General features: G+C 71.6%; 69 protein-coding genes, 1 other RNA gene and 2 pseudogenes (1 of these 72 only partly in view). 26 read left to right on the forward strand and 46 right to left on the reverse strand.

The window, feature by feature from the left end; translation table 11 throughout:
• The 4 genes from ABZ622_RS18030 to ABZ622_RS18045 all read right to left on the reverse strand — a co-directional run.
• Positions 1 to 800: the 5' portion of a sugar ABC transporter permease gene (locus ABZ622_RS18030; RefSeq protein WP_360544158.1), read on the reverse strand. Its footprint begins 175 nt before the window's first position; 800 of the gene's 975 nt are visible here — the first part of the coding sequence; the start codon lies at positions 798 to 800; its stop codon lies beyond the left edge, outside the window.
• 2 nt (positions 801 to 802) lie between these two features.
• Positions 803 to 2,107, reverse strand: coding sequence for an extracellular solute-binding protein (locus tag ABZ622_RS18035; RefSeq protein WP_360544160.1), 1,305 nt, complete (start codon positions 2,105 to 2,107; stop codon positions 803 to 805).
• A gap of 223 nt (positions 2,108 to 2,330) precedes the next feature.
• Complete coding sequence (locus ABZ622_RS18040) at positions 2,331 to 2,624, reverse strand: DUF3039 domain-containing protein (protein WP_072484142.1); 294 nt, start codon at positions 2,622 to 2,624, stop codon at positions 2,331 to 2,333.
• A 30-nt stretch (positions 2,625 to 2,654) separates the two neighbouring features.
• Entirely contained in the window at positions 2,655 to 3,215 is a 561-nt protein-coding gene (locus ABZ622_RS18045) for a YqgE/AlgH family protein (RefSeq protein ID WP_266915542.1), read from the reverse strand.
• A gap of 276 nt (positions 3,216 to 3,491) precedes the next feature.
• On the opposite strand from ABZ622_RS18045, the gene murA reads away from it, so the two are divergent.
• Positions 3,492 to 4,832: a UDP-N-acetylglucosamine 1-carboxyvinyltransferase gene (murA, locus tag ABZ622_RS18050; protein WP_124723249.1), complete on the forward strand. Its 1,341-nt coding sequence runs from the start codon at positions 3,492 to 3,494 to the stop codon at positions 4,830 to 4,832.
• A gap of 205 nt (positions 4,833 to 5,037) precedes the next feature.
• Here the strand turns inward: murA and ABZ622_RS18055 are convergent, their stop codons facing one another.
• From ABZ622_RS18055 to ABZ622_RS18080, 6 genes are all read right to left on the reverse strand, one after another.
• Positions 5,038 to 5,319 (reverse strand): HU family DNA-binding protein, encoded by a 282-nt coding sequence (locus ABZ622_RS18055; RefSeq protein WP_003968811.1) that lies wholly within the window; start codon positions 5,317 to 5,319, stop codon positions 5,038 to 5,040.
• 475 nt (positions 5,320 to 5,794) lie between these two features.
• On the reverse strand, positions 5,795 to 7,231 hold the full coding sequence (locus tag ABZ622_RS18060; protein ID WP_360544163.1) for an NAD-dependent malic enzyme: 1,437 nt from the start codon (positions 7,229 to 7,231) through the stop codon (positions 5,795 to 5,797).
• A gap of 456 nt (positions 7,232 to 7,687) precedes the next feature.
• Positions 7,688 to 10,078, reverse strand: coding sequence for a UvrD-helicase domain-containing protein (locus ABZ622_RS18065; RefSeq protein ID WP_360544165.1), 2,391 nt, complete (start codon positions 10,076 to 10,078; stop codon positions 7,688 to 7,690).
• 104 nt (positions 10,079 to 10,182) lie between these two features.
• Positions 10,183 to 11,091 carry a zf-HC2 domain-containing protein gene (locus tag ABZ622_RS18070; protein ID WP_360544167.1) on the reverse strand — a complete coding sequence of 303 codons (909 nt, stop codon included), beginning with the start codon at positions 11,089 to 11,091 and terminating at the stop codon, positions 10,183 to 10,185.
• Positions 11,088 to 11,735, reverse strand: coding sequence for a sigma-70 family RNA polymerase sigma factor (locus ABZ622_RS18075; protein WP_360544169.1), 648 nt, complete (start codon positions 11,733 to 11,735; stop codon positions 11,088 to 11,090). The genes ABZ622_RS18070 and ABZ622_RS18075 overlap by 4 nt, the downstream gene beginning before the upstream one ends.
• Positions 11,736 to 11,840: 105 nt before the next feature.
• The gene (locus ABZ622_RS18080) at positions 11,841 to 12,452 is read right to left on the reverse strand and encodes a CGNR zinc finger domain-containing protein (protein WP_360544283.1); all 612 of its coding nucleotides are present in this window, start codon (positions 12,450 to 12,452) and stop codon (positions 11,841 to 11,843) included.
• Positions 12,453 to 12,679: 227 nt separating this feature from the next.
• On the opposite strand from ABZ622_RS18080, the gene ABZ622_RS18085 reads away from it, so the two are divergent.
• Complete coding sequence (locus tag ABZ622_RS18085; RefSeq protein WP_360544171.1) at positions 12,680 to 13,237, forward strand: GNAT family N-acetyltransferase; 558 nt, start codon at positions 12,680 to 12,682, stop codon at positions 13,235 to 13,237.
• Positions 13,238 to 13,266: 29 nt separating this feature from the next.
• Here ABZ622_RS18085 and ABZ622_RS18090 read toward each other — a convergent pair whose 3' ends face one another.
• Positions 13,267 to 13,830 carry a GNAT family protein gene (locus tag ABZ622_RS18090; RefSeq protein ID WP_360544173.1) on the reverse strand — a complete coding sequence of 188 codons (564 nt, stop codon included), beginning with the start codon at positions 13,828 to 13,830 and terminating at the stop codon, positions 13,267 to 13,269.
• Between the two features lie 152 nt (positions 13,831 to 13,982).
• Here ABZ622_RS18090 and ABZ622_RS18095 point away from each other — a divergent pair, with 152 nt between their 5' ends.
• The 3 genes from ABZ622_RS18095 to ABZ622_RS18105 are packed head-to-tail and all read left to right on the forward strand — an operon-like array spanning position 13,983 to position 15,790.
• A complete protein-coding gene (locus ABZ622_RS18095) occupies positions 13,983 to 14,354 on the forward strand; it encodes a hypothetical protein (RefSeq protein WP_360544175.1) in 372 nt (123 codons plus the stop codon).
• Between the two features lie 45 nt (positions 14,355 to 14,399).
• Entirely contained in the window at positions 14,400 to 15,026 is a 627-nt protein-coding gene (locus ABZ622_RS18100; RefSeq protein ID WP_360544177.1) for a hypothetical protein, read from the forward strand.
• A gap of 5 nt (positions 15,027 to 15,031) precedes the next feature.
• Entirely contained in the window at positions 15,032 to 15,790 is a 759-nt protein-coding gene (locus tag ABZ622_RS18105) for an isocitrate lyase/phosphoenolpyruvate mutase family protein (protein WP_360544285.1), read from the forward strand.
• 297 nt (positions 15,791 to 16,087) lie between these two features.
• On the opposite strand, the gene ABZ622_RS18110 is transcribed toward ABZ622_RS18105, so the two are convergent.
• The 3 genes from ABZ622_RS18110 to ABZ622_RS18120 all read right to left on the reverse strand — a co-directional run bounded on the left by ABZ622_RS18110 (position 16,088) and on the right by ABZ622_RS18120 (position 18,988).
• Complete coding sequence (locus ABZ622_RS18110) at positions 16,088 to 16,468, reverse strand: DUF4259 domain-containing protein (RefSeq protein WP_360544179.1); 381 nt, start codon at positions 16,466 to 16,468, stop codon at positions 16,088 to 16,090.
• Positions 16,469 to 16,605: 137 nt separating this feature from the next.
• Positions 16,606 to 17,802: a uroporphyrinogen-III synthase gene (locus tag ABZ622_RS18115; protein WP_360544181.1), complete on the reverse strand. Its 1,197-nt coding sequence runs from the start codon at positions 17,800 to 17,802 to the stop codon at positions 16,606 to 16,608.
• Between the two features lie 175 nt (positions 17,803 to 17,977).
• Positions 17,978 to 18,988, reverse strand: a complete 1,011-nt coding sequence (locus tag ABZ622_RS18120; RefSeq protein ID WP_360544183.1) for a LysR family transcriptional regulator — start codon at positions 18,986 to 18,988, stop codon at positions 17,978 to 17,980.
• Positions 18,989 to 19,070: 82 nt separating this feature from the next.
• On the opposite strand from ABZ622_RS18120, the gene ABZ622_RS18125 reads away from it, so the two are divergent.
• The gene (locus ABZ622_RS18125) at positions 19,071 to 20,345 is read left to right on the forward strand and encodes an MFS transporter (RefSeq protein ID WP_360544185.1); all 1,275 of its coding nucleotides are present in this window, start codon (positions 19,071 to 19,073) and stop codon (positions 20,343 to 20,345) included.
• A 195-nt stretch (positions 20,346 to 20,540) separates the two neighbouring features.
• Here ABZ622_RS18125 and ABZ622_RS18130 read toward each other — a convergent pair.
• Positions 20,541 to 20,876 (reverse strand): annotated as a pseudogene (locus ABZ622_RS18130) (TrmO family methyltransferase); the annotation flags it as partial.
• On the opposite strand from ABZ622_RS18130, the gene ABZ622_RS18135 reads away from it, so the two are divergent.
• Positions 20,866 to 21,195 (forward strand): lasso peptide biosynthesis B2 protein, encoded by a 330-nt coding sequence (locus tag ABZ622_RS18135; protein WP_360544187.1) that lies wholly within the window; start codon positions 20,866 to 20,868, stop codon positions 21,193 to 21,195. The pseudogene ABZ622_RS18130 and the gene ABZ622_RS18135 sit on opposite strands and share 11 nt — an antisense overlap.
• 97 nt (positions 21,196 to 21,292) lie before the next feature.
• Positions 21,293 to 21,574, forward strand: a pseudogene (locus ABZ622_RS18140) (GNAT family N-acetyltransferase); the annotation flags it as partial.
• A gap of 290 nt (positions 21,575 to 21,864) precedes the next feature.
• Here ABZ622_RS18140 and ssrA read toward each other — a convergent pair.
• The 5 genes from ssrA to ftsE all read right to left on the reverse strand — a co-directional run bounded on the left by ssrA (position 21,865) and on the right by ftsE (position 25,753).
• Positions 21,865 to 22,234, reverse strand: a transfer-messenger RNA (tmRNA) gene (gene ssrA, locus ABZ622_RS18145).
• A 108-nt stretch (positions 22,235 to 22,342) separates the two neighbouring features.
• On the reverse strand, positions 22,343 to 22,831 hold the full coding sequence (smpB, locus tag ABZ622_RS18150) for an SsrA-binding protein SmpB (protein ID WP_360544189.1): 489 nt from the start codon (positions 22,829 to 22,831) through the stop codon (positions 22,343 to 22,345).
• Positions 22,832 to 22,849: 18 nt separating this feature from the next.
• The gene (locus tag ABZ622_RS18155) at positions 22,850 to 24,055 is read right to left on the reverse strand and encodes a S41 family peptidase (RefSeq protein ID WP_360544191.1); all 1,206 of its coding nucleotides are present in this window, start codon (positions 24,053 to 24,055) and stop codon (positions 22,850 to 22,852) included.
• A gap of 67 nt (positions 24,056 to 24,122) precedes the next feature.
• The gene (ftsX, locus tag ABZ622_RS18160) at positions 24,123 to 25,040 is read right to left on the reverse strand and encodes a permease-like cell division protein FtsX (RefSeq protein WP_360544193.1); all 918 of its coding nucleotides are present in this window, start codon (positions 25,038 to 25,040) and stop codon (positions 24,123 to 24,125) included.
• Positions 25,041 to 25,063: 23 nt separating this feature from the next.
• The gene (ftsE, locus tag ABZ622_RS18165) at positions 25,064 to 25,753 is read right to left on the reverse strand and encodes a cell division ATP-binding protein FtsE (protein ID WP_266746501.1); all 690 of its coding nucleotides are present in this window, start codon (positions 25,751 to 25,753) and stop codon (positions 25,064 to 25,066) included.
• 272 nt (positions 25,754 to 26,025) lie between these two features.
• Here ftsE and ABZ622_RS18170 point away from each other — a divergent pair, with 272 nt between their 5' ends.
• Positions 26,026 to 26,226: a hypothetical protein gene (locus ABZ622_RS18170; protein ID WP_124723232.1), complete on the forward strand. Its 201-nt coding sequence runs from the start codon at positions 26,026 to 26,028 to the stop codon at positions 26,224 to 26,226.
• A 142-nt stretch (positions 26,227 to 26,368) separates the two neighbouring features.
• On the opposite strand, the gene ABZ622_RS18175 is transcribed toward ABZ622_RS18170, so the two are convergent.
• The 4 genes from ABZ622_RS18175 to ABZ622_RS18190 form a co-directional block, all read right to left on the reverse strand.
• A complete protein-coding gene (locus ABZ622_RS18175) occupies positions 26,369 to 27,298 on the reverse strand; it encodes a hypothetical protein (protein WP_360544196.1) in 930 nt (309 codons plus the stop codon).
• Positions 27,299 to 27,677: 379 nt separating this feature from the next.
• Complete coding sequence (gene prfB / locus ABZ622_RS18180; RefSeq protein WP_360544198.1) at positions 27,678 to 28,784, reverse strand: peptide chain release factor 2; 1,107 nt, start codon at positions 28,782 to 28,784, stop codon at positions 27,678 to 27,680.
• A 128-nt stretch (positions 28,785 to 28,912) separates the two neighbouring features.
• The gene (locus tag ABZ622_RS18185; protein ID WP_360544200.1) at positions 28,913 to 30,151 is read right to left on the reverse strand and encodes a serine/threonine-protein kinase; all 1,239 of its coding nucleotides are present in this window, start codon (positions 30,149 to 30,151) and stop codon (positions 28,913 to 28,915) included.
• Positions 30,152 to 30,332: 181 nt separating this feature from the next.
• Positions 30,333 to 32,006, reverse strand: coding sequence for a serine/threonine-protein kinase (locus tag ABZ622_RS18190; protein WP_360544202.1), 1,674 nt, complete (start codon positions 32,004 to 32,006; stop codon positions 30,333 to 30,335).
• 533 nt (positions 32,007 to 32,539) lie between these two features.
• Here ABZ622_RS18190 and ABZ622_RS18195 point away from each other — a divergent pair.
• From ABZ622_RS18195 to ABZ622_RS18210, 4 genes are all read left to right on the forward strand, one after another.
• On the forward strand, positions 32,540 to 36,175 hold the full coding sequence (locus tag ABZ622_RS18195) for an FHA domain-containing protein (protein ID WP_360544204.1): 3,636 nt from the start codon (positions 32,540 to 32,542) through the stop codon (positions 36,173 to 36,175).
• Between the two features lie 141 nt (positions 36,176 to 36,316).
• Positions 36,317 to 37,678 carry an ABC transporter substrate-binding protein gene (locus tag ABZ622_RS18200; protein ID WP_360544206.1) on the forward strand — a complete coding sequence of 454 codons (1,362 nt, stop codon included), beginning with the start codon at positions 36,317 to 36,319 and terminating at the stop codon, positions 37,676 to 37,678.
• 4 nt (positions 37,679 to 37,682) lie between these two features.
• The gene (locus ABZ622_RS18205; protein ID WP_360544208.1) at positions 37,683 to 39,101 is read left to right on the forward strand and encodes a sugar ABC transporter permease; all 1,419 of its coding nucleotides are present in this window, start codon (positions 37,683 to 37,685) and stop codon (positions 39,099 to 39,101) included.
• The gene (locus tag ABZ622_RS18210; protein WP_360544210.1) at positions 39,098 to 40,009 is read left to right on the forward strand and encodes a carbohydrate ABC transporter permease; all 912 of its coding nucleotides are present in this window, start codon (positions 39,098 to 39,100) and stop codon (positions 40,007 to 40,009) included. Before ABZ622_RS18205 ends, ABZ622_RS18210 begins: the two co-directional genes overlap by 4 nt.
• Before the next feature lie 63 nt (positions 40,010 to 40,072).
• Here the strand turns inward: ABZ622_RS18210 and ABZ622_RS18215 are convergent, their stop codons facing one another.
• The 4 genes from ABZ622_RS18215 to ABZ622_RS18230 all read right to left on the reverse strand — a co-directional run bounded on the left by ABZ622_RS18215 (position 40,073) and on the right by ABZ622_RS18230 (position 47,106).
• Positions 40,073 to 40,447 carry a hypothetical protein gene (locus ABZ622_RS18215; protein ID WP_360544212.1) on the reverse strand — a complete coding sequence of 125 codons (375 nt, stop codon included), beginning with the start codon at positions 40,445 to 40,447 and terminating at the stop codon, positions 40,073 to 40,075.
• Between the two features lie 70 nt (positions 40,448 to 40,517).
• Entirely contained in the window at positions 40,518 to 42,032 is a 1,515-nt protein-coding gene (locus ABZ622_RS18220; RefSeq protein ID WP_360544214.1) for a bifunctional glycosyltransferase/class I SAM-dependent methyltransferase, read from the reverse strand.
• An 85-nt stretch (positions 42,033 to 42,117) separates the two neighbouring features.
• Positions 42,118 to 43,128 (reverse strand): hypothetical protein, encoded by a 1,011-nt coding sequence (locus ABZ622_RS18225; protein ID WP_360544216.1) that lies wholly within the window; start codon positions 43,126 to 43,128, stop codon positions 42,118 to 42,120.
• 429 nt (positions 43,129 to 43,557) lie between these two features.
• A complete protein-coding gene (locus ABZ622_RS18230; protein WP_360544287.1) occupies positions 43,558 to 47,106 on the reverse strand; it encodes a CDP-glycerol glycerophosphotransferase family protein in 3,549 nt (1,182 codons plus the stop codon).
• Between the two features lie 510 nt (positions 47,107 to 47,616).
• On the opposite strand from ABZ622_RS18230, the gene ABZ622_RS18235 reads away from it, so the two are divergent.
• The gene (locus ABZ622_RS18235) at positions 47,617 to 51,156 is read left to right on the forward strand and encodes a CDP-glycerol glycerophosphotransferase family protein (RefSeq protein ID WP_360544218.1); all 3,540 of its coding nucleotides are present in this window, start codon (positions 47,617 to 47,619) and stop codon (positions 51,154 to 51,156) included.
• Positions 51,157 to 51,168: 12 nt separating this feature from the next.
• Here ABZ622_RS18235 and ABZ622_RS18240 read toward each other — a convergent pair whose 3' ends face one another.
• Entirely contained in the window at positions 51,169 to 51,774 is a 606-nt protein-coding gene (locus ABZ622_RS18240; RefSeq protein WP_360544220.1) for a TetR/AcrR family transcriptional regulator, read from the reverse strand.
• A 128-nt stretch (positions 51,775 to 51,902) separates the two neighbouring features.
• On the opposite strand from ABZ622_RS18240, the gene ABZ622_RS18245 reads away from it, so the two are divergent.
• Together ABZ622_RS18245 and ABZ622_RS18250 are read left to right on the forward strand one after the other, a co-directional pair.
• The gene (locus ABZ622_RS18245; protein ID WP_360544222.1) at positions 51,903 to 52,844 is read left to right on the forward strand and encodes an ABC transporter permease; all 942 of its coding nucleotides are present in this window, start codon (positions 51,903 to 51,905) and stop codon (positions 52,842 to 52,844) included.
• 4 nt (positions 52,845 to 52,848) lie between these two features.
• A complete protein-coding gene (locus ABZ622_RS18250) occupies positions 52,849 to 53,628 on the forward strand; it encodes an ABC transporter ATP-binding protein (RefSeq protein WP_360544289.1) in 780 nt (259 codons plus the stop codon).
• 115 nt (positions 53,629 to 53,743) lie between these two features.
• Here ABZ622_RS18250 and ABZ622_RS18255 read toward each other — a convergent pair whose 3' ends face one another.
• The 6 genes from ABZ622_RS18255 to ABZ622_RS18280 form a co-directional block, all read right to left on the reverse strand.
• Positions 53,744 to 57,394, reverse strand: a complete 3,651-nt coding sequence (locus ABZ622_RS18255) for a hypothetical protein (RefSeq protein ID WP_360544224.1) — start codon at positions 57,392 to 57,394, stop codon at positions 53,744 to 53,746.
• Positions 57,391 to 58,473, reverse strand: a complete 1,083-nt coding sequence (locus tag ABZ622_RS18260) for a hypothetical protein (RefSeq protein ID WP_360544226.1) — start codon at positions 58,471 to 58,473, stop codon at positions 57,391 to 57,393. Before ABZ622_RS18260 ends, ABZ622_RS18255 begins: the two co-directional genes overlap by 4 nt.
• On the reverse strand, positions 58,470 to 59,492 hold the full coding sequence (locus ABZ622_RS18265; protein WP_360544228.1) for a hypothetical protein: 1,023 nt from the start codon (positions 59,490 to 59,492) through the stop codon (positions 58,470 to 58,472). The genes ABZ622_RS18260 and ABZ622_RS18265 overlap by 4 nt, the downstream gene beginning before the upstream one ends.
• Positions 59,489 to 61,132, reverse strand: a complete 1,644-nt coding sequence (locus ABZ622_RS18270) for a vWA domain-containing protein (protein WP_360544230.1) — start codon at positions 61,130 to 61,132, stop codon at positions 59,489 to 59,491. The genes ABZ622_RS18265 and ABZ622_RS18270 overlap by 4 nt, the downstream gene beginning before the upstream one ends.
• On the reverse strand, positions 61,132 to 62,679 hold the full coding sequence (locus tag ABZ622_RS18275) for a hypothetical protein (protein WP_360544232.1): 1,548 nt from the start codon (positions 62,677 to 62,679) through the stop codon (positions 61,132 to 61,134). Before ABZ622_RS18275 ends, ABZ622_RS18270 begins: the two co-directional genes overlap by 1 nt.
• Positions 62,680 to 62,831: 152 nt before the next feature.
• Complete coding sequence (locus ABZ622_RS18280) at positions 62,832 to 63,782, reverse strand: hypothetical protein (protein ID WP_360544234.1); 951 nt, start codon at positions 63,780 to 63,782, stop codon at positions 62,832 to 62,834.
• Positions 63,783 to 64,031: 249 nt separating this feature from the next.
• Between ABZ622_RS18280 and ABZ622_RS18285 the strand changes: the two genes are divergently transcribed.
• Complete coding sequence (locus tag ABZ622_RS18285; RefSeq protein ID WP_360544236.1) at positions 64,032 to 65,030, forward strand: FHA domain-containing protein; 999 nt, start codon at positions 64,032 to 64,034, stop codon at positions 65,028 to 65,030.
• A gap of 81 nt (positions 65,031 to 65,111) precedes the next feature.
• Here ABZ622_RS18285 and ABZ622_RS18290 read toward each other — a convergent pair whose 3' ends face one another.
• Positions 65,112 to 70,109: an NAD-glutamate dehydrogenase gene (locus tag ABZ622_RS18290; protein ID WP_360544238.1), complete on the reverse strand. Its 4,998-nt coding sequence runs from the start codon at positions 70,107 to 70,109 to the stop codon at positions 65,112 to 65,114.
• Positions 70,110 to 70,498: 389 nt separating this feature from the next.
• Between ABZ622_RS18290 and ABZ622_RS18295 the strand changes: the two genes are divergently transcribed.
• Positions 70,499 to 71,068: a DJ-1/PfpI family protein gene (locus ABZ622_RS18295; RefSeq protein ID WP_360544240.1), complete on the forward strand. Its 570-nt coding sequence runs from the start codon at positions 70,499 to 70,501 to the stop codon at positions 71,066 to 71,068.
• A gap of 172 nt (positions 71,069 to 71,240) precedes the next feature.
• On the opposite strand, the gene ABZ622_RS18300 is transcribed toward ABZ622_RS18295, so the two are convergent.
• Together ABZ622_RS18300 and ABZ622_RS18305 are read right to left on the reverse strand one after the other, a co-directional pair.
• Positions 71,241 to 71,912, reverse strand: coding sequence for an HAD hydrolase-like protein (locus ABZ622_RS18300; protein ID WP_360544242.1), 672 nt, complete (start codon positions 71,910 to 71,912; stop codon positions 71,241 to 71,243).
• Positions 71,913 to 71,978: 66 nt separating this feature from the next.
• Positions 71,979 to 72,485, reverse strand: a complete 507-nt coding sequence (locus ABZ622_RS18305; RefSeq protein ID WP_266690568.1) for a hypothetical protein — start codon at positions 72,483 to 72,485, stop codon at positions 71,979 to 71,981.
• 292 nt (positions 72,486 to 72,777) lie between these two features.
• Here ABZ622_RS18305 and ABZ622_RS18310 point away from each other — a divergent pair, with 292 nt between their 5' ends.
• A complete protein-coding gene (locus ABZ622_RS18310; RefSeq protein WP_360544244.1) occupies positions 72,778 to 73,206 on the forward strand; it encodes an Rv3235 family protein in 429 nt (142 codons plus the stop codon).
• Positions 73,207 to 74,847: 1,641 nt separating this feature from the next.
• Here the strand turns inward: ABZ622_RS18310 and secA are convergent.
• Positions 74,848 to 77,673 carry a preprotein translocase subunit SecA gene (gene secA, locus ABZ622_RS18315; RefSeq protein WP_360544246.1) on the reverse strand — a complete coding sequence of 942 codons (2,826 nt, stop codon included), beginning with the start codon at positions 77,671 to 77,673 and terminating at the stop codon, positions 74,848 to 74,850.
• Between the two features lie 239 nt (positions 77,674 to 77,912).
• Between secA and ABZ622_RS18320 the strand changes: the two genes are divergently transcribed.
• Together ABZ622_RS18320 and ABZ622_RS18325 are read left to right on the forward strand one after the other, a co-directional pair.
• On the forward strand, positions 77,913 to 78,485 hold the full coding sequence (locus tag ABZ622_RS18320) for a GNAT family N-acetyltransferase (protein ID WP_360544248.1): 573 nt from the start codon (positions 77,913 to 77,915) through the stop codon (positions 78,483 to 78,485).
• Between the two features lie 64 nt (positions 78,486 to 78,549).
• Positions 78,550 to 79,725: a crosslink repair DNA glycosylase YcaQ family protein gene (locus ABZ622_RS18325; protein WP_360544250.1), complete on the forward strand. Its 1,176-nt coding sequence runs from the start codon at positions 78,550 to 78,552 to the stop codon at positions 79,723 to 79,725.
• A 74-nt stretch (positions 79,726 to 79,799) separates the two neighbouring features.
• Here ABZ622_RS18325 and ABZ622_RS18330 read toward each other — a convergent pair whose 3' ends face one another.
• The 7 genes from ABZ622_RS18330 to mtnA all read right to left on the reverse strand — a co-directional run bounded on the left by ABZ622_RS18330 (position 79,800) and on the right by mtnA (position 88,286).
• Positions 79,800 to 80,549 (reverse strand): response regulator transcription factor, encoded by a 750-nt coding sequence (locus ABZ622_RS18330; protein WP_266915503.1) that lies wholly within the window; start codon positions 80,547 to 80,549, stop codon positions 79,800 to 79,802.
• Between the two features lie 183 nt (positions 80,550 to 80,732).
• Positions 80,733 to 81,422, reverse strand: coding sequence for a ribosome-associated translation inhibitor RaiA (gene raiA / locus ABZ622_RS18335; RefSeq protein ID WP_093540636.1), 690 nt, complete (start codon positions 81,420 to 81,422; stop codon positions 80,733 to 80,735).
• 338 nt (positions 81,423 to 81,760) lie between these two features.
• Complete coding sequence (locus ABZ622_RS18340) at positions 81,761 to 82,471, reverse strand: ComF family protein (RefSeq protein WP_360544253.1); 711 nt, start codon at positions 82,469 to 82,471, stop codon at positions 81,761 to 81,763.
• Positions 82,472 to 82,562: 91 nt separating this feature from the next.
• Entirely contained in the window at positions 82,563 to 84,428 is a 1,866-nt protein-coding gene (locus ABZ622_RS18345) for an LpqB family beta-propeller domain-containing protein (protein ID WP_360544255.1), read from the reverse strand.
• Positions 84,418 to 86,442 (reverse strand): MtrAB system histidine kinase MtrB, encoded by a 2,025-nt coding sequence (mtrB, locus tag ABZ622_RS18350; protein ID WP_360544257.1) that lies wholly within the window; start codon positions 86,440 to 86,442, stop codon positions 84,418 to 84,420. The genes ABZ622_RS18345 and mtrB overlap by 11 nt, the downstream gene beginning before the upstream one ends.
• 1 nt (position 86,443) lies before the next feature.
• A complete protein-coding gene (mtrA, locus tag ABZ622_RS18355) occupies positions 86,444 to 87,133 on the reverse strand; it encodes a two-component system response regulator MtrA (RefSeq protein ID WP_187438793.1) in 690 nt (229 codons plus the stop codon).
• Between the two features lie 4 nt (positions 87,134 to 87,137).
• Entirely contained in the window at positions 87,138 to 88,286 is a 1,149-nt protein-coding gene (gene mtnA / locus ABZ622_RS18360) for an S-methyl-5-thioribose-1-phosphate isomerase (protein WP_360544260.1), read from the reverse strand.
• Positions 88,287 to 88,426: 140 nt separating this feature from the next.
• On the opposite strand from mtnA, the gene ABZ622_RS18365 reads away from it, so the two are divergent.
• From ABZ622_RS18365 to ABZ622_RS18385, 5 genes are read left to right on the forward strand one after another with little or no spacing between them, the layout of a single operon-like run.
• On the forward strand, positions 88,427 to 89,626 hold the full coding sequence (locus ABZ622_RS18365; protein ID WP_360544262.1) for a glycerophosphoryl diester phosphodiesterase membrane domain-containing protein: 1,200 nt from the start codon (positions 88,427 to 88,429) through the stop codon (positions 89,624 to 89,626).
• 4 nt (positions 89,627 to 89,630) lie between these two features.
• Positions 89,631 to 90,320 carry a DUF4129 domain-containing protein gene (locus tag ABZ622_RS18370; RefSeq protein ID WP_360544264.1) on the forward strand — a complete coding sequence of 230 codons (690 nt, stop codon included), beginning with the start codon at positions 89,631 to 89,633 and terminating at the stop codon, positions 90,318 to 90,320.
• Positions 90,317 to 91,528 carry a DUF4350 domain-containing protein gene (locus ABZ622_RS18375; protein ID WP_360544266.1) on the forward strand — a complete coding sequence of 404 codons (1,212 nt, stop codon included), beginning with the start codon at positions 90,317 to 90,319 and terminating at the stop codon, positions 91,526 to 91,528. The genes ABZ622_RS18370 and ABZ622_RS18375 overlap by 4 nt, the downstream gene beginning before the upstream one ends.
• The gene (locus tag ABZ622_RS18380) at positions 91,525 to 92,526 is read left to right on the forward strand and encodes a MoxR family ATPase (protein WP_360544268.1); all 1,002 of its coding nucleotides are present in this window, start codon (positions 91,525 to 91,527) and stop codon (positions 92,524 to 92,526) included. The genes ABZ622_RS18375 and ABZ622_RS18380 overlap by 4 nt, the downstream gene beginning before the upstream one ends.
• A gap of 10 nt (positions 92,527 to 92,536) precedes the next feature.
• On the forward strand, positions 92,537 to 93,847 hold the full coding sequence (locus ABZ622_RS18385) for a DUF58 domain-containing protein (RefSeq protein ID WP_360544291.1): 1,311 nt from the start codon (positions 92,537 to 92,539) through the stop codon (positions 93,845 to 93,847).
• Positions 93,848 to 94,006: the final 159 nt, after the last annotated feature.

A 94,006-nucleotide genomic window follows, 5' to 3' on the forward strand; every position in this document is an offset into this window, starting at 1 on the left:
TTGGTCATGACGTAGATCTGGGTGAAGACCTTGAAGTCCCAGATGATCGACTGGATGGTGACGACGACGAGGATCGGCCGCAGCATCGGCGCCATGACGGACCGCCAGATCCGCCACTGCGAGGCGCCGTCCAGCGCGGCCGCCTCCAGCACCTCGGCGGGGATCGCCCGGATGCCCGCGTACACGGTCACCATCACGAACGGGAACGAGCACCACAGGACTTCCAGCAGCACCAGGGCGAAGGCGCTGTAGCGCCCGTACGTCCAGGAGAAGTCGCCGAGTCCCAGCACCCGGTTGACCGGGCCGAAGTCCGGGTCGAAGAGGAACACCCAGACGGTGGACCCGGTGATCGCCGGGGTCGCCCAGGCGCCGAGCGCGGCCATCATCAGGGCGAGCCGCGGCAGGGCGCGGATCCGGGTCAGCAGGACGGCGAGCGCGCAGCCGACGAGCAGGGTGGCCAGTACGCAGGCGGCGGCGAAGACCACGGTCGCCAGCAGCACCTGCCAGAACTGGCCGTCGCCGAAGAGGGCCGCGTAGTTCCCGAACCCCTGGAAGGTGGTCGGTTCACCGCCGCTGACCTGGGCCTGGGTGTACTCCAGGAAGGAGATCAGGCCGAGTTGGTAGATCGGGTAGACGAGCAGTCCGCCGAGCAGGACGAGTGCGGGCAGGAGGTAGAGCCAGGGGGTCCAGCCGGGGCGGCGCGCGGACGGGGCCGGGCGGCGGCGCCGGAGCGGACGCGGGGCGGCGCCGCCTGCTCCGGGCGCGCCGGGCGCTTTGTACGCCGTACTGTTCGCGGTCATGGTCAGCCCGCGTCGGCGAACGCGGCGTCCATCTTCTTCGCCGCGTCGTCCGCGGCCCCGGCCACCTCCTTACGGCCGCTGACGATCTCCTGGAACATCGTCGGCAGGATCAGCGAGGAGTCGATCTGGCCCCAGCCCGGCGAGGCCGGGACGAACTTGGCGCCCGCGCCGAGGGTCTTGACGAACGGCTCGACGAACGGTTCCTTCTTCGCGGCCGCGTCCCGTACGTCGGTGTAGGTCGGCAGGAAGCCCATCGCGTCGAACATCCTGGCCTGGGTCTGCTTGCCGGTCAGGGACTTCATCAGGTCGACGGCGAGGGTGCGGTGCGGGCTGCTCTTCAGTACGCCGATGTTGTTCCCGCCCGCGAACGCGGGGGCGACGGAGCCCTCGGCGATGCCGGGCAGCGGCACGACCGCGTACTTGCCCTTCACCGATCCGGCCTCGACGGCCGTGTGGCTGAAGTCGCCGCCGATCGCCATGGCGGCCTTGCCGGAGGCGAAGGCGGTGACGGTCGCGTTGCCGCCCATGGCCGCGCACTTGGCGGCCGGGCAGTTGTCGTCGCCGAAGAGCGAGGTGTAGGCCTCGATGCCCTTGCGGGCCTTGTCGCTGTTGATGGCCGCCTTGTACGTACCGCCGTTCTCGTCGGCGAGTTCGCCGCCGGCCGCCCAGATGAACGGCATCGCACCGTAGGTGTACGCGCCGCCGACCGCGAGCCCGTACAGATCCGGCTTCTTCTTGTGGATCTTCTTGGCGGTGGAGATCAGTTCGGCCTGGGTCTTGGGGGCCTGGATCCCCAGCTCCTCGAAGACGTCCGTGCGGTAGTACAGCGCCCGCACTCCGACGAAGAGCGGCGCTCCGTAGACCTTGCCGCCGACCGTCACGGACTGCTTGGCGGTCGGGTCGGTGTCCTTGGCCTCGTCCCAGGCGGCGAACTCGGCGCTCACGTCGGCGAGTCCGCCGTCCTTGACGTATCCGGCGGTGTCGGTGTTGCCGTACTCGATGAGGTCCGGGGCGCTCTTGGGGTCGTTGAACGCGGCCTTGATGCGCTGGGCGCGGGTGTCGACCGGTATGTACTCGACCTCGGCCTTCGCGTCCTTGTGGGCCTTCTCGAAGTCGGCGACCGCCGCGTCGACGACCTGTTCCTTGGGCTTGTTGCCGACCTCCTGGAAGAGCCAGACGCGCAGCGTGCCGGTCTTCTCGTCCCCCTTGGCTCCGGTGTCGGAGGTCTGCGGCGCACAGGCGGTGGCGGTGAGACCCGCCAGCACAAGCGCCGCGGCCGGGGCGGCAATTCGGGCAGACAGTTTCATCCGGGAACCCCTACCGATTGGCGTTGCAACATACGCAACGGGCGTTTCGTTCTGCACAACTGGCAGGAGAGTAGGTGCGCACGCAGACGCCGACAAGTGGTCTCTACCACTCTGTGACCCGGCGAAGCAGCCCGTACAACGCGAAGGGCCCCCGGGGCGCGTGTCGAACACGCGCCCCGGGGGCCCTCGCAATGGTCGCCGGACGGCTCCGGCCCGCTTCTCGCTACTTCTTGTCCTTGCCGCCCTTGCCCTTGTCCTTGTCGCCACCGGCGCCCATGGACTCGTAGATCTCCTTGCACATGGGACAGACCGGGTACTTCTTGGGGTCGCGCCCCGGCACCCAGACCTTCCCGCACAGCGCGACCACGGGGGTGCCCTCCAGGGCACTCGCCATGATCTTGTCCTTCTGGACGTAATGGGCGTAGCGCTCGTGGTCGCCGTCGCCGTTCGACACCTGCGGGGTCGGCTCTACGAGGGTGCCCGTACCTGCCCCGCGCTCGGGCTCAAGAGTGCTCATAACCGCCAAGGGTACCGACCGCCCGGAGCTTCAGTTCAGCGAAGGGTCGTCCGGATACGTGGCGATCATCGCCAGTTCGCTGCGCTGACGGCGCAGGACCGCGCGCCAGAGGTGCTCCGGGCGCGGGGAGGAGACGTCCCCGGGTTCGGACTCCACGACGTACCAGGCACCCTCGGTCAGTTCGGTCTCCAGCTGCCCGGGGCCCCAGCCCGCGTACCCGGCGAAGATCCGCAACGAGCCGAGCGCCGCGGCCAGCAGCTCCGGCGGCGCCTCCAGGTCCACCAGGCCGATCGCCCCGTACACCCGGCGCCAGCCGAGCGGACCCTCGTCGCCGGGGATCACGGCCACGCCGAGCGCCGAGTCGAGCGAGACCGGGCCGCCCTGGAACACGACGTCCGGCTCACCGGTCAGGCCGGCCCAGGGCGTGAGGATGTCACGGACACCGACCGGGGTCGGGCGGTTCAGGACCACGCCGAGTGAGCCCTCCTCGTCGTGGTCGAGAAGGAGCACCACCGCGCGGTCGAAATTCGGGTCCGCGAGCGCGGGTGTGGCCACGAGCAGTCGCCCTGTGAGCGAGGACACCTCGGTCATGGCAGAAATGATCCCGCATCTTCACCCGCCGCGGGGACCAAGTGGGCCGCCCGGTCACCGGCCGGGCCGGAGCGCAGCTCAGGGCGCACGGATGCACAGGGAGCGCGCGATCCGGAGGGCCTTGCGGACGGTAACCCTCCGCAAGACCCGGGGAGCAGAGCGTGTTGTGGCGGATTCATGACGTTCGTACACCCCCGGTTCTCTTACGGAATGGGGGTGGTCGGCCATTACTCTTTCGTTTGGCCCCCTGCCCGACCACTCCGGAACGCGAGATTCATGACCGGCACAGACGATGTCCTGCTTGTCCACGGCGGAACCCCGCTGGAGGGCGAGATCCGCGTCAGAGGCGCCAAGAACCTGGTGCCGAAGGCGATGGTCGCCGCGCTGCTCGGCAGCGGGCCCAGCCGGCTGCGCAACGTGCCCGACATCCGCGACGTGCGGGTGGTCCGGGGGCTGCTCCAGCTGCACGGCGTGACGGTCCGGCCCGGTGACGAACCGGGTGAGCTGATCCTGGACCCGACCCATGTGGAGAGCGCCAACGTCGCCGACATCGACGCCCACGCGGGCTCCTCGCGCATCCCGATCCTGTTCTGCGGCCCGCTGCTGCACCGGCTCGGCCACGCGTTCATCCCGGGGCTCGGCGGCTGCGACATCGGCGGCCGGCCGATCGACTTCCACTTCGACGTGCTGCGGCAGTTCGGCGCGACCATCGAGAAGCGGGCGGACGGGCAGTACCTGGAGGCCCCGCAGCGGCTGCGCGGCACGAAGATCCGGCTGCCGTACCCGTCGGTGGGCTCCACCGAGCAGGTACTGCTGACGGCCGTGCTGGCCGAGGGCGTCACCGAGCTGTCCAACGCGGCCGTGGAGCCGGAGATCGAGGACCTCATCTGCGTACTGCAGAAGATGGGCGCGATCATCTCGATGGACACCGACCGGACGATCCGGATCACCGGTGTCGACCGGCTGGACGGTTACACCCACCGGGCCATCCCGGACCGCCTGGAGGCGGCCTCCTGGGCGTCCGCGGCGCTGGCCACCGAGGGCAACATCTACGTACGGGGCGCACAGCAGCGCTCGATGATGACGTTCCTCAACACGTTCCGCCGGGTCGGCGGCGCCTTCGAGATCGACGACGAGGGCATCCGCTTCTGGCACCCGGGCGGCGCGCTGAACGCCATCGCCCTGGAGACGGACGTGCACCCCGGCTTCCAGACCGACTGGCAGCAGCCGCTGGTGGTGGCCCTGACGCAGGCCACGGGCCTGTCCATCGTCCACGAGACGGTGTACGAGTCCCGGCTCGGCTTCACCTCCGCGCTCAACCAGATGGGCGCGCACATCCAGCTCTACCGCGAGTGCCTGGGCGGCTCCGACTGCCGCTTCGGCCAGCGCAACTTCCTGCACTCGGCGGTCGTGTCCGGGCCGACCCGGCTGCAGGGCGCGGACCTGGTCATCCCGGACCTGCGCGGCGGGTTCTCGTACCTGATCGCCGCACTGGCGGCGCAGGGCACCTCGCGGGTGCACGGCATCGACCTGATCAACCGCGGCTACGAGAACTTCATGGACAAGCTGGAGAAGCTGGGCGCGAAGGTCGAGCTGCCGGGCGGGGCGCTGGTCTGAGACCGCGCGCCGGACGGCTGCTGACGGGGGTTCGGGGCGCTGCCCCGGGCCCCCGTTCCTCGTTTCCGGCCCCCCTGTTCCTCGCCGGCCGGGGCCCGGGGGCTCGATACCGGGCCACAGAGGCCCAGAACGGGGCCTCTCGGGCCGGTACACCGAAGGGCGGTCACCCTGGTGGGGTGACCGCCCTTCGTCGTGCCTGTGGGGCTTACTTGCCCTTGGCGGCTTCCTTGAGCTTGGAGCCCGCGGAGACCTTCACGCTGTAGCCGGCCGGGATGTTGATCGGGTCGCCGGTCTGCGGGTTACGAGCGGTGCGAGCGGCACGGTGGGTGCGCTCGAAGGTCAGGAAGCCGGGGATGGTGACCTTCTCGTCGCCCTTGGCGACGATCTCACCGACGGTCTCGGCGAGGGCGGCCAGAACGGCGTCGGCGTCCTTGCGAGTCACCTCGGCGCGGTCGGCCAGGGCGGCCACCAGCTCACTGCGGTTCATGTTGTTACTCCCGTGTTCTTCTTGCCTGTGAGGCGTGAGATCGAAGCCGATGCTGCCAGGGCCCTCGGACAGTCCCCGGACCCGGGTCTGTCTTCAGACCCTCGCGCCCGATTACGCATCCTGCCCCCACCTGCGGCGGTAACGCCAATCCGGCACCCTCCGGAGTCACCACGAAAAGCGCCACGGCCTCTTCGTGGTGACGTTCCGTCGACTCCCCGAAAGCGTTCCGCAGCGAATGCGGGGCTCGGCGGGACGCGCCGCCCGCCCACCCTAAAGGGGCGTTTGGGGCGTCGCGACCCGCGACGCGCCGTAGGCCGGGCCGACGTGAGCCGGACCGGCGTGGGGCACCGCGGGCGCGGCCGGCATCGGCGGGGGTCGTGCCGGGTCGTGCCGGGTCGTGCCGGGTCGTGCCGGGTCGTGCCGGGTCGTGCCGGGTCGTGCCGGGTCGTGCCGGGTCGTGCCGGAGGATACGGGGTCAGCCGAGGTCGCCCGCGGCCGGGCCGGTGCCGGCGGCCGCCTTCGCGGCGTCCCGGACGGCTCCGGCGACCGCGCCCGCGACCCGGTCGTTGAAGACCGACGGGATGATGTAGTTCGCGTTCAGCTCGTCCTCGGCGACCACGTCGGCGAGGGCGCCCGCCGCGGCGAGCATCATCTCCGTGTTGACGGTGCGGGACTGGGCGTCCAGCAGACCGCGGAAGACACCCGGGAAGACCAGCACGTTGTTGATCTGGTTCGGGAAGTCGGAGCGCCCGGTGGCGACAACTGCCGCCGTCTGGCGAGCGATTGCCGGGTCGACCTCGGGGTCCGGGTTCGCGAGCGCGAACACGATCGCACCCTCGGCCATGGCCGCGACGTCGTCGCCGTCCAGCACGTTCGGGGCGGAGACGCCGATGAAGACGTCGGCGCCCACGACCGCCTGCTTGAGGGTGCCGGTGACGGACTCCGGGTTGGTGTTGTCGGCGATCCAGCGCAGCGGCGAGTCGGCCTCGGCGGAGACGAGGTCCTCGCGGCCGGCGTGCACCACGCCGTGGATGTCGGCGACGACGGCGTGCTTGACGCCCGCGGCGATGAGGAGCTTCAGGATGGCCGTACCGGCCGCTCCGGCGCCGGACATGACGACGCGTACGTCCCCGATCCCCTTGCCCACCACGCGGAGCGCGTTGGTCAGCGCGGCCAGCACGACGATCGCGGTGCCGTGCTGGTCGTCGTGGAAGACCGGGATGTCCAGGGCCTCGCGCAGCCGCGCCTCGATCTCGAAGCAGCGGGGTGCGGAGATGTCCTCCAGGTTGATGCCCGCGAAGCCGGGGGCGATCGCACGGACGATGGCGACGATCTCGTCGGTGTTCTGGGTGTCCAGGCAGATCGGCCAGGCATCGATGTCGGCGAACCGCTTGAAGAGGGCCGCCTTGCCCTCCATGACCGGCATGGCGGCCATCGGGCCGATGTTGCCGAGGCCGAGCACGGCGGAGCCGTCGGTCACGACCGCAACGGTGTTGCGCTTGATGGTGAGGCGGCGGGCGTCCTCGGGGTTCTCGGCGATCGCCATGCAGACCCGGGCCACGCCCGGGGTGTAGATCATCGAGAGGTCGTCACGGTTGCGGATGGGGTGCTTGGACGCCATCTCGATCTTGCCGCCGAGGTGCATCAGGAACGTACGGTCGGAGACCTTGCCGAGGACGACGCCCTCGATGCCGCGCAGGCCCTCGACGATCTCGTCGGCGTGCGAGGTGGAGGTGGCCGCGATGGTGACGTCGATCCGGAGCTTCTCGTGACCGGAGGCGGTCACGTCGAGGCCGGTGACCGAACCGCCGGAGGACTCCACGGCCGTGGTGAGCTGGGAGACCGCTGTGCCGCTCGCGGGCACCTCCAGCCTGACCGTCATCGAGTACGAGACGCTGGGCGCCGTTGCCATGGCCGAGTCCTTCGCTTTCCTTAGCTTCTTTGCCGCGCGACCGGGGCGCTCGCCTCGGACACGCTTCCCGATCGTCGCACCTACTAGCCGGTAGCCGGTAATGACTGCCACTCTTCGGAAAGTAGTTTCCACCATACGAGATATGAGGGCTTCAGCGGAAGCCCCGAGCCGGCTCCGGCCGGATCCGCTGCGATCCGGCCGACTCCGCTGCGATCCGGCAGGCTCCGTGAAGCCGGCTCCGTAAACAAGAACAGACCCGCGCCACCTGGAGGTGACGCGGGTCTGTCTTCTGGGTCAAGCGGCACCGACCCGCCATGCTCGCCTCGCGGCAAGTGGTCGCTCGTAGCGACGAAGGTTGGGCCCGGGGGCTTGGATCGAGCCGGTGCCGACACCAGGCTAACAAAGACCCCGAAGAAGTGATTCCCCACAGCACAGGTTGACCCGAAAAACAGTCGATCAGTCCCTCAGCAGGTCCGGAACACCGTCCTCGTCCGGCAGGTCCCGCTCCCCCGACACCACCGTGAGCTGCTGCGTCGCACGCGTCAACGCCACGTACAGCACCCGCAGGCCCGCCGGGGACTCGTCCGCGATCTCCGCGGGCGAGACGACCACCGTGGCGTCGTACTCCAGGCCCTTCGCCTCCAGGCTGCCCAGCGCCACCACCCGCTCGCCCAGCTCGGCGAGCCAGGCGCGGGCCTGTGCCCGGCGGTTCATCGCGACGACCACGCCCACCGTGCCGTCGACCTCGCCGAGCAGCCGCCGCGCCTCCTCACGCACCGAGGCGGCCAGATCGCCGTCCCGCACGGTCTCGAAGCGCGGCTTCACCCCGGTGGAGCGGACTGCGGCCGGTGACTCCATTCCGGGCATCGCCAGCGCCAGGATCTTGGAGGCCAGCTCGGCGATCTCCGCCGGGTTGCGGTAGTTGACCGTGAGGGTGAAGCGGCGGCGCGGCCGGTTGCCCAGCGCCTCGTCGCGCGCGCGGGCGGCCTCGTCCGGATCGGACCAGGAGGACTGCGCCGGGTCGCCGACGATCGTCCAGGTGGCGTGCCTGCCGCGGCGGCCGACCATCCGCCACTGCATGGGCGTCAGGTCCTGCGCCTCGTCGACGATGACGTGCGCGTACTCCGTACGCTCCGCCGCCAGCCGCTCGGCCCGCTCGCGCTGGGTCTCCTCGCGCTGCGGCATCAGTTCCTCCAGCCCGGAGAGCTGGTCCAGCGGGTCGAGCTCGCGCTTCTTCTTCGGCCGGTGCGGTGTGCCCAGCAGCGTGTGGAGCTCGTCGAGGATGGCCACGTCGTGCACGGACAGCGGCCCGTTCCCCGCGCTGTCGAGCCGCTTCAGGGAGCGGGCGAAACGGCGCACCTCGCCCTGGTTGAGGACCCGGCGGGCCCAGCGGCCGAGCCGCTTCTCGTCGGCCATCGTGGCGAGCACCCCGCGCGGGGTCAGCTCGGGCCACCAGGCGTTCAGGAAGTCGAGGAAGTCCGTCTCGGTGGAGACGTCCTCGTCGAAGGAGGAGCGCAGTTCCGCGGCGAGTTCGGAGTCGGTGTAGCGGCCCCGGCCCGAGGACTTGTTCCACAGGGCGTCCAGCAGCAGTCTGCGGGCGCGCGGGCGCAGCAGGTTGACCGGTGCGGTGCCGCCGAGGACGGACTGCCGGATGCGGTGGAGCTCGTCGGCGTTCAGCTCGACGCGGGCGCCGAACGCGACGACCCGCAGCCGGGTGGGGGTGGCCGGGGCGGTGTCGGACTCCGCGTCCCCGTCGCCGAAGGACAGCTGGCCGTCCCGGTCCGCCGCGGCCCTGCGGGAGGTGCCGGGCTGTTCCAGTGCGCCCCGGGATGCCCTGCGCAGCACCTGGAGCATCCGCGAAGAGCCCTTGATCCGGGCGACGGCGGGGTCGTCGTAGGTGGTGGCGCCCTCGACGCCGGCCGCCTCGTCGGAGAGCGAGCCGACGGCACGGATCGCGACCTGCCCCTCCTCGCCCAGCGACGGCAGCACGCCTTCGGTGTACGCGACCAGGAGCGGGGTCGGCGATACGACGAGGATGCCGCCCGCGTAACGCCGCCGGTCCTGGTAGAGGAGGTACGCGGCACGGTGCAGGGCGACGGCCGTCTTGCCGGTGCCGGGACCGCCGGAGACCTCGGTGACCGAAGCGGCGGGAGCCCGGATCACCAGGTCCTGTTCGGCCTGGATGGAGGAGACGATGTCCCGCATGGTGTGGCTGCGGGCCTGGCCGAGCGCCGCCATCAGGGCGCCGTCGCCGATCACCGGCAGCCCGGCGCCGTCCAGGTACGCGGTCAGCTCGGGGCGCATCAGGTCGTCCTCGACCCCGAGGACCTTGCGGCCCTTGGAGCGGATGACTCGGCGGCGTACGACCCTGCCGGGCTCCTTCGGCGTCGACCGGTAGAACGGTGCGGCGGCCGGCGCGCGCCAGTCGATGACCAGCGGCGCGTAGTCGGAGTCGAGGACCCCGATCCGGCCGATGTGCAGCGTCTCCGCGATCTCGGCCGAACTGTCCTCGCGTACCGCGTCCTCCGCCGGTTCGACGGAGGTGTACGCGCCGTCCGGGCCGCGTACGCCGTCCTTGCCGAGCAGCAGGTCGATCCTCCCGAAGAGGAAGTCCTCGAACTCGCTGTTCAGCCGGTTGAGGTGGATTCCGGCCCGGAACACCTGGGCGTCGCGCTCGGCGAGCGCCCCCGGGGTACCCACCTGGCCGCGCTTGACGGCGTCATTCATGAGAAATTCCGCCTCGTGGATCTTCTCCTCAAGGCGGTGATAAACACGGTCGAGATGTTCCTGCTCGACACCGATTTCCCGGTCCCGCAACGAATCGACAGCGGCATCCTGCGCGGCCACCGAGGCCCCCTTCTGACGTGCATTGGGCAGCCGTCAACCTTATGCGAAGGGTGACCCGCCGCGCACCTGCCACGCGTCTCGAAATGGTCTGCCGGGGGTCTCGGTCAGGCATCGACCTCGACCAGCCGCCTGCCGTCGAACGTACGCACCTCGAAATGGTCGATGTCGCCCCGTCCCATGGCCGCGCCGCCGGAGACATAGAGCGGGTATTCCGCGCCCGGGTACGGGGAGTCCTCGATGCCGTATCCCCACTCCGGTACGGACCAGGAGGTGACGACCTCCTCCTCGCCGGTCCTCGACACCGCGACCAGGCGGCATTTCTGCGGACCCGTCACGTTTCTGAGCTCCAGCACGGTGCTGGTGCCCCAGGGCCTCTCCGCCATGCCGACGGTGGCGGAGACCCGGGTGCGGGGGTCGGTGGCCCGTACCTTCTCGGGCATGCGGCGGAAGGCGACGCCCTCGGCGGGGCCGGTGGAGCCGGTGGAGCCGGTGGGGGCCACGGGGTCGGTGGGGTACGGTTCGGCCGCCCGCGTCGTCGGGCCGTCGTCGCCGCCCGCCAGGACCGCGACCACCGGGCCGCCGATGATCAGCGCCACCGCTGCCGCCACCAGGAACACGGCGCGGCGCCTGCGCCGGGCCCGCCCGGCCGTCACCTCGTCGACCAGCCGCTCCAGCACGTGGGGGCGGGGCTGCCCCGGTACGTACCGGACGGCGGGCGCACCGGGGGACTCGGAGACCCGCGCGAGCACGGGTTCCAGGCCGGCGAGCTCGTCGAGCCGGGCGGCGCACAGGTCGCAGCCGGCCAGGTGCGCCTCGAAGGCGGACGCCTCGGTGTCGTCGAGAACACCGAGGAGGTACGCGCCGGCGGCGTCGTGCCCGGCCGGGTCGACGGGGGTGCGGGGGCCGGAGGGGCTGGAGGGGGCGAAGGGACTACGGGGGCTGGAGGGGGTAGAGGGACTACGGGGGCCGGTCGGCCTGAGTCCGAAGGGCTCCCACTCGTGGTCGTCGTTCATGCCGTGATCCCCCTCTCCTCCAGTGCGAGCTTCATGGAGCGCAGTGCGTAGAAGACCCGCGACCGTACCGTCCCGCTCGGAATGCCCAGTACCTCGGCCGCCTCGCTGACCGTGCGGCCCTTGAAGTAGGTCTCGACCAGGGCCTCCCGGTGCGCGGTGGTCAGATCGTCGAGCGCCTCGGACAGCGTCATCAGCCACAGCGCCTTCTCCATCTCGTCCTCCGCGGGCACTGCCTCCAGCGGCGACGGATCGACCTCGGGCGGCCGGGCCTGTCTGCTGCGGTGACCGTCGATGACGATGCGCCGGGCGACCGTCACCAGCCAGGGCCGGACCGATCCGGTCGCGCCGCCCAGCCGCCCGGCGTTCTTCCAGGCCCGGATGAGCGTCTCCTGCACCACGTCCTCGGCGCGCTGCCGGTCACCGGCGACCAGGCGGAGCACGTACGCGAACAAGGGCCCGGCATGCTCGCGGTAGAGCGCCCGCATCAGCTCCTCGTCCGGGACGGCGGAAGGCGACGAGGAGGGGGGCGAGGACGTGGCGGAGGACGCGGAGGCGTGTGGGGGCGGGGCGGGTGGCGGTGGCTGCTCGCCGCGATGCCAGGCCCCGTGCGGACGATCACCGGCCACGGCCGCATCCTTGCGCACCCGAACCCTCCCGGTCGAGACCCTGTGGAGCTCCTAGGTCATCGAATACGGGGCCGGGCCGCGATCCGTTCAAACCGGCCGAGGATTCTTTTCGGACCGGTCTCGCTACGGAACAACCGAGTCCGGCACCGCCGAGGCCGCCACCCGACGCCGGTGCCGGGCCACCCGCTCACGGTTCCCGCAGATCTCGCCGGAGCACCAGCGGCGGCGCCGGCCGCGCGAGGTGTCCAGGTAGAGACGGCGGCAGTTGTCGGCCTCGCAGCGGCGCAGTCCGGCCCGCGCCACGGGGTCGGTGAGGAGTTCCACGGCGTCGCGGGCGACGGCGGCCAGCAGCGCACCGCACTCGGGATCGGCGCTCAGTGCCCGTACCAGCTTGCCGCCGCTGCCGCGCACGGCCCGCAGGCCCGGCGGCGCCACGGCGGCGAGCGCGTTGACCCGTTCCAGGGCGCTCCCGGCGCCACGGCCGCCGAGCTCGGCGGTCAGCAGCCGTTCGACGCCGGTCCGCAACTGCCGGAAGCGCACCACCCAGCTCTCGTCCACGGCGTCGAGGTGGGTGCCGTTCGGTACGAGTCCGGCGGCGAGCAGCCAGTCGGCGAGCCGCTCGGCGCAGTCGAGCAGTTCACACGCGCCGGTGGTTCCGACCCCGGTCGCCACCAGGTCCAGGCAGGGCCGACCTGAGTCGAACCGCCAGTCGCACGAGCTCTTGCCGGCCGCCATGCGCATGTCACCGCCTCGGGGTCACCGGTGGGGTCTCCCCCAGGGTGCCCCTCACGGCGTCCGCCCGGAACCCCTGCCGCCCCTCGGGTCGATCGCACGCGGGGCCGCGGTGGTGTGTGTGGGCGTCCGGGGCCGCGACGGTGTGCCCGGGGGTAGGGGCCGCAGCGGAGTGTCCGGGGGTACGGGCCGCAGCGGAGTCCGGGTGCGCGCGGCCGTACGGTGTCCGGATGAACGACGATCCCGACGGTCCCGTCACCACCCTCCCGGCAGGCCCGTTCCTCCTCCGGCCCTGGCTGGCCGGGGACATCCCGGCGCTGATCGAGGCGTACCGCGATCCCGCGATGCGCACCATGCTGCGGTCCCAGGTCACGGACGAGGCGACGGCGGAGCGGTGGCTGCGGGTGCGGCAGGAGGGGTGGGAGTCCGGCAGTTACTTCAGCTTCGCGGTGGTGGACCGCGATCGCGGGAGCGAACCGGTCGGCAATGTGGCGCTCAAGCACCCCGCACCGGGCTCCGACAACGCGGAGATCGGCTACTGGACCGCTGCCCCCGCCCGCGGCCGCGGGATCGCGCCCCTGGCGCTCGGGGCCCTCGGTGACTGGGCGTTCGACACGTTCGCAGCGGACGTGCTGATGCGGCTGGACCTGGTGCACCAGGTGAGCAACGAGGCGTCCTGCCGGGTCGCGGAGAAGAGCGGGTACGCCTTCGCGGAGGTGATTCCGGCGCGGACGCCGTGGCCGTCGGACGGGCACCGGCACTCGCGGCTGCGCACCGGGACCCTCTGACGACCGACCGACCGCCCCCGGCCGGTCGCTCAGCCCGTGGGCGGACCGTCGTGCAGGATCCGCTGGAACAGGCAGTGGTCGCGCCACTCGCCGTTGATGTGGAGGTAGCGCGGGGCCGTCCCGAACTGCTCGAAGCCGCACTTCGCGAGCACCCGCTGCGAGGCGAAGTTGTCCACCACCGTCCCCGCCTCCACCCGGTGCAGGTGCAGCTCGTCCCTGGCCAGCTCGCAGATCCGCGCCACGGCGGCCGTGGCCAGACCGCGGCCCGCGTGCTCGACATCGACCCAGTAACCGAGCGTCCCGCTGCGGAACGGCCCGAGCACGATGCCGTTCAGGTTGAACGCGCCGATCGCGCGGTCCTCCTCGTCGGCGAGCACCCAGGACATCGCCCGTCCCGCCTCGCGGTCGGTGAGCAGCGCGGCCAGCCGCTCCCGCTGCCCCTGCTCGGTGTAGAAGGAGTCGGGCCGCACGGGCTCCCAGGGCTGCATGTACGCGCGGCTGCGGGTCAGTGCGACGGCGAGGGAGGCGGCGTCGTCCGGGATGACAGGGCGGAGTCGTACCTCCGCGTCGAGCCGGTGGATGTCAAGGTTCATCCCCGCACGCTATCCCGGCAGGATTCCGGCACGACGCCCGGCCGGGTGACCCGGTCGGGGTGCCTCTGCGGGGGCAAGGCTCCTGGTCACGACGCTGGAGCCTGCCGGAGAACCCGGTCGAGTATGCCGGGCCGGCCCGGCATACTCGCCGGATGACCAACCCCGGAGCCGAAACCGCCGAGCAGGGCTGGGACGGTCCCTGGTACCGCGTTCGCACAGACCGTTTCGTGGCCTCGTTCCTGCCCGGTGCGGGCGAGGATCCGGGCACCGTCTGCAACGTCGATGTCGAGGTGCGGCTCACCGCGGACAACTCACGCTGGAGCGCGACCGTGTTCACCCTTGCGGAGGTCCAGCGCCTGATGGAGCGGTGGTCCCGAACAGGCGAGGAGCTAGGCGGGCGCTACTTCTGGTGCTCCGACGGCCTGATCGTCCGGGACGCCGGCATCGGCAACATGACCCAGGTGCTCGTCGGCCTGCTCGATTCCGGTGACCTCACGCAGATCCTCCAGCGACTCGACGAGTAGTGAGCGCCCGGCCGCGATGTCGGATGTGCCCGCTAGCCTGACGCCATGCCCTCGACGAGCCACGCCATACTGACCGACCCGGAGTTCCTTGTCCCGCCGGTCCCCGACCACGACGGCTCGTCACCGGACGGCGTCGCCTGGCTGAGGTCGTGCGTCGCACGCTTCAGCAGCGGCGCGGATCACCGGCGAAGGCGCGCGCTGGCGGTCGCCGAACTGGCGCCCATCGCCCCGGAAAGTCTTCGGTTGCGGGCAGCCGAGCGGGGGGACGGACCGGTCGAGGTACTCACCGAAGCACTCGGACTGTCCGCGGATGTCGCTGACGACGTCGCTGTGGTGGCGAAGTCCTACCAACCGCACACCGCGATCACCGAGGAGGCGGATCGGGCAGTCGCCCGGCTGGTCGAGGCATGCGGCGGCGTCGCCGACGAAGCCACGGCCAACCGGATCGGACTGCTCGTTCAGGCCTGCGACGCGACCAAGGCCCTGGTGGCGAACACGGTCGCCGGTCGAACCGGTCCGCCGGTGCCCCTGACCCGTCGCGTGGCGCCGGACGGCACGCTCGTGGAGGTCAGTCTCACGCAAGTGCCTTTCGGGATCGGCCCCCATGCATGTCCCGGCCGTGCGCACGCGCTCGCCCTCGCGGCCGGCCTGGTGGATGCGAGGACCCGTTGAGCACCGTGTTCCACGCGTTGCATCACGCGGACCGGCCGTTGCTGCTGCCCAATGCCTGGGACTTCGCGTCCGCCGCGGCGCTGGCGGCTGCCGGGTTCGCCGCCATCGGAACGACCAGCCTCGGTGTGGCCGCGGCCAACGGCCTGCCCGACGCCGCGGGACTGGCCCGCGACGAGACCGTCGCGCTGGCCGGGAAGCTGGTCCGGCTGGCATGTCCGGTCACGGTCGACATCGAGGCGGGCTTCAGCGCCGATCCGGGTGAAGTGGGCGACCTGGTGGCCGAGTTGGCCGGACTCGGAGTCGCCGGGATCAATCTGGAGGACGGACGCGGCGACCGCCTGGCCGACCCCGCGACGCAGTTGGCACTGATCCGCTCGGTGAAGCGCCGCGCGCCCGAGGTCTTCCTCAACGCCCGCACGGACACCTACTGGCTGGGGGTCGATGCTTCGGTGCCGGCAACGCTGGACCGCGTGCGGCGGTACGTGGACGCGGGCGCCGATGGGATCTTCGTGCCGGGCCTGGCCAGGGAGGAGGACATCGCCGCCGTGACTGCGGCCGTGCCTCTGCCGGTCAATGTGCTGCACTCGCCCGGCCTGGGCCTCGACCGGTTGGCGGAGTTGGGCGTACGGCGGGTCAGCACGGGCTCCCTGCTGTTCCGTGCGGCCCTGAACGCCACAGTCACCACAGCGGTCGCGGTCCGGGAGGGCGGGCCGCTGCCCGCCGGCATCCCCGGCTATGCGGAGGTCGACGCACTCAGCCACTGACGCGATCGCTGAACCGCTTGGACATCGGAGTCGATCACCAGGCACTTTCAGGCCGGGCAGGCCGGGCAGGCCGGGCAGAGCGAGCAGGCCGAACGGGCCCGAAAGGTCTCGGCTCGCCGTGAGGCCGCGCGTGGCGTCGAACCACTCGTTCCGCCCGACGAGGACGGGCTGAATCAGCAGCCAGGACTCGCGGTGGCCGTCGCTCGGGAACTGCTCCAGAGCCACCGCCACCGCCGGATGCGTCAAGGCCGCCCTCGTCCCTCACCGTGCCTCAGCCCGAGGTCGGAAAACGCTCGGTCACTCCCCGGCGTGCTCCCGGTCCGCCAATGCCGCCAGCCGGTCGAAGGTACGGATCAGCTCCGCGCGTCTGTCCTCCTTGTACCCCGGCCCGGGCTCCAGGCCGTCGATGGTCCGCTCCCACACGTCCATGAACGTCTTCTTCCACTTCTCGACCACCGCAGACTCCGGCACGCACGCGCCGACGTACCCCTGCTCCGCCATCAGGCACAGCAGCTCGACGTTGCACGGCACGGCGACGCCGTCGTAATCGTCGGGCTCCAGGCCGACCGGGTCGCCGGCCATCGCCTCCTCGATCTCCGCGACGAGCCGTCCGGTAATGCCGGACAGATGATCCGCGGCCGTGTCACTGTCGAAATTCCCGCTGCCCCAGGTACCCACAGAGCCCCCTCCCATTGGCCTTTCCTGCCTGCCTCCGTTGTAACAAACGGCACTGACAGCGGCACAGGCAGCGGCACGGGGAGCGGCACGGGCAACGCCGCTGACAACGAACCCCGCCGAAGGGACCGTCAACCCGGTCATGACCGCTCCGGACCACCGTCCACCCCGTCGTCCGCCCCGGCACCCACCCCGTCACCCGCCCCATCGTCCGCCGCCGCCACCGGGTCCAGCGCCAGCCGGTATCCGCGCTTGACGACCGTCTGGATCAGACGGGGCGCGCCCAGCGCCGTACGCAGCCGCGCCATGGCCGTCTCCACCGCGTGCTCGTCCGTGCCACCACCGGGCAGCGCCCGCAGCAGATCGGCGCGGGACACCACCCAGCCCGGCCGACGGGCCAGGACGTGCAGCAGCGCCATCCCGGCGGGTGGCACCGGGCGCGGCTCGCCGTCGACGATCACGGCCTGGCCCCGGATCCCGACCCGGTGCCCGGCGACCGGCAACGCCGGGGCCCTGGCCGGGAGTTCCTGGCAGATCAGCTGGACGAGCGGGGCGATCCGGAAGCGTTCCGGCTGAACGGTGCCGATGCCCCGGGCCTGCAACGGCAGGGCGGTGACCGGTCCGACGCAGGCCACGAGGACGTCGTCGCGCAGCGCGCTCAGGAGTTCCGGGAGCAGCCCGCGTTTCTCGGCCCGGCCGAGCAGTGAGGCGGCCGCCGGGGCGCTGGTGAAGGTGAGGGCGTCCAGGCCGCGGGCGAGGGTGGTGTCGAGCAGCCGGTCGAGCGGGGCGATGTCCTCGGGGTCCGTCCAGCGGTAGACGGGTACGGCGAGGACCTCGGCGCCCGCGGCGCGCAGCGACTCGACGAAGCCGGGGAGGGGTTCGCCGTGCAGCTGGAGGGCGATGCGGCGGCCCGCCACGCCCTCGTCCAGGAGCCGTTCCAGGACCTCGGCCATGGACTCGGAGGCGGGTGACCACGTCTCGGTCAGCCCGGCGGCGCGGACGGCGCCCTTGACCTTGGGGCCGCGGGCCAGCAGCTCGGCGCCGCCCAGGGCCGCCTGCAGCCGCTCGCCCAGCCCCCATTCCCCGGCGGCCTCGATCCAGCCGCGGAAACCGACCGCGGTGGTGGCGACGACCACATCGGGGGCGGACTCGACGATGTCGCGGGTGGCGGCGAGGAGTTCGCCGTCGTCGGCGAGCGGCACGATCCGCAGGGCGGGTGCGTGCAGGACCGTGGCGCCGCGTCGTTCCAGCAGCGCGCCGAACTCCTCCGCGCGCCGTGCGGCGGTGACCCCGACGGTGAAGCCCGTGAGGGGCCCGTGCTGTTCGTCCTGGTGCATGTGGTCTTCCCGGCTCTCGTCCCGCGGCTGCCCGATGACGCCGAGGGGCGAGCCTGCCAATGATGCGTGACAGGGCTGGTTCACCCGTATTTCCCGCCCGTTACGTCACCCGGCACCGGGTGGTCGTACCGGTGCCCGGCCCGGCGAAGGTATACCTCGGGCACACCGCGCCCGCTCAGCCGGACTCCAGCATCAGGGCCGCGTCGGCCCCGGGGAGCCAGCTGCCGCCCGGCCGCACCATCCAGCCCTCCTCGGCGCCCAGCCGGGCCGCCGCCTCGCGCAGGGCGTCCAGGCCGGGGTGGCGCAGCCCCTTGCGCCAGACCAGCAGGAGCGGCGAGAGCGGCACCGGCCGGACCAGCGGACGCACCACGGTTCCCGGCATCGGAGGGAAGTCGACGACCGCGAGCACCGGGTGCCGGGACTTGGCCATGACCCGCTGGAATTCGGCCACTCCTATGGCGAGCGGGGCGGGCGGCGCCAGTTCGATGCCCCACTCGGCGAAGAGCAGCCGGGCGAAGTCCGTCCACTCCGTCGTGCGGGTGTTCCCGGCGCCCGCGTAGACGGTCTCACCGGCCAGTTCATCGAGCGCGACGGTCTCGCGCGCGGCGAGCGGGTGGTCGTCGGGGAGCAGCACGGCCATCGGTTCGTACCGCACCGGCTGTATGCCCAGCCGGGCCCGTACCCCGGGGTCGAGTCCGGCGGCGCGGCCGAAGGAGACATCGAGCCGCCCGGCGAGGATCTCGTCCGCGGCCCAGGCCAGACCGCTCTCGAACCGGGCCATCAGCTCGCACGCCGGGGCGAGTTCGCGGGCGCGGGCGAGTATCCGGGAGGCCGCCATGCCGTCGGTGTTGAGGTCGACGAAGAGCGGCCGGGCCACCGGGTCGGCGAAGGCGGCGGCGAGATCGGCGTGCGCGTCCAGTACCCGCCGCGCGTACGGCAACAGCCGCTCGCCGTCCGCGGTGAGTGCGACCTGCCGGGTGGTCCGTACGAACAGCTCCGCGCCCAGCTCGCGCTCCAGCCGGCGGATGTCGCGGCTCAGCGCCTGCTGGGCGACGTAGAGCCGGGCGGCGGCACGGGTGAAGTGCAGCTCCTCGGCCACCGCGACGAAGGCACGGAGCAGCCGGGGGTCGGTATGGGCGTCGGCGGTACGCGTCCGGGTACCCGGATCGTCATCGGAGAAGGCCACACCAGAATTTACAACGCAGATGCGTCAATCGCCACGGAGAAGGTGTTGGACCCCGGGGACCACGCGCCCCGAGGCTTGCCCCATGCCGTACGAGAGAACCCCCGCCACCGCCGAGAGCGCCCCCGCCCCCATGCTCGCCGTCTCCGGTGACCTGCTGGTCATCGCCCCGCGCACCGCCCCCGCCCGGCGGGCGTCCGCCAACCCGTACCGCAGGCTGCTCGCCACCCCGGGCGCCCGCGCCTTCACCGTGGGCAATCTCATCGCCCGGCTGCCCATGGGGATGTTCAGCGTCAGCGCGGTCATCATGATCGCCGGGTCGCGCGGCTCGTACGCCCTGGCCGGGGCCGTCACCGCGACCGGCCTCGCGGCCACGGCGGTGGTCGCCCCCTGGACGGCCCGGCTGGTCGACCGGTACGGACAGGCCAGGGTCGCGGTGCCCGCCACCGCGATCGCCGCGTTCGGCTCGCTCGCCCTGCTGCTCTGCGTGCACTACGACGCCCCGGCCTGGACCCTCTTCGCCTCCTACGCGGCGACCGCCACCACCCCCAACACGGGCGGGATGTCCCGGGCCCGCTGGGCCCATCTGCACCGGGGCGACCCGGCCGCCCTGCACACGGCGAACTCCTTCGAACAGGCCGCCGACGAACTCTGCTTCATGCTCGGCCCGGCGCTTGCCGCGCTGCTCTGCGCGGCGCTCTTCCCGGAGGCCGGAACACTCGTCGGGGCGGTCCTGCTGATGACCGGCGTCCTGATCTTCGCCGCCCAGCGCGCCACCGAACCCCCCGTGGCACCCCGCACCCACGCGGGCTCCCCGCTCCGCACCCGGGGCATGCCGGCGCTGCTCGCAGCCTTCCTCGCCACCGGCGCGGTCTTCGGCTCGATGGAGGTCGTCACGATCGCCCACGCCGGAGGCGCGATCCTGGCACTCCAGGCCGCCGGATCCTGCGTGGCGGGCCTGCTCTACGGATCACTGCGCCCCGCTACGGACATCCGGCGCCGCCTGCTGCTCTGCCTGGCCGGAATGACGGCCCTGATGTCGCTCCCGCTCCTCGCCGCCGCCTCGACCGATTCCCTGCCCGCCCTCGCCGGCGCACTCCTGCTGGCCGGCGCGGCGACGGCGCCGACCATGGTGACCGGGATGACCCTGGTGCAACGCCTCACCCCGGAGAGCCAGTTGAACGAGGGCATGACGCTCGCCGTGACCGCACTGCTCGGCGGCATCGCGGCGGGTTCGGCGACCGGCGGCTGGATGGTCGAGCACACGGGACAGGCGACGGGCTACGTCGTACCGGTCTGCGCGGCGGGCCTGGCACTGGCCGTCGCGGCGGCCGGGGTCCGGGTTCCCCGGGGGCGGTGACCTGCGTCGGCCGCCGGACGCACGCAGGGGCGCCCGAGACCGGTGTGCACGGGATTCAGTCCCTGGTGGGGGCGTAGTAGTCGCCGAGCATGTCGGCGACCCACCGGGGCTGGCGGACCTCGCCCCGGGGGCCATCTCCTGGAACCAGGGCTTCACTTCGATGACCGGGGTGCCGTCCACGGCATCGAGATCCTCGACATGGAGATCCAGGCCGTCCACCCCGACCAGACGGCAGCGGGAGACGCCGAGCCAGTTGAGGCGGCGCATGTTGCGGTGGCCGACGAAGCCGACTTCGGGCCAGTCGGGGTTGTCCCGGGGACGGCGGGCGCCGAGGGGGAGATCGGCGGGGTCGGTCAGATGAAAGCGAAAGACCACGTCGAGGTGGGAGAACTCTTCCAGTCCCTTCGTAACCTCCACGGGAAAGCGGCTGTCCAGACGGATGATTGCGCGGGTGCCGCCCCAGTAGTCGTCGGTCGGCTCGGTGCGGCCTCCGACGACGCGCCCCAAAGCCTCGACCACCATGCAACGCATCACCACTGCCGTGCGGTTCGCCGCTTCAACTTGTCTCCGCCCCGCAACCGCGCCGCAGGCCGTCCGAGCCGTCGAGGCCGTCCGCCGAGCCGGATGGCGCTTTCCGGGGCGTACGGCCTGTCTGGAGGAATCCGCCGCCACCGTCCTCCTCCTCGCTGCCCGACGGCTCGCCGTCACTTGGTGTCACGGTGTCGCCGCCGACCCGGTGCGTCTGCACGCCTGGGTACAGACTTGGGACGGGACCACAGTCGCGGAACCCGACTCGACGCGGTCGTACACACCCGTCATCACGATCGGAGACCCTCATCACCAGCTCTGACCCGATCCTCTGGCTCAGCACCGACACCTGCGCCCTCGGCCCCTACCGACCTGACCTCGTCGAGACGTACTGGCGGTGGGAGCAGGACCCCTCGCTTCTGGTCGGCTACGGGCGACAGGGACCGGAATCACTGGAGGCGCGGACCGAGGGCATGGCCCACCAGTTGCGCGGCGAGAACATCCGGTTCACGGTGTACGGCCTGGCGGGCGGCAGTCCGGTGCCGGCCGGGGTGAGCACGCTGCTCCCGGACCACGGCGTACGGACGGCCGAGTTCGTGATCATGCTCGCCTCCGAGGCGCGTGGGCGCGGACTGGGGAGCGAGGCCACCCGGCTCACGCTCGACTACGCCTTCCACGTGACGAATCTGCGCATGGTGTGGCTCAAGGTCCTCGCCCCCAACGTCGCGGGAGTCAACGCCTACGGAAGGGCGGGGTTCCGGGAGGCTGGGACGTTGCGCCAGTCCGGGTACTCGGGCAGGTCTGCGACGAGATCATCATGGACGCGGTCGCCTCGGAGTTCAGCGGTCCGTCCGCCGTACGGAAGCTGTTCGCGCCGTAGCGGGGCCCTGTCCGTATACAGCCGACGGGGAGGCCGTGTGCCGAGCCCGCCCGGGCACGAAAAAACCTCTGCCCCGCGAATGACTTCGCAGGGCAGAGGCTCACATGGGAATTGTGGAGATGGCGGGAATCGAACCCGCGTCCAACGGTGCAGAATCAGGGCTTCTCCGTGTGCAGTTCGCTGCGCTTTTCTCAGCCCCGGAGATCACGCGAACAAGTCTCCGACGGGCTCAGCCACTGTTTGATTTCCTTCTAGGCCCCGTGACCGGGTCTAGAAGTTTAGATCCCTAGATGATGCCAGGATCCGGGTCGGGATCACCCCCGGGCTGACACTTCGCAAGTCGCTACTTAGGCAGCGAGGGCGAAGGAATCGCGCTTGGTGTTGGCGATTATTGGTTGCGACATATGGTTTACGAGATCATTGCCGCTTCCTCGACACGCTTCCCCTGCTTCGACATCCGCTGTCGAAACCGATCATCCCCATGTTTTGTTTTCAATGCGTGCACCTGCTGTGAGGTGCAGTGCCATCGTACGTGACCAACGCGGGACGATGCCAGCCTATTCCTGCCGACGCCCGGCGGAGCCGGGTGCTACGCGCTCCGCTGGCGCCTGCGCGCCGCGGAGATCGCGCGGTTGGTCTCCCTCGTGTCCTGCTTCTCGCGGAGGGTCTGGCGCTTGTCGTACTCCTTCTTGCCCTTGGCGAGCGCGATCTCGACCTTGACCCGGCCGCCCTTGAAGTACAGCGCGAGGGGCACGATCGTGTGGCCGGTCTCGCCCGACTTCGACTCCAGCTTGTCGATCTCGGCGCGGTGCATCAGCAGCTTGCGCTTCCGCTTCGCCGAGTGGTTGGTCCAGGTCCCCTGCACGTACTCGGGGACGTGGATGTTGTGCAGCCATGCCTCGCCGCGGTCGATCTGGACGAAGCCGTCCACCAAGGAGGCCCGGCCCAGCCGCAGCGACTTGACCTCGGTGCCCATGAGTACGAGGCCGCACTCGTAGGTGTCGAGGATGTGGTAGTCGTGGCGCGCCTTCTTGTTCTGCGCGATGAGCTTGCGCCCCGTGTCCTTTTCCTTAGCCATAGTGCGGCCATTTTCGCACTACGACCCACCCCCGAGGCCACTCAATACTGTCTCGGCCCGCTGCTCGGCCCCGGAGCCGACCGCGAGGTCCGGGGTGATGCCGCGTTCGTCGACGCTGCGCCCCGCCGGGGTGCGGTAGTGGCCGACGGTCAGCTCGGCCACCGAGCCGCCCGGGAGCTTGCTCGGCATCTGGACGGAGCCCTTGCCGAAGGTCCGTGAACCGACGGTGACGGCGCGGCCCCGGTCCTGGAGTGCGCCGGTGAGGAGCTCGGCGGCGCTCATGGTGCCGCCGTCGACCAGGACGACGAGGGGGCGGTCCGTGTCGCCGCCCGGCTCGGCGTACAGGGCGCGCTGCTCGCCGTGCACGTCGTACGTGGCGACCAGGCCGCCGTCCAGGAAGGCGGAGGCTGCGGTGACGGCCTCGGTGACCAGTCCGCCGGAGTTGCCACGGAGGTCGAGCAGCACTCCGGCGTCCGACGGGGCGCCCCGGACCGCGTCCCGGACCTTGGCGCCGGAGCCCCTGGTGAACGAGTCGACCTCGATCATGACGGCCGGGGAGGAGGAAGAGGGAGAGGAGGAGGCGGAGCCGGGCGGTCCCAGCCGTCGCACGGTCACGGCCTCGGTGGTGAGTCTGGCCCGGTGCAGCGTCTCGGTCCGCCGGCGGTCGCCGCGCTCGGTGCCCAGGACGACGGTGGAGCCCTCGGCGGCCTCCGTACGGTCTCCGCGCAGCAGGGCGACGACCTCGGCGACGGGGCGCTTGTCGACCCGGTGGCCGTCGATCGTACGGAGCAGGTCGCCGGGCTCGATGCCGGCCCGGTCCGCGGGGCTGCCGGGCTGCACCCGGGCCACCTCGACCTGCCCGTCGGCGGAGCGCGTCGCGGAGATCCCGACGCCGGTGTACGAGCCGTCCAGGGCCTGCTCGAACTCCTCGTACTGCCGCTCGTCGTACACCGCGCCCCAGCGGTCGCCGCTGCGGCTGACGACCGCCTCGGCCGCCTCCTTGCCGGACTTGCCGTCGGCCACGGCCCGGGCGGCGGCGTCGGCCACCTCGTCGCGGTCGACGGTGGAGGCCACGGAACGGCTCGCGAAGGACTCGGACTTCGCGCTGCCGCGCGGCAGCGAGCCGGTGACCGCCCCGGTGGCCAGCACACCGGCGAAAACCAATGTCAGAGCCGCCCCGCGGCGCACGCCGCGGGGCCCGAAACACTGCGTGGGGCCCGACATGGCGCCGAGTCTAGGACAACGCCCCCTGGGCGCACGGCCGGTTGGCCGCGCGCCCAGGGGGCGCTTGTCACACCTTGAGGTACTTGCGGAGCGCGAAGAGCGCGGCAACGGCGGGCATCAGCAGGCCGATCGCCAGGACCAGGGGCAGCTTGGTGAAGACCGCGTCCCAGCCGATGAAGTCGATCAGATTCAGCTTGCTCTGGAGCGCCAGGCCGCCGTCGATCAGGAAGTACCGGCCCGCCAGCAGCATCACGCAGGCCAGGACACCACCGATGAGCCCGGCGAACGCGGCCTCCATGATGAACGGCATCTGGATGTAGAAGCCGGAGGCCCCGACCAGCCGCATGATGCCGGTCTCCCGCCGTCGGCTGAACGCGGACACCCGGACGGTGTTCACGATCAGCATCAGCGCGATCACCAGCATCAGCGCCATCACGAAGAGGGCGGCCACATTCATGCCGTTCATCAGCTGGAAGAGGTTGTCCAGGATGCTTCTCTGGTCCTGGACGGACTGCACCCCGTCACGGCCGGCGAAGGCCGTGGCGACGACCTTGTACTTCGTCGGGTCGTGGAGCTTGACCCGGAACGACTCCTGCATCTGGTCCGGCGTGATGTTGCTCGCCATGGGCGAATCGCCGAACTGGTCCTGGTAGTGCTCGAACGCCTCGTCGGCCGTCTCGTGCGTGACCGTGTCGACGACGTCCAGATTGTTGAGGTCGCGCTCGATCTGCTCCCGCTGCTCCTTGGTGACAGCACCCTTGGCGCACTTGGGCGTCGAGGTCACATCACTCTTGCTGCACAGGAAGATCGAGACGTTGACCTTGTCGTACCAGTAGTCCTTCATCGTGCTGACCTGCTCGCGCATGAGCAGCGCGCCGCCGAACAGGGCGAGCGAGAGGGCGACGGAGACGACGACGGCGAAGGTCATCGTGAGGTTGCGACGGAGGCCGACGCCGATCTCCGACAGGACGAACTGGGCGCGCATGGCGTCCTTTCAGTGCTCGATGCTCAGTGCTGGTAGCCGTAGACGCCGCGGGCCTGGTCGCGTACGAGACGGCCCTGCTCCAGCTCGATCACGCGCTTGCGCATCTGGTCGACGATGTTCTGGTCGTGGGTCGCCATGATCACGGTGGTGCCGGTCCGGTTGATCCGGTCCAGCAGCTTCATGATGCCGACGGAGGTCTGCGGGTCGAGGTTGCCGGTCGGCTCGTCCGCGATCAGCAGCATGGGGCGGTTCACGAACGCCCGCGCGATCGCCACGCGCTGCTGCTCACCACCGGAGAGCTCACCGGGCCTCCGGTCCTCCTTGCCGCCGAGGCCGACCAGGTCGAGAACCTGGGGCACCGCCTTGCGGATCTCACCGCGCGGCTTTCCGATGACCTCCTGGGCGAACGCCACGTTCTCCGCAACGGTCTTGTTGGGCAGGAGCCTGAAGTCCTGGAACACGGTGCCCAGCTGGCGGCGCATGTGCGGCACCTTCCAGTTGGACAGGCGCGCGAGGTCCTTGCCCAGGACGTGGACCATGCCCTGGCTGGCGCGCTCCTCACGGAGGATGAGTCGCATGAAGGTGGACTTGCCGGAGCCGGATGAGCCCACCAGGAAGACGAACTCGCCCTTCTCGATATCGAGAGACACATCCCGTAGAGCGGGACGGCTCTGCTTCGGGTAGGTCTTGGAGACGTTGTCGAATCGGATCACGGATGCACCACGGTCGGCCGGGAGTAGGTGTGCGTGACCATACGCGACCCGGGCTGAGGCGTGCAGGCGCGCGTCCGGGGATGGGCGTTTTATGGCGGAACGGTACCGACCGTGAGCGGGTCGGAAGCACGACGGATCGGGCGATGTCCGGCGGGCCGCGCCGAAATCCGCGCGAGCTGGCACAGTGGTAGGGGGAACGGTTGCGTTTCCGTGAGCGTTGTGCGGAGAGAAGGCGTCGTATGCGGCTCCGCCGCGCGGGAGGAGGAAAGCGCATGACCTATGACCGACTGGTGTGCGCGAACTGCGCGGCGCCCGTCAACGAGGGCCGCTGCCCCGTGTGCCGGGCGAGCCGTGCGCGGCTGCAGCAGGAACAGGAGCAGGGAATGTTCGCCGGGCTGAACCCGGTGATGCTGGTGGCCCTGCTGGTGGTGCTGCTGGGCGCGCTGGCGCTGCTGGCGCACCAGAGCGTGTAGCCGCGCTCCACCCGGTCGCCCACAGGCGTCGGGACGTGTACGTGGAGGGGCCCGGGATGCCGATCGGCGTCCCGGGCCCCTCTGTGTCTCTCTGTTACCGCAGGTGACCCTCAGGCGACCGTACGGCTACCGCAGGTGACCCTCAGGCGACCGTACGGCCGTTCATCAGGCGCGGCATGACCCGGAAGCCGATGCCTCCGGCGATCATCGTCGCGGCGCCGACCAGCAGGAACGTGGTCTCGGCGGCACCGGTCTCGGCGAGCTCGTCCTTGCCCTTGCCCTGCTCGACCGGCTGGTTGCCGGCGGAGTCGGGAGTGGTGTTGTCCGCGCAGTTCGCGCCGTCGAGGTCTACGGTGCAGGCGTCGTCGCCGCCGGTGGCGGAGCCGGTGGTGCCGCCGTTACCGGTGGTGCCGCCGTTGTCCGTGCCGCCGTTGCCGGAGGTGCCGGAGGAACCGTTGCCCCCGTTGCCGTTGCCACCGTTGTTGCCGTTGCCGCCGGACTGGTGGCCACCGTTGCCGTTGCCGCCGGCCTGGTTGCCACCGTTGCCGTTGCCACCGTTGCCGTTGCCGCCGTTGTTGCCGTTGCCGCCGTTGTCGCTGCCGGCGTCCGTGCCCGCGTCGGTCCCGGCGTCCGTACCCGCATCGGTACCGGCGTCCGTACCCGCATCGGTACCGGCGTCCGTACCCGCGTCCGTACCGGCGTCGGTCCCGGCGTCCGTACCCGCATCGGTACCGGCGTCGGTCCCGGCGTCCGTGCCCGCGTCGGTCCCGGCGTCTGTACCGGCGTCCGTACCCGCATCGGTACCGGCATCCGTGCCCGCGTCCGTACCGGCGTCCGTGCCCGCGTCGACACCGCCGCCCACGTCACCGCCGCCGGACTCGCCCGCAGGAGAGTTGATGTCGGCGTCGATGCCCAGGCCGCCCTCGTCGGCCTCCGCCTTCGCGGAGATACCACCGAGGTCGACACCGATGCCGACGGCCGAAGCCGCACCGGCGGCAGTGAGCGAGGCGCCCGCGGCGATGACCGCACCCGCGGCGATCCGCGCGACGCGCAGTCGCGTCTTCTTCGTCATGTGCTGCTACCCCCAGTAGCTGTTCTCGTCAGTGGAGCAGCCATATGCGGGCCCCGGCTCTGCGGGGTTCGCTCCGAACAGCGCCACATGGAGCCGTGGTCATGCCGCCCGCCCCCGTTCACACCCGTCCCAGACATACGCATGCTGCCCTAGCACCCTGTCCACAGTTAAGGACTACGTCAAGGCCGTTCCGTGCAATATGCACTGGTTTGCTCCCAGTTGGCCTTCATTCGGAGTCACGACTGTGACGCACTCACCACGGCACCCACGCAACGCGGAACCCCGAATCCCCTTCGGGAACGGCCGCGTTCGGCCGACGAAAACGGCGGTGCCGGAAACCCCGTAAGGCTTCCGACACCGCCGTGAACGCTTGATGCCCCTACTTCTCCCGCTGCTTGCGCCAGCGGATGCCCGCCTCCAGGAAGCCGTCGATCTCGCCGTTGAAGACCGCTTCCGGGTTACCCATCTCGAACTCCGTACGCAGGTCCTTGACCATCTGGTACGGGTGCAGGACGTACGACCGCATCTGGTTGCCCCAGGAGTTGCCGCCGTCGCCCTTGAGGGCGTCCATCTTGGCCTGCTCCTCCTGGCGTCGGCGTTCGAGGAGCTTCGCCTGGAGGACGTTCATCGCGGATGCCTTGTTCTGGATCTGCGAGCGCTCGTTCTGGCAGGAGACGACGATGCCGGTCGGGAGGTGGGTCAGGCGGACCGCGGAGTCCGTGGTGTTGACGCCCTGGCCGCCGGGGCCCGACGAGCGGTACACGTCCACGCGCAGCTCGGACTCGTCGATCTCGATGTGGTCGGTCTGCTCGACCACCGGCAGCACCTCGACGCCCGCGAAGGACGTCTGGCGGCGGCCCTGGTTGTCGAAGGGCGAGATCCGGACGAGCCGGTGGGTGCCCTGCTCGACGGAGAGCGTGCCGTAGGCGTACGGCACCTGCACGGCGAAGGTGGTCGACTTGATGCCGGCCTCCTCCGCGTACGACGTCTCGTAGACCTCGGTCTTGTAGCCGTGCCGCTCGGCCCAGCGGATGTACATGCGCTGGAGCTTCTCGGCGAAGTCGGCCGCGTCCACGCCACCGGCCTCGGCGCGGATGTTGACCAGGGCCTCGCGGGAGTCGTACTCGCCGGAGAGGAGCGTACGGACCTCCATCTCCTCAAGCGCCTTGCGGACCGAATCCAGCTCGGACTCGGCCTCGGCCAGGGCATCGGCGTCGCCCTCGTCCTGGGCGAGCTCGAAGAGGACTTCGAGATCGTCGATCCGGCCGCGGAGGGCCTCGGTCTTGCGGACCTCGGCCTGGAGGTGCGAAAGCTTGCTGGTGATCTTCTGCGCCGCCTCGGGGTCGTCCCAGAGGGAAGGCGCGGCCGCCTGCTCCTCGAGCGCGGCGATGTCCGCCCTCAGCGCATCCAGGTCCAGGACGGCCTCGATCGACCCCATGGTCGAGGAGAGGGACTTCAGCTCTTCGGAAATATCGACGACTGCCACGGGTCCAGCGTAACGGCTGTCGGCACGGACGTTCCTCGGACCGCGTGATCAGGACCTCGCGGCCGGGTTCCGGGCGCCCTCGCGGGCCGCTCCGGGGCCGCCGGGAACGGCCCCGCGAAGCCCCCGGGTCAGGGCGTGCCCGGTGTCGAGGTCCCCGTCTCCTGCGCGGGTGCTCCCGCGTCGTCGTCGCTCAGCACCAGCCAGCCGCCCACGCCCAGCGCGGCGAGCAGCACCAGGGCCGCGGCGCCCAGGGTGAGGCGGCGCTTGCGGACGGCGGCGGACTTGTTGCGGGCGGAGCCGGGGCGGGGCGTGCCCGGGGAGCGGGGGGCCCTGGCGGTGCCGCGGGGGCCGCCGGAGAGTTCGTCGGGGGCCGGGACGCGCATGCTCGTGTGGGTGTCGCGGTTGGCGTCGGCGGACGAGCCGGGAACCAGCGGGACCGCGCCCCGGCGGCGGGGTTCCTCGGGGGCGGGGGCGTACTGCTGCTCGTCGTACGCCGGGGGTTCCGGCTCGGTGTCCGGTTCGTCCACGTCGAGCGGCGGGATGCCGGTCAGGTGCGGGAGCTGTTCGCGCAGCCGGGCCGCGAGCTCGGAGGCGCGCAGCCGGGAGGCGGGGGCCTTGGCCAGGCACTGGACCAGGAGCTGCCAGAGTTCGTCGGGGATGCCGGGGAGCGGTACGACTGTCTCCGTGACGTGCCGGCGCAGTACGGCGCCGGGGTGTCCGCCGCCGAAGGGCGTGAAGCCGGCGAGCAGTTCGTACAGCACCGTCGCGAGGGCGTAGATGTCGACGGCGGCGCGTGGCGGCAGCCCCTCGACTATCTCGGGTGCCAGGTAGTCCGGCGTGCCGATGATCTTGGTGGCCTTGGTGCGGCGGGGGGTGTCGATCAGCTTGGCCACGCCGAAGTCGGTGAGCAGCGCCGGGTGCGAGTTGCCGGGGCCGAGCGGGCCCTCCATGTCGAGCAGGATGTTCTCCGGCTTGACGTCGCGGTGGACCACACCGGCGGCGTGCGCGGCGGCCAGGCCGTCGGCGACGTCCGCGATGATCGCCACGGCGGCCTCGGGCGCGAGGCGGCGTTCGCGGTCCAGGCGGGTGCGCAGGTCGGTGCCGCGTACCAGGTCCATGACCAGCGCCAGGTCGTTGCCGTCCACCACGAGGTCGCGGACGGCGACGACGTGCGGATGATCGAGTCCGAGCAGGGCGGTGCGCTCCTGGACGAAGCGGCCCACGAGTTCCTGGTCGGACGCTAGGTCCTCGCGGAGCAGTTTGATGGCCACCGGGCCCTCTGGCCCCTCGCCGAGCCAGACCGTGCCGGCGCTGCCGCGCCCCAGGATCTGGTGTGCGGTGTACCGGCTGCCGATATTCCGTGCCAAGACTGCTCCCTCAGCGGCTGGCGATGGACCGTCGCTCATGACCCCCGGTCGACAAAGTTACGCGTCGGCCGGGGGGTTGAGTGCCCGGGATGGTGCCAACCTTCACTTCCGCGGGCGATATGCGGTGGAAACTGGCCCGCGGAAGTCGATATAGCTACAGAATTGATGGTGTTGCGGCCACTCAGGGGCCGGTGTTGCCGCTGCTGCTGTCGCTGCCGCCGCCCAGTTCCGAGATCCAGTCCGTGACGGTGGAGACGGTGTCGCTGATGGCCTGCCAGTAGCTCTTGCCCTGGCCGATCCAGTCCTGCAGCGGGGTCAGTTCCCAGATCAGCCAGCCCGCGACGAACAGCAGCACCAGGGTGAACAGGCAGCCCTTGAGGCAGCCGAGGCCGGGGATCCTCATCGGGTTGGCGCTGCGCTGCCTCGGCTCGCGGGGCTGACGCGGGGCCGGCGGCTGGGGCGCCGGCTGCTGCGGGGGCGCGTACTGCTGCCGCTGGGGCTGCTGTTGGGGCTGAGGCTGCGGCTGGTACTGCTGCTGCCGGTGCTGGGGGTACTGCTGCTGCGGCGGCTGCTGGTATTGCTGATGCTGCGGGGGCTGCTGATGCTGCTGCCTGCGCTGAGGCTGCTGTTGCTGGGGCTGCGGGCGCTGGGGGCGGCGGCGCAGCGGGTCCTGGCCCGGGTCGAGGTACTGGACCTGGGTCTGCTCGTTGCGGTCGCGGGCCGCCTGGAGCTGGGACTGCCAGGGGTGTGGACCGTCGGGCTCCGGAGGGCCGTCCGGGCGCGGCGGCACGGGCGGCATGACCGAGGTCGGGTCGGCGTGGCCACCCGGGCCGGGGGCGTGCTGCATGACGCTGGTGGCGGCGTTCGGGTCGTACGAGCCGGCGTTGCTCGGCAGCACCTGCGTCGGGTCCGCCGCGCCGGGGGTCTCCGGAACGGCGGCGGGCGCCGGGTCGGGGGCGAGCAGGGCGCCCACGCCGTCGGCCGCGGCGATCTGGGCGGAACTGGCGTGCACGCCGATGCCGGCCGCGACGGTACGCAGGCCGCGGGCCAGGTTCTCGGCGCTGGGCCGCCGGTCGGGGTCCTTGCTCAGGCAGCGCTCTATCACCGTCCACAGCGGGGCCGGGACGGTGGAGGGGCGGCGGGGCTCCTCGCTGAGGTGGCGGTGCAGCACTTCGAGGGCGGTGCCGCCGGCGAACGGCGGACGGCCGGTGACCAGCTCGTAGAGCAGGATGCCCGCGCCGTAGATGTCGACGGCGGAGGTCTGCGGGCGGCCCTCGGCGGACTCGGGCGCCACATAGGCGGGGGTGCCGACGAACTCATGGGTGCGGGTGAGCCCCGGGGAGTCGGCCAGGCGGGCGATGCCGAAGTCGGTGAGCATCGGGTGCATCTGGCCGTCGCGCTCGTCGAGCAGGACGTTGGCCGGCTTCAGGTCGCGGTGCACGACGCCGTCGGCGTGGCTGGCGGCGAGCGCGTCCGCGATCTGCGCGGTGAGCAGCGCGGCGGCCACCGGGGTGAGCGGGCCGTTCTCACGGAGGTAGCGGTGCAGGTCGGGGCCGTCGATCAGGTCCATGACGAGGGCGAGGAGGTCGCCCTCGACGACCAGGTCACGGGTGCGCACGATGTTCTCGTGGGTGAGCCGCAGCAGCACGGAGCGCTCGCGCAGGAACCGCATCACGACGTCCGCGTCGTTGGCGAGCTCCTCCTTCAGGACCTTGATCGCCACGGTCTCGCCGGGCTCGCCGGCGACGGCCGCCTCGGCGCCCGCGGTCTCCCGCTGTCGGGCACGCCAGACGGTGCCCGTGGCGCCGCGTCCGAGCGGCTCCTCCAGGAGGTACTTGCTGCCTACCGGCCGCACGTCATGCGCTCCCTGCAGATCGTGGTGCTTACGGGGTTCCCGGATCCGCCGGGAGTTCCGGCCCAACTCTAGGGCCTGTCGTCAAACTGCCGTGGTCGTCCGGAAGACCGCCGTTGCCGCCCGGAAGACCGCCGGGTGCCGTCCGGCGGCGCGCTCCCGCCCACCGCGGTCGGTACCGCCCCGAGGCGGTACCGGTCGGTTGTGGAACAAGACGCTCACATCGGGCGGATGGTTGCCGCACCTGTGTACGACCGTCCGTCCCGGACGGCTCTTCCGGAGCGGTTCCGTCACCGCGGACAGTGTTCCAAGCAGGCACTTATGGGCGCACAGCCGACGTTTCATGATCACTTAGCGGTGACCGCCGGGCGTGTTGTCAGTGGCAGGTGCGAGGATGCCTCCAGCACGGACTGTGGGGTCGGGAGCCCTGCGAGCCGTGACGAACCTGTACCGGACGACGCGTCCGTGTCGGGTGGGGGGAATCACAGGGCGTTTCCCCTGCCCGGCGCCCCGCGCAGAAGGGACCGCTGACGGCGATGCAGATCCGGCTGACCGTCCTCGCGCCGCGCAGCGGCCAGACCCCGGCGCGCGCGTGCGACGTGCTGGTCACCGCCCCGTCGGGGACGGCGCTCGCCACCGTGGCGTCCAACCTGGCCGCTGCGGTCCTGGGGCCCGACGGCTCGCTCGGCAGCGGCGCGGTGGTGCTGTTCGCCGGGCGCGAGCGGCTCGACGCGCAGCGGTGCGCCCTGGGTGAGCCACCGCTGGTGGACGGGGCGGTGCTCTCGCTCCAGGTCCCGGGCGAGGACGAGGCGGTGGACGACGCCGTTCCGGCGCGGCTGCACGTGGTCGCGGGGCCGGACGCGGGCGGGGTCCATCTGCTGCACGGCGGCAGGATCCGGATCGGCCGCTCCGCCGACGCGGACGTGCCGCTCGACGACCCCGATGTGTCCCGGCTGCACTGCGCGGTGACGGTCTCCGCCGACGGCCTGGTCTCGGTGGCGGACCTCGGCTCCACCAACGGCACCCTGCTGGACGGCGCGGAGGTCCGCGACCGCCCGGTCCGGCTGAAGCCCGGTGCGCTGCTGCGGCTCGGCGAGTCCACGCTCCGGCTGACCCCGGGCGCCCCCGAGCCCGCGCTGGCCACGGCGCCGGACGGCGAGGGCCATCTGCGGGTGTCCGGCACGACGGCCGCGGCCGGTGCCGACGGGCGCGCCCCCGAGGAGCACGGCTCCGGCCACGGGTACGCCCCGCCGCCCTCCCCCGGCCCCGGTCACGCGTACGGCGACGGGGACGGTGACGACGGGCGCCCCGGCGCGGCGCGGCCCGCACCGGGCGACGAGCCGCCCCGGCGGGGCGGGATAGGCGCCTGGGCCCGCCGGCTCGCGGGCAACAAGGGCGAGCCCGTCCACGAGGCGACACCCGACGGGGCGGGCACGGCCGAGCCGGTGTTCCCGGCCGGCCGGGCGGCGTCCCCGGGGCCCGCCGCGCAGAGCGTCTGGCCCGACCCGGCGGCCGTGCTGCTGACCGCGCTCGGCCCCGGCCCCCGGCTGTGGGAGCGCGGCGCCACCCACCCCGAGGCGCTCGTGGTGCGGCTGGGGACGACCGACCGGGCAGAGCTGCCCGCCGTGCCGGTCACGGTGGGGCTGCGGGAGGCCGGTTCGCTCGGGCTCGCCGGGCCGCGGACCAGGCTGGCCGGGCTCGCCCGTTCGACGGTGGCCCAGCTCGCCGCGCTGCACTCCCCCGCCGATCTGGAGATCGTGCTGATCAGCACGGACCGCGCCCGGAGCACGGAGGAGCGCCGCCGCGAGTGGGCCTGGCTCGGCTGGCTGCCCCATCTGCGGCCGATGCACGGTCAGGAGTGCCGGCTGCTCCTGGCGTACGACCGCGAGCAGGCCACCGCCCGTACGACGGAGCTGGTGCGCCGGCTGGACGACGGGCTGCTCGGGCCCGGCTGGGCGAGCCAGGACCGCGCCACGATCGCCGAGGCCGCGCAGCGGTACACCGGGCCGTACACCGTGGTGATCGTCGACGGCGACCCCGGCTCGGCGGCGCTGCGCGAGAACACCGCCCGGCTTGCCGCCGCTGGTGGAGCGGCGGGCGTCCATCTGATCTGTCTGGCCGAGACACCGGCCGCCACCCCCACCTCGCCGGTCGCGGCGACGTACGAGGCCGCCTGCCACGCCTCGATCGCGTTCCGCGAGTGCGGGGCGGTGGCGATGCTGAGCGGCGATGTGGCGACCGCCCTGCGGCTGCTGCGGACGGCGGACGGCCGGGCCGCGGGCCGGGGCACGGTAGCCGCGGTGGACGCGGTGTCGGCGCACTGGGCCGAGCGGTTCGGCCGGGCGCTGGCCCCGTTGCGTACGGAGGGCGCCGCCACCGCCCACGGCCGGCCGACGGCGGTGGCGGTGCCCTCCACCGCCCGGCTGCTGGACGAGCTGGGCCTGGCCCGTGCCACCCCGGCCTCCCTGATGGCCCGCTGGGCCTCCACGGCGGACGACCAGCCCGGTGCCACGGTGCGCGGTTCGGGCCGCTGGACGGGCGGACCGGCGGGCGGCGGCACGGACGGCGGCGGCGATACGGACAGCCCCGGCTCGGGCCGTACGGAGTATCCGCGCGGCGCGGGCCCCCGGGTCGCCGCCCAGCGGCCGGGCGGCGGGCCCGGCCCCGACGGCACGGGCGGATACGCCCCGGGCTCGGGCCGCACCCCGTACCCCGGCAGTGAGAACGCCACACACATCGGCACCCCGGCCCGCCCCTTCGCCCCCGACGACGCCCACGGTTCCGGCCGCACCCCGTATCCGGACTCCGGCCGCACCCCGTATCCCGGCGGCTCCGCGCCCCGGGTCGGCGGGCAGCGTTACGGCGGCGCGCCCGGGGACACCCCGAGCTCGCGGACCGTTCCCGGGACCGGGACCGGCTCCTGGGGCGGTGACGTCCAGGGGACCGGCGGTCTGCGTTCCGCCGGATCCGGGCGCGGCTCGAACCGGGTCAGCGGGCCGCGCGGCAGCGACACCCCCCGGATCGCCGCGCGAGGCGCCGAGAGCACCGCCACCGCCGGGCGCCCCGCCGCGGAGGCCACCGCGGGCGCCGAGCCGGACACCGGCACACCCGCCACCGCCACCGCCGAAGGCACCGCCCCGGTCGGGCGGCCCGTGGTGGTGCTCGGGGCCGGGCCCCGGGGCGCGGTCAGCGTGGATCTGGCGGAGGAGGGCCCGCACCTCCTCATCGAGGGACCGGCCGGCAGCGGGCGCACGGAGTTGCTGCGGGCCGTCGCCGCCTCGCTCGCCGCGGCCGCCCGGCCCGACCTGCTGGGCATCCTGCTGGTCGACGGCGCGGGCGGCGACCGCGGCGAGGGCCTCGGCCCCTGTACCGAACTCCCGCACGCGTTCATGCACCTGGTGGCCTCCGATCCGGTCCGGATGCGGGAGTTCGCGCAGGCGCTGGGCGGTGAGCTGAAGCGTCGCGCCGAGCTGCTCGGCGCGTACGACTTCGCCGAATGGCATCACCGGCACGAGGTGGCCCGGCGGATGGTCGGCCAGCGCCCGCCGGCCGGCGCGGAACAGCGCGGTGATGTGGACGCCCCGATGAGCGGGACGCTCCGGCTGCGCCCCGCCGCGCCGTCCTCGGCCCCCGGGCCCTCCCCACTGCCCCGGCTCGTCGTCCTGGTCGACGACTTCGACGCGCTGGTCGCCCCGGCGCTCGGCAGCCCCGGCCGCCCCGCCGCCGGTTCGGTGGTGCGGGCCCTGGAGACCGTGGCGCGGGAGGGCGGCCGACTCGGCGTCCACCTGGTCGCGGCGTCGGCCCGCCCGGAGCGCACGGAGGACACCGACCTGGCCCACGGGGCCCGGCTGCGGATCGTGCTGGACGCGCCGGTGGTCCAGCCGTCGCCGGAGGACCCGGCGCCCGGACGGGGCAGGCTCGGGCATCCGGACGGGCGGGTGACGCCGTTCCAGGGCGGCCGGGTGACCGGGCGCATCCCGCGTACCGCCACGCTGCGGCCCACCGTCGTGCCGCTGGAGTGGGAGCGGATGGGCGATCCGCCGACCCGCCGCCCGGTCCGCGAGCTGGGCAACGGACCGACGGACCTGGCGCTGCTGGCCAGTGCTCTGGAGTGGGCGGCGCGTTCGGTGAACGCCGAGCCGATAGCCCCGCTCGGTCCCGTCCGCAGCTGACCGGGACCGGGTCCGGACATCCACTGACATCACGTCACGAGCCCATCACGATCAAGGAGTTGACACGCGAAGCGGTATTGCGGCGCCCGATGGCCGGGCGTAGGACTGTGCGCACACAACGATGTGAGAGACGGGGAAGCAATGCGCACAACCCTTCGGATCAGCAGGGCCGCCGCGGTGTTCACCGCTGTCGGCGCACTGGCCCTCACCGGATGCAGCGACGACGGCGGCGGGAAGGACAAGTCGGACAAGGGCTCGGGGAGCAACAAACAGAGCTCGTCGGTCGACCTGCCCAAGCTGGACGGCGAGAAGCTGTCGGTCGCGGCCGTCTGGACCGGTGCCGAACAGGCCAACTTCGTCAAGGTCCTCAAGGAGTTCGAGAACCGCACGGGCGCGAAGGTCACCTTCGTCCCGGCACAGGACCCGATCGTCAACTTCCTCGGTACGAAGATCGCGGGAGGTCAGCCGCCGGACGTCGCGATGATCCCGCAGGTCGGCGCGATCCAGCAGGCCGCGCAGAAGAAGTGGGCGAAGCCGGTCGGCCCGGAGGCCAAGGCCCAGCTGGCGAAGAACTACTCGAAGGTCTGGCAGGACCTGGGCGCGGTGGACGGCACCCAGTATGGCGTGTACTTCAAGGCCGCCAACAAGTCCCTGATCTGGTACAACGCCAAGGCGTTCGAGAACGCGGGCGCGGCCGAGCCGAAGACCTGGAAGGACTTCCTGAAGACCGCCGAGACGGTCTCCGCCTCGGGTGTCACCCCGGTCTCGGTCGGTGGCGCGGACGGCTGGACCCTCACCGACTGGTTCGAGAACATCTACCTCTCCCAGGCCGGTCCGGAGAAGTACGACCAGCTGGCCCAGCACAAGATCAAGTGGACGGACCCGTCCGTCAAGGCGGCGCTGACCACGCTCGCCGAGCTGTTCGGCAAGCCGTCGCTGATCGCGGGCGGCGCCGACGGCGCGCTGCAGACGGAGTTCCCGGCCTCGGTCACCCAGACCTTCACCGGCGGTGACCAGCCCAAGGCCGCGATGGTCTTCGAGGGTGACTTCGTGGGCGTCAACATCGCGCAGACGAAGGCGAAGATCGGGACCGACGCCAAGGTGTTCCCGTTCCCGGCGGTCGGCGCCGAGTCCCCCGTCGTGACCGGTGGCGACGCCGCGGTGGCGCTGAAGGACGGCAAGGGCGCCCAGGCGCTGCTGACCTGGCTGGCCTCGACCGATGCCGCGCAGATCATGGCCGAGCAGGGCGGGTTCATCTCGCCGAACAAGGGCCTGGACGCCGCCTCGTACCCCAACGAGGTGCAGCGCACGATGGCGAAGGCGCTGGTCGCGGCCGGTGACTCCGTCCGGTTCGACATGTCCGACCAGGCGCCGCAGTCGTTCGGCGGGACGCCCGGCAAGGGCGAGTGGAAGACCCTCCAGGACTTCCTGAAGAACCCGAAGGACATCGCGGGGACTCAAGCGAAGCTCGAGTCCGACGCGGCCAAGGCGTACAAGAGCTGACGGGATGACGACAGCCGCAGCGGGGGGCGCCGACGCGGTGCCCCCCGCCGACAAGCAATCGTCCCCGGAGCCGTCGGTGCCCGCGCCCAGGAAGCCGTCCGGTCCGCCGGCCGGTGGACCGGGGCGCAGCCACAGGAGTGTGACCGGCACCCGCCGGTTCTTCGCGGCGCTCTTCCTGGCACCCGCGCTGGTGCTGCTGGGCGCACTCGTGGTCTATCCGATCATGTACTCCGTCTACCGGTCGTTCTTCGACCAGGCGGGTACGGGCTTCGCCGGACTCGACAACTACAAGGCGCTGTTCACGGACGACACCATCCGTACGGCGGTCAAGAACAACGCGATCTGGGTGGTGCTCGCGCCCACGGTCGCCACGGCCCTCGGGCTGATCTTCGCGGTGCTGACCGAGCGGATCCGCTGGGGCACGGCGTTCAAGCTGGTGGTCTTCATGCCGATGGCGATCTCCATGCTCGCAGCCGGCATCATCTTCCGGCTGGTGTACGACGCGGCCCCGGAGCGCGGGGTCGCCAACGCCGTATGGGTGGGTGTGCACGACACGTTCAACGAGTCGGCGGGCTACCCGAAGGCGCACCCGCTGCCCGTCCACCCGCTCAAGGCGGGCCCCGGCGGCTCGTTCGTCACCAAGGCGCCGGTACGGGCCGGGCAGCCGGTGCAGCTGCCGCTGGTCGGTGTGATCCCGGCGAACATGCCGAAGGACGCGAAGCCAGCGAAGGCCGCCCCGGCCGGGGACGGGAAGATCTCCGGCACCGCGTGGCTGGACTTCACCAAGGGCGGTGGCGGCCGGCCCAACGTCATCGACGCCAAGGAACTGGGGCTCAAGGGCCTTGAGGTCGAGGCGGTCAAGGACGGCAAGGTCGTCGCGTCGGCGACGGCGGCGGCGGACGGTACGTTCACGCTGCCCGCGTCTGCGGACGGTGCCGGGCTCCGGCTCCCCGCCTCGAACTTCAAGGAGCCGTACAACGGGGTCGAGTGGCTCGGCCCGACGCTCGTCACCCCCGGGATCATCGGTTCCTACGTCTGGATGTGGGCCGGGTTCGCGATGGTGCTGATCGCGGCGGGGCTCGCGGGGCTGCCCCGCGAACTCCTCGAAGCGGCCCGGGTGGACGGCGCGAACGAGTGGCAGGTGTTCCGCCGGATCACGGTGCCGATGCTCGCGCCCGTGCTCGTGGTGGTGCTGGTCACGCTGATGATCAACGTGCTGAAGGTCTTCGACCTGGTCTTCATCATCGCGCCGGGTTCCTCGCAGGACGACGCGAACGTGCTGGCGCTCCAGCTCTACCGGTCCTCGTTCGGCACGGACGCGGACCTCGGGATCGGCAGCGCCATCGCCGTACTCCTGTTGCTGCTGGTACTCCCGGTGATGTACGTCAACATCCGCCGGATCCGGAAGGAGGGGCGCCGATGACGACAGCGTCGACCACGGCCACCAGTACACCGGCCGACAGTGCTCCGGTGAAGTCCGAGCGGTCCCTCGGCGCACGGCTCGCCGCCCGCGCCGGCGGCGGTGCGATGCGGATCTTCCTTGTCCTGGTGGCCCTGTTCTGGCTGATGCCGACGATCGGTCTGCTGCTGTCCTCGCTGCGCGGCGCGGACGACATCGCGGCGACCGGCTGGTGGAAGGTGTTCACGGCCCCGTCCGAGCTCACCTTCGACAACTACTCCCGGCTGCTCGACAATCCGACGATCACCCACTCCCTCCTCAGCACGGTCATGATCACCGTTCCGGCGACCCTGCTGGTCGTCGTGATCGGCTCACTGGCCGGATACGCCTTCGCCTGGATGGAGTTCCCCGGCCGCGACTGGTGGTTCCTGGTGGTCGTGGGGCTGTTGGTGGTCCCGGTGCAGGTCGCCCTGGTCCCGGTCTCCAAGCTGTTCGGTGCGGTCGGGATCTTCGAGACGACCTTCGGCGTGATCATCTTCCACACGGCCTTCGGTCTGCCCTTCGCGATCTTCCTGCTGCGGAACTTCTTCGCGGAGATCCCGAGGGAGCTGCTGGAGGCGGCCCGGCTCGACGGGGCGGGCGAGATCCGTCTCTTCACGCGGGTCGTGATGCCGCTGGGAGGTCCGGCGATCGCCTCGCTCGGCATCTTCCAGTTCCTCTGGGTGTGGAACGACATGCTGGTGGCGCTGATCTTCGCCGACTCGGACTCGCCGCCGATCACGGTGGCCCTCCAGCAGCAGGTCAGGCAGTTCGGCAACAACATCGACGTGCTGGCGCCCGGCGCCTTCGTGTCGATGGTGATTCCGCTGGCGGTCTTCTTCGCCTTCCAGCGCCAGTTCGTCTCCGGCGTGATGGCGGGCGCGGTGAAGTAGGCGAGCGCGGCGAGGCGGTGCCGCCGTCGGACGGGCCCGAGGGCCGGTCCGACGGCGGCGCCGTCAGCGTTGCTGGCCCGCCATCACCGTGACGAGGCCGATGACCACGAGCAGCGAGCCGCCCCAGGTCCACATCGAGGTCCGTTCGTGCAGCACGGTCGCCCCGGCCAGCACGATCAGCAGATATCCGAGCGCGTTGAACGGATAGGCGATGGACAGCGGCACCTTGGCCAGGGTCGCCATCCAGGCCAGGGCCGACACCGCGAAGACCACCAGGCCCAGGACGACCCAGGGACTGGTCGCGGCGCGGATCGCGACGGATCCGCCGCCCTGCCCCGCGGCGGCGGCCGCGCCCTTCATCCCGTGCTTGAGCATGATCTGGCCGCCCGCCGAGGAGAACACGGCGAACAGCAGCAGCATCAGACTGGGGAGGGTCAAGACCTTGCTCCTGACTGCGGCGCCCGCGGATTCCGGCTCCGGGGCGGGGGTGGGACGGGGTACGGCGGCCTCAGACCCCGACCCGGTCGGCATGGACGTACTGTCGGTTGAGGATGTCCTGTACATCGACGTGCTCTCCAGCGATGATCGTCTCGGCCGCATGCGGGGTGAGCAGTGCGACGTGCTGATAGCCGAACAGCGTCGGCCGGATCCGGGTGAGCAGCTTCGACACTCCGCCCAGGACCGCGGGGAGCGGTCCGCCGCCGAGCAGCGCCCAGAACGGGGCCCCGGTCGACGCGATGTCCAGGACGTCGTAGCCCGCCTCCCGGACGGTGCGGCGCAGACTGGCCCGGGTGAAGAAGCGCAGATGCGTTTCGTCGAGGATGCCGCGCCGGTCGTAGCCGAAGACTCCGAGCGCGACCCGCAGCCGTGAGTACCAGTGGCTGAAGTTCGGTACGGAGAGCAGCACATGACCGCCCGGCCGCAGCACTTCGGCGGCCTCGGCGAGCACTCGTTCGGGCCGGGAGAGGTGCTCGATGACGTCGCCGGCGACCACGTAGTCGTAGTCGACGCCGATCTCGACGGGCAGCCCCTCCTCCAGGTTGGCGAGGTGGAAGCGGGTGCACTTCTCGCGGACGCCGGGGACCTCGACGTAGTCCACGCCGGTGACCTCGTGGCCGAGGGCTTCGAGGCGCTGGGCGAACAGTCCGCCGGAACAGCCGAGGTCGAGGACCCGGCCGGGCGGGAGGCTGCGCATCTTCTCCAGGATGACGGAGTGCGAGGAGCCGTCGCCCTCCTTGAACGCGTACTCGACGGGCTTGGGGATCCAGCCGCAGGTGCCGAATCCCTTGACGGCGAGCCGGTATTCGAGGACGTCCTTGACGACGTCCTTCGCGTACTTCATGCCGTTGACGTAGCAGATCTCGTCGCCGTAGTAGGTGGGGACGGGGATCTCCTTGATCCGCATCCCCTCGTTGAGCAGCTGGACGATGATCTGGGTGTCGAAGTCGAACGCGTCGGTGTTCCGGTGGATCGGCAGCTTCTTGAGCGCCGCGACGCTGTAGGCGCGGTATCCGGAGTGGAATTCGGTGAGCTGCGAGCCGAGGAGGGTGTTCTCCACACGGGTGAGAATGCGGTTGCCGAGCCATTTGTACATCGGCATGCCACCCTTGAGCGCGGATCCGGATTTCATCATCCGTGACCCGAAGACGGCCTCGCATTCGCCGCGTTCGATCGGTGCGACCATGTCGGGCAGGAATTCCGGGGCGTACTGTCCGTCGCCGTGCAGCAGGACGACGATGTCGAGTCCGTGTTCGGCGGCCAGCGCGTATCCGGCCTTCTGGTTCCCGCCGTATCCGAGGTTCTTGGTGTGCCGCATCACCACGGTCCGCGGCATTCCCTCCGTCTGCGACCAGCGGCAGCCCGCGGTGAAGGTCGCGTCATGGCTCGCGTCGTCGAGAATGAGAATTTCGGCGACCTTGGACCGGAAGTCCTCCGGAATGCGATCGAGGGTCCTCTCCAGCGTCGTCTCGGCGTTGTACGCGACCACCAGGATGCCGATCCTGGGGCTCGGGCTTTCCTTCACGGGGCGTTCTCCAGTTGCGCTCGGTACTCGGTGCTTGGTGTCTGGCGCTTGGCGTCTGGCGCTTGCGGGGAGGGTCGGAGGAGGGTCAGTTGACGGCGCAGTCGGTGCGCCGCTCGGCGCAGGACGCCTCGCCCGGCCGCCCCCCCGCCCGGGCGGCGGGCGGCCGGGCGGGGGGCTCCGGCCGGGCGGCGAGGATCTTGCGGACTCCGCCGACCACGCCCGCGGCGAGGACCACCCAGCCCAGCTCGGCGAGCAGCAGCACCGTTTCGCTCCAGTGCACGGCGGAGCGCCCCTGGTAGCCGAGGACCGCCGTCAGGCCGAGCAGGCAGCTGTACGCGGCGCCCTCCCAGAAGCCGACGACGAACAGTCCGGCGGCGGCCCAGGTGAGGTACTGGAGCGCGGAGGCGGTGGAGAGCAGCAGCAGCAGGCTCATCGTGACGGCGACGACGGCCGGCAGCTGCGCGGGCCGCAGCCGGGCGAGCCAGACCCCGGCCGCCACACAGGCCAGCACGAAGAGGAAGTGGCCGTCGCCCTCGATATAGGTGATGAAGGACTCGGGCAGGCCGAACAGGTCGGCGAACCGGACGAGCCCCCAGAGGCGGTAGCCGCCGCCCGCGTACTCCAGGACGTTCTCCTTGAGGTTCTGCGGAACGGTCAGCAGGACCGGCCCCCAGACGAGGGCGATCAGGGCCGCGAACCCGGCCGTGAAGCGGACGAACGCCGGCCGGCCCGCGCGCAGCGCGACCAGGAACAGCGCCGGGATCACCACCACGGGGATGAACTTGACGCTGATCGACAGCGCGGCGGCCACCCCGGCGGCCAGCGGCGCCTTGCGGTCCACGAGGAAATGGGCGGCGGCCAGGGCGAACGTGATCGCGACCGCGTCGGTGTTGCCGTGATATCCGGAGGTGGCGATCAGTACGGGGCTGGCGGCCACGCCCACGCCGCAGGCGACGGCGGCGCCGAGCGAACCGCGGCGGCGCGCGATCTCGAAGACGACGATCGCGCAGAAGAAGTCGGCGATCGAGGCGGGCGATCTGATCAACGCACCGAAGGGGATGCCGAGTTCGGAGAGTTCATTCAGTCCGAGAAGCATCCAGCCGGCCAATGGCGGATGGTTGTAGACGGGCAGTCCCGGCAGCGGCTGTTCGTAAATCCGAATGGGCCCGTAACGCACGATCGCCTTTGCGAAACCGTGAAAGATTCGCACATCGGCCGGGCCCGGCGCATTCGCCGCGATCAGCATTCGGGTGATAAGACCCGCGGCGGCGGCGACGATCACCACCGCCCTTGCGCGTGACACGTTCCAGGTTTCGCATCGCATTCGGATACCCATGAAAACAGAACGTAGCAACCCGAGGACGCTGAGCAACGCACCGATGGCCACACTTAGATGGTCCATTACTCGAATATGTCGCGCAGCCGCGCAAACATTCGTAACCCCGAATCACTCGGACGGTTCAGGGAGTACGCGGCGGCGGAAGGGAATTGCCCGGCCGGAAGCGGCACGGCCGGGCGGTGCGGATTACAGCATTCGGTCGACCACGCCGGCCGCCGCGTGCCCGTCGTCCAGGTCGCAGAAGTCCCGGCGGAACGCCTCGTACGCCTGCGCGTGTCCTGCGGTGGCCCGCTCCGGATCGCGCAGCGCCTCCACTAGGGCGGCGGAACCGGGGATCAGCGGGCCGGGGGCGCGGGCCTCGAAGTCGAAGCAGAAGCCGCGCAGGGTGTCGCGGTAGTGCGCGAGGTCGTAGGTGTGGAAGAGCATCGGCCGGCCGGTCCGGGCGAAGTCGAACATCAGCGAGGAGTAGTCGGTGACCAGGGCGTCGCTGATCAGCATCAGCTCGCCGACGTCGCCGTAGCGCGAGACGTCCCGGACGAAGCCGCTGCCGCTGTCCGGGAGGCGGTCGGTCACCAGGTGGTGGCGGCGCACCAGCAGCACGGTGTCGTCGCCGAGTTCACGTTCGGCGGCGGCCAGGTCGAGCCGGAGGCCGAGGGCGTACCGGCCGCCGCCGCGTGGCTGGTTCTCCCGCAGGGTCGGCGCGTACAGCACGACCCGCTTGCCCTCGGGGAGGGCGAGCCGTTCGCGTACCGCGGCGGCGACCTTGGTCCGGTCCGGGGCGTGGAACAGGTCGTTGCGGGGGTAGCCGCACTCCAGGATCTCGCCCGGGTAGCCGAAGGAGCGCCTCAGGACGGGGGTGGAGAAGCTGTTCGGCGAGACCAGGAAGCTCCACTGGCGGGCGCGCTGCTCGATGGTGGCGAGGCAGGCGGCGTCGGCGTGGGCGGTGCCCGCCAGGTCGAGGCCGATGCGCTTGAGGGGGGTGCCGTGCCAGGTCTGGACGACGCACTGGCCCTCGCGCCGCTCGAACCACTGGGGCAGCTGGGTGTTGGTGACGACGTACCGGCTGCGGGCCAGCGCCTCGTGCCAGGCGGCGGAGCCGTGCTCGACGGCCGTGGCGCCGGCCGGGATGCGGGCCTGCTGGTCGCTCACCACCCACAGGTGCTCCAGCTCGGCGCCGCGCCGGGCGATCTCCTCGTGGACGGCGCGCGGCGAGTCGGAGTACTGCCGGCCGTCGAAGCTGCTGTACAGCACGGTGTCGCGCAGTGGTGCGGTGCGCCGGGCCCGGTAGCCCTCGCGCAGCAGCCGCCTGCCGCGCGGGCCGCGTTCCGCCGCGGGGAGCACCGGGGCGCTGTTGATCAGCAACTGGTCGTGGAAGCGCCGTTCGACGGTGTACGTCCGGCCGCCGAGGGTGCGGGCGGCGGGCAGGGTGCGGTGGGCGGCGGCCGGAATGCGCAGCGCGGCGTCGTCCGCCTCGTCCCGGGCCCCCCGCTCGCGGAGGGAGAGGTACCAGTCCCCCTGGCCCAGCGGCAGTTTCCCGCCGGGGCCCTCGACGGCGTCCGGCCGGAGCGCGGCCCGGAACCGCCGGGCGCCCGCCGCCCCGGAGAGGACGAGCGGCAGGACCACCTCCTCGCCGTGCCCGCGGTGTCCGGCGACCAGGTCGACGGGCCGTTCCGGGGGGCCGGGGAAGGTGCCCTCCAGGAGGAGCTGTCCGTCCTCGGTCCAGGTCGCCAGGTCGACGGCGGGCTGCACGGCGCGGTCGCTGATCAGCAGATCGCCGCGGGAGCCGGTGGTGATTCCGAGTTCGCGCCGCTCCTCGCCGCTCCCGGCCAGCGGGTAGCGGCCGGGCAGTACCGGCCCCGGCACGTCGACCGGTGTGCGGCGGCCGTCCGGTCCGACGAGGTGCAGGCTGTACGGGACCTGGGCGCGCCCCGCTCCCTCGGCGGCGCCCGGCCGGGCGTCGGTGAAGGCGCCGAGCGGGACGTCCGCGGTGAACCGCCGCCAGCCCGCCGCCGAGGGCACGGCCCCCTCGTGCACCGTCACCGGGCGGTCGAAGGTGGTGCCGGAGGGGCGGTGGGTGAGCGTGAGGCGCAGCGGCCCGTTGCCGAGCCGGTCGCGGATCATCCCGTCGATGACCACGGTGGCGGTTCCGTCGCCCGTGTCGCCCGCGCGGTGCGTCTCGAAGCGGGCGTCGATCCGTTCGGCGTGCAGCACCAGCCGGCCGCCCTCGAAGGCGGGCACGATCCGGTGGTCGCCGTCGGGGCGGTGCACGGGAGGCGGGGCACCCGCCTCGTCGGTGGAGAGTCCGGAGCGGCGCAGCGTGCCGTGTCCGGCGATGCCGATCTCCAGCCGCCAGCTGAGGCGTTCGGGGCCGTCGGCCGGGTCGATGCGGAGCCTGGCCGGGTCGACGACGGTCTCGAAGCCGGATCTGTCGTAGTCGTGCAGGCTCTGCCGGGACCGGGCGGTGGCCTCGGGTTCGTCGGTGGTGCGCAGCCGCAGCGGCACCACGTGCCGGCGTCCGGCCCGCAGCCAGCCGGCCCGGAACTCGGCGGCGCGCGATCCGGCGGGCAGATTGCGGATGTACGCGTACCCCTTGAGGTGCAGTCTGCCGTCCTGCCAGTGGGCGTCCCGCAGCCGGGCGGTGAGCGGCAGGTCCCGCTCGCCCACGCGCAGCACCGAGCGTGGCACCGGCCGGGTGAGGGCCGGGTAGGAGGCGCTGCGGCGGCGCACCCCCCGTACCGTGAAGGCGCCCGGCTCGTCCTTGTCGAGGGCGAGCAGGTCCAGCAGTTCACCGGTCCGGCGTTCGCGCACGAGGTGCCACATCAGCCGCAGCCGCAGCGGCAGCGCGTCGAGCACGGCCGGATCGACCTGGTCGGTGAACTCGTTGGCGTACGTGACGAAGGCGCGCCGGTACTCCTCGTCGCCGTCGGGCAGCGCCTCCATGAAGCGCCAGAGGTCGTTGGCGAGCACATGCGCCTCGTACTGCCGTTTGTCGGCGGCGTCGCGGTGCTCGTCGAGGAAGGCGCAGACGCCCAGCAGGTGCGAGACCCGGTCCTGGACGCCGCGGACGATGGCGCGGCGGGTGGTGATGGAGCCCGGCCGGTCCCGCCAGTGGTAGACGGGGTCCTTCAGCACGTCGACGGAGCGGGCCAGGAAGTGGGCGGGCAGCACGACCGGGATGTCCTCGTGGAGGGTGCCGACCGGGAAGGCGAAGGCGTGCTCGTCCCAGAAGGACCGGCGGAAGACCTTGTTGCAGGCGACCCGGTCGGCGGCCAGGTCCCAGTCACGCGAGATGTGGGTGCGCAGCCGGGTGGTCGCCATGGGTTTGCGGAGGTCGGGCGACTGCTGGAGCCGGCCGCCGGTCCGCAGCCGCAGCACGTTGCCGGAGGCGATGTCTGAGCCGGTCTCGTCCAGGGCGCCGACGAGAAGTTCGTACGCGCGGGGCGGGAGCACGTCGTCGCTGTCGGCGAAGGCGAGGTGGCGGGCGCCCGGATCGCAGTTGCGGACCCCGGTGTTGCGGGCGTGCCCGAGCCCGCCGTTCTCCTGGCTCACCAGCCGGAACCTGCCGTCCTGTCCGGCGAACTCGGCGGCCAGGGCCGCGCTGTCGTCGGTGGAGCCGTCGTCGACCATCACCACTTCCAGGTCGGCCATGGTCTGCTCCGCGAGGGACTTCAGGCAGTCCGTCAGATAGAGCTCCACGTTGTGGACGGGTACGACGACACTGAGCCGTGGCGGCATGATGAGCACGTCCGTTCATCGGGGGGCCTGGTTGTCCGTACGGCTCAACCCCGTGACGGGCCGGGGGTCACCGGTCGCGGTCTCTCCCGAACGGGTGAGATCGGCCCCTCCCCGGTTGCCGGGCGGTCCGGTTCCGTCCCGCCCTGGAACGGGCGGCACACCAGGCGTTCGGCCGCGTGCCCGTCGTCGTACGGGCCGTCCCGGGATCCGTCGTCCGCGACGGGAAGTTCCGGCTCGCCGGGAATCCGGTCGAGCACGGACTCGACGGCCGCCCGGAGAAGACCCTGATCGCGAGGGGTGGGCACGCCAACGCTGTTCGCGAAGGGCCGGCACGACAACGCTGATCGCGTTGGCCGGGGCACGACAACGCTGATCACGGTGGTCGGGGTACGACAGCACCGAGAAGCACGGCAGCCGGGCGTAATCACGCCGTCACCGCGCGCCGTATCCCGTGTTCACCCGTTCGGGGCAGTGCCGGTGACCCGGGGCGTCCGCCCCGGTTGAGCGGGCATGAAGCCGCGCCTCAGTGTCGTCGTCCCGGTCCACAACGTCGAGGACCACCTGGAGGACTGCCTGCGCTCGGTGGCCGGACAGTCGGTCGGCGACATCGAGGTGGTCCTCGTGGACGACGGTTCGACGGACGGAAGTACGGCCATCGCCGAGTCCTTCGCCGCCCACGACCGCCGCTTCCGCTATGTCCGCCGGCCCAACGGCGGACCGGGCGCGGCCCGCAACACGGGTGTGCGGCACACCTCTCCGGACGTGCCGTACCTGGCGTTCGTCGACAGCGACGACGTCGTCGTCCACGACGGCTACGCGCGGATGCTGGCCTCCCTGGAGTCGACCGGCTCCGACTTCGCGACCGGCAATGTGTGGCGGCTGACCGAGCAGGGGCGGCAGCAGGACTCGCAGTACCGCTGGCTGACCGGCAGCCGGGCCCGCACCCACATCGGCCGCGATCCCCGGCTGCTCGCCGACCGGGTCGCCTGGAACAAGGTGTTCCGGCGCTCCTTCTGGGACCGGCACGCCTTCGCCTTCCCGGAGGGGAGGCTTTACGAGGACGCCCCGGTGGTGATCCCGGCGCACTACCTGGCGGGCTCGGTGGACGTGCTGCACGAGCACGTCCACTACTGGCGGGTCCGGGAGGGTTCGATCACCCGGCGGCGTACGGATGTCAAGGGCGTACGGGACCGGATCTCGGCGTGCGAGCAGGTCAGCGCGTTCCTGGCGGGCCGGGGCGGGGTGGCGAACGGCGGTGCGCGGCGCCGCTACGACCTGTCGTGCCTGCGCGACGACTTCGTGTACTTCCTGGACGGGCTCCCCATGGGCGGCCCCGAGTACCGGGAGGCGTTCATGGCGGACGCCGGGGCGTTCCTGGACCGGATGGAGCGGATGGACGGGGCGGGCCGGGCGGACCGGGCCGTGGCCCACGAGTTCCCGGTGTCGCTGCGGATCAAGTGGCAGCTGGTGAAGGAGCGCCGGCTGCCGGAGCTGCTGGAGCTGCTGGCCTTCGAACGGGCCAACGGCGCCGGAACGTTCACGGTCGCCGGGGTGCCGGGCCGACGGCAGGCGTGCTTCCCCGGCATCCCGGACACCGTCCGCCTCGCCCGGACCGATCTCCGGGCCGTGGCCCGGCTGTTGGACGCCCGCTGGGGCGACGACGGGAAGCTGCGGCTGCGCGGTTACGCGTACATCCGCAATCTGCCGGCCCCGACGCCCCGCCACTCGCTGAAGATGGGCGTGGTACGGGCGGCCCACGGACAGGTGTTGCGGACGGTGCCGGTGCGCGGCGTGCTCGCGCCCGAGGCGACCGTCGACTCCGGCCAGCAGCTGCACCGTTACGACCACTCCGGCTTCGAGATGACCCTCGACCCGCGCCGGCTGCGGTCCGGCGGCTGGACGGTGGGGATGATGGTGGCCGCCCAGGGCACGGTCCGCCGGGTGGCGGTGCGCGCCGTGGAGACGGTGGCCGCCCAGTCGCTCGTCCACGATCTGGGCGACGGACGGCGGGCGGTGCTCGACTACCGGGGCGGGCGGCTCCGGCTGACCCTGACTCAGCTGCCCGCCCGATGCGAGAGCCACCGCTTCGGCACGGACCTGGAGCTGACCGGCCGGCTGTACGAGGGCGTCCGGCCGAAGGCCCTGGTGCTGACCTGCGAGGGGGTGGCGGACCAGGAGTTCGGCCACCCCGTCGAATGCCGGCCGGACGGCCACTTCACGGTACGGATCCCGCTCGCCGACCTCGCCGGGATGGCGGCCGCGCAACCGGCGCCGCACCGGGCGCCGCGCGAGGTCGAGCCGGAGCCCGGCGGCCGGTGGCGGGCGCGGCTGGTGCTGGCCGACGGGACGCGGGTGCCGCTCGCGGTGGCCCCGGAGTCGGCGCCGCCGGTGGTGGCCGACGCGGCGGGCGAGCTGGTGCTGGACCTGAGCGGGCAGCCGTTCGTGGAGGGGGCGGTGTGGACGCCGGACGGGGCGCTGCGGGTGGAGGGGGTGACCGGGGCCGGTACGGGTGTGCGGCAGGACGAGGGCCCGGACCGCCTCGTGCTGCGGCACGGGACGCTGCGCGAGACGGTGTCGGTGCCCGTCACCCATGACGAGCGGGGCGCGGGGGTGCCGGAGGGAGTGGACGGGAAGGTGCGTGAAGGGGCGTACGGAGGGCGCCGGTTCACCGCGTTCCTCGCGCCCTCGGTGGCCGCCGGGCTGTACGAGGGTCGCTGGGAGGCGTATCTGGGCGGCCGTCCGGTCCGGGTGCCGGCCGGGCTCGCCGCCCGGCTGCCGCTGCGGCGGAGCGGCCCGGTCGCCGCGGCCCCCGTGCCGGGCCGGGAGTTCGCCCTGGACCGCAGATCCGGCGACCGGCTGACCCTGCGGGCCGGGCCGGTGGCGGCGCCCGCCGAGCGCGGCGCGTTCCGCCGGGCCGAGCTGCGGGACAGGCACTATCCGTCCCGGCGCGCGATGCCGCTGCGGGACGCGGTCCTCTATACCGGCGGCGACTCACCGCGCGCCGTGCACACCGAGCTCACGCGCCGGGGCGTGGAGTCGGAGCACCTCTGGGTCACCGACGGGGTCCACGGCGGCGTACCGCCCACCGCCGTTCCGGTGATCGAGCACAGCGCCGCCTGGTACGAGGCGCTGGCGCGGTCCCGCCGTATCGTCACTGCGGACCAGCTGCCCGCGTGGTTCGAGCGGCGGCCCGGCCAGACCGTCGTACAGACCTGGCACGGCACCCCGCTCGGCCGCTTCGGCGCGGATCTGACCGGCACCCTGTACGCCGACCACCAGGAGCTCGCCACGCTGCCGCACCGGTCGGCCCAGTGGTCCGTCCTGGTCTCCCCGAGCCGCCACGCCACCCCGCTGCTGCGCCGCGCGCTGGACTACCGGGGCGAGATCCTGGAGGCGGGCTCCCCCGCCAACGATCTGCTCTTCTCGCCCGACCGTGCCAAGACCGCGGAGCGGGTACGGCGCAGGCTCGGCATCCCGGACGGCCGCCGGGTCGTGCTGTACGCGCCGACCTACCGCGATCAGCTGGCCCACCCCTGCGGCGCCGACGGCGAACGGCCGCGCTACCGCTGGGACGCGGCGCTCGACCCGGCGGCGCTGGCCCGGTCCGTCGGTTCGGCCCACACGGTGCTGGTGCGCCGCCATCCGAGGGTGACCGGGAGCGTGCCCGAGCGGGCCGGTGTGCGTGACGTGTCGGCGCACCCGGACACCGCGGAGCTGCTGCTGATCGCCGATGTGCTGGTCACGGACTACACGGGCCTGATGTTCGACTTCGCGCACACCGGCCGCCCGATGCTCTTCCACGCCTACGACCTGGCGCACTACCGGGACACGGTGCGCGGATTCTGCCTGGACTTCGAGAACCGGGCGCCGGGCCCGCTGCTCGCCCGGACGGACCAGATCGCCGCGCTCCTTCGCGACGCCGGTTCGCTGGCCGCGTCGGCGGTCCGGCACGCGGACGCGTACGAGAGCTTTCGCCGGGACTTCTGCGACCTGGACGACGGCGGGGCGGCGGCCCGGGTCGCGGACCGGCTGCTGGCGGCCGAGGGGTAGAGCCCCGGCCTGTCAGCTCTTGAGGGCGGCGACCGCGGCGGCCGCCAGATCGTCGAGATAGCCCTTCGGCAGCGGGCCGCGTACGACGGCGAGCCGCCAGTAGAGCGGGCCGACGATCAGGTCCAGCGCCCGGTCCGGGTCGCTGTCCCCGGGCAGTTCGCCGCGGGCCACGGCGTCCCGTACGACCATGGCGGCGATGCCCTGCTGCGGGTCCAGCAGGGCGGCCTTGATCGTGTCGGAGATCTCCGGATTGCGGGCCGCCTCGACCAGCAGGTCCGGGATGACCTGCGAGGCGACCGGGTGACGCAGGGCGTACGAGGCGAGTTCGAGCACCGCCCGGACGTCCCCGTACAGCGAACCGGTGGCGGGTGCCGGCATGCCCTGGGCCGCGACGGCCGAGACCAGGTCGAGGACCAGGGCCAGCTTGGACTTCCAGCGGCGGTAGACGGCGGTCTTGCCGACGCCCGCGCGCCGCGCGATCCCCTCCATCGACATCCGGGCGAAGCCCACCGCGGCCAGCTCCTCGAAGACGGCGCCGCGGATCGCGTCGGTGACGTCCTCGCGCAGCACGGCGGCTCCGGCGGGGGCACGGCGGCGGGTTCCCGGGTCGGTGGTCATGGCCGAATCATAGTCCGTGACGACGGAACGGTTGCGTTGCGACGTAAATACGTCCTACCCTCGGCGTTGCGACGATACGGTCCCGTTCCGTCGGACGTCGCTCCCCCCGCCTCCCGTCGAAAGCGATCGTGGTGAGCCAGACAGCAACCCCACCGGCCCCGGCCGACACCCCCGGCGCGGCGCCCTTCCCGGTGTACGCACCGGGTGAGCTCGCCGCGCTCGCCGCCCGGCACGGACTCACGATGAGCGGCGCCCGGCCCTCACTGGCGGCGTACGTCAGGCAGCTGTGGGGGCGGCGGCACTTCATCACGGCGTTCGCCACCGCCAAGCTGACCGCCCAGTACAGCCAGGCGAAGCTCGGCCAGATCTGGCAGATCATGACGCCGCTGCTGAACGCGACGGTCTACTACTTCATCTTCGGCGTCCTGATGAACACCAAGCGCAACGTCGAGGACTTCGTGCCCTTCCTCGTCACCGGCGTCTTCATCTGGACCTTCACCAGCAGCTCGATCACCGCGGGGACCCGGGCGATCAGCGGCAATCTGGGGCTGGTGCGGGCGCTGCACTTCCCGCGCGCCTCGCTGCCGATCGCCCTGGCCCTGCAACAGCTCCAGCAGCTGCTGTTCTCGCTGGGCGCGCTGGTGCTCATCCTGGTGGGGTTCGGGCAGTTCCCGAAGCCGTCCTGGCTGCTGGCCATTCCGGCGCTGCTCCTCCAGGCCGTGTTCAACACCGGTGTCTCCATGGTGGTGGCGCGGCTGGCGGCCCGGACGCCGGACATCGCCCAGCTGATGCCGTTCGTCCTGCGGACCTGGATGTACGCGTCCGGGGTCATGTGGAGCGTGGACACGATGCTCAAGGGCGACCGTGTCCCGCACTTCGTGATGGTGATGCTGGAGTGCAATCCGGCCGCCGTCTTCATCGATCTGATGCGGTTCGCGCTGATCGACAGCTTCGGCGCGTCCCACCTCCCGCCACATGTCTGGGTGATCGCCGCAGGCTGGGCGCTCGTGTGCGGCGTGGGCGGATTCGTGTACTTCTGGCAGGCGGAGGAGCGGTACGGACGTGGCTGACGACATGGCTGACAACAACGAACCGGTGCCGACCGTCGTCGTGGACGACGTCCACATCACGTACAAGGTCAACGGCGCACGTACCGGAAAGGGCAGCGCCACCTCGGCGCTCAGCCGGATCGTCTCGCGCCGGCAGGCCCCCGGAGTGCGCGAGGTGCACGCCGTGAAGGGGGTGAGCTTCGCCGCGTACAAGGGCGAGGCCATCGGCCTGATCGGCTCCAACGGCTCCGGGAAATCGACCCTGCTCAAGGCCATCGCCGGTCTGCTGCCCGCGACGAAGGGCCGGGTGCACACCCAGGGCCAGCCCTCGCTGCTCGGGGTGAACGCCGCGCTGATGAGCGATCTGACCGGTGAGCGCAACGTGGTGCTCGGCGGCCTCGCGATGGGCATGACCCGCACCCAGATCCGCGAGCGCTACCAGGGCATCGTCGACTTCTCCGGCATCAACGAGAAGGGCGACTTCATCACCCTGCCGATGCGTACGTACTCCTCCGGCATGGGTGCCCGGCTGCGTTTCTCGATCGCGGCGGCCAAGAGCCATGACGTCCTCCTGATCGACGAGGCGCTGTCCACCGGCGACGCCAGGTTCCAGCGGCGCAGCAAGGAACGGATCATCGAGCTGCGCAAGGAGGCCGGCACGGTCTTCCTGGTCAGCCACAGCAACAAGTCGATCACCGAGACCTGCGACCGGGCGATCTGGCTGGAGGCGGGGACGCTGCGGATGGACGGTCCGGCGGACGAGGTCGTGGCGGCGTACGAGAAGTTCACCTCCGGCAAGAAGTAGCGGGGCGGCGGGAAGCGGGGCGGGGCGGGACGGCTCGAAGCGGGGCGGGGCGGCTTCAAACGGGACGGGCGGCGGGGGACTCCCCCGCCGCATCTGCCGGACTGCTTCACCGAACTCACCCTGTGGGAGCAGTAGGAACACCGCCGCTGCGGCTCCACAGCCGCAGCAGCACCCGCTCCTCCGGCTCCCCGCCCGCCAGCAGCGCCGCCGCCCGTGACCAGGTGGCGGCGGGCAGCCCGTGGGCGGTGATCAGCCGGTGGAGTACGGGTGAGGGGCCCGGCAGCATCAGCAGTTCGCCGAGCAGCCGGGCGTCGGCGGGCGGTGCGTCGGTGGCGAGGACCAGGTCGAGCGCGTCCGAACCGAAGCGCTCCACCAGCGCCAGCCCGTCCTCGCCGGCCGCGAGCAGCCACGGCGTGAGCCGGCCGCTCCGGCCGCCGTGCCGCTCCCGCTGCTCCACCAGCAGCCGCAGCACCCGCTCCCCCGCCGGGCCGGCGAGCAGCGGCAGCCAGCGCGGGCCCCAGGCGGTGAGGGCGTCGGCGGCGCCCGGCAGCCGTTGCTCGACGACGGCCGCGGTGACCGCGACGCGCGGTCCGAAGCGGACGCCGACGGTCAGCACGGCCTCCAGCGAGGGCGGCGCCAGCACCCCGGTGAGCGGCGCGAGTCCGGCCAGCGCGCGGCGCTGTTCGGGGCTGAGCCGCAGCCGGTCGGCGAACTGCTGGGCGATCACTCCGAGTCCCTCGCGCAGCAGGGTCCGCAGGGCACCGCCCGGGTCCGGGGCGGCCAGGATCATCGGGAGTTCGCGCCGCGCCCGCGGATCGAGCACGGCCTCGGGCTCGGCGGCGTACAGGTCGAGGAGCGCGGTGCGCTGCCGCGGGCTGCCGAGGCCGGCCAGCAGGGGCAGCAGGGCGGGGTCGGCCAGCAGCGACGCCGGCACGGGGCCGGCCGTGCCGGGCGCGCCCAGCACCGCCTCGGTGACCCGGCGCCCCAGCCCCGTACCGTCCACCGCCCACTCGCGGATCTTGCCGGGGCGCTCCACCACATTGCCGACGACCCAGCCGAGCGCCTTGCCCCGGCCGAGTTGCAGCCGCGACCACTCCACGGCCGCCGCGGTGGCGAACGGACCCGCCTGCTCGCTCTCGTAACCGCGCTCCTGGAAGGCGACGAGCACCTCGTCGAGCGGGCGGCGCAGCCCGTCCGCGTAGCCGCCGAGGGTGGTCATCGCCCGTTGGTCCAGGCCGAGTTCATGGGCGTGCCGGAGTCCTTCGGTGCCGAGTGCGGCGAGGGCGGCGGCCGGGTCCGGGAAGTCGGCGACGATCTCGGCGATGTCGAGGTCGCCCTGTTCGGCGAGCCAGCGGGCGGCGAGCTGCGGGTGTGCGCAGACGGTGGCCCAGTGCTCGGGGCCGGTGCCGAGCAGGGCGCGTACCGCGTCGGGGCCCGGGACCTCGGCGTCGGCGGCGATCCGCAGCAGTACCCGGGCGTCGACGGCGCCCGCCGGGTCCTGGGCGACGATCTGGACCCAGCCGAGGCCGAGGGTGCCGAGGTGTTCGGGCTGGCGCAGCCCGTCGAGGAGCATCCGCCACATCTGCGGGGTGTAGCGGGCCAGGAGGTCCAGGTCGTCGCCCTGGAGGTGCGGGCCGAGCAGTTCGAGCAGCTCGGCGCCCTCCAGCCGTCCGGCGAGGAACTGGAGGCTGGGCGCCGGGATCTCGGAGAGCGCCGCGACGAGGGTGTCGTCCATCGAGGCGACGGCGGCGGCGAGCCTGGCGGGGTCGAGCCCGGTGACGGCGGTGCACAGCCGCCCGTACAGGCCGACCCGGCGGATGCCGGGCCGCTCGCGCAGGGCGTCCTCCATCGGCAGCTCCCCGGCCGCGACCGGACGGTCCGGGTCGAAGACCGTCGCGAGCCGGGTGGCGACGGGGAGCAGCCTGCGGGCGGCCTCGTCGTAGAGGTCCTCGGCGGCGGGGCCCAGCAGCGCGGACATCAGGCAGTCGCGGAAGACGGAGCCCGGGACGCCGGACAGGGCGGCGACCAGACGCCGCATCCGGGCCTCGTCGAGCAGCCGGTTCTGCTTGCGCATGCCGGGGGCGTTCTGCCGGGCGCGCACCGCGACGAGCAGTTCGGTGTTGGTGCCGAAGCAGTCGGTCATCTGGTCCAGCAGTTTGCCGCGCTGGCGGGGCGGCAGCTGGTCGGCGCCGCCCAGCGCCAGGGTCCAGCCCGCCGCGAAGGTCCGCCGCCGCATCGCCTGGCCGCCGACGCCGCCGAGAAGTTCGGCGGAGTAGGCGTCCATGTCCCGGTCGGTGAGGTACGGCAGCTGGTCGGCCGGGCGGCCCGCGATGCGCGGTACGGCGCCCGCGAGGTCGTCCGGGTCGACCCGCTGGGCGCGCCCGCCGCGCACCGCCTCGATCCGCCGCAGGTCCTCACCGCCGATCCGGCCCGCGACGATCAGCCGGGCCCGGGGCGCGGCGGCCGCGGCCCTGCGGACCTGGGCGGCGAAGTCCTTGGCGTCCAGCAGCACCCAGCCCGCGCCGGAGAGCAGGGTGGCGGTACGGGTGCCCATGCGCCGCTGCTCGAACGCGGCCAGCGCGATCACCTTGGGCCCGTGGTCGTGAAGCAGGCCCAGGCGCAGCACCTCGGGGTTGATGTCGAGCCGGTTGCCGCCGCCGGAGCCCTGGGCGGCGTCGTCGTACACGAGCAGCGCCTCGGCCTCCGCGAAGTCGCGCAGGGCGCGGGCCTCCTCCTCGTGGCGGGCGGCGCGGGCCAGGGTGTCGGCGAGGTGCCCGGGGCGCAGCGCGGGCACCCGCTGGAATCCGGCGGCCGACAGATAGCCGCCGAGGTCGGCGGGGCCGTGCACCGAGCCCCAGGCGGCGGGCGGCAGTCCGCAGGACATCCAGCCGGCCAGCCGGGTCAGGGCGCGCAGCTGCACCTCCCGCCAGCGCACCGTGGTGTCCTGGCCGGTGGCGGAGGCGGGCGGCAGGTCCTCGCCGAGCAGCAGCGCGCTGGGCAGCGACATGCCCTGCGGTCCCGGCATCCGGCCCTCGGACGGTACGTAGCCGTGCCGGCCGAGGCCGACGAGGGCGAGCGAGCCGGAGTTGAGGACGAGGTGGTCCGGGGAGAGCTCCAGCGGGGTGAATCCGGCGTGTGCCATGTCGTCCAGGGCGCGGCCCAGCGGGACGAGGGTGTGCAGCGCCTCGGCGGGGGTCCAGCGGTGGCCGGCGGCGAGCATGGTGTCGAGATCGTCGCGCTCGCGCAGCGCGTGCAGCGGTACGGAGGAGGCTCCGGGCGACCAGGCGGTGACGAGGGCGGGCGGCAGCCCGGGGTGGTCGACGATGTCCAGGAGTGCGGGGGTGACGGGGCTGCCGACCGCGATGAGTGCGGCGGCCCGGCCGCGTTGCTTGCGGTTGGGGAAGACCCGCAGCGCACCGTACGCGTCGGCGTCCTCGTCCTTCACCAGCCGGGTGGCGCGGACGGCGGCGGCGCCCGAGGAGCGCAGATGGCCGGGGCGCAGCTGGACGGTGTGCGGCTCCCAGACCCGCCCGGAGCGGCCGGGGACGCGGGTGAGCAGCCCGGTGAGCGTGGGGTTGGCTCCGAGACGGCGGGACGTCGCGGCTCCCTGCCGGTGCGCTCCGGCTTCCTGCGGGTGCGTCGAGTCTCCCGGCTGGGCCGTCGCGGATCCCGGCTGATTCATCGCGGATCCCGGCTGGTCGGTCGCGGATCCCGGCTGGTCCGCCGCGGATCCCGGCTGGTCCGCCGCGGATCCCGGCTGGTTCATCGGGGCTCCCCCAGGGTGCGGAGTGCGGACTTCAGGGCCGTGGCGCTGCGGGCGCGGGCGAGGTCGATCCGGACCCGGTCGACGGTGGCCAGCCGGAACTTCTTCGCCGACAGGCAGGTGGTGAGGGCGTTGGTGAGGATCGGCCCGTAGCGCAGACCGGCGATGAAGCGGCGGGCCGGGGCGCTGACGTCGAAGTCCTCCGCGTACAGCTCGCGGGTCTGCCGGTCGGTGAGCCGGCGCAGCGCGGCGGCGTGGGCGAGGGTGGCACCCAGCATGTAGATGTCGAACCGCTCGGAGGCCGGGGCGAGTTCGGAGGGTTCGTCGGTGCCCTCGGCGGAGGGCGGGGCGTAGGCGCTCGTGGTGGTGCGGATGCGTTCGCCGATCTGGACGGCGGCGTCGTAGTCGATGAGCACGTACCGGGCGGGCGGCCCGAGAACGAGGATGTTCTCCGGTTTGATGTCGGCGTGGATCCAGCCCTTGGAGTGCTCGTCGCCGTTGTGCCGGTCGGCGTGCAGCGCGGCCAGCGTGTTGCACAACTGCTCGGCCAGATCAAGGAGTTGATCGGCACTGAAGCGATGGTGCGCTTCGGCCCGCTTGTCGATCTCCTCCTGGAGGGTGCGCGAGATGCCGCCGCGGTGCCCGATGAACTGCTGCACGAGGAAGCCCTCGTACGGCACCTCGCCGCCCTGCTCTCCGCCGTGCCCGCCGGCCGCGATCAGGGAGGGGGACGGCTGGGACTCCACACTGATCACGACGGGGCACTGCTGGGTGAGCTGGGCGGCCTGCCGGGCCGCCCGCAGCCCCTGGTCGCGCTGTTTCCTCTGCTCGCCCAGCGCTCCGTGGACGCTGCGCGGGTCGTCCAGGACCGACTGCGACCACCACATGCCCTTGATCACCACGTTGCCGCCGGACCAGCGGTCCTCGGCGAGCACGGCGTACCCCTGGCCGGCCCCGGCGATGAGGCGCCTGGTGCTGAAGCGGCCGTCCTCGCCGTAGCTCTCGGGGAGCCAGGCCAGCCGGGGCGAGCCCAGGGGGTCGGGATGCTCGGCTCGCACCCAGCCGGGCCGGAAATCGGTCACTCGGCCTGCTCGCTTCCGCTGCTGATCCGCAGCCGTACGGTGCCCGGCCCCAGGTGGAGTTCGTCGCCGTCCTCCAGCGCGTACGCCGTACGGACGGCCAGCCGGGCGGTGCGCGGCAGTCCGTCGAAGCCGAGCTCCGGGTTGAGGAAGGAGGCGTTGTTGTCGGGCAGGTGCTCGGCGAGCGGTCTGCCGTCGTCGTCGAGGGAGATCCGCAGATGGGCCCGGCTGATCTCGGCCGCCCGGTCGGCGCCGAGCCCTTCGGTGACATCGGTGGTGCCGGGCCGGCTGCGCGAGGCCCGGCCCAGTGTCAGGCCCTGCGGCGGCACGGTGACCGTCGTGCGGACCGTGTAGCCGTGCTGCACGGTGACCTGGACCGGCCCCGCGTCCAGCCCTTCGGGCACCGGAGGTTCGACGACGATCTCGACCGCCTCGTAGCCGCACGAGCGGCAGAACCAGCGGTTGCCGTCCTTGTTGACCTGGCGCGGCAGCAGCACCGTGCCGCCGCGCAGACAGGCGCCCGCCGGGTCGGTGCACCGGAAGCGTTCCTCGGCATCCTCGCGCAGCAGCCCCACCTTGTCGAGCTTGTGCAGCCGGTCGCGCTCGATCTCCTCGTCCGTGGCGATGCCGAGGTGGCGCGGGCTGAACACGACCCGGCCGTGCACCCTGCGCACCGACCACACCCGGGAGTTGTTGCCCTGGAGCCAGGAGTGCTCCCGGCGGGCGAAGCGGAAGTTGTCGCTGGAGACGATGGCGGCCCCGAACTGCGCGGCGAGCGCGAGGATCCGGTCGTCCGCGTCCCCCTGGTGGACTTCGAGCCACTGCTCGCGCTCGGCCTGTTTCACCAGGTGCTGTTCGTCGAGGAACGGACGGACGGTGGCGTCGAGCACCGCGATCGCGCTGCTTCCCGGGTGGTCGCGCAGCCAGGCGTCCCGTACCTCGACGACACGGGAGAAGGGCCAGGGCCGCTTCCTGGTCGCGGCGACGTTCGAGGCGTCGATGACGACGCCGGGCACACTCACCGCGGGCCCCGGCCGGGCGGCGGCGCGGTGGGGGCGTCGGGCGGAAGAGTGGGCGGCGCGCCGTACGTACCACTGCCACTGCCACTGCCACTGCCACTGCCACTGCCATACGTACCGCTGCCGCTGCCGTGAGCCCCGCCGCTGCCATAGGTGCCACTGCCGTACGAGCCACTCCCGCCGCTGCCGTACGAGCCACTCCCGCCGCTGCCGTACGAGCTGCTCCCGTACGCACCGTCGCCGTACTCGTCGCCATCGTCGTCGTCGAGGCTCTGCTGCCTGCGCCGGGCCCGGATCTCGTCCGGTGTCTCGACCGGGATCTGCTGGAACCACTCCCGCTTGGACTTCGTGGAGCTGCGGCTGGACGCCGCCCGCGCCTCGTTCGCCACGTCCTTCGGGTCGAGCCCGTCCCGCAGACCACCGCTCGCCCGCTGGTAGGCGGCGGCCAGATCGGGGTCGGGGATGCGCCGGGCGCGCCCCACGCCCTCCTGGTAGATCCGCTCGCGCTCGGCCTTCGAGGCGGCCGCCGCGATCCGGCCGCTGATCTCCCGGTCCAGTTCGATGGCGTCGATCTGCCGCTTGAGGTCGGGCTGGAGGATCGGCGACATGGGGTTGTCGACCGTACGCAGCGCGATCTGACCGGGGGCGAGCTGCCGCGCGTCGCGTCCCGCGCCGATGGAACCGGTCGCCTTCAGCACGGGCATCGGACCGGCACTGATCCGCTCGGGCGCCCGCAGCTTGAGCGCGTAGAGCGGCTGCCCCTCCTCCCCCGCGCCGATCGCGCCGAGCTTCAGCCGCACCCGGCTGGGCCGCCGCCCGCCGCCGTCCGCGAGCGCGCCGTCGACCCGGCGGCGGGTCGGGTCGAGCTGGTAGACGCCGAGCACCGGGAAGCTCGGGTTGATCTCCAGGGACAGTTCGCCGCTGCCCGCCACCACGTCCCTGCCGAAGGCCGCGAACCTGGCCGTGATCTGCTTCATCGCCTCGGCCGCGCCCGCGCGGGAGGCGACGTGCTCGGGCAGCCCGGTCGGCGCGAGGCGTTCGAGCAGCCCGAAGTCGGCGCCCGCGCCGATGCCGATCACATCGGTGTGCAGCTCGCGGTCGGCGGCGTCGCGGGCGAGGGCGGCGAGCCGGCCGGGATCGGTCTCGCCGAAGTTCGGGATGCCGTCGCTGAACAGCACCACGCGGCGCGAGGCGGCGCGCTGCTGGTCGAGCTGCTGGTACGCGCGTTGCAGCGCGCCCTCGATGTTGGTCCAGCGGCGCTCGTCGTCGATGTTGCCGTTCCACCGGCCGCGGCGCTGGAGCTCCCCCGCCGTGCCGGAGAAGCGCAGCCCGGCGTGCTGCGCGAAGGTCAGCACATCGACGTGGGCGCCGCGCGGCAGTGCGGCGACCAGCTCCCGCACACCGGCCTCGGCGACCTGCTTGCGGCTCGCGTCGTCCGGGTTGTTCGGGTCGGCGAACTCGTCGGTGCTCGAATCGGCCCTGACCTCCATGGAGTAGCTGTCGTCGATGGCGATGACATAGGCGACGCCCTCGACGACACGGTCACCGCGGCCCAGCTCGCGCGGGGCGATCAGAACGGTGAACTCCTCGCCGAGGTGCACCTCCTGCCGGTCCGCGGTGATCTTGATGTCCTCGGTGGTCATCAGTCCTTCGCCTCCCCCACCGCGCACACCAGCGCGGTCGCGTTGTCCCAGCCGCCCAGAGCCTCGGCGCGTTGCACCAGCGCGGCGGCGAGCGCGGGTGCGGTCGGTCGGCCGGACGCGTCGAGCTGCGCGGTCAGCTCCGCGAGCACGGCGCCGAACCACCGGTCCCGCTCCGGTTCGGTCGCGCCGTCCGACGCGAGCAGCAGCAGATCCCCGGGCGCGACCCGGAACGTCCGGTGGGCCCAGCGGGCCGTACCGCCGCCGAGGAAGGAGACGAGCTGCGACTCCTCGCCCTCGGCGTCGGCGGTGATCCGGAGCCGTTCCGCGAACCCGGTGTGCGCGGGCGTCAACTTCCAGGCCGTGTACGGGATTTCGCTCGCCGGTACGCGCAACGGCCGGATCAGCCAGGCCTCGGCGTCGCCCACCGAGACGACGGACGCCGTGCCGTCGGGCCGCACGGTGGCGAGGACGGCCGCCGCGCTGCCGTGGGCGGTGGCCCGCCCGACGGCGGCGTCCAGCTCGGCCATCAGCTCACCGGGCCGGAACGCTTCCCCCGGGATCGGCTCACCGGGCCGGGGAGCCTCCCCGACCCCGGCCCCGACCCCGGCCCCGGCTCCGGCACCGGCTGCTCCGGGCGGGTCGGGCCGAGGGCCGTCGCCCGGCCCCGCCCGCCCGGCGAACGCCGCGTCCCCGCCCGCGCCACCGCGCCCGGTCGCCGCCTCCTCCAGCCGCCACCGGCGTATCGCCTGCTCCAGCGCCGCCCGAGCGGCCGTGCCGCCCGAGCCGTCGCCGTCGCCGGTCACCCCGTCGAAGACCGCGCACCGCAGCACCCCGCTCGGCCCGGTCAGCGCCCCCGCGGTGTCCTCGTTGTCGGTGGCCGGATCGCCCTTGGCCTTGCGGGAGCCCACCGCGCTCTCCCGATAGCAGAGCGTGGACACTCCGCCGGGCGCACGCCGGTCGAGCGCCTCGTGCAGCGGGGCGAGCCCGGCGGCGACCCCCTGGCGCAGCTCGTGGCCCAGGAGCCGGCGGCAGACCGCGTCCAGCCCCGGCGGGAAGTTCCCGGCGAACACTTCCAGCATCTGGAGCGCATCCCGGACGTCCAGGCACGGCCGCTCCGCCACCGCGCCCACCAGCGCCCGGACCAGCGCCCGCCGGTCCCTGAGCTGCGGCGCCCCGTGCTGCGTGCCGTCCCGGCGGCCGCGCGGGCGGATCCGCCCGTCGAGGTCGTAGCGGGGCAGCGCGGCCACCTGCCACCCCTCGTACGCGTCGTGCCGCACGGACTCGGCGACCAGGCTTCCGGGCCCCGCCAGATCGAGCGCCGAGTCCACCGCCCGCCACAGTCCGGGCAGGGCCGCGACGAGCTCCTCGCGGTCCAGGCTGTGCGCCTCGACCACACTGTCGCGCAGGGCCGGGGCCAGCGCCTCCGCCCACTCCACCCTGATCTCCGGCAACGCGACGGCACCGTACTCCGGCACGGAGCCGTACTCCGACGCGCCACCGTGCTCCGACGCGGATCCGGACGACAGCGCCGCACCCGGCTCCGGCACCGCACCGAACTCCGATGCGGCACCCGATGCGGACGCGGACGCGGATGCCGATCTCGCCCCCGACACCGACCTCGACGCGGACATAGATGCCGACGCCGACGCCGACTCAGACGCGTCTGCGGACTCCGGTACGCCTGCGGGCAGTTCCACGCTCATGTCCCCCTCGTGCCCTCTTGATCACGCCCGCCCCCGGCGCGCCGACGACGGTCCAGTACATGCCGCAGGACACCCGCCTGCTCCGCCTTCGCCAGCTCACCGCTCAGCCGGGTGATCTCCGCCTCGGCCCGCTGGGCCCGGTCCTGCCACTGCCACACCGCCTGGGCGACCTCCTCGCGTGCCGCCCCGATCTGGTGCTCGGCGTACTCCTGGGCGCGCTGCGCGGCCTGCTGCGCCCGCTGCTCGCGCTGCACGGCCCGCTGTTCGGCGGCCTCCGCCCGCTGCTTCAACTCCGCCTTGGCATCGGCCAGTTCCCGCTCGGCACGCCGCGCATCGGCTTCGACGTCGGCCCGCACCCGGGCCCGCTCCTCCTCCTGCACGCGGTGCAGCAGGGCATCGAGATCGGGGCCCTGCCCCACCGGGAACGCCCCGGCCCGGCCGGGCTCGGCGGCGGTGTACGGCTCGGGGTCCGCGTACAGCTCCGACACCGGGGTCGCGGTGCCCACGGGCGGTTCGGCGAGGGCCAGTGGAACCAGCCGTACGGTGAGCGCGGCCGGATCGACCACCGTCACCGGCCGCCAGCCGCTGAACCCGTCTGCGGCCGCTTCCCCGTCGCCGCCCGGCACCACTGCCACCCGGCAGCCCGAACCGAGCACGGCGGCCGCCCCGTCGACCTGCGCCCACAAGGTCTCCCCGGCGGTCAGCAGCGAGGCGGCAACCTCCGGGGACGGGACCGGAACCCCGTACGGGCGTGGCGCGGCCGGCGGCGGCGCGGAGGGCGGCGGCGGAGCGCCTCCCGCCGCCGGTGTCTCGTCGGCGAAGCTGCCCCAGCCGTCGTCGCCACCGTCGTCGCCGCCGGCGTCCGCCCCGGCCGGAGGGTGGTCGGGCGGTGGTGGCGGAGACTGCCCGGACGGCGTCTCGTCGATGAACGAACCCCACTCCGACACGCAAACGCCCCCACGTTCTCGTCCCTGCCGTCGCATCGGCCGCCCGCCCGGCACATGTCTGCCGGAACTCCGGGGCCGTCGAGGACGTCAATATAGTTGCACCACAAGGGTATTAACATGCCGTCACCTTTCGTACAGAGACTCCGAGTTGGCTTCGACGGCACATCGATGGCGCGCGGACGACACGTGGACGGCACGTGGACGGCACGTCGACGGCGCGTCGACGGGACTTCCGGGAGGGCAATCTCGATGGAGGACCACCTCACCACCGACTTCGGCGCGGCCTGCTTCCTGGTGGATCTGTCCAACGTCGTGCGCAACCGCACGCTGGGCGAACCCGGGCTGCGCTCCCTGCGCCGGCTGCGACTGCTCGTGGACGCCGCGAAGAGACTCGCCCGGGACCCGGACGTGAAGCTGTATCTGGTCGCCGATGCCAGCCTGCGGCTCGGCGGGCGGCGGGAGTTCACCGATCCCGCCGACATCCGACTGCTCGGCCGCTGGGTGGACCGCGGCCTGGTCGAGGAGCTGCCGGACGCCGACGACCGCCTGCTCGAACTGTGCGCGTACACCGGCATCCCCGTCATCACCGGCGACCGTTTCCGCGGCCACCGCGAGTCGCACCCCTGGATCCAGGGCAACGCGGACGACTTCCTGGAGCCGGACGTGGTCAACCGCAACTGGCGCTGCGCGGAACGCCGTTGCACCCTCTACGACACCCACAAGGGCAGCGCCGCCCTGCTGCCGCGCGTCATCGGGGGCGTACCCCACTGCCAGAGCCACGGCACCCCGCTGGCCGACGACGGTCCACGCACGGCGACCGTGCAGCTGAAGCTCCTGGTGGAGGGCGATGTGAAGGCCCGGTTCACGCTGGAGGACGGCACGACGGTGAAGGTGGGCCGGGCGCCCGGCGAGGGCGGCATCTCGCTGCACGACCTGGTCCCGGAGCACCGCACCGCCGGCCTCAGCCGCGCCCATGTCGAGCTGCGGGTGACCGGTGGCGTCGTCCACGTACGGGACCACAGCACCTATGGCACCCGGTGGCGCTCGACGGCCGGAAAATCGGGCCCGGGCCCGTGGAGGAAGCTCGGCACGGCCGAGCGGCAGTACCACGGCGGGGACGAGCTCCGGCTGGTCGAGGGCGTGATCCTGGCCCGCAGCGGCCGCCGCTTCCCGACCGAGCTGGCCCAGCAGTGGCAGCGCCGCCGACCGCTCCCGCCGGACACGGCGGGCGAGACCCGCATGTACTGACCCCCGCACACGACGCCGGAGGGGAGGCGGCCACCGGACACCCGGCGGCCGCCTCCCCTCTCGACTGTCCGACTACACGCGCTACGCGTGCGTACGGAGCAGTGTGCGCATCGTCCGCATCGCCACCGACAGGTTCGCCAGGTCGAACGCGTCCGACCCCTGGATCTCGTCGAGCGTGGAACGGGACCGGGTGAGGATCGCCGCGTTCTTCTCCTCCCAGGCCTTGAACCGCTCCTCGGGCGTCGAGGTCCCGTTGCCCACCGCCAGCACGTCCGCGGTGAGCGCGGCGTGCGCGGCGTACAGGTCCTCGCGGATGGAGGCGCGGGCCATGGACTGCCAGCGGTCGGCCCGCGGCAGCTCGATGATCCGGTCCATCAGCTGGGTGATGCCCAGCCGGTCCGCGAGGTCGTAGTACACCTCGGCGACGGAGAGCGGGTCCTTGTCCGTGCGCTCCGCGATCGCCACGATGTCCAGCACCGGGAAGGCGGAGGAGAATCCGGCGACCCGCTGGGCCAGCTCGCCCGGGACGCCCGCCTCGGTGAGCTCGTCCAGGATCGACTGGTACCACTCCAGGTCGGCACCCATCAGCATCTTGGGCAGCTCGGCCCAGACCTGCTCGACGCCCGCCTTGAAGAAGTCGATCGTCCCGGCGATCTCCAGCGGCTGCGGCCGGTTGCCGAGCAGCCAGCGCGAACCACGCTCGACGAGCCGGCGCGAGTGCAGCCGGATCCGGGTCTGCACATCGGCCGCGACCTCGTTGTCGAGCGCCTCGACGGCGTCCCACACCTGGCCGAGACCGAAGATCTCACGGGCCGCGAACTGCGCCCGCACGATCTCCTCGATCGAGGCGCCGGTCTCCTCCCGCAGCCGGTGCAGGAAGGTCGAACCACCGGTGTTCACGGTGTCGTTGACCAGGACCGTGGTGATGATCTCGCGCCGCAGCGCGTGCCCGTCGACCGCCTCGGGGAACTGCTTGCGCAGTTGCTCCGGGAAGTAGGCGTGCAGCAGCGTCTGCAGATGCGCGTCGTCCGGCAGGCTGGTCCTGATCAGCTCCCGGGCCGCCGTGATCTTGGTGTACGCGAGCAGCACGGCCAGTTCGGGCTGGCTGAGCCCCTTGCCGGCGTTGAGCAGCTCACGGATCTGGCGGTCGGCGGGCAGGAACTCAAGACCGCGGTCGAGGTCGCCGTCCCGGCCCAGCCGGCGCATGAAGCGCTGGTGGGCGTGGAGCAGCGAGGTCGACTGGGAGGTGGCGTTGGCGAGCGCCACGTTCTGCGCGTAGTTGTTGCGCAGCACCAGGCGGCCGATCTCGTCGGTCATCCCGGCGAGCAGCTTGTTGCGCTGCTTGACGGTCATGTCGCCGTCCCGGACCAGGCCGTTGAGCAGGATCTTGATGTTCACCTCGTGGTCGGAGGTGTCCACACCGGCGCTGTTGTCGATCGCGTCGGTGTTGATCCGGCCGCCGCCGCGGGCGAACTCGATGCGGCCGAGCTGGGTGGCGCCGAGGTTGCCGCCCTCGCCGACGACCTTGGCCCGCAGGTCCTCGCCGTTGACGCGGATCGCGTCGTTGGCCTTGTCGCCGACGTCCGCGTTCGACTCGGCGGAGGACTTGATGTACGTACCGATGCCGCCGTTCCACACCAGGTCCACGGGGGCCTTGAGGATGGTCTGCATCAGCTCCGCGGGCGTCATCTTGATGACACCCGGCTCGATACCGAGCGCCTCACGGACGTGGGCGTTGATCGGAATGGACTTGGCGCTGCGCGGGTGGATGCCACCGCCTGCGGAGAGCAGGTTCTTGTCGTAGTCGGCCCAGGAGCTGCGCGGCAGGTCGAACAGCCGGCGGCGCTCGGCGTACGAGGTGGCGGCGTCCGGATTCGGGTCGATGAAGATGTGCCGGTGGTCGAAGGCGGCGACGAGCCGGATGTGCTCGGAGAGCAGCATGCCGTTGCCGAAGACGTCACCGGACATGTCACCGACGCCGACGACGGTGAAGTCCTCGGTCTGGGTGTCGTGGCCCAGCTCGCGGAAGTGCCGCTTGACGGACTCCCAGGCGCCGCGGGCGGTGATGCCCATGCCCTTGTGGTCGTAACCGGCGGAGCCGCCGGAGGCGAAGGCGTCGCCGAGCCAGAAGCCGTACCCGACGGCGACCTCGTTGGCGATGTCGGAGAAGCTCGCGGTGCCCTTGTCGGCGGCGACGACCAGGTAGGTGTCGTCCTCGTCGTGCCGGACGACGTCCTTGGGCGGCACAACCTCGCCGGTCACCATATTGTCGGTGATATCGAGCAGCGCCGAGATGAAGGTGCGGTACGAGGCGATGCCCTCGGCCATCCAGGCGTCGCGGTCGACGGACGGGTCCGGGAGCTGCTTGGCGACGAATCCGCCCTTGGCGCCGACCGGCACGATGACGGTGTTCTTCACCATCTGCGCCTTGACCAGGCCGAGGATCTCGGTACGGAAGTCCTCCCGCCGGTCCGACCAGCGCAGACCGCCTCGGGCGACCTTGCCGAAGCGCAGGTGCACACCCTCGACGCGCGGCGAGTAGACCCAGATCTCGAAGGCCGGCCGGGGCGCCGGCAGGTCCGGGATGGACTGCGGGTCGAACTTCATCGAGACGTACGAGTGCGGCTTGCCACTGTCCGCGCGCTGGAAGAAGTTGGTGCGCAGGGTGGCCTTGATGACGGTGAGGAAGGAGCGCAGGATCCGGTCCTCGTCGAGCGAGGCGACCTGGTCCAGGGCCCCGTCCAGCTCTTCGAGGAGGCCGTCGGTCAGCTCGGTGCCGGCGTTCTGCCGCTCCGGGGACATCCGGGCCTCGAAGAGCGAGACCAGCAGCCGGGTGGTGTGGACGTTGTTGCGGAGAGTGCTCTCCATGTAGTCCTGGCTGAACGTCGACCCGGCCTGGCGCAGGTACTTCGCGTAGGCGCGCAGCACCATCGCCTGGCGCCAGTTCAGCCCGGCGCCCAGCACCAGCGAGTTGAAGCCGTCGTTCTCGGCCTCGCCCTTCCATACGGCGGCGAAGGCGTCCTGGAAGCGGTCCCGGGCGTCGTCGGCGAGGTAGTTGCCGTTGGCCTGCGGCATCCGGAGCCCGAAGTCGTAGATCCAGGCGTGCGTGCGGTCGGCGCAGCGCAGCTCGTACGGGCGCTCGTCGACGACCTCGACGCCGAGCCGCTGGAGGGCCGGGAGCACGGCGGAGAGGGAGACCTGCTCGCCGGTCCGGTAAATCTTGAAGCGGCGTTCGCCGGGGGCGGCGCCGACCGGCTCGTACAGGCTGAGGGCGAAGTCGTTCTCGTCCTGCTTGAGGGCTTCGAGGTGGACCAGGTCGGCCACGGCGGAGCGCGGCGTGTGGTCGGCCTTGTAGCCCTCGGGGAACGAGTGGCCGTACTGGCGCAGCAGCTCGGCGGCGCGCTCCTCGCCGCATTCGGCGCCCAGCGCCTCCTGGAAGCCGTCGGCCCAGGAGCGGGCGGCCTCGACGAGCCGGGCCTCGATGCGGTCGGCCTCGGCGTCGGTGAGGTCGGGCAGCTCGGTGCCGGGGGCGACGCGGACGACGAAGTGCAGCCGGGAGAGGATCGACTCGGTGTTCCAGGCGGTGAAGTCGACGCTGGTGCCGCCCAGCTCCTCCTTGAGGATGTCGATCAGGCGGAGCCGCACACCGGTGGTGTAGCGGTCGCGCGGCAGGTAGACGATCGCGGAGTAGTAGCGCCCGTACTCGTCCTGGCGCAGGTAGAGCCGCAGCCTGCGGCGCTCCTGGAGGTACAGCACGGAGGTGACGACGGAGCGCAGCTGGTCGACGGGCGTCTGGAAGAGCTCGTCGCGCGGGTACGTCTCCAGGATCTGGAGCAGGTCGCGGCCGTCGTGGCTGTTGGGCGAGAAGCCCGCGCCCTCCAGCACCTCGGCGACCTTGCGGCGGATGACGGGCACCCGGCGCACGGACTCGGTGTAGGCGGCGGAGGAGAACAGGCCGAGGAAGCGGCGCTCGCCGATGACGTTGCCGTCCGTGTCGAACTTCTTCACGCCGACGTAGTCGAGGTAGCTGGGCCGGTGCACGGTCGAGCGGCTGTTGGCCTTGGTGAGGACGAGGAGCTTGCGCTCGCGGGCCTTGGCCCGGGCGTCGGCGGGCAGCCGGTCGAAGGACGGGCTGACGGGGTGCGCCTCGTCGACGCTGTGGTGCGGGTCGGAGCGCAGGATGCCGAGGCCGGTGCCGGGTACGGCGGCCAGCGAGTCGGTGTCCTTCAGCTCGTACTCGCGGTAGCCGAGGAAGGTGAAGTGGTCGGCGGCGAGCCAGCGCAGCAGCTCCCTGGCCTCGTTGACCTCTTCGTCGGCGAGGTCGTCGAGCGGCTCGCCGGGCAGGTCGTCGGCGATGCGCAGCGCGGCGTCGCGCATCTTGTCCCAGTCCTCGACGGTCTCCCGTACGTCGGACAGCACGCGCAGCAGGTCGGCGGTGATCTGCTGGAGGTCGGCGCGGTCGGTCTCGCGGTCGATCTCGACGTGGATCCAGGACTCGACGAGCGCGTCGTGCGGCAGCTCGCGCTTGGCGCCCGCGGCGTCCTTGCGGCCCTCCGGGCCGGTCGCGATGCCGTTGCCCTCGGCGAGGACCTCGATGAGCCTGCCGGTGACGTCACGGCGTACGACGACCTGCGGGTGGATCACGACGTGGATGCCGCGCCCCTGCCGGGACAGCTCATTGGTGACGGAGTCGACCAGGAACGGCATGTCGTCGGTGACGACCTCGACGACCGTGTGGCTGCACGTCCAGCCGTTCTCCTCGACGGTCGGGGTGTGCACCCGGACGTTCGCCGTGCCCTGCGGACGCGTCTCGGCCAGCCGGTAGTGGGAGGAGGCGGCACCGAAGACGTCCACCGGGTCGCGGCCCGCGATGTCCTCCGGAGCGGTGTGCAGGTAGTAGCGCTGGAGGTAGGAGAGGAGCACGTCCTGTCCGGGGCGCTCCTGCTCGGCCCCGGTGGCCGCAACACGCACCCGGGACGTACCGCCCGGGCCACCGACACCACCGCCCGGGCTGTTGTCAGCTACCTTCGCCGCCCGTGCGAGCAGCTCGGCCTTGGCTTCGTCCAGCTTGGTCTGCATGTCCTCTGGCTCCTGTCGCGCGCCGTTGCGTGACGTAGGTGAAAAAGACGACGTACCGCCACGACACGGGGTTTCCGGTCTGAGTCGACGCTATGCCGCTATGAGAGATGCCCGGGGCCGAATCGGTCATTTTTGACGTGTGGTCCGGGCTGAGGGAATCAGCGACGGCCCGGGTGCTGTGGCACTCCGGGCGCAGGCCGGGGGCTTCGCTGCCCCCGAGGGCTATCGCGCTGATCACGGGGTCCAGGCTATATCGCCCGCCCCCATGACCGTCACGAGCCGTTTGTGTAAAAAGATGGCCCCGAACTTTGACACTCTGGACAGCGCGCGAGTCCGTATTGCCTCACTCTGGGAGGCGGAACAGGCCGACGAACCGTGGGAGCCCCGCCATGGCACCGAAGATCCTGATCGTCACCGGCGACGCCGCCGAGTCCCTGGAAGTCCTCTACCCGTACCAGCGGCTGCGCGAGGAGGGGTACGACGTCCACATCGCGGCCCCCGCCCGCAAGACGCTCCGTTTCGTCGTCCACGACTTCGAGCCCGGCTTCGACACGTACACCGAGAAGCCGGGCTACACCTGGCCCGCCGACCTGGCGTTCTCCGAGGTCGACCCCGGGGATTACGTGGCCCTGGTCGTCCCGGGCGGCCGGGCGCCCGAGTATCTGCGCAACGACGCCGAGCTGCGCAAGATCCTGAAGGCGTTCTTCGACTCGGACCGTCCGGTGGCCCAGATCTGCCACGGCCCGCTGATGACCGCGGCGGTCGGCGCACTGACCGGCCGGCACGTCACCGCGTATCCCGCGCTGGAGCTCGACATGCAGACGGCGGGGGCCACCTTCGAGGACCACGAGGCGGTGGTCGACGGGGTGCTGGTCTCCTCCCGCGCCTGGCCGGACCACTCAGCGTGGATGCGTGAGTTTCTGAAGATCCTCCGCACAAAGGCCCCGGCAACAACCTGACGCCCCCGCCGCACCTCCCTCACCAGGCGGCCCTCACCCGGCACCCGGCCGACCTCCCCCGCCGACCGTCACCCGGCGGACCTCATCGACGGTCGCCACCAGCTGGCCGCCACCCGGCGATCCCCACCTGGCGGGTGAGGGCCGTCGGCCGTCGTCCGGCGGCCGTCGTCCGTCACCCGGCGATCTGCTCGGCAAGCTGCGCGGCCTCGGCCAGACTGTCCACCACCGGCACCCCGGCCGCCTCCAGGCTGGCCCTGCTGTGCGACCCGCCGGTGTAGAGCACGGCCTTCGCGCCGACATGGGCCGCGGCCACGGCGTCGTCCACCGCGTCACCGATGATCACCGTGCGCTCGGCGGATATCTCGTCCAGCGCGGCGATGTGCCGCTCCATGTGCCGGGACTTGCTGCCGCCGGAGGGTCCGGTGCGCCCGTCCACCCGCAGGAAGTGCCGCTCGATGCCGTATCCCCGCACCACGGGGACCAGCTGGTCGTGCCCGTACATGCTCAGGAGCGACTGGCTGCCCCCGCCCAGCTGCCACTGGGAGAGGAGCTCCTCGGCCCCTTCGGTGAGCCCGCAGGCGTCCCGCCGCTCGGTGTAGTGGCGGTGGAACACCCCGTCCATCCGCTCCCACTCGGCCTGCGTGGGCTGCCTGCCCATCAGCCGTTCGTAGAAGCGGGGTATCGGGATGCAGTACATCTCGCGGTACTGCTCAAGCGTGATCGGCGCCAGGCCGACCTCGCCGAATGCGGCGTTGGTCGCGCCGATGACCGCGTCGTTGTCGTCGAGCAGTGTGCCGTTCCAGTCCCAGACCAGATGAGTGCGGTGCTTCCCGTGCGTCCCCATGCATAGAAAGTACCCGCCCCCTCCGACAACCGTTCGACTCGATGTATCTGCCCCGTTCCCCCGCCATCAGGGGATCAGATTCGGAATCTCCTGAATACCGAACCACAGCAGCTCATGGTCCTCGGCGCCGTCCACGGTGAACTGCGCGTCGTCGTCCCCGAGGTCCGCGGCCCCCAGCGCCGCGGCCGCCGCCGTGACGTCCTTCTGCGCGTCGTCCGCGTCGACATGCACCGCGGCGGCCTTGGCGAGCGCCACGGGAGACGCGATCCGCACCTCGCCGAGCGAGGACGGGTCGAGGCTGTGGTCCGGGTCGGCGACGGCCGCGCCGTCCGGCACCTCGACGGCCACGACAACGCGCCTGCGCACCGCGTCGGGGTTCTGCGCGATCATGCGAAGCGAGGCGGAGGCGGCCCGGTTGAGCGCCGCGTACTCCAGCTCCTCGATGTCGTCCGAGACGTACCACTCACGCAGTGCGGGGGTCACCGCGTACGCGGTGAGCGGCCCGGGACCGATTTCGCCCGCCCGGTGCGCCGCTGCGAGACCGGACAGGGTCAGGGGGACGTACACGCGCATGGCCGGGTCGCTTTCGTAGTCGGAAACGCCCTCAGGATACGTGTGACGTCCCCCTTTGGGGTCACGTGCACCCATGCCGCCCCGTCCACCCGGCAACCACCCCTCACCCTCCCTGCGCCCGCCTCACACCCCGCCCGGCACCACCCGCATCACCCGGATAGGTGATTCCTCCCGGTCACCCCCGCAGTGCCCTTGCCGCTTGCGGCCTCCTCGGCCGTCGCCGTAGAAGGTCCACAGCAGAAGTTACCGCCCGGTATCACACCGGGCCTCTGAAGCACGGGGGCGATGATCGATGAGCACGAACAGGACCCGGCCCGCCGGACGCCGCGACCAGCGCAGGCCCGAATCCGTACCACCCCAGCGCACCCGGACTCCCCGGCGCGTACGCCCGCACCACTGGTTCGCCGACCGCCTCCTGGCGGTCCTCAGCGGCCAGCGCCCGGTGCACTGGATGCTCGGCCACACCATCGGCGAGGCCTACGACCAACTCGCCGAACTGGCCCCTCGCACCCCTCTCAGGGCCCGCGGCGCCCGCCCCGTGATCCGCATGTGCCACGGCGCCCAGCCGGCCCCGGGCGTGGTGGAGGCCTGCGCGAGCATCGCGGCCGGCGAGCAGGTACGCGCCATGGCCTTCCGCCTGGAACAGGGCCCCGACCTCCGCTGGCGCTGCGCAGCAGTGGAACTCGGCGACGAACACCTGCAGCCGGCCCCGTCCCGCTAGCCGGGACGAGGCCGACGACAGCGAAGGAGAGGGCAGACCGGGCCAAGGCCTGGGCAGAACAACCCGACCGGGCCAAGGCCTGGGCGGATCAACCACCGAAGCCGACATCGCAGCAGATCCGAGACCGGGCAAGAACGGAAGCGAGGGGCCGGACCGGGATCGGGATCGGGCCGGGCCTGGCCTGGCCGGGATCGGGCCTGGCTGGCTGGCTGGCTGGCTGGCTGGCTGGCTGGCTGGCTGGCTGGCTGGCTGGCTGGCTGGCTGGCTGGCTGGCTGGCTGGCTGGCTAAAGCAGATCAGGACCAGGCCGAGCCGGGTAGGGCCGGGCTGAGCAAAGCCAGGCCGAACCAGTCCGAGCAAGGGCGAGCCGGGCAGGACCAGGCCGAGCAAGGCCAGGCTGAGCCGGGGAGGGCAAATCCGGCCCGGCCGGGAACAGAACCAGCGGGATCCGCGTACCCCGTCCCGGCCTCTCTCGGCCCCCTGCGGGGCCAGGAGAGGATCCAGTATCGAAGGGCGCCAACATCCCGCCCCAGCCCCTCCTGCCCCCGTCTCAGCCCTGTCTCGCCCCCATCCGCCTCCGTTCCAGCCCTACGCCAGCCCAATTCGGCCCACAGACCGCCCCCTCAGCTCCCATCACGCCCAGTCCCCCAGTCCCCATCACACCCACCGACCCCTCCCGGCCCTGCCCGGACCTTCTCGACCCGGCCCCACTCAGCCCTCCCGCGCCCCCTTCCGGCCCTGCCCCGACCTTCTCGACGCGGCCCCTTTCCGGGCCCTCCCCGTCCCCCTTCTCCGGCGCATTCCGGCCCCTCCGGCCCCTTCCCGGCTCTCCCGACTCCTCTCAGCCCTGCCCGGACCTTCTCGACCCGGCCCCACTCAGCCCTCCCGCGCCCCCTTCCGGCCCTCCCCCGACCTTCTCGACCCGGCCCCTTTCCGGCCCTCCCCGTCCCTTCTCCGGAGCTTTCCGGCCCCTCCGGCCCCTTCCCGGCTCTTTCCGGCCCTTCCGGCTCCTCTCAGCCCTGCCCCGGCCTTCTAGCCCCGGCCCCACTCAGCCCTCTCCCGCCCTCTCCCGGCCCTCCCTCGACCTTCTCGGCCCGGCCCCACTCAGCCCGCCCCGTCCCCTCTCCGGCTCTTTCCGGCCCCTCCGGCCCCTCTCAGCCCTGCCCCAACCTTTTTGACCCGGCCCCTCCCCGCCCCTCCCCCGACCCTTTTCAGGCCCCCTCGCCCCCCCTCGGCCTCCCCCGGCCTTCTCGGCCTTCCTCGGCCCCTCTCAGCTCCCCCACCCGCTCCGCCCCTCAAGCCTCTCCGGCGATTGAGGAGCGGGGTCCGGGGCAGAGCCCCGGTTTCGGGAAGGGGCGGGGAGGGGACAGACCTCGCGCAGCGCCCCAAGCCCCACCCCACCGAGGCCGCCGAGCCCGCCAAACCCACCCCACCCACACCCCACACCCCCACAGGCCAGAACCACATCGCCAAACCACCACGCCACAACGCCCACCAGCGGGCCGCAGGCCACAAACCCGCAGGCCACAGGCCACAAAAAAGCCGGAGCCGGACGCCCAAACCACACGCGCCCGACCCCGGCTACAACCCAACTACAACCCGACCACCGCAACGACGTCGAAAGACGTCACCGCAGCCGCCACTACTTCTTACGACGACGCCCGCCCCCACCATTCTTCTGGGCCTTGCGCCGCTCCGCCCTGGTCAGCCCGTCCGACTCGGACCCGGCCCCGGCCGTACCGTCACCGTTGGAGAAGTCGCCCTCGACGACCCCGCCCTCCCCGTCCACCGTGGGAGCGGAGAAGTGCAGCCGGTCCGGACGCTGCGGAGCATCGAGCCCCTTGGCCCGGATCTCCGGACGCGCCGCCGGCACGGCGTCCTCCTTGGCCAGCGAGGTGCGCTCGGCCTCGTCCTGCACCGGCACCTCCTCGACCTGCTGCTCGACCTGGACCTCCAGGTTGAACAGGTAGCCGACGGACTCCTCCTTGATGCCCTCCATCATGGCGTTGAACATGTCGAAGCCCTCACGCTGGTACTCGACCAGCGGGTCCTTCTGCGCCATGGCACGAAGGCCGATGCCCTCCTGGAGGTAGTCCATCTCGTAGAGGTGCTCACGCCACTTGCGGTCCAGGACGGACAGCACCACACGCCGCTCCAGCTCACGCATGATGTCCGAGCCGAGCTGCTTCTCACGCTCGTCGTACTGCTCGTGGATGTCGTCCTTGATGGACTCACCGATGAACTCGGCCGTGATCCCGGCCCGGTCGCCGGCCGCGTCCTCCAGCTCGTCGACGGTGACCTTCACCGGGTAGAGCTGCTTGAACGCGCCCCACAGCCGGTCCAGGTCCCACTCCTCCGCGAAGCCCTCGGCGGTCTCCTGGCGGATGTAGTCGTCGATCGTGTCGTCCATGAAGTGGCGAATCTGCTCCTGCAGATCCTCGCCCTCCAGGACCCGGCGTCGCTCGCCGTAGATGACCTCACGCTGCCGGTTGAGCACCTCGTCGTACTTCAGGACGTTCTTGCGCGTCTCAAAGTTCTGCTGCTCGACCTGCGACTGGGCCGACGCGATCGCCCGCGTCACCATCTTGTTCTCGATCGGCACATCGTCCGGCACATTGGCCATCGACATGACGCGCTCGACCATCTGCGCCTTGAACAGCCGCATCAGGTCGTCGCCGAGCGACAGGTAGAAGCGGGACTCGCCCGGGTCGCCCTGACGGCCGGAACGACCACGCAGCTGGTTGTCGATACGCCGCGACTCGTGCCGCTCGGTACCCAGGACGTACAGCCCGCCGAGCTCCTTGACCTCTTCGAACTCCGCCTTGACGGACTGCTCGGCCTTCTCCAGCGCCGCGGGCAGCGCGGCCGCCCACTCCTCGACGTGCTCGACGGGGTCGAGACCGCGCTGGCGCAGCTCCGCCTCGGCGAGGTCGTCGGGGTTGCCACCGAGCTTGATGTCGGTGCCTCGGCCGGCCATGTTCGTCGCGACCGTGACCGCACCCTTGCGGCCGGCCTGGGCGACGATCGTCGCCTCACGGTCGTGCTGCTTGGCGTTGAGGACCTCGTGCTGGACACCGCGCTTGGAAAGCTGCTGCGAGAGGTACTCCGACTTCTCGACCGAGGTGGTGCCGACCAGGATCGGCTGGCCCTTCTCGTGCTTCTCGGCGATGTCGTCGACGACCGCGGCGAACTTCGCGACCTCGGTGCGGTAGATCAGGTCCGACTGGTCGGCACGGACCATCGGCCGGTTGGTCGGGATCGGCACCACACCGAGCTTGTAGATCTGGTGGAACTCGGCGGCCTCCGTCATCGCCGTACCGGTCATGCCGGACAGCTTGCCGTAGAGGCGGAAGAAGTTCTGCAGGGTGATCGTGGCGAGGGTCTGGTTCTCGTCCTTGATGTCCACCCCTTCCTTCGCCTCGATCGCCTGGTGCATGCCCTCGTTGTAGCGGCGGCCGGCGAGGATACGGCCGGTGTGCTCGTCGACGATCATGACTTCGCCGTCGATGACGACGTAGTCCTTGTCCTTCTTGAAGAGTTCCTTGGCCTTGATGGCGTTGTTGAGGTACCCGACGAGCGGCGTGTTCACCGACTCGTAGAGGTTCTCGATACCGAGCCAGTCCTCGACCTTCGAGACACCGGGCTCGTGGATGGCGACGGTCCGCTTCTTCTCGTCGACCTCGTAGTCGCCGGTCTCCTCGATGCCCTTGAGCGGGTTGCCCGCCTCGCCCTTGGTCAGCCGCGTGACCAGCTTGGCGAAGTCGCCGTACCACTTGGTGGCCTGGTCGGCCGGGCCGGAGATGATCAGCGGCGTACGGGCCTCGTCGACGAGGATCGAGTCGACCTCGTCGACCACGGCGAAGTTGTGACCGCGCTGGACGAGCTCGTCGGCGGACCACGCCATGTTGTCGCGGAGGTAGTCGAAGCCGAACTCGTTGTTCGTGCCGTACGTGATGTCGCAGGCGTACTGCTCACGGCGCTGGGCCGGCGTCATGTTGGCGATGATGCAGCCGACGGTCAGGCCGAGGAACTTGTGGACGCGGCCCATCAGTTCCGAGTCTCGCTCGGCGAGATAGTCGTTGACCGTGATCAGGTGCACGCCCTTGCCGGAGAGCGCGTTGAGATATGTCGGCAGGGTACCGACCAGGGTCTTGCCCTCGCCGGTCTTCATCTCGGCCACATAACCGAGGTGGAGGGCTGCGCCGCCCATCATCTGAACGTCGTAGTGGCGCTGTCCGAGGACCCGCTTGGCGGCCTCACGGACGGTCGCGAATGCCTCGGGGAGCAGGTCGTCCAGGCTCTCGCCGTCCGCGTACCGTTCCTTGTACTCGTCGGTGAGCGCCCGCAGCTCGGCGTCGGAGAGGTTGACGAAGTCCTCTTCGATGGAGCTGACCTGGTCCGCGATGCGGTGCAGTTTGCGCAGGATCTTGCCTTCGCCTGCACGCATGAGCTTGTTGAAGACGGACACTGAGGCTGGTCTCCTTGCCGGTCGGGCCTGGCACTGGGTCGTGTTACGGACTCTGGCACGGGCACGGCAGGTGGGCCCCACCGCAACGGCCATCGTAAGCGAGGACCCCGCCGCCCCGGGAGGGCCGCCGCCGCGTTGGCCCCGCTGTCCCCTCCGAGTCAACGGCCGAGGAGCGCCGAAGGTGCCGGGAAGTCCGAAAAGTGTTCGCTTCCCGAGCACACCCTCACCAGAATCCCTTCATGGAGCCGATCACCCTCACCAGCGACCGTCTGCTGCTGCGCCCCTTCACCGAAGGTGACGCGGACGCGATCCACACCGCCTGTCAGGACCCGGACATCCAGCGGTGGACGGTCGTGCCCTCCCCGTACAGCCGCGCCGACGCGGAATTCTTCGCGGGAAAGCTGTGCCCCGGTGGCTGGCAGGACGACTCCATGTACAACTTCGCGGTGGTTCTGCGCGAGAGCGGCGCCCTGACCGGTGCCCTCGGCATCAACCGCCGCAACCTGCCGGGCACGTACGAGGTGGGGTTCTGGACCGCCGGGGAGCACCGGGGCCGCGGCTACATGACGGAGGCGGTGCGGTGCGCCGCCCACTGGACCTTCACCGCACTGGGCGGTGACCGGCTGGAGTGGCGCGCCGAGGTCGGCAACGCCGCCTCACGTGCCGTGGCGCTGAAGGCCGGCTTCCTGATGGAGGGCGAGCAGCGCTCGGGCCTGCTCAACAAGGACGTGCGGCGCGATTCCTGGATCGGCGCACTGCTCCCTTCCGACCTCGGCCTGCCGGGCACCCACACCTATCTGCCCGCCCCCTGACCCGTCGGCCTGGGTTCCACGGGACCCCGGCCGGCTGTCAGTGCCTGCCTCTAGGGTTCGGGTCATGACGTCTGTGCCGCCTCCCGCCGCTGAACTCTCCGCCGACCAGGCGCGCAGGATCGCCCTGCGCGCCCAGGGCTTCCTCGGCGCTCCGGACCGCCGGGCCGGGGTTCCGGGCGTGCTGCGGCACCTGGGTGCCGTACAGCTCGACACGATCTCGGTGCTCGCGCGGTCGCACGAGCTGATTCCGTACGCACGCCTCGGCGCCGTCGGCCGGCGCACCGTCGAGGAGGCGTACTGGTCGGGCGGCCGCACCTTCGAGTACTGGTCGCACGCGGCCTGCATCCTGCCGGTCGAGGAGTGGCCGCACTTCGCCTTCCGCCGCCGCGCCTACCGCTCCCGCCCGCACTGGCACCACGATCTGCCGGACGGCGCGTACGAGACGGTGATCAAGCAGCTGCGCGCCGAGGGCCCGCTGACGGCGACGGAGCTGGGCGGCGCGAAGAACGGCGGGGAGTGGTGGGACTGGTCGGCGTCGAAGGTCGCCGTCGAGCGCGCCCTGATGTACGGCGAGGTGGTGTGCACCGAGCGGCGCAGCTGGAAGCGGGTGTACGACCTCGCCGAGCGGGCCCTGCCCGATGACGTGCTGCACGACGATCTGGACGACACGGAGTGCCTGCGGCGGCTGGTCGCGCTCGCGGGGCAGTCCCTGGGGGTGGGCACCCGCGCGGACATCGCGGACTACCACCGTCTCAAGGGCGAGCAGTTCGACGCGGTGGTGGCGGACTCCGGGCTGGTGCCGGTGACGGTGCAGGGCTGGGCGAAGCCGGCCTGGGCGGACCCGGCGGCGCTGGCCTCGGAGCCGCGCGGACGGCACCGTACGACGCTGCTGTCGCCGTTCGACTCACTGGTCTGGGAGCGGGGCCGCACCGAGCGGATCTTCGGTTTCACCCACCGTCTGGAGGCCTACGTCCCCAAGCCCAAGCGGGTCCACGGATACTTCGCGATGCCACTGCTGGCGGGCGGAAGGCTCCAGGGCCGCGTCGACCCGGCGCGCGAGGGCAGCACGCTGGTCGCCCGGCAGGTGTCGTTGGCGAGCGGGAAGGCCGTGGCCCCGATGGCCGAGGCGCTGGTGGAGGCCGCTTCCTGGGTCGGCTGTACGGATGTCCGGCTGGAACGGGTCGACGCACCGGAACTGCGCGGGCCGCTCGCTCAGGAAATCGCCCGCGCCCTGGCTTGAGCGCACATTCCGGCGCCCTCACCCGGCCCTCTCGCCGGGCCGCCCCTTCCCCGGTCGGCTCTTCCCGGGACGGGTCACCGGATCTCCAGGATCTTCTCCCGCATGGCATAGACCACGGCTTCCATCCTGGAGTGCAACTGCAACTTCTCCAGAATGTTGCGGACGTGGTTCTTCACGGTGTTCTCGGAAATGAACAGTTCCTTCGCGATATCGCGATTGTTCATGCCCGTTGCAACAAGTTTGAGGACTTCGAGTTCCCGGTCGGTGAGCCGGGGCGCCGGTACGAGCCTGCGCTCGTCGGTCCGCTGGATCATCGACTTGAACTCGGTGAGCAGTTTGGACGCCATGGAAGGGCTGATCTGGGACTGCCCGTCGGCGACCGCGCGAATGGCCGTGGCCACCTCGTCCGTGGAGATCTCCTTGAGGAGATAGCCGGTGGCACCGGCCTTGATCGCGTCGTAGAGATCGGCCTCCTCGTCGCTGATCGTCAGCATGATGATCTTCGCACTGGGTGCCACTTCCTTGATCGCCGTGCAGGCCTCGATGCCACCGCGCTTAGGCATCCGGACATCCATCAGCACGATGTCGGGCAGCAGATCGGCGGCCTTGTCGACCGCCTCCGACCCGTCACCCGCCTCCCCGACGACCTGGATGTCCTCCTCCTGGGCAAGGACGATCTCCAGACCTCTGCGGAAGAGCGCGTGGTCGTCCACCACAAGGACCCTGATCGGCTCCCTGCGGAAACCACTGTCCGCGCCGGTGCCGGCACCGGCGATGTCGTCGGCATCATTCACATCACGCACGGGCCCGAAGGTGTCCGCCATCGTTCCTCCCCCTGAAGGCCATGGCCTGAAGTACACACTGTCCGCCAACGGCAGTTCACAGAGCACTGGTTGGCTTGGGACGCCATGATTCCATGCCTGGACGTCAGAGCGGTGATCCTGTGGTCGCACGCGGGTGCCCCTGGGGGCGCACAGACGCTCCAGGGGCACCGCGGAAGCGTGGCGTCAGCCGCCGAGCGCACCGCCTGCGCCGCCCGCCTCGTCGGCGGCCAGCGGGTCGGTCCTCAGGTGGATGACACCGTAGTCATAGGCATGCCGTCGGTAGACGACACTGGGTTCCTTCGTCTCGGAGTCGACGAACAGATAGAAGTCGTGCCCGACCAGCTCCATCTCGTAGAGCGCCTGGTCGAGCGACATCGGTGCGGCGACGTGCGTCTTCTCGCGCATCACCAGCGGACCTTCGCCCTGAATCTCCAGCGAGCCGAACCTCGTGGTCGGCACGGACTCGGCCGACTCGTCGGCGATCAGGTCGCCTTCACCGTTGAAGGACGCCGCCCCCGGCACGATCTCGCCGACCTCGGCAGCGGGAATCCGGCCATTGCCTCGGCGGCTGTAGCGCTTGTCGTGCTGCTTGCGCAGCCGCGCCTCCAGCTTGCCGGTGGCCAGGTCCAACGCTGCGTACGGGTCGCCTGCGGCCGCTTCCGCCCGGATGACCGGGCCACGCGAGCGGAGCGTGATCTCCACCCGGTCGGAACGGTCGGCCTGACGGGGGTTCGGCTCCTTGGACACCTCGACGTCGAGGCTGATCACCTTGCCGTCGAACTTCTGGATCTTGTCCAGCTTCAGCTTCTCGGCCACGTGCTTGCGGAACCGCTCGGGCACCTCGGTCTTGCGGCCCTTGACGACGATGTCCACGCAGAACTCCGTTCCCGGATCACTCCACTCAGCAGTGGAGCGTCTCCCTTTTGCACCAGGCCCCGGTGACAACCGGAGCCGCGGACTCGGTGACTTCCACCTCCTCCTCCCCCATCGGTGAGGACTCCACCCCACCGAATTCCAGCTTCTGGACCACTGGTGTGTTGCCTGCCCGAAACCTGGCGGTGCATTCATCGAGGTCCGGCATTCACCATTCCTCACAACCGAACATAGCCTGCCTGGCCGGATGTCGGCACCCGCTACTCGCGCGTACCTCCGTTCCGGGCGTTTTTCTCACTCACTACCTGCAACGATGCAAGTTCATTGACAGTTCCGGTTTATTCGAAGGCCGACGGAGATGCTGCGACAACGGCCGCCTGCCCTCTGTCGGGGGCAGCACCCGTGCGCCGGCACGCCGCCGCCACTGCCCGGGCCGCCTCGGCAAGTGAGGCGCCCGTCGTCAGAAGGTCGTCCACCAGCACCACCCGTCCGGCCGCGAGCAGCCGCTCGGCCCCGGCCGGGACCTCCAGAGCCCCCGCCATATTCGCCTGCCGCTGACCGGCGCCCAGCCCCGCCTGGTCGGCCACGGCGCGGTGCTGCCGGAGCACCGCGACCACCCGGGCCGGGGTGCCGCCGCGTCTCAGCTCTCCCGCAGCGGCCAGCGCGATCCGGCGCGTCGGATCATGACCGCGCGCCGCCACCGCGCGCCGCGTCGACGGCACGGGTACGAGCAACAACGGGCCGACGACACCCGGATGCCCCGCCCCGGCCCGTACGGCACCCGCCAGCGCCTTGCCGAGCGCACCCGCCAGCCCCAGCTCACCGCGCTCCTTGTGGGCCAGCAGCACCGCACGTACCGCGTTCTCGTACGCGGCGGCCGCGTACACCGCCGGCAGGCCCACCGGCTCCGGAACGGGCCTCACCCGGCGCGGAACCCCGCCGTGGAGCTCCGCCCGGCATTCCTCGCACAGCTCTGCCCGTGTCCTGCCGCAACCGCCGCAGGTCACCGGCAGCACCAGACCGGAGATCTCCCGCCACCACCCCCGCATGACTCCACTGTGCGCTTCCCGCAGCGACCGGGCCACCCCTGTGGAAAACGCGGCCGACGGACCTCGGCCGGACGGGTCGAACCCGTGGCGCTCAGCCCGGGTAGACCAGCGACGAGCCTTCCTTGACCACCGTCTGCCAGTTGTCACCGGGCGACAGCTTCACGATCCCGTCGCTGGACGTGGCCGCCATCAGCGGAAGCTGTTCGTCGTCCGCCGCCGCGACCGACGACACCTGGTTCACACCGGGCAGCACCCCCGACGCGGACGTCGAACCGTCCGCCTGCACATAGCGCACCTGCTGCACGCCGCCCTGCTCCTTGCCGACCACCACGAGGCGGCTGCGGCCCGACCACGACATCGCGGTCACATCCGTGAGCTGCGGTGCGGCCTGACGCAGCTCCACCACCGACACCTGCTGCTCGGACGCCGGTCCGCGCCGTTCGATCCGGCCGATCTTCAGCGTGTTGCGGCCGTCCTGGGTCACCAGCAGGGCGATCCGCACTCCGTCCGCGGACATGCGCAGCGCCTCTATCCGCCCGCCGTCCAGGTCGGGCACGGCGACCTCCTGCGGCTCGCCCGTGCCGCCGGCCAGTCTCAGCAGTCTGGGCCGGTCGCGGTCCCGGTCGGCCACCCACAGGTCGCCCCTGCCGTCCCAGCTCGGTGTCGACAGACGGTTCTTCGCGTCATGGGACCTGCTGGTCACCGAGGCCGCGGGGAGTTCGCCGTCCGAGACGATGGACGACACGTACAGAGAGGTCCCGTCGCGCGAGACGGCCGCCGCCGACTGCTCGTCCCTGGCCACACCGACCGCGCCCATCCGCACCGTTCCGTCACCGAGCGGGCCGGCCACCGCCTCCGGGGTCCCACTGCCCTTGGTACTGCCGGGAATCCGTTCCACCTGCCCCTTGGCATCGACGAAGTACTGGCTGTCCGGCCCGCTCGACGAACCGTCAGGGGCGAACTCCTCCGCCTGATCCGCTCCGAGCACGCACAGCGGGGAGCCGTCGGAGCGCTGGAGTTCGACCTGCTCGACCCGGGCGGACGTCAGGTCCCTCAGGGTGTAGAGGATCTGCGAGGCCATCATGCGGCAGGAGCGCTGCCCGACACCGTCCGCCTTCTTGTCGAGCGGAACCTTCAGTACGTTGCGGTCGTCGGGCGTCAGCGAGGTGACGCCCTTCTTCAGCGCCGTACCGGGAGGGAACCGGGACGCGACCGCCGGCCGCAGCCAACTGGTCGGCCCCGCGAGGAGACTGCGGACCGACTGTGTCACGGTGTCCATCCCCGTGACGGGGTCCGTCCGGCTGCGCAGATAGACGGGGTCGGCGACCAGCGTCGACTGCCCTCCGGACCGACCCGTGGCGAAGTAGTACTTGTTGACGGAGCGGTAGAGACGCCTGAAGTCCGACTGCCCGAGCAGCAGACCGTCCGGCACCTGGTCGATCCGCCACTCCTTGCCGTCCGGCCCGTTCTCCCTCACCAGGCGCAGAGTCTGGTTGTAGTCGGTGGGCGCGAGCGGCTGATAGGCGCTCTGCTCGTCGACCGTCGCCACCTTCTCACCGGTCAGGGTGTAGGTCGCCTCGGTGGCGTTGCGATCACTGTCGCGGAAGGGGCGGTCGTTCCGGTTCGGCGCCTTGGTCAGCACGGTGGTGAACGCGTTCGGCTTCCACGTCCCGGCCGCCTTCTTCGTCAGGTACCGACGGGTCGTCCTGAAGTGCGGGTCATCACTGGTCATGGACTCCAGGAAGCCGTCGACCACCTCGTTGGGGGTGGCGTTGTCCCGCGGCGCGACGGCGTACACCTGCACCTGGGAGTCACCGGGCTGCGAGGCGTCGACCGCCTTGACGTCCCCGGTGACGGGCATCGAACCGCACGCGGAGAGCAGCACCGCACCGCACCCGAACAGCGCGACCAGCCCCAGTCCGCGTCCATGGCCGTCCTTACGACGGTCAGTCCCCACGATTCGTGTCCCCCCGCTCCGGGTCCTGCACCACAGTGTCCAGTTCGCCGCCCGACCGCTCCTCGGCGTGGCGGGCGACCACGCGTGCGCCGCTCCCCGGAAGGGCCGCCGGATGCACCGAGGCCGGCGCCGTCCGGGGCGCCACCGGGGTGTGCGACGGCACGGGCAGCGCGGATCGGTCGTTGCCGCCGGGCTGGGCCGGCACGGCCGTCAGCCGGTGCTCTCCCCCGGCCTTCGGCGCGGCCGCGGCCCGTTCACGGTTCTCCCGGTTACGACGGGAGTCCTCGGGCTCCAGTGGTATCGGCGATCCGCGCAGCGGCTCGTCCGCGGTACGCGGCAGAGTCAGCCGGAACTGCGAACCGCCGCCGGGCTCGCCCCATGCCTGGAGCCACCCGCCGTGCAGCCGGGCGTCCTCCACCGCGATGGAGAGCCCGAGACCGGTACCGCCGGTCGTCCGCGCGCGGGCCGGGTCGGCCCGCCAGAAGCGGTTGAACACCCGCGTCGCCTCGCCCGGCTTCAGCCCCACCCCGTAGTCCCGGACGGCCACGGCGACCGCGCCTCCGGCCACCCCCATCCGCACCACTACGTCGCGGCCCTCGCCGTGCTCGACGGCGTTGACCACCAGGTTGCGCAGGACGCGCTCGACCCGCCGTGCGTCGGCCTCCGCGATCACCGGCTGCTCGTCGCCGACCACCCGGATCCGGGTGCCCTTGCGCTCGGCCAGCGGCTCGGCCCCGCCTATCACCCGTCGTACGACCTGCCGCAGATCTATCGGCTCCGCCTCCAGCGCCGCGGCCCCCGCGTCGAACCTGCTGATCTCCAGCAGATCGGAGAGCAGCGACTCGAACCGGTCGAGCTGGTCCCCGAGCAGCTCCGCGGAGCGCGCCGTCACCGGATCGAAGTCGCTGCGGGCCTCATGGATGACATCGGCGGCCATCCGTACGGTCGTCAGCGGCGTCCGCAACTCATGTGAGACGTCGGAGACGAAACGCCGCTGCATCCGGGAGAGCTCCTCCAACTGCTGGATCTTCAGCTGAAGGTTTTGCGCCATCTTGTTGAAGGCCTCACCGAGCCGGGCGATGTCGTCCTCGCCGGTGACCTTCATCCGCTCCTGGAGCCGGCCGGCCGAGAGCCGCTCCGCGATGCCGGCCGCCATCCGTACCGGCGTGACGACCTGCCGCACCACGAACCACGCGATGGCCCCGAGCAGCACGACCACGAAGAGTCCCGCGGTCGCCAGCGTGCCCTTGATCAGCGTCAGCGACTTCTCCTCCTGCGTCAGCGGGAAGAGGTAGTAGAGCTGGTACGGGTTGTGGTCGTTGTCGTAGAGCCGCTTGCCCACGACAAGTCCGGGCTGCGGTTGCTGCCCGTTCGCGTACTGGATCTCGGAGTACGTCTGGAACGCCCCGGACCCCTTGTTCACGGCGTCCCGCAGGCTCTGCGGGATGCTCACCGCCTCCACGCTGCCCGAGCCGCGCGGGGCACGGGCTCCCTCGTCGGCGCTGAGCGCCACCACGTTGAAGGCGTTCTTGCCGCCGCTGGCGAGCTGATCGACGAGCTCGGTCCGCCAGGAGTTGTTGGCGGTGGCGCCGTCCGCCGTGTCGCCTCCCTGCCCACCGGGGGTGAGCGGGGCGTTCGCCTTCTCCTGGGCCGCGGCGAAACCGCCGGCCGCCTGCGTCTGGGCGGCCTTGCCCTTGGCTTCGAGCAGGCCGTTGCGCACCTGACCGATCACGACCAGCCCGAGGAGCAGCACCACACCGAGCGACATGAGCAGCGTGCCCGCGACGACCCGCAGCTGGAGATTGCGCCGCCAGAGCCTCACGGCAGGCAGCAGCGGACGCCGCACCCAACGCATCAGCAATCGCGGCACAGGACCGCCGGGCGCCCGGTCGTGGAACAACCGGCCGCCCTGCAGGAGGCGCCCGATCCGGAGCGCCCGGTGTCCTGGACCGGCAGCCCGCTCCGCACGGGCTCCCGGCTCCCCGGGCTGCGGAGCAGCGCTACTCGGGGGCATGTCAGCTCGGTCCGGCCTTGTAACCGACTCCTCGGACGGTCACCACGATCTCCGGCCGCTCCGGGTCCTTCTCGACCTTGGAACGCAGTCGCTGGACGTGCACGTTCACCAGCCGGGTGTCGGCGGCGTGGCGGTATCCCCACACCTGCTCCAGCAGCACCTCACGGGTGAAGACCTGCCACGGCTTGCGGGCGAGCGCGACCAGGAGGTCGAATTCCAGCGGGGTGAGGGCGATCGACTGCCCCTCCCGCTTCACCGAGTGACCGGCCACATCGATGACCAGGTCCCCGATGGCCAGCTGCTCCGGCGCCGGTTCCTCGGACCTCCGCAGACGTGCCCTGATCCGGGCAACCAACTCCTTAGGTTTGAACGGCTTGACGATGTAGTCGTCGGCCCCGGATTCCAGGCCCACCACCACGTCAACCGTGTCGCTCTTGGCAGTGAGCATGACGATCGGCACACCCGACTCGGCCCTGATCAACCTGCAGACCTCGATGCCGTCCCTACCGGGCAGCATGAGATCGAGCAGGACCAGGTCCGGCTTGGCCTCACGAAATGCGGCAAGTGCCTTGTCGCCGTCCGCTACGAACGACGGCTCGAACCCTTCACCACGCAGCACAATCCCGAGCATCTCGGCCAGTGCGGTGTCGTCGTCGACGACAAGGACGCGTCCCTTCATAATCGACATCATCCCATTAGCTAATCGTTACCTGCGATGATCTGGCACACAGCTCGGCCAGTCCGACCCCCGTGACCGGGGAAACCGCGCCCTCCTCCGTGACAATCGCCGTGATCAGCTCCGGGGGCGTGACATCGAACGCGGGGTTGTACGCGGCGGTTCCCACCGGTGCCACGCGCAGTCCGACCGCATCCTCACCCGCCACCCCGGCCCGCGGCGATGTGAGCTCCGTCACCTCGACCCCCGGCCGCTGCTCGACGATGATCGACGCCCCGTCCGCGGTGCCCGGATCCACGGTCGTGGTCGGCGCGACCACGATGAACGGTACGTGGTGGTACTTCGCGAGCACGGCCAGCGGATAGCTCCCCACCTTGTTCGCCACCGACCCGTCCGCGGCGATGCGGTCCGCCCCGATGAGCACGGCGTCCACCTCCCCCGCTGCGAACAGCGAACCTGCGGCGTTGTCCGTGAGCAGGCTGTACGGCATTGCGTTTCGCGCCGCCTCGTACGCCGTCAGCCTGGCCCCCTGGAGCAGCGGACGCGTCTCGTCCACCCACAGCTGCCGCAGCCGCCTTTCCCGGTGCGCGGCGAGCGCCACCGCGAAGGCGGTGCCCTCACCACCGGAGACCAGCGCCCCCGTGTTGCAGTGCGTCAGCAGGCGATGCCCACCGCCCCCGGGCAGCAGCTCGTCGAGCAGGGCAAGGCCGTGCCGTGCCATGCGCCCGCTGGCCTCGGCGTCCTCCCGGTGCAAAGCCCTGGCCTCGGCCAGCGCCACCGCCGCGGCCCGCTCCGGATCCGCGTCCTTACCGATGGCCTCCCGATAGGCCCTCTCGGCCCGCCGTACCCCGTACCCGAGGTTCACCGCGGTGGGCCGCGCCCGCTCCAGCAGCTCCGCGGCCGACGCCACGTCGTCTCCCCGGGCAGCCGCCAGAGCCACCCCGTAGGCCCCCGCGATCCCGAGCAGCGGGGCCCCGCGCACCGCCAGCGTCCGGATCGCCCGCACCAGCGCGGGCACATCGGTGCACACCAGCTCGGCCTCCTCCGCCGGCAGTCGCGTCTGGTCGAGAAGCACCAGTGCGGGGCCTTCCGGCGGCTCGGCCCAGCGAAGTACGGAAAGCGCGAGGGGCTCGATGCCCACCGGCAATTGCGCGTCCTGATCAGCCATCCGCCCAGTCTGCCCGGTGAGCCGCCCCCAAATGAAGGCAGGAAGGAGATGGAGCGCCCGGCCCAGACCTGGGCAACGCGTGGCACGATGGCTGCCAACCTGCCGCCCCGACGAGCGGGCAGGACCGTGAAGGAGCGAGAATGAACGACACTCCGGGCTGGGCCTCGCCCGGATCCGCCCCCTCCGAGGGCCAAGGTGCCGGTGTCCCCCGGCCCTCCGAGCCCGCCGACGGCAGCGGCCCGGCAGGGAACTGGTCTCCCGCGCAGCCGCCCGCAGGGCAGTGGTCCCCACCGGGCACTCCCGGCTCCGGTCCTGGCGCACCGCCTCCCGCAGGCTGGGGCGGCGGACCGCAGGGCCCCGGCTGGGGACGGCCGCCCTTTGCCGCCAAGCCCGGTGTCATCCCGCTCCGGCCGCTCGGCGTCGGCGAGATCCTCGACGGTGCGGTCTCCACGATGCGCGCCCACTGGCGCACGGTCCTCGGCATCACACTCGCCGTGTCCGTGGTCGCCCAGATCGCGATCATCCTCGTGGAGCGGTTCCTGCTGCCGGAGCCTCCGCGGATCGACCCGAACGCCACCGGCTCGGAAGCGCTGCGGCAGGCAACCGACTCGGCTCAGTCGACCCTGTTCAACAGCCTGCCTTCCCTGCTCATCACCATGATCGCCACGCTGATCACGACATCCGTGCTGACCGTGGTGATCAGCCGCTCCGTACTGGGCCGCCCCGTGACGCTCTCGGACGCCTGGGCCGAGGCGCGGCCCCGGCTTCCTCAGCTGCTGGGGCTGACCCTGCTGCTGGCCCTGATCAGCGCCGCCGTCCTGGCGGTGGGCCTGCTGCCGGGCATGCTCATCGGCTCCACCGCGGGGGCCGGGCTCGCCCTCCTCGGATTCATGGCCGCGCTCTGCGTCGTCATCTGGCTGATGGTCCGCTTCTGTCTCGCCTCGCCGGCCCTGATGCTGGAGCGGCAGTCGATCACCACCTCCATGCGCCGCTCCGCGAAGCTGGTCAGGGGCGCGTGGTGGCGGACCTTCGGCATCCTGGCGCTGACCGGGCTGCTGACGCTCATCGTGGTCGTGATCGTCTCCATCCCCTTCGGCGTCATCGCGATGATCGTGGGCGGCGACGGAATCGGCTCCGCCCTCACAGACGGCTCCACGGATTTCGGCTGGCCCTTCCTGATCGTCTCCGGCATCGGCGAGGTGATCATCTCGACAATCACTTACCCGCTCTCCGCCGGCGTGATGGCGCTGCTCTACATCGATCAGCGCATCCGCCGCGAAGCACTCGACCTTGAGCTCGCCCGGGCGGCGGGCCTGCCCGGATACGACACCAGGAGCTGATGCCGTGTCGGGGGCGGGGGGAACCACAGCAGTACGGCTACTGATCCGCGCGAGCGGCGACATACCCGTGGACACTCCACGTGTCCCCGCCCGCGAGGGCGCAAAGCACGAACTGTCCAAACCGATGTACCACGAGAACGATCCCAACCTCCTCCAGCGGGGCCTCGACCGGCTCTGGGACTGGATAGGCGATCTCCTGGACACGGCCTCCGGCGCCGCACCCGGCGGCCCGGTGGGTCTCGTCGTGCTCGTACTGATCGTCGTGGGCCTGGTCGCCGCGCTCTGGTGGCGGCTGGGCACACCGCGCCGCGCCATACGGTCCGCGGACGCTCTCTTCGACGACAGCCCCCGCAGCGCGGCCGAACACCGGAAGGCCGCCGAGGTCCACGCGGCCGCCCGGCACTGGAACGAGGCGGTCCAGGAACGGATGCGCGCCATCGTCCGCTCCCTGGAGGAGCGCGCCCTGCTCGACCCCCGCCCCGGGCGCACCGCCGACGAGGCCGCCGCCGAAGCGGGCGGCCCGCTCCCCGCACACGCGACGCGACTCCACGCGGCCGCCAGGGCATTCGACGATGTCACATACGGCGGCCGTACCGCCGACCAGCAGGCATACCTGGCCGTACGGGACCTGGACCTCGACCTCGAAGCCGCCAAGCCCCTCCTGACAACCACGGCCCAGGGGGCAGCCGAATGACCCGGGTCACCGCCGCCTCCACCTCGTCTACCCTCACCCCTCACCAGGTCTGGAGCCGTATCCGCGGCCTGCTCCTCGCCCTCCTCGTACTCGTCGTCGCCGGAATCGCCCTGGCAACCGTCCGCTCCGGCGACCAGCACGGTCTCCTGGACCCTCGCTCCGCCGACCGCTACGGCAGCCGGGCCGTCGCTGAACTCCTCAAGGAACGCGGCGTTTCCGTTCGTGTGGTCACCACGCTCGACGACGCCACCGCCGCAGTCGGCCCCGACACCACATTGCTCGTCGCGTCCCCCAATCTGCTGGCACCGCGCCAACAGGGCGAGCTCCGGGCCGCGACCGACAGCTCGGCCGGCCGCACCGTCCTGCTCGCAGCGGGCCCGCCCTCCGTGCGCACGCTGGTCCCCGGTGTCGGGGCGAAGTCCGCCGGACCGGTGGCCACCCGCTCCCCCGAATGCTCCCTGCCCGCCGCCCGCAGTGCCGGCGACGCCGAAACGGGAGGCTTCGGCTACGCCTCGGACGGACTCGACACCATCGGCTGCTTCCCGAGCGGTGGCCTCCCCACTGTGCTCCTGCTCGAACAGGGAGCGGGTGACACCGTGCTCCTCGGCTCCCCCGCCCTTCTCCGCAACGACAGACTCGCCAACCAGGGCAACGCATCCCTGGCCCTGCAACTTCTCGGTTCCCGCCCTCATCTGGTCTGGTACCTCCCCTCACTCGCTGATACATCCGCTGCCTCCGAGAACGAGGGTGCCGAAGGCGTCGGCACCTCCGACGACCGCAGCTTCGCCGATCTGATCCCCCAGGGCTGGCTGTGGGGCACGTTGCAGCTCGCCCTGGCCGCCGTGCTCGCCGCCATCTGGCGCGCCCGCCGCCTGGGCCCCCTGGTGGCCGAACGGCTTCCCGTGGCCATCCGCGCCTCCGAGTCCACCGAGGGCCGGGCCCGCCTCTACCGCAAGGCGAGCGCCCGCGACCGGGCAGCCGAGTCCCTGCGTTCCGCCACCCGCACCCGCCTCGCCCCACTCATGGGCGTCCCCCCACGCGACGCCCACTCCCCCTCAGTACTCGTCCCCGCCGTTTCCGCCCGCCTGGGCAGCACCGACGACAGCCTCCAGACACTGCTCTTCGGACCCGCCCCGTCCGACGATGCCGCTCTCGTCCGACTGGCAGACCAACTCGACACCCTCGAAAGAGAGGTACGCACGTCATGAGCGCTCCGCCCCCAGTGCCCGCCGAGACCACCGAGCTCCTCGGGAACGGCGACACAGCCCGCGCGTCCCTGGAAGCGCTGCGCTCGGAGATCGCCAAGGCCGTTGTCGGCCAGGACCCGGCCGTCACCGGACTCGTCGTCGCCCTGCTCTGCCGAGGCCACGTTCTCCTCGAAGGCGTTCCCGGAGTGGCCAAGACCCTCCTGGTCCGAGCTCTCGCCGCATCGCTCGAACTCGACACCAAGCGCGTCCAGTTCACCCCCGATCTCATGCCCAGCGACGTCACCGGGTCACTGGTCTACGACGCCCGCACAGCCGAGTTCTCCTTCCAGCCAGGCCCCGTCTTCACCAATCTTCTGCTCGCCGACGAGATCAACCGCACCCCTCCCAAGACCCAGTCCTCCCTCCTCGAAGCCATGGAAGAGCGCCAGGTCACCGTCGACGGAACTCCTCGGCAGCTGCCCGACCCCTTCCTCGTGGCCGCCACGCAGAACCCCGTCGAATACGAGGGCACCTATCCGCTCCCCGAGGCCCAACTGGACCGGTTCCTCCTCAAGCTGACGGTGCCTCTGCCTTCGCGAGAGGAGGAGATCAACGTCCTCACCCGTCACTCCGACGGCTTCAATCCCCGCGACCTCAAGTCGGCCGGCATACGTCCCGTCGCCGGTCCGGCCGATCTGGAAGCCGCCCGCAACGCGGTCGCCCGGACCAAGATCTCTCCCGAGATCGCCGGCTATGTCGTCGATATCTGTCGTGCAACACGTGAATCCCCCTCGCTCTCCCTCGGGGTCTCCCCCCGAGGTGCCACCGCCCTGTTGTCGACCGCTCGCGCCTGGGCCTGGCTCACCGGCCGTGACTACGTCATCCCTGACGACGTGAAAGCCCTGGCACTCCCCACACTTCGCCATCGCATCCAACTGCGGCCCGAGGCGGAGATGGAGGGTGTCACCCCCGACTCCGTCATCACGGCCGTCCTCGCCCACGTCCCCGTACCCCGATGAGGCGGTGACTGTGGCCCTCACCGGACGTACCGCCCTACTGGCCGCCCTGGGGTCACTCCCTGTAGGCATCCTGGCCCCGAGCTGGACCGGAATGCTGGCAGTCAACGCACCGCTCTCGTTGGCAATTCTCTGCGACTATGCCCTGGCTGCACCAGTGCGCACGCTCCAGTTCACCCGATCCGGTGACACAAGCGTTCGACTCGGCGAGACCGCCGAAGTGCAACTCACCGTAACCAACTCTTCCCGTCGCAAGCTGCGGGCACACCTTCGCGACGCCTGGCCTCCCAGTAGCTGGACCCCGGGCACGGAACAGACTTCCTCACGGCACGCGCTGACGGTCCCGCCGGGCGAACGCCGCCGGCTGACGACCGTTCTGCGACCGACGCGAAGGGGCGACCGCCGAGCCGAGCACGTCACCGTCCGCTCCTTCGGCCCGCTGGGGCTTGCGTCCCGACAGGGGAACCACCAGGTCCCATGGACGGTACGGGTCCTGCCCCCCTTCACCAGCCGGAAGCATCTACCGTCCCGTCTCGCCAGACTCCGCGAGCTCGACGGCCGCACCAGTGTTCTCACCCGTGGCGAGGGCACGGAATTCGACAGCCTGCGTGCGTACGTGCCTGGCGACGACACCCGCTCCATCGACTGGCGGGCCACTGCACGTCAGTCCGCCGTCGCGGTACGCACGTGGCGCCCCGAGCGGGACCGCCACATCCTCGTCGTCCTGGACACCGGCCGTACCTCGGCGGGGCGTGTCGGCGACGTACCCCGCCTCGACGCGTCCCTGGACGCGGCCCTGCTGCTCACGGCCCTCGCAACTCGTGCAGGCGACCGCGTGGATCTGCTTGCCTACGACCGTCGGGTCCGCGCACAGGTCCAAGGCCGGTCCTCGGGAGAGGTCCTGTCGGCCATGGTGAACGCCCTGGCGCCCGTCGAGCCGGCACTGGTGGAAACGGATGCCCGAGGTCTCGTCGCCGCCGTGCTCGCCGGAGCTCCTCGTCGCTCCCTGGTCGTGCTTCTCACCGGTCTGGACGCGGCCCCCGTGGAGGAAGGTCTACTGCCTGTACTCCGCCGTCTGACCCGGCGCCATGCCGTGCTGGTGGCTTCTGTGGCGGACCCGCATGTCGAGCAGATGGCAGGTTCGAGAGGCACAGTGGACGCGATCTACGAAGCAGCGGCGGGCGCACAGGCCCAGACAAGGCGACTCCGCACCGCGGAGCAGCTCCAGCGTCACGGCGCGGTGGTTGTCGACGCCACCCCGGACAACCTTGCCCCGGCCCTCGCCGATGCCTACCTCGCCCTCAAGGCAGCGGGGCGGCTCTGACACATACCTCTGCCACAAAACAGAACCACAACCCGGGGGAGGGGCTTCCCGGCCGGCCGTCGTAAAACGCAGAAAAGCCCCGTGTCCACAAGGACACGGGGCTTTCCCGTAAAAGGAGTTCGGCGGCGTCCTACTCTCCCACAGGGTCCCCCCTGCAGT

Origin of the sequence: Streptomyces sp. NPDC007164 (assembly GCF_040634135.1) — a bacterium.
In the GTDB taxonomy this organism is placed as follows: Bacteria; Actinomycetota; Actinomycetes; order Streptomycetales; family Streptomycetaceae; genus Streptomyces; species Streptomyces sanglieri.

Excerpts from the sequence above, each read along its gene's own strand:
- ABZ622_RS18035 (WP_360544160.1), bottom strand. The coding sequence starts at position 2,107 with ATGAAACTGTCTGCCCGAATTGCCGCCCCGGCCGCGGCGCTTGTGCTG.
- ABZ622_RS18040 (WP_072484142.1), bottom strand. The coding sequence starts at position 2,624 with ATGAGCACTCTTGAGCCCGAGCGCGGGGCAGGTACGGGCACCCTCGTA.
- ABZ622_RS18045 (WP_266915542.1), bottom strand. The coding sequence starts at position 3,215 with ATGACCGAGGTGTCCTCGCTCACAGGGCGACTGCTCGTGGCCACACCC.
- murA (WP_124723249.1), top strand. The coding sequence starts at position 3,492 with ATGACCGGCACAGACGATGTCCTGCTTGTCCACGGCGGAACCCCGCTG.
- ABZ622_RS18055 (WP_003968811.1), bottom strand. The coding sequence starts at position 5,319 with ATGAACCGCAGTGAGCTGGTGGCCGCCCTGGCCGACCGCGCCGAGGTG.
- ABZ622_RS18060 (WP_360544163.1), bottom strand. The coding sequence starts at position 7,231 with ATGGCAACGGCGCCCAGCGTCTCGTACTCGATGACGGTCAGGCTGGAG.
- ABZ622_RS18070 (WP_360544167.1), bottom strand. The coding sequence starts at position 11,091 with ATGAACGACGACCACGAGTGGGAGCCCTTCGGACTCAGGCCGACCGGC.
- ABZ622_RS18080 (WP_360544283.1), bottom strand. The coding sequence starts at position 12,452 with ATGGCGGCCGGCAAGAGCTCGTGCGACTGGCGGTTCGACTCAGGTCGG.
- ABZ622_RS18085 (WP_360544171.1), top strand. The coding sequence starts at position 12,680 with ATGAACGACGATCCCGACGGTCCCGTCACCACCCTCCCGGCAGGCCCG.
- ABZ622_RS18090 (WP_360544173.1), bottom strand. The coding sequence starts at position 13,830 with ATGAACCTTGACATCCACCGGCTCGACGCGGAGGTACGACTCCGCCCT.
- ABZ622_RS18095 (WP_360544175.1), top strand. The coding sequence starts at position 13,983 with ATGACCAACCCCGGAGCCGAAACCGCCGAGCAGGGCTGGGACGGTCCC.
- ABZ622_RS18100 (WP_360544177.1), top strand. The coding sequence starts at position 14,400 with ATGCCCTCGACGAGCCACGCCATACTGACCGACCCGGAGTTCCTTGTC.
- ABZ622_RS18115 (WP_360544181.1), bottom strand. The coding sequence starts at position 17,802 with ATGCACCAGGACGAACAGCACGGGCCCCTCACGGGCTTCACCGTCGGG.
- ABZ622_RS18125 (WP_360544185.1), top strand. The coding sequence starts at position 19,071 with ATGCCGTACGAGAGAACCCCCGCCACCGCCGAGAGCGCCCCCGCCCCC.
- ABZ622_RS18135 (WP_360544187.1), top strand. The coding sequence starts at position 20,866 with ATGCAACGCATCACCACTGCCGTGCGGTTCGCCGCTTCAACTTGTCTC.
- smpB (WP_360544189.1), bottom strand. The coding sequence starts at position 22,831 with ATGGCTAAGGAAAAGGACACGGGGCGCAAGCTCATCGCGCAGAACAAG.
- ABZ622_RS18155 (WP_360544191.1), bottom strand. The coding sequence starts at position 24,055 with ATGTCGGGCCCCACGCAGTGTTTCGGGCCCCGCGGCGTGCGCCGCGGG.
- ftsX (WP_360544193.1), bottom strand. The coding sequence starts at position 25,040 with ATGCGCGCCCAGTTCGTCCTGTCGGAGATCGGCGTCGGCCTCCGTCGC.
- ABZ622_RS18170 (WP_124723232.1), top strand. The coding sequence starts at position 26,026 with ATGACCTATGACCGACTGGTGTGCGCGAACTGCGCGGCGCCCGTCAAC.
- ABZ622_RS18175 (WP_360544196.1), bottom strand. The coding sequence starts at position 27,298 with ATGACGAAGAAGACGCGACTGCGCGTCGCGCGGATCGCCGCGGGTGCG.
- ABZ622_RS18195 (WP_360544204.1), top strand. The coding sequence starts at position 32,540 with ATGCAGATCCGGCTGACCGTCCTCGCGCCGCGCAGCGGCCAGACCCCG.
- ABZ622_RS18200 (WP_360544206.1), top strand. The coding sequence starts at position 36,317 with ATGCGCACAACCCTTCGGATCAGCAGGGCCGCCGCGGTGTTCACCGCT.
- ABZ622_RS18205 (WP_360544208.1), top strand. The coding sequence starts at position 37,683 with ATGACGACAGCCGCAGCGGGGGGCGCCGACGCGGTGCCCCCCGCCGAC.
- ABZ622_RS18210 (WP_360544210.1), top strand. The coding sequence starts at position 39,098 with ATGACGACAGCGTCGACCACGGCCACCAGTACACCGGCCGACAGTGCT.
- ABZ622_RS18225 (WP_360544216.1), bottom strand. The coding sequence starts at position 43,128 with ATGCTTCTCGGACTGAATGAACTCTCCGAACTCGGCATCCCCTTCGGT.
- ABZ622_RS18230 (WP_360544287.1), bottom strand. The coding sequence starts at position 47,106 with ATGCCGCCACGGCTCAGTGTCGTCGTACCCGTCCACAACGTGGAGCTC.
- ABZ622_RS18235 (WP_360544218.1), top strand. The coding sequence starts at position 47,617 with ATGAAGCCGCGCCTCAGTGTCGTCGTCCCGGTCCACAACGTCGAGGAC.
- ABZ622_RS18240 (WP_360544220.1), bottom strand. The coding sequence starts at position 51,774 with ATGACCACCGACCCGGGAACCCGCCGCCGTGCCCCCGCCGGAGCCGCC.
- ABZ622_RS18250 (WP_360544289.1), top strand. The coding sequence starts at position 52,849 with ATGGCTGACAACAACGAACCGGTGCCGACCGTCGTCGTGGACGACGTC.
- ABZ622_RS18255 (WP_360544224.1), bottom strand. The coding sequence starts at position 57,394 with ATGAACCAGCCGGGATCCGCGGCGGACCAGCCGGGATCCGCGGCGGAC.
- ABZ622_RS18270 (WP_360544230.1), bottom strand. The coding sequence starts at position 61,132 with ATGACCACCGAGGACATCAAGATCACCGCGGACCGGCAGGAGGTGCAC.
- ABZ622_RS18285 (WP_360544236.1), top strand. The coding sequence starts at position 64,032 with ATGGAGGACCACCTCACCACCGACTTCGGCGCGGCCTGCTTCCTGGTG.
- ABZ622_RS18290 (WP_360544238.1), bottom strand. The coding sequence starts at position 70,109 with ATGCAGACCAAGCTGGACGAAGCCAAGGCCGAGCTGCTCGCACGGGCG.
- ABZ622_RS18295 (WP_360544240.1), top strand. The coding sequence starts at position 70,499 with ATGGCACCGAAGATCCTGATCGTCACCGGCGACGCCGCCGAGTCCCTG.
- ABZ622_RS18300 (WP_360544242.1), bottom strand. The coding sequence starts at position 71,912 with ATGGGGACGCACGGGAAGCACCGCACTCATCTGGTCTGGGACTGGAAC.
- ABZ622_RS18305 (WP_266690568.1), bottom strand. The coding sequence starts at position 72,485 with ATGCGCGTGTACGTCCCCCTGACCCTGTCCGGTCTCGCAGCGGCGCAC.
- ABZ622_RS18310 (WP_360544244.1), top strand. The coding sequence starts at position 72,778 with ATGAGCACGAACAGGACCCGGCCCGCCGGACGCCGCGACCAGCGCAGG.
- ABZ622_RS18320 (WP_360544248.1), top strand. The coding sequence starts at position 77,913 with ATGGAGCCGATCACCCTCACCAGCGACCGTCTGCTGCTGCGCCCCTTC.
- ABZ622_RS18325 (WP_360544250.1), top strand. The coding sequence starts at position 78,550 with ATGACGTCTGTGCCGCCTCCCGCCGCTGAACTCTCCGCCGACCAGGCG.
- ABZ622_RS18330 (WP_266915503.1), bottom strand. The coding sequence starts at position 80,549 with ATGGCGGACACCTTCGGGCCCGTGCGTGATGTGAATGATGCCGACGAC.
- ABZ622_RS18340 (WP_360544253.1), bottom strand. The coding sequence starts at position 82,471 with ATGCGGGGGTGGTGGCGGGAGATCTCCGGTCTGGTGCTGCCGGTGACC.
- mtrB (WP_360544257.1), bottom strand. The coding sequence starts at position 86,442 with ATGCCCCCGAGTAGCGCTGCTCCGCAGCCCGGGGAGCCGGGAGCCCGT.
- mtrA (WP_187438793.1), bottom strand. The coding sequence starts at position 87,133 with ATGATGTCGATTATGAAGGGACGCGTCCTTGTCGTCGACGACGACACC.
- mtnA (WP_360544260.1), bottom strand. The coding sequence starts at position 88,286 with ATGGCTGATCAGGACGCGCAATTGCCGGTGGGCATCGAGCCCCTCGCG.
- ABZ622_RS18365 (WP_360544262.1), top strand. The coding sequence starts at position 88,427 with ATGAACGACACTCCGGGCTGGGCCTCGCCCGGATCCGCCCCCTCCGAG.
- ABZ622_RS18375 (WP_360544266.1), top strand. The coding sequence starts at position 90,317 with ATGACCCGGGTCACCGCCGCCTCCACCTCGTCTACCCTCACCCCTCAC.
- ABZ622_RS18380 (WP_360544268.1), top strand. The coding sequence starts at position 91,525 with ATGAGCGCTCCGCCCCCAGTGCCCGCCGAGACCACCGAGCTCCTCGGG.